The 115,343-nt window shown below is 74.5% G+C and carries 97 protein-coding genes and 1 tRNA gene (1 of these 98 cut by a window edge); 38 read left to right on the top strand and 60 right to left on the bottom strand.

The genetic code is table 11. From position 1 onward, the window contains the following. On the bottom strand, positions 1-898 hold the 5' portion of the coding sequence (locus CLV92_RS09310; protein WP_104432518.1) for a DUF3375 domain-containing protein. 650 nt of this gene lie to the left of the window's left edge; 898 of the gene's 1,548 nt are visible here — the first part of the coding sequence; its start codon is at positions 896-898; its stop codon lies beyond the left edge, outside the window. A 100-nt stretch (positions 899-998) separates the two neighbouring features. Here CLV92_RS09310 and CLV92_RS09305 point away from each other — a divergent pair, with 100 nt between their 5' ends. The 9 genes from CLV92_RS09305 (at position 999) to CLV92_RS09265 (ending at position 9,207) form a co-directional block, all read left to right on the top strand. Beyond that, the gene (locus tag CLV92_RS09305; protein WP_104432517.1) at positions 999-1,898 is read left to right on the top strand and encodes a DUF72 domain-containing protein; all 900 of its coding nucleotides are present in this window, start codon (positions 999-1,001) and stop codon (positions 1,896-1,898) included. Between the two features lie 62 nt (positions 1,899-1,960). Beyond that, a complete protein-coding gene (locus CLV92_RS09300) occupies positions 1,961-3,121 on the top strand; it encodes an acetyl-CoA C-acyltransferase (RefSeq protein ID WP_104432516.1) in 1,161 nt (386 codons plus the stop codon). Beyond that, complete coding sequence (locus CLV92_RS09295) at positions 3,118-3,792, top strand: energy-coupling factor ABC transporter ATP-binding protein (protein ID WP_104432515.1); 675 nt, start codon at positions 3,118-3,120, stop codon at positions 3,790-3,792. The genes CLV92_RS09300 and CLV92_RS09295 overlap by 4 nt, the downstream gene beginning before the upstream one ends. Before the next feature lie 28 nt (positions 3,793-3,820). Next, positions 3,821-4,417, top strand: coding sequence for a CbiQ family ECF transporter T component (locus CLV92_RS09290; protein ID WP_104432583.1), 597 nt, complete (start codon positions 3,821-3,823; stop codon positions 4,415-4,417). A 122-nt stretch (positions 4,418-4,539) separates the two neighbouring features. After that, positions 4,540-5,106, top strand: coding sequence for a DUF1360 domain-containing protein (locus CLV92_RS09285; protein WP_211290994.1), 567 nt, complete (start codon positions 4,540-4,542; stop codon positions 5,104-5,106). Between the two features lie 71 nt (positions 5,107-5,177). Further along, the gene (locus CLV92_RS09280; RefSeq protein ID WP_104432514.1) at positions 5,178-6,554 is read left to right on the top strand and encodes an FAD-dependent oxidoreductase; all 1,377 of its coding nucleotides are present in this window, start codon (positions 5,178-5,180) and stop codon (positions 6,552-6,554) included. Positions 6,555-6,598: 44 nt separating this feature from the next. Further along, positions 6,599-7,765, top strand: a complete 1,167-nt coding sequence (locus CLV92_RS09275) for a sensor histidine kinase (RefSeq protein WP_104432513.1) — start codon at positions 6,599-6,601, stop codon at positions 7,763-7,765. Next, the gene (locus tag CLV92_RS09270; RefSeq protein ID WP_104432581.1) at positions 7,762-8,424 is read left to right on the top strand and encodes a response regulator; all 663 of its coding nucleotides are present in this window, start codon (positions 7,762-7,764) and stop codon (positions 8,422-8,424) included. The genes CLV92_RS09275 and CLV92_RS09270 overlap by 4 nt, the downstream gene beginning before the upstream one ends. 96 nt (positions 8,425-8,520) lie before the next feature. Continuing rightward, positions 8,521-9,207 carry a DUF2306 domain-containing protein gene (locus tag CLV92_RS09265; RefSeq protein ID WP_211290993.1) on the top strand — a complete coding sequence of 229 codons (687 nt, stop codon included), beginning with the start codon at positions 8,521-8,523 and terminating at the stop codon, positions 9,205-9,207. A gap of 48 nt (positions 9,208-9,255) precedes the next feature. Here the strand turns inward: CLV92_RS09265 and CLV92_RS09260 are convergent, their stop codons facing one another. Further along, positions 9,256-10,347, bottom strand: a complete 1,092-nt coding sequence (locus CLV92_RS09260; RefSeq protein ID WP_104432511.1) for a S8 family peptidase — start codon at positions 10,345-10,347, stop codon at positions 9,256-9,258. A gap of 159 nt (positions 10,348-10,506) precedes the next feature. Further along, entirely contained in the window at positions 10,507-12,042 is a 1,536-nt protein-coding gene (locus CLV92_RS09255) for an alpha-amylase (protein ID WP_104432510.1), read from the bottom strand. Positions 12,043-12,360: 318 nt separating this feature from the next. Here CLV92_RS09255 and CLV92_RS09250 point away from each other — a divergent pair, with 318 nt between their 5' ends. The 10 genes from CLV92_RS09250 (at position 12,361) to CLV92_RS09205 (ending at position 24,465) form a co-directional block, all read left to right on the top strand. Then, positions 12,361-14,928, top strand: coding sequence for a hypothetical protein (locus CLV92_RS09250; protein WP_104432509.1), 2,568 nt, complete (start codon positions 12,361-12,363; stop codon positions 14,926-14,928). A 4-nt stretch (positions 14,929-14,932) separates the two neighbouring features. After that, positions 14,933-16,165 carry a sensor histidine kinase gene (locus CLV92_RS09245; RefSeq protein WP_104432508.1) on the top strand — a complete coding sequence of 411 codons (1,233 nt, stop codon included), beginning with the start codon at positions 14,933-14,935 and terminating at the stop codon, positions 16,163-16,165. Positions 16,166-16,197: 32 nt separating this feature from the next. Continuing rightward, on the top strand, positions 16,198-16,896 hold the full coding sequence (locus tag CLV92_RS09240; protein ID WP_104432580.1) for a response regulator: 699 nt from the start codon (positions 16,198-16,200) through the stop codon (positions 16,894-16,896). Positions 16,897-17,122: 226 nt separating this feature from the next. Continuing rightward, complete coding sequence (locus tag CLV92_RS09235) at positions 17,123-17,755, top strand: RNA polymerase sigma factor (protein ID WP_104432507.1); 633 nt, start codon at positions 17,123-17,125, stop codon at positions 17,753-17,755. Positions 17,756-17,764: 9 nt separating this feature from the next. Continuing rightward, positions 17,765-18,232, top strand: coding sequence for a hypothetical protein (locus CLV92_RS09230; protein WP_104432506.1), 468 nt, complete (start codon positions 17,765-17,767; stop codon positions 18,230-18,232). Between the two features lie 225 nt (positions 18,233-18,457). Further along, positions 18,458-19,240: a peptidoglycan-binding domain-containing protein gene (locus CLV92_RS09225; RefSeq protein ID WP_104432505.1), complete on the top strand. Its 783-nt coding sequence runs from the start codon at positions 18,458-18,460 to the stop codon at positions 19,238-19,240. Continuing rightward, entirely contained in the window at positions 19,237-19,590 is a 354-nt protein-coding gene (locus CLV92_RS09220; protein WP_104432504.1) for a hypothetical protein, read from the top strand. Before CLV92_RS09225 ends, CLV92_RS09220 begins: the two co-directional genes overlap by 4 nt. Next, a complete protein-coding gene (locus CLV92_RS09215; RefSeq protein ID WP_104432503.1) occupies positions 19,583-21,073 on the top strand; it encodes a hypothetical protein in 1,491 nt (496 codons plus the stop codon). Before CLV92_RS09220 ends, CLV92_RS09215 begins: the two co-directional genes overlap by 8 nt. Before the next feature lie 87 nt (positions 21,074-21,160). Beyond that, positions 21,161-22,630, top strand: coding sequence for a hypothetical protein (locus CLV92_RS09210; protein ID WP_104432502.1), 1,470 nt, complete (start codon positions 21,161-21,163; stop codon positions 22,628-22,630). Between the two features lie 221 nt (positions 22,631-22,851). Continuing rightward, entirely contained in the window at positions 22,852-24,465 is a 1,614-nt protein-coding gene (locus CLV92_RS09205; RefSeq protein WP_211290992.1) for a phospholipase D family protein, read from the top strand. Positions 24,466-24,580: 115 nt separating this feature from the next. Here the strand turns inward: CLV92_RS09205 and CLV92_RS22365 are convergent, their stop codons facing one another. The 5 genes from CLV92_RS22365 to CLV92_RS09180 are packed head-to-tail and all read right to left on the bottom strand — an operon-like array spanning position 24,581 to position 29,352. Continuing rightward, positions 24,581-25,039, bottom strand: coding sequence for a metal-sulfur cluster assembly factor (locus CLV92_RS22365; RefSeq protein WP_104432501.1), 459 nt, complete (start codon positions 25,037-25,039; stop codon positions 24,581-24,583). 41 nt (positions 25,040-25,080) lie between these two features. After that, on the bottom strand, positions 25,081-25,842 hold the full coding sequence (sufC, locus tag CLV92_RS09195) for a Fe-S cluster assembly ATPase SufC (RefSeq protein ID WP_104432500.1): 762 nt from the start codon (positions 25,840-25,842) through the stop codon (positions 25,081-25,083). Next, the gene (gene sufD, locus CLV92_RS09190) at positions 25,842-27,143 is read right to left on the bottom strand and encodes a Fe-S cluster assembly protein SufD (protein ID WP_104432499.1); all 1,302 of its coding nucleotides are present in this window, start codon (positions 27,141-27,143) and stop codon (positions 25,842-25,844) included. Before sufD ends, sufC begins: the two co-directional genes overlap by 1 nt. Continuing rightward, positions 27,143-28,522: a Fe-S cluster assembly protein SufB gene (sufB, locus tag CLV92_RS09185; RefSeq protein ID WP_281256919.1), complete on the bottom strand. Its 1,380-nt coding sequence runs from the start codon at positions 28,520-28,522 to the stop codon at positions 27,143-27,145. Before sufB ends, sufD begins: the two co-directional genes overlap by 1 nt. 29 nt (positions 28,523-28,551) lie before the next feature. After that, on the bottom strand, positions 28,552-29,352 hold the full coding sequence (locus tag CLV92_RS09180; protein WP_245886626.1) for a helix-turn-helix transcriptional regulator: 801 nt from the start codon (positions 29,350-29,352) through the stop codon (positions 28,552-28,554). A 148-nt stretch (positions 29,353-29,500) separates the two neighbouring features. On the opposite strand from CLV92_RS09180, the gene CLV92_RS09175 reads away from it, so the two are divergent. The 3 genes from CLV92_RS09175 to CLV92_RS09165 all read left to right on the top strand — a co-directional run bounded on the left by CLV92_RS09175 (position 29,501) and on the right by CLV92_RS09165 (position 32,297). Then, a complete protein-coding gene (locus CLV92_RS09175) occupies positions 29,501-30,433 on the top strand; it encodes an ABC transporter ATP-binding protein (RefSeq protein ID WP_104432577.1) in 933 nt (310 codons plus the stop codon). Next, the gene (locus CLV92_RS09170; RefSeq protein ID WP_104432497.1) at positions 30,430-31,269 is read left to right on the top strand and encodes an ABC transporter permease; all 840 of its coding nucleotides are present in this window, start codon (positions 30,430-30,432) and stop codon (positions 31,267-31,269) included. Before CLV92_RS09175 ends, CLV92_RS09170 begins: the two co-directional genes overlap by 4 nt. 83 nt (positions 31,270-31,352) lie before the next feature. Then, positions 31,353-32,297, top strand: coding sequence for a COX15/CtaA family protein (locus CLV92_RS09165; RefSeq protein WP_211290991.1), 945 nt, complete (start codon positions 31,353-31,355; stop codon positions 32,295-32,297). Between the two features lie 263 nt (positions 32,298-32,560). Here the strand turns inward: CLV92_RS09165 and CLV92_RS09160 are convergent, their stop codons facing one another. Then, the gene (locus CLV92_RS09160) at positions 32,561-33,574 is read right to left on the bottom strand and encodes a heme o synthase (RefSeq protein WP_211291010.1); all 1,014 of its coding nucleotides are present in this window, start codon (positions 33,572-33,574) and stop codon (positions 32,561-32,563) included. A gap of 475 nt (positions 33,575-34,049) precedes the next feature. On the opposite strand from CLV92_RS09160, the gene tkt reads away from it, so the two are divergent. The 6 genes from tkt to pgl all read left to right on the top strand — a co-directional run bounded on the left by tkt (position 34,050) and on the right by pgl (position 42,812). Beyond that, positions 34,050-36,146, top strand: a complete 2,097-nt coding sequence (gene tkt, locus CLV92_RS09155; RefSeq protein ID WP_104432495.1) for a transketolase — start codon at positions 34,050-34,052, stop codon at positions 36,144-36,146. A gap of 119 nt (positions 36,147-36,265) precedes the next feature. After that, a complete protein-coding gene (tal, locus tag CLV92_RS09150) occupies positions 36,266-37,390 on the top strand; it encodes a transaldolase (RefSeq protein WP_104432494.1) in 1,125 nt (374 codons plus the stop codon). Further along, a complete protein-coding gene (locus CLV92_RS09145) occupies positions 37,387-39,090 on the top strand; it encodes a glucose-6-phosphate isomerase (RefSeq protein WP_104432493.1) in 1,704 nt (567 codons plus the stop codon). The genes tal and CLV92_RS09145 overlap by 4 nt, the downstream gene beginning before the upstream one ends. Then, positions 39,087-40,628 carry a glucose-6-phosphate dehydrogenase gene (gene zwf / locus CLV92_RS09140; RefSeq protein WP_104432492.1) on the top strand — a complete coding sequence of 514 codons (1,542 nt, stop codon included), beginning with the start codon at positions 39,087-39,089 and terminating at the stop codon, positions 40,626-40,628. The genes CLV92_RS09145 and zwf overlap by 4 nt, the downstream gene beginning before the upstream one ends. 109 nt (positions 40,629-40,737) lie before the next feature. Further along, the gene (opcA, locus tag CLV92_RS09135) at positions 40,738-42,063 is read left to right on the top strand and encodes a glucose-6-phosphate dehydrogenase assembly protein OpcA (protein WP_104432491.1); all 1,326 of its coding nucleotides are present in this window, start codon (positions 40,738-40,740) and stop codon (positions 42,061-42,063) included. Beyond that, positions 42,060-42,812, top strand: coding sequence for a 6-phosphogluconolactonase (gene pgl / locus CLV92_RS09130; protein WP_104432490.1), 753 nt, complete (start codon positions 42,060-42,062; stop codon positions 42,810-42,812). Before opcA ends, pgl begins: the two co-directional genes overlap by 4 nt. A gap of 209 nt (positions 42,813-43,021) precedes the next feature. Here pgl and CLV92_RS09125 read toward each other — a convergent pair whose 3' ends face one another. From CLV92_RS09125 to uvrC, 9 genes are all read right to left on the bottom strand, one after another. Next, positions 43,022-43,372, bottom strand: coding sequence for an RNA polymerase-binding protein RbpA (locus CLV92_RS09125; protein WP_104432489.1), 351 nt, complete (start codon positions 43,370-43,372; stop codon positions 43,022-43,024). Between the two features lie 158 nt (positions 43,373-43,530). Then, positions 43,531-43,773: a preprotein translocase subunit SecG gene (secG, locus tag CLV92_RS09120; protein WP_104432488.1), complete on the bottom strand. Its 243-nt coding sequence runs from the start codon at positions 43,771-43,773 to the stop codon at positions 43,531-43,533. Between the two features lie 206 nt (positions 43,774-43,979). After that, positions 43,980-44,777 (bottom strand): triose-phosphate isomerase, encoded by a 798-nt coding sequence (tpiA, locus tag CLV92_RS09115; RefSeq protein WP_104432487.1) that lies wholly within the window; start codon positions 44,775-44,777, stop codon positions 43,980-43,982. Between the two features lie 6 nt (positions 44,778-44,783). Next, a complete protein-coding gene (locus tag CLV92_RS09110) occupies positions 44,784-46,013 on the bottom strand; it encodes a phosphoglycerate kinase (protein WP_104432486.1) in 1,230 nt (409 codons plus the stop codon). Positions 46,014-46,123: 110 nt separating this feature from the next. Beyond that, positions 46,124-47,128, bottom strand: coding sequence for a type I glyceraldehyde-3-phosphate dehydrogenase (gene gap, locus CLV92_RS09105; RefSeq protein ID WP_104432485.1), 1,005 nt, complete (start codon positions 47,126-47,128; stop codon positions 46,124-46,126). A gap of 208 nt (positions 47,129-47,336) precedes the next feature. After that, positions 47,337-48,317: a DNA-binding protein WhiA gene (gene whiA, locus CLV92_RS09100; protein ID WP_104432484.1), complete on the bottom strand. Its 981-nt coding sequence runs from the start codon at positions 48,315-48,317 to the stop codon at positions 47,337-47,339. 89 nt (positions 48,318-48,406) lie between these two features. Beyond that, complete coding sequence (locus CLV92_RS09095; RefSeq protein ID WP_104432575.1) at positions 48,407-49,408, bottom strand: uridine diphosphate-N-acetylglucosamine-binding protein YvcK; 1,002 nt, start codon at positions 49,406-49,408, stop codon at positions 48,407-48,409. A gap of 104 nt (positions 49,409-49,512) precedes the next feature. Next, positions 49,513-50,409, bottom strand: a complete 897-nt coding sequence (gene rapZ / locus CLV92_RS09090; RefSeq protein WP_245886621.1) for an RNase adapter RapZ — start codon at positions 50,407-50,409, stop codon at positions 49,513-49,515. Between the two features lie 88 nt (positions 50,410-50,497). Beyond that, positions 50,498-52,552: an excinuclease ABC subunit UvrC gene (gene uvrC / locus CLV92_RS09085; protein ID WP_104432483.1), complete on the bottom strand. Its 2,055-nt coding sequence runs from the start codon at positions 52,550-52,552 to the stop codon at positions 50,498-50,500. A gap of 99 nt (positions 52,553-52,651) precedes the next feature. On the opposite strand from uvrC, the gene CLV92_RS09080 reads away from it, so the two are divergent. Then, positions 52,652-54,409, top strand: a complete 1,758-nt coding sequence (locus tag CLV92_RS09080) for a GMC oxidoreductase (protein WP_104432482.1) — start codon at positions 52,652-52,654, stop codon at positions 54,407-54,409. Here CLV92_RS09080 and CLV92_RS09075 read toward each other — a convergent pair. The 4 genes from CLV92_RS09075 to CLV92_RS09060 form a co-directional block, all read right to left on the bottom strand. Next, a complete protein-coding gene (locus CLV92_RS09075) occupies positions 54,370-56,022 on the bottom strand; it encodes a glycerol-3-phosphate dehydrogenase/oxidase (protein WP_104432481.1) in 1,653 nt (550 codons plus the stop codon). The genes CLV92_RS09080 and CLV92_RS09075 overlap by 40 nt on opposite strands. Before the next feature lie 11 nt (positions 56,023-56,033). Next, complete coding sequence (locus CLV92_RS09070; protein ID WP_104432480.1) at positions 56,034-57,611, bottom strand: FAD-binding oxidoreductase; 1,578 nt, start codon at positions 57,609-57,611, stop codon at positions 56,034-56,036. A 40-nt stretch (positions 57,612-57,651) separates the two neighbouring features. Then, entirely contained in the window at positions 57,652-58,227 is a 576-nt protein-coding gene (locus CLV92_RS09065) for a superoxide dismutase (protein WP_104432479.1), read from the bottom strand. 97 nt (positions 58,228-58,324) lie between these two features. Beyond that, entirely contained in the window at positions 58,325-59,140 is an 816-nt protein-coding gene (locus tag CLV92_RS09060; protein ID WP_104432478.1) for a helix-turn-helix domain-containing protein, read from the bottom strand. Between the two features lie 126 nt (positions 59,141-59,266). Here CLV92_RS09060 and CLV92_RS09055 point away from each other — a divergent pair, with 126 nt between their 5' ends. Further along, a complete protein-coding gene (locus tag CLV92_RS09055) occupies positions 59,267-59,611 on the top strand; it encodes a DUF1330 domain-containing protein (protein ID WP_104432477.1) in 345 nt (114 codons plus the stop codon). A 31-nt stretch (positions 59,612-59,642) separates the two neighbouring features. Here the strand turns inward: CLV92_RS09055 and CLV92_RS09050 are convergent, their stop codons facing one another. Beyond that, a complete protein-coding gene (locus tag CLV92_RS09050; RefSeq protein WP_104432476.1) occupies positions 59,643-60,470 on the bottom strand; it encodes an HpcH/HpaI aldolase/citrate lyase family protein in 828 nt (275 codons plus the stop codon). A 171-nt stretch (positions 60,471-60,641) separates the two neighbouring features. Further along, complete coding sequence (locus CLV92_RS09045) at positions 60,642-61,361, bottom strand: NUDIX hydrolase (RefSeq protein WP_104432475.1); 720 nt, start codon at positions 61,359-61,361, stop codon at positions 60,642-60,644. An 84-nt stretch (positions 61,362-61,445) separates the two neighbouring features. Here CLV92_RS09045 and CLV92_RS09040 point away from each other — a divergent pair, with 84 nt between their 5' ends. Continuing rightward, complete coding sequence (locus CLV92_RS09040) at positions 61,446-62,453, top strand: SPFH domain-containing protein (RefSeq protein ID WP_104432474.1); 1,008 nt, start codon at positions 61,446-61,448, stop codon at positions 62,451-62,453. After that, the gene (locus tag CLV92_RS09035; RefSeq protein WP_104432473.1) at positions 62,450-63,340 is read left to right on the top strand and encodes a hypothetical protein; all 891 of its coding nucleotides are present in this window, start codon (positions 62,450-62,452) and stop codon (positions 63,338-63,340) included. The genes CLV92_RS09040 and CLV92_RS09035 overlap by 4 nt, the downstream gene beginning before the upstream one ends. A 42-nt stretch (positions 63,341-63,382) precedes the next feature. On the opposite strand, the gene CLV92_RS20965 is transcribed toward CLV92_RS09035, so the two are convergent. From CLV92_RS20965 to uvrA, 3 genes are all read right to left on the bottom strand, one after another. Continuing rightward, positions 63,383-63,577 (bottom strand): hypothetical protein, encoded by a 195-nt coding sequence (locus CLV92_RS20965; protein WP_146099471.1) that lies wholly within the window; start codon positions 63,575-63,577, stop codon positions 63,383-63,385. A gap of 84 nt (positions 63,578-63,661) precedes the next feature. Continuing rightward, on the bottom strand, positions 63,662-63,868 hold the full coding sequence (locus tag CLV92_RS09030) for a hypothetical protein (protein WP_104432472.1): 207 nt from the start codon (positions 63,866-63,868) through the stop codon (positions 63,662-63,664). Between the two features lie 94 nt (positions 63,869-63,962). Beyond that, the gene (gene uvrA, locus CLV92_RS09025; RefSeq protein ID WP_245886619.1) at positions 63,963-66,887 is read right to left on the bottom strand and encodes an excinuclease ABC subunit UvrA; all 2,925 of its coding nucleotides are present in this window, start codon (positions 66,885-66,887) and stop codon (positions 63,963-63,965) included. Between the two features lie 92 nt (positions 66,888-66,979). On the opposite strand from uvrA, the gene CLV92_RS09020 reads away from it, so the two are divergent. Both CLV92_RS09020 and CLV92_RS09015 read left to right on the top strand, forming a co-directional pair. Next, positions 66,980-67,630 carry an MBL fold metallo-hydrolase gene (locus tag CLV92_RS09020; protein WP_104432471.1) on the top strand — a complete coding sequence of 217 codons (651 nt, stop codon included), beginning with the start codon at positions 66,980-66,982 and terminating at the stop codon, positions 67,628-67,630. Between the two features lie 79 nt (positions 67,631-67,709). Continuing rightward, complete coding sequence (locus CLV92_RS09015; RefSeq protein ID WP_104432572.1) at positions 67,710-68,282, top strand: MarR family winged helix-turn-helix transcriptional regulator; 573 nt, start codon at positions 67,710-67,712, stop codon at positions 68,280-68,282. Positions 68,283-68,312: 30 nt separating this feature from the next. Here CLV92_RS09015 and CLV92_RS21385 read toward each other — a convergent pair whose 3' ends face one another. From CLV92_RS21385 to CLV92_RS08995, 5 genes are all read right to left on the bottom strand, one after another. Beyond that, positions 68,313-68,768 carry a pyridoxamine 5'-phosphate oxidase family protein gene (locus CLV92_RS21385; RefSeq protein WP_158257177.1) on the bottom strand — a complete coding sequence of 152 codons (456 nt, stop codon included), beginning with the start codon at positions 68,766-68,768 and terminating at the stop codon, positions 68,313-68,315. A gap of 157 nt (positions 68,769-68,925) precedes the next feature. Continuing rightward, a complete protein-coding gene (locus CLV92_RS20960) occupies positions 68,926-69,327 on the bottom strand; it encodes an STAS domain-containing protein (RefSeq protein ID WP_146099470.1) in 402 nt (133 codons plus the stop codon). Between the two features lie 75 nt (positions 69,328-69,402). Continuing rightward, positions 69,403-70,626 carry a DDE-type integrase/transposase/recombinase gene (locus CLV92_RS23220; RefSeq protein ID WP_425433568.1) on the bottom strand — a complete coding sequence of 408 codons (1,224 nt, stop codon included), beginning with the start codon at positions 70,624-70,626 and terminating at the stop codon, positions 69,403-69,405. 1,072 nt (positions 70,627-71,698) lie between these two features. Beyond that, positions 71,699-73,813, bottom strand: a complete 2,115-nt coding sequence (locus CLV92_RS09000; RefSeq protein WP_146099469.1) for a hypothetical protein — start codon at positions 73,811-73,813, stop codon at positions 71,699-71,701. Positions 73,814-74,701: 888 nt separating this feature from the next. Beyond that, positions 74,702-75,148: a GNAT family N-acetyltransferase gene (locus CLV92_RS08995; protein ID WP_104432571.1), complete on the bottom strand. Its 447-nt coding sequence runs from the start codon at positions 75,146-75,148 to the stop codon at positions 74,702-74,704. 172 nt (positions 75,149-75,320) lie between these two features. Between CLV92_RS08995 and CLV92_RS08990 the strand changes: the two genes are divergently transcribed. Continuing rightward, a complete protein-coding gene (locus CLV92_RS08990; RefSeq protein WP_104432467.1) occupies positions 75,321-75,800 on the top strand; it encodes a hypothetical protein in 480 nt (159 codons plus the stop codon). Between the two features lie 49 nt (positions 75,801-75,849). On the opposite strand, the gene uvrB is transcribed toward CLV92_RS08990, so the two are convergent. From uvrB to CLV92_RS08945, 9 genes are all read right to left on the bottom strand, one after another. Next, positions 75,850-77,970 carry an excinuclease ABC subunit UvrB gene (gene uvrB / locus CLV92_RS08985; protein ID WP_104432466.1) on the bottom strand — a complete coding sequence of 707 codons (2,121 nt, stop codon included), beginning with the start codon at positions 77,968-77,970 and terminating at the stop codon, positions 75,850-75,852. A 43-nt stretch (positions 77,971-78,013) separates the two neighbouring features. Further along, positions 78,014-79,207: a dephospho-CoA kinase gene (coaE, locus tag CLV92_RS08980; RefSeq protein ID WP_104432465.1), complete on the bottom strand. Its 1,194-nt coding sequence runs from the start codon at positions 79,205-79,207 to the stop codon at positions 78,014-78,016. A 29-nt stretch (positions 79,208-79,236) separates the two neighbouring features. Then, positions 79,237-81,468, bottom strand: coding sequence for a putative bifunctional diguanylate cyclase/phosphodiesterase (locus CLV92_RS08975; RefSeq protein WP_146099468.1), 2,232 nt, complete (start codon positions 81,466-81,468; stop codon positions 79,237-79,239). Between the two features lie 71 nt (positions 81,469-81,539). Continuing rightward, on the bottom strand, positions 81,540-82,778 hold the full coding sequence (locus CLV92_RS08970; RefSeq protein ID WP_104432463.1) for an ROK family transcriptional regulator: 1,239 nt from the start codon (positions 82,776-82,778) through the stop codon (positions 81,540-81,542). Between the two features lie 25 nt (positions 82,779-82,803). Then, positions 82,804-84,156 (bottom strand): sugar ABC transporter permease, encoded by a 1,353-nt coding sequence (locus tag CLV92_RS08965; RefSeq protein WP_104432462.1) that lies wholly within the window; start codon positions 84,154-84,156, stop codon positions 82,804-82,806. Between the two features lie 13 nt (positions 84,157-84,169). Next, the gene (locus tag CLV92_RS08960) at positions 84,170-84,976 is read right to left on the bottom strand and encodes an ATP-binding cassette domain-containing protein (protein ID WP_104432461.1); all 807 of its coding nucleotides are present in this window, start codon (positions 84,974-84,976) and stop codon (positions 84,170-84,172) included. A gap of 138 nt (positions 84,977-85,114) precedes the next feature. Then, a complete protein-coding gene (locus CLV92_RS08955; RefSeq protein WP_104432460.1) occupies positions 85,115-86,236 on the bottom strand; it encodes a sugar ABC transporter substrate-binding protein in 1,122 nt (373 codons plus the stop codon). A gap of 311 nt (positions 86,237-86,547) precedes the next feature. Continuing rightward, the gene (gene rpsA / locus CLV92_RS08950; RefSeq protein ID WP_104432459.1) at positions 86,548-88,068 is read right to left on the bottom strand and encodes a 30S ribosomal protein S1; all 1,521 of its coding nucleotides are present in this window, start codon (positions 88,066-88,068) and stop codon (positions 86,548-86,550) included. Between the two features lie 170 nt (positions 88,069-88,238). Continuing rightward, the gene (locus tag CLV92_RS08945) at positions 88,239-89,504 is read right to left on the bottom strand and encodes a GGDEF domain-containing protein (RefSeq protein ID WP_158257176.1); all 1,266 of its coding nucleotides are present in this window, start codon (positions 89,502-89,504) and stop codon (positions 88,239-88,241) included. Between the two features lie 31 nt (positions 89,505-89,535). Between CLV92_RS08945 and CLV92_RS08940 the strand changes: the two genes are divergently transcribed. Then, positions 89,536-90,411, top strand: a complete 876-nt coding sequence (locus CLV92_RS08940; protein ID WP_104432457.1) for a class I SAM-dependent methyltransferase — start codon at positions 89,536-89,538, stop codon at positions 90,409-90,411. A 28-nt stretch (positions 90,412-90,439) separates the two neighbouring features. On the opposite strand, the gene polA is transcribed toward CLV92_RS08940, so the two are convergent. The 8 genes from polA to CLV92_RS08900 form a co-directional block, all read right to left on the bottom strand. Beyond that, positions 90,440-93,238 (bottom strand): DNA polymerase I, encoded by a 2,799-nt coding sequence (gene polA, locus CLV92_RS08935; RefSeq protein WP_211290989.1) that lies wholly within the window; start codon positions 93,236-93,238, stop codon positions 90,440-90,442. A gap of 91 nt (positions 93,239-93,329) precedes the next feature. Further along, the gene (locus CLV92_RS08930) at positions 93,330-94,004 is read right to left on the bottom strand and encodes a GNAT family N-acetyltransferase (protein WP_146099467.1); all 675 of its coding nucleotides are present in this window, start codon (positions 94,002-94,004) and stop codon (positions 93,330-93,332) included. A gap of 260 nt (positions 94,005-94,264) precedes the next feature. Next, positions 94,265-95,032, bottom strand: a complete 768-nt coding sequence (locus tag CLV92_RS08925; protein WP_104432455.1) for an ABC transporter ATP-binding protein — start codon at positions 95,030-95,032, stop codon at positions 94,265-94,267. Continuing rightward, positions 95,019-95,837 carry an ABC transporter ATP-binding protein gene (locus CLV92_RS08920; RefSeq protein WP_104432454.1) on the bottom strand — a complete coding sequence of 273 codons (819 nt, stop codon included), beginning with the start codon at positions 95,835-95,837 and terminating at the stop codon, positions 95,019-95,021. Before CLV92_RS08920 ends, CLV92_RS08925 begins: the two co-directional genes overlap by 14 nt. Then, positions 95,830-96,936 carry a branched-chain amino acid ABC transporter permease gene (locus CLV92_RS08915; protein WP_104432453.1) on the bottom strand — a complete coding sequence of 369 codons (1,107 nt, stop codon included), beginning with the start codon at positions 96,934-96,936 and terminating at the stop codon, positions 95,830-95,832. Before CLV92_RS08915 ends, CLV92_RS08920 begins: the two co-directional genes overlap by 8 nt. Continuing rightward, a complete protein-coding gene (locus tag CLV92_RS08910; RefSeq protein WP_104432452.1) occupies positions 96,933-97,916 on the bottom strand; it encodes a branched-chain amino acid ABC transporter permease in 984 nt (327 codons plus the stop codon). The genes CLV92_RS08915 and CLV92_RS08910 overlap by 4 nt, the downstream gene beginning before the upstream one ends. 78 nt (positions 97,917-97,994) lie before the next feature. Continuing rightward, complete coding sequence (locus tag CLV92_RS08905; protein ID WP_104432451.1) at positions 97,995-99,182, bottom strand: branched-chain amino acid ABC transporter substrate-binding protein; 1,188 nt, start codon at positions 99,180-99,182, stop codon at positions 97,995-97,997. 154 nt (positions 99,183-99,336) lie between these two features. Then, positions 99,337-99,960 (bottom strand): ANTAR domain-containing response regulator, encoded by a 624-nt coding sequence (locus tag CLV92_RS08900; protein ID WP_104432450.1) that lies wholly within the window; start codon positions 99,958-99,960, stop codon positions 99,337-99,339. 120 nt (positions 99,961-100,080) lie between these two features. Between CLV92_RS08900 and CLV92_RS08895 the strand changes: the two genes are divergently transcribed. Further along, positions 100,081-100,154, top strand: a tRNA-Leu gene (locus CLV92_RS08895). 119 nt (positions 100,155-100,273) lie between these two features. Here CLV92_RS08895 and pyk read toward each other — a convergent pair. From pyk to hisI, 11 genes are all read right to left on the bottom strand, one after another. Then, positions 100,274-101,716 carry a pyruvate kinase gene (pyk, locus tag CLV92_RS08890; RefSeq protein ID WP_104432449.1) on the bottom strand — a complete coding sequence of 481 codons (1,443 nt, stop codon included), beginning with the start codon at positions 101,714-101,716 and terminating at the stop codon, positions 100,274-100,276. Positions 101,717-101,856: 140 nt separating this feature from the next. Continuing rightward, positions 101,857-103,314: a glutamate synthase subunit beta gene (locus tag CLV92_RS08885; RefSeq protein ID WP_104432448.1), complete on the bottom strand. Its 1,458-nt coding sequence runs from the start codon at positions 103,312-103,314 to the stop codon at positions 101,857-101,859. Further along, entirely contained in the window at positions 103,307-107,965 is a 4,659-nt protein-coding gene (gltB, locus tag CLV92_RS08880; protein ID WP_104432447.1) for a glutamate synthase large subunit, read from the bottom strand. The genes CLV92_RS08885 and gltB overlap by 8 nt, the downstream gene beginning before the upstream one ends. 163 nt (positions 107,966-108,128) lie before the next feature. Beyond that, positions 108,129-109,088 (bottom strand): prolipoprotein diacylglyceryl transferase, encoded by a 960-nt coding sequence (gene lgt, locus CLV92_RS08875; RefSeq protein WP_104432569.1) that lies wholly within the window; start codon positions 109,086-109,088, stop codon positions 108,129-108,131. Positions 109,089-109,102: 14 nt separating this feature from the next. Continuing rightward, the gene (locus CLV92_RS08870) at positions 109,103-109,933 is read right to left on the bottom strand and encodes a DsbA family protein (protein ID WP_158257175.1); all 831 of its coding nucleotides are present in this window, start codon (positions 109,931-109,933) and stop codon (positions 109,103-109,105) included. Positions 109,934-110,027: 94 nt separating this feature from the next. Then, complete coding sequence (gene trpA, locus CLV92_RS08865) at positions 110,028-110,858, bottom strand: tryptophan synthase subunit alpha (RefSeq protein ID WP_104432445.1); 831 nt, start codon at positions 110,856-110,858, stop codon at positions 110,028-110,030. Continuing rightward, on the bottom strand, positions 110,852-112,156 hold the full coding sequence (gene trpB, locus CLV92_RS08860; RefSeq protein ID WP_104432444.1) for a tryptophan synthase subunit beta: 1,305 nt from the start codon (positions 112,154-112,156) through the stop codon (positions 110,852-110,854). Before trpB ends, trpA begins: the two co-directional genes overlap by 7 nt. Beyond that, the gene (gene trpC / locus CLV92_RS08855) at positions 112,153-112,977 is read right to left on the bottom strand and encodes an indole-3-glycerol phosphate synthase TrpC (RefSeq protein ID WP_104432443.1); all 825 of its coding nucleotides are present in this window, start codon (positions 112,975-112,977) and stop codon (positions 112,153-112,155) included. The genes trpB and trpC overlap by 4 nt, the downstream gene beginning before the upstream one ends. Before the next feature lie 102 nt (positions 112,978-113,079). Further along, positions 113,080-113,403, bottom strand: coding sequence for an HGxxPAAW family protein (locus CLV92_RS08850; protein ID WP_104432442.1), 324 nt, complete (start codon positions 113,401-113,403; stop codon positions 113,080-113,082). 178 nt (positions 113,404-113,581) lie between these two features. Further along, positions 113,582-114,190 carry a Trp biosynthesis-associated membrane protein gene (locus tag CLV92_RS08845; protein ID WP_158257174.1) on the bottom strand — a complete coding sequence of 203 codons (609 nt, stop codon included), beginning with the start codon at positions 114,188-114,190 and terminating at the stop codon, positions 113,582-113,584. Continuing rightward, positions 114,187-114,603, bottom strand: a complete 417-nt coding sequence (gene hisI / locus CLV92_RS08840; RefSeq protein WP_104432440.1) for a phosphoribosyl-AMP cyclohydrolase — start codon at positions 114,601-114,603, stop codon at positions 114,187-114,189. The genes CLV92_RS08845 and hisI overlap by 4 nt, the downstream gene beginning before the upstream one ends. Positions 114,604-114,688: 85 nt before the next feature. Between hisI and CLV92_RS08835 the strand changes: the two genes are divergently transcribed. Further along, complete coding sequence (locus CLV92_RS08835) at positions 114,689-115,339, top strand: TIGR03085 family metal-binding protein (RefSeq protein ID WP_211290988.1); 651 nt, start codon at positions 114,689-114,691, stop codon at positions 115,337-115,339. Positions 115,340-115,343: the final 4 nt, after the last annotated feature.

Genomic DNA, 115,343 nt, shown 5'->3' with positions numbered 1-115,343 from the left:
CCCCGGCCTCCAGCCAGGCGTGGTGGATGCGCCGCAGCCGCGGGTCGAGGGCCGCGCCCTCGGCAGCACCGGCGACGACGTCGAGGTGCTGCACCTGCGCCAGGAGCTGCTGGAACTCCTCCTGCCGGCGCGCGGAGAGCAGGAAGTCGTAGAAGGCGCGGAAGGTGCGGCCCTGGTCGGACTCGGCGATGGCGCGGCGGTCGGCCAGAACCTCCTCCAGCAGCTCCCCCTTGGAGCCGTCGAAGGTGGCGATGCGCTCGCGCAGGGTGCGGTCGAGGAAGCGGAAGTTGTCCTCCACCTCCCGCAGGTCCGACAGCAGCCCCAGGGCCGTGCCGGCGAACTGCTGGTAGCGGTCGCGCACCGCGGCGGGCTCCATGACGACGACCTCCCCGCGGCGCAGCCGCTCGATCTCCTCGTCGAGCGCGGCGCGGCGCTGCAGCAGCTCGTTCAGGCGCAGCTGCGGGTCGGCCTGGCTGCCCACGACGATCTGGCGCAGCAGCTCCACGGCGGTGTTGAGGCGGGACTCGGTGCCGATGAAGGAACGCTGCGGCAGCGAGCGCACCCACGCCACCGCCTTCTCCAGGGCGGGGGTGGCGTCGACGTGGGCCTCGTCGGAGCCGGGCGGGTAGTAGGTGCGCAGCCAGCCCGCCTCCGGCCCGGCCCAGTCGTCGAGGTAGGACTTCGCCGGGCGGGGGAAGGTGCCGGCACCGAGGCGGTCGTTGAGGACGTGCAGGGTGTCGTCGAGGAGGTCGCTCAGCCGCGCCAGCGGCAGGGAGCGGACGTTGTCGTCGACGAAGACCCGCCCGAGGAAGGAGACCACCAGGGGGGCGTGGTCGGCGCGCAGCAACCGCCACGCCGGGCTGTGCCGGCGCAGGGCCGCGACCTCGTCGTAGTCCACCCCGTTCCCCTCCTGCCGGCGGCCCCCACGATGCTAGGGCCGGGCCGGGGCTGCTCCGACCACGCGCGCAGCCGCGGCAGGTGCGTCCACACTGGCGGCCATGACCCCTCCCGAGGCGCGGGCAGCGGCGCCCGGTCAACCCGTCCAGGCCGGCCCGCGCGTCCTGGTCGGCACGTCGGGCTGGACGTACCCGGAGTGGCGCGGGCAGTTCTACCCGCGCGGCCTGCCGCAGCGGCAGGAGCTGGAGCACCTCGCGGCGCGGGTGGCGTCGGTGGAGGTCAACGCCTCCTTCTACGCCCTGCAGCGACCGGAGTCGTACCGGTCCTGGGCGCAGCGCACCCCGGCGGGCTTCGTGCTCGCCGTCAAGGGCGAGCGCAGCGCCACCCACCGCAAGCACCTGGTGGACGTGGAGGCGGACGTGGCGGCCTTCGTGGCCTCCGGGGTGCTGGGGCTGGAGGAGAAGCTGGGTCCGGTGCTGTGGCAGTTCCCGCCGGGCCTGCGCTTCTCCCCGGAGCGGCTGGGGACCTTCCTCGCCCTGCTGCCGCGCACCACCGCGGCGGCGGCGGAGCTCGCCGCCCGCTGCGGCCACCCGACCCCCGTGGTGGTGGCCGATCGCCCGCTGCGGCACGCGGTGGAGGTGCGCCACCCCTCCTTCGCCTGCGCCGAGGCGGTCGGGCTGCTGCGGGAGCACGGCGTCGCGCTCGTCGTCGCCGACAGCGCGGGGCGCTACCCGGTCCTCGCCGACGTCACCGCGGACTTCGTCTACGTCCGCCTGCACGGCGCGCGGGAGCTGTACGCCAGCGGGTACGAGGACGCCGAGCTGGACGAGTGGGCCGCGCGGGTGCGCGCCTGGGCCGGCGGCGGCACCCCCGACGGCGCGCCGCTGCTGGCCCCGCCGGACCCGCCCGCGCCGCACGGGCGGGACGTGTACGTCTACTTCGACAACACCATGCGCTCGCGCGCCCCGTTCGACGCCCAGGCCCTGGCGCGGCGCCTCTGACGTGCCGCCACGGCGGTCGGGCCGGTGGGTGGGGCGGGGGCAGCACCTACGCTGGCCCCACCATGCCCGTCCCGCCCGGCTGTCCCGCCCCGCCCGCCGACGCGGCCGTCCTCGTCGCCGCCCGCCGCACCCCCTTCGCCGACGCGGGCCGGGAGCTGGCCGGTTGCTCCGGCACCGACCAGGCCGCCGCGGCCCTGGCCGCGCTCGCCGGACAGGTGCGGACGCTGGGTGTGGGCGCGGCGGTCGCCGACGTCGTGCTCGGCGTGTGCACCGGCCCGCGCGGCAACCCCGCGCGGGTGGCCGCGCTCGCCGCCGGGCTCGGCCCGCAGGTGCCGGGGGTCAGCGTGGACCGCCAGTGCGGCAGCGGCCTGGACGCGGTGCGCCTGGGCGCGGCCCTGGTCCGCGAGGGCGCGGAGCTGGTGCTGGCCGGCGGCTTCGAGAGCGGCAGCGCCGCCAGGGCCGCCACCGGGCGGGTGGAGCGGGCGGTGTTCGCGCCGCCGCCGTTCCCCGACCCCGACATGGGCCCGGCCGCCGACGACCTCGCCGCCCACCTCGGCATCGACCGGCGGCGGCAGGACGCCTACGCCGCCGCCTCCCACGCGCGCGCGCTGGCGGCGGCCGCGGCGGGGGCCTTCGACGCCGAGCTCGTCGAGGTCGCCGGGCTGCGCGCCGACACCCGCCCGCGCCCGGGGCTGCACGAGCAGCGCCTGGCGCGCTTCCGGCCCGCCTTCTCCGCCGGCGGCACCGTCACGGCGGGCAACTCCTGCGGCGTCAGCGACGGCGCCGCGGCGGTGGCGCTGGTGCCCGAGCGGATCCGGGCCGCGGCGGGGCTGCCGGGGCTGGTGGTGCGGGCCGCGGTGGCCTGCGGCGGGGACCCGGCCCTGCCCGGGGCGGCCGCGGCACCGGCGGCGCTGCTGGCGCTGCGCCGCGCGGACGTGGACCTGCCCGACGTGGGCGCGGTGGAGGTGGTGGAGGCGTTCGCCGCGCAGGTGCTGGCGTTCACCGACGCCCTGGGCCTGGACCCGCTCGGTGCCGACGCGGGGCGGGTGTGCGCCCAGGGCGGGGCGATCGCGCTGGGCCACCCGTGGGGCGCCTCGGGGGCGGCGCTGCTCGTGCGGCTGTTCGCGCGCATGGTCCGCCTGGACGGGCCGCGCCTCGGCCTGGCGGCGTGCGCGGTCGGCGGGGGGCAGGGCGTGGCGCTCGTCGTGGAGCGCGTCGGATGATCCGGTTGCGGGACGTGCACCTGCGCCTCGGCGAGCGCGACGTGCTGCGCGGCGTCGACGCGGACCTCGGCGAGCAGCGCATCGGGGTGGTCGGCGCCAACGGCTCCGGCAAGTCGTCGCTGGCGAGGTTGCTCAACGGCCTGCTGGTGCCGACGCGCGGCAGCGTCACCGTGGACGGCCTCGACACCGCCCGCGACGGCGCGAAGGTGCGCCGCCGGGTGGGTTTCGTCTTCTCCGACCCGGACGCGCAGATCGTCATGCCCACCGTCGCCGAGGACGTGGCGTTCTCCCTGCGCCGGCAGAAGCTCGCGCGGGAGCAGGTGCAGGCGCGGGTGGCGCAGGTGCTGGGCCGCTTCGGCCTCGCCGCGCACGCCGACCACCCCGCGCACCTGCTCTCCGGTGGGCAGAAGCAGCTGCTGGCCCTCGCCGCGATCCTCGTCACCGAACCGGGCGTGCTGGTGCTCGACGAGCCGACGACGCTGCTGGACCTGCGCAACACCCGCCGCATCGCCGACCTGGTGTCCGCGCTGCCGCTGCAGGTCGTGCACGTCACCCACCACCTGGACCTGCTGGCCGGCTACGACCGGGTCCTCGTGGTCGACGACGGGCGCATCGCCGCCGACGACTCCCCCGCCGCGGCGCTGGAGTTCTACCGGCGGTCCCAGTCGTGAGAGCCGCGGCGCGGGGGTGGGCGCGGTGCTGACCTCGGTCTACCGGCCGGGCACCTCGCCGCTGCACCGGGCGCGGGCCGGGACGAAGCTGCTGGCCCTGGCGGTGGGCGCCTCGGCGCTGGCGTGGCAGCGCTCCGTGCCCGCGGTGGCCGTGGGCGCGCTGGTGGTGGCCGCTGCGGTGGCCGTGGCGGGCATGCCGGCGCGCTGGGTGTGGGAGCAGCTGCGCCCGCTGCGGTGGGTGCTGCTGCTGGTGGCCGGGTTCCAGGTGCTGACGCAGGACTGGCGGCTGGCGCTGGTGGTGTGCGCGACCCTCGCCCTGGCGGTGCTGGCCGCGGCGCTGGTGACGGCCACGACGCGCATGCAGGAGCTGCTGGACGTGCTGCAGCGGCTGCTGCAGCCGCTGCGCCGGGTGGGCGTCGACCCGGACCGGGTGGCGCTGCTGCTGGCGCTGACCCTGCGGGCGGTGCCGGTGCTGCAGGGCCTCATCGCCGAGGTCGGCGACGCCCGTCGCGCGCGCGGGTGCGAGCGCAGCCTGCGGGCGCTGCTGGTGCCGCTGCTGATCCGCACCCTGCGCCACGCCGACAACCTCGGGGAGGCGCTGGCCGCGCGCGGCGTGGACGACTGACGCGGCGCGGATCGCGGCGCCGCCGCCTATCGTCTGGCCATGCGAATCGACAGGGTCGTCGAAACCCCCAGCGAGTCCCCCGCCGGCGCACAGCGGATCCGGCGCGGCCCGGCGGGGCCGCAGTGAGCCGCCCGGGCGGCCTGCGCGCGCGCCTGGCCGCCGTGCGCCGCGAGTACGAGGGCGGACAGGGGGAGGAGAGGCCCCTGGGCGGTTTCCTCGCACTGATGGGCGTCTACACCGGCGCCGTGGGGGGCGCGGCGCTGCTGGCGCGGGCCACCGGCCGGCACCTGCCCGAGCGCGTCGGCGCCGGTGACGTGCTGCTGCTGGCGCTGGCCACCCACAAGGCCAGCCGGCTGCTCAGCAAGGACGCCGTGACGTCTCCGCTGCGGGCGCCGTTCACCCGCTTCGCGGGGTCCGCCGGGGAGGGGGAGGTGATGGAGGAGGTGCGCGGCCACGGCTTGGCGCACTCCACCGGGGAGCTGCTGACCTGCCCGTTCTGCACCTCGGTGTGGGTGGCGACCGGTTTCACCGCCGGTGGGGTGCTGGCCCCCCGACTGACCCGCTCCGCGCTGGTCACCCTCACCGCCGTCCTCGGCTCCGACGTGCTGCACCTGCTCTACGACAGCGCCAAGCACCTGCCGGCCCTCGCCGAGCGCGCCGCGGCCGGGCCGCAGGAGGGCGACTCGTAGGTTCCGGCAGGGCGCGCCGCGGTCCGCGACGGCCGCCCATCGCGGCCGGGGGTCGGCTAGCGTGCCGGGGCATGGGACAGCGGCTGGTCGTCATCGGTCTGGACGCGGCGGGCGGCTCCGCCGCCTCCCAGGCGAGGAAGCGGCGACCGGACCTGGAGGTCGTGGCCTTCGAGCGCGGCCGCGCCACGTCCTACTCGGCCTGCGGGATCCCCTACTGGGTCAGCGGCGCGGTGCGCAGCGAGGAGGCGCTCATCGCGCGCACCCCCGAGCAGCACCGGGCCAACGGCATCGACGTGCGGATGCGCACGGAGGTCACCGCGATCGACCTGCGCTCCCGCACCGTCTCCTGGCGCGACCTGGACGACGGGCGGGAGGGCAGCGAGGGTTTCGACGAACTCGTCTACGCCGCGGGCAGCGTGCCGATGCGCCCGCCGGTGCCGGGCATCGACGCCGCCGGGGTGCACGGGGTGCAGGTCCTCGACGACGGCGTGGCGCTGCGGGAGGAGCTGTCCCGTCCCGGGGTGCGCCGCGTCGTCGTGGTCGGCGGCGGCTACATCGGCCTGGAGATCGCCGAGGCCTGCCGGGTCCGCGGCCTGGAGGTGACGGTCGTCGACCGCTCCCCCACCCCGGTCGGCACGTTCGACCCGGACGTCGGGGAGTTCATCGCCGACGCCGCCCGCGGCAACGGCATCGACCTCGTCCTCTCCGACGCGGTCAGCCGCATCGAGGTGGACGACGACGGGCGGGCGTGCGGCGTCGTCACCGGCAGCGGCAGGCAGATCGAGGCCGACGTCGTCGTGCTCGGTCTCGGGGTGCGCCCCAACGTCGCCCTGGCCCGGGAGGCCGGCATCCCGCTGGGCGCCTCAGGGGGCATCGCCGTCGACGTGCGGATGCGCACCGGGATCGAGGGTGTGTGGGCGGCGGGCGACTGCGTGGAGTCCTGGCACCGGCTGTCCGGGCAGCGGATGGTGGTCGCGCTCGGCACCCACGCCAACAAGCAGGGCCGGGTGGCGGGCATCAACATCGGCGGCGGCTACGCCACGTTCCCCGGCGTCATCGGCACCGCCATCACGAAGGTCTGCGACCTGGAGGTGGCCCGCACCGGCCTGTCCAGCGCGGAGGCGCAGGAGGCCGGTTTCTCCTTCGTCACCGCGTCGGTGGACTCCACCACCCGGGCCGGTTACTTCCCCGGGGCGGAACCCATCCGGATCAAGATGATCGCGGAGCGGCGCAGCGGGCGGCTGCTGGGCGCGCAGATCGTGGGGCGGGCCGGTTCCGCCAAGCGCATCGACACCCTGGCGGTGTGCATCTGGGAGGGCATGGGCGTCGAGGAGGTGCTCTCCCTCGACCTCTCCTACGCGCCGCCGTTCTCCCCGGTGTGGGATCCCGTCCTCATCACCGCCCGCAAGGCGTTCGAGGCCGTGGAGGCCGACGCGCGCGGCGAATGACGCGGGCGGACCGGGCACTCGCCGGGGCTCACGAGGATTCCCGCGTGCTCCCCCTGCTGCGGACGCTGTGGCGCGAACCGCGCGCGCCGCGCGCGCCGCGCCGGACGCGCTGGGACTGGCTGCTGGTGGCGCTGGTCGTGCCGGGAGCGGTGCTGGAGGCGCTGCTGCGCCCGGACGTTCCGTGGCGCTGGCTGTCGCTGGTCCTGACCCTCGCCCTGGCCCCGCTCCTGCTGCTGCGCCGCCGCGCCCCGCTGCTCGTGCTGGCCGCGGCGGTCGCGGTCGGTGCCGTCGCGGAGGTGGCCACCGGCGGCGGGCTGCCGGAGGCGCTCGCGCAGGCGCCCCTGGTGGTGCTGCCGTACGCGCTGTTCCGGTGGGCGTCGGGGCGCGAGGTGCTGGCCGGGGCGGTGCTGCTGCTGCTGGCGAGCGCGACCCACGTGCTGCTGAGCGGGTCCCCGGCCGCCACCGCGGGCGAGGCGGCCGGCAACGCCGTCGGGGGGTCGGCGGTGCTGGTCGCGGTCGCGGCCCTCGGCCTGACGTTCCGCTTCCGCGCCCGGGCGCGCAGCCGGGAGCTGGAGCGCGCCGTGCTGCTGGAGCGGGAGCGGCTGGCGCGCGACCTGCACGACACCGTCGCCCACCACGTCTCCGCGATCGCCGTGCGCGCCCAGGCGGGGCTGGCCGCGGCGGCGGCGCGCCCGGAAGCGGCGGCCGAGGTCGCGGTGGCGGCACTGCGGGTGGTGGAGGCCGAGGCGAGCACCGCCCTCACCGACATGCGCTCCCTCGTGCGGACCCTGCGCCGCAACGGGACGGCGGAGCTGGGCCCCGCGCCGGGACTGCGCGAACTGCGCGGTCTCGCCGACGGCACCACCGCCGGCCCGCGCGTCGTGGTGGAGGTCGCCGCGGCGTGCGAGGACCTGCCCGAGGCGCTGCAGGCGGGCCTCTACCGGATCGCGCAGGAATCGGTCACCAACGCGAGACGACACGCCCGTGGCGCCACCCGGATCGACGTGCGCGTCAGCGCCCGGGAGGACGAGGTGCTGCTGCAGGTCAGCGACGACGGCGGGGCGGCTCGGCGCCGGGCCGCCGCCGGCTTCGGGCTGGCCGGGATGGCGGAGCGGGCGGCGCTGCTCGGCGGCACCTGCACCGCCGGTCCCGACCCGGCCGGCGGTTGGACGGTGACCGCCTCGCTCCCCCGGCCCCGGCGGGACGCGTGAACCTGCGCGTGCTCGTCGCCGACGACCAGGAGGTCGTGCGCACGGGCCTGCGGATGATCCTCGACGCGCAGCCCGGCATCGAGGTGGTCGCCGAGGCCGCCGACGGGGCGCAGGCGGTGGAACTGGCGCGGCGGCTGCGGCCCGACGTCTGCCTGCTGGACGTGCGCATGCCCGGCACGGACGGCTTGGAGGCGACCCGGCTGCTCGCCGGTCCGGGCGTCGAGGATCCCGTCGCGGTGGTCGTCGTCACCACGTTCGACCTCGACGAGTACGTGCACGCGGCGCTGCGCGCGGGAGCCCGGGGCTTCCTCCTCAAGGACGCCGGCGCCGAACTGCTGGCGCAGGCGGTGCGCGCCGCGGCGTCCGGGGAGGCGCTCATCGCCCCGAAGGTCACGGTCCGGCTGCTGGCCGCGTTCGCGGGGTCGGGGGGCTCGGCCCCGCCACGGGAACCGCTCACCGACCGGGAGGAGGAGGTGCTGGCGGCCGTGGCTTCGGGGTGGACGAACAACGAGGTGGCCGCCGGTCTGGGGGTCAGCCTGAGCACGGTGAAGAGCCACGTCGCGAACCTCATGGCGAAGCTGGGTGTGCGCAACAGGGTGGAGATCGCCCTGTGGGCGTACGAGAACCGCCGGCCCGGGCGCGGCCCGGGCCGGCGCTGACCGGCCGGAAGTACGAGACGCCTCTCGTCCTGGAGGCCACCGGCGGTCACCGTCCGCCGGATCCGGCGCGGGCGGGCGGGCCGGGACGCTGCGGGGGTGCCCACGAGAACCTCCCTCCCCCGCAGACCGCGCTGGCTGGTGCCCGCGGCGCTGCTCGCCCTGTGCCTCGTCCCGCTGCTCGCCGGCGTCCTGCGCGCCGTGCAACTGGCCGGTGGCCCCGAGGTCGCCGTCCCCGACGCGAGGTTCAGCGCCGATCCGCTGCCCGTGGCGCTGCACGTGGTGGCCGCGACCGTCTTCGGCTTCCTGGGGGCGCTGCAATTCCTGCCCGGCCGGCGCGCCCTGCGTCCGCGCTGGCACCGCCTCGCCGGGCGGGTCGTGGTGCCAGCAGGCCTCGTGGTGGCGGTGTCGGGAGTGTGGATGGTGGCCGGCTACCCGTACGCGGCCAACGGCGGGCCGGGGCTGTCGACGCTGCGGTTGGTCGTCGCCACCGCGCTGGCGGTGTTCCTCGTGCTCGGCGTGGTGGCGATCCTGCGCGGGGACGTGCGGGCGCACCGGGCGTGGATGATCCGCGCGTACGCTCTCGCCCTCGGCGCCGGCACGCAGGTCCTCACCCTGGGCCTGCCGGCCGTGCTGCTCGGCCCGCCCGGCCCGACGGCGAACGCGCTGCTGCACGGCCTGGGCTGGGGGATCAACCTCGCCGTCGCGGAGTGGGCGATCCGCGGCTCCGCCCCGTCCACGGCGGCGGTCCCGCGCCGTGCCGTGCCCACCGGCACGGCGGCCTGAGGGATGCTCCGGAGGCCGTGCGGGTGCACGGCCTCCGGCGGCGGTTCCTCAGCCGCGGGGGGCGGCGACGGCCGCGGCGGCGTCGACGATGCCGTAGCCGTACTCGGGGGTGAAGACGCCACGGGCCAGGGACCCCGGGGTGCGTGCGGTGCCCAGGAGGACGTCCTCCACGTCCGCCCGGCTGCGTCCCTGCGCCACGAGCAGCGCCGCGACCCCCGCCACGTGCGGGCTCGCCATCGAGGTGCCGGCCAGCTCCTCGTAACCGGTCGGGGTGCCGCAGGCGGTGGAGCCGCCGAGGCCCGCCGGCACGGTGGAGAGGACGTCCTCACCGCAGGCGGGCAGGGCGGAGCCGCCGGGGGCGGAGACCGCCCGCAGGTCCGGCTTGACGGGTCCGGAGCCGTAGGCGGCCGGCAGCTCCCGCCGGTCGGTGGCGGCCACGCAGATCGAGCCGGCGTCGAACCCCGGTGTGTTGCACAGCGGCACCGCGTCGTTGCCCGCGGCGGCGACCACGGTGACGCCCTTGCCGTTGGCGTAGGTGATGGCGTCCTGCACGTCGCCGATGACGCCGGTGAGGGTGAGGGCCTGCACGCCCTGGAGGGCCCCGAGGCTGAGGTTGACGACCTTCGCGCCGTGGTCGGCGCTCCAGCGGATCCCGGCGGCGATGTCCTCGAAGGAACCGCCGCCCTCCTCGAGCACCTTCACGGGCATGATCTTGGCGTTGGGTGCGACGCCGGCGATGCCGGTGCGGTTGCCCGTCGCGGCGGCCGCGATGCCGGCGACGTGGGTGCCGTGGGCGTCGTCGGGCTGGCCGACGCCGTCGGGGCCCCTCCAGTCGCCGTTGCCGCAGGGCGCCGGGCCGCACCCTGTGAAGGTGGCGCCCTTGACCAGGCGGCCCTTGAGGTCGGGGTGGGTCAGGTCCACGCCGCTGTCGACCACGGCGATCACGACGCCGGAACCGGTGGACGTCGCCCACGCCTGCTGCGCGCGCACCTGCTGCGGTCCCCACTGCTGCGCGTAGAGCGGGTCGTTCGGGGTCCCGGGCGCCGGTGCGGCCGCGGCGGGGACGGCGGCGGTGGCCAGCGCCGCGGCGGTGCCGGCGACGGCGAGCGGGCGGGCGAGGGCGCGTGCTGCGGTGCGCATCGTTCTCCTTCGAGCGGTGCGGTGGGCCGGTGGTGTCCGTAACCCTGCCCTTCCCCCGCGCGGATGCGACCCAATCCTGCGCACCGGCGCGGCGCGTGCGGACGCCCCGCCCGCGGGTGCGGGCGGGGCGTCCGGTCGGGCAGGTGGTGCGTGCCGTGCTCAGTTCAGGCGGGCGCCGGCGTGGAGGGCGAGGCCCTGCATGGCGTTGACGCTGGCGGTGAACTGCCCGGAGGAGTTGACGACCACGGAGCGGCCGAGGCAGCCGGTGCGGGTGGAGTTGATGTCGCCGGTGATCACGTCGCAGTAGGTGCCGGCGGGCAGGGAGGTCTGCCAGGTGCGGTTGACGGCGAAGTTCTCCTTGTTCACGACGGCGTAGCCCTTGGTGCCGCGGCTGAAGGCGATGGCCTGGTAGCCGTTGCTCCACCAGTTGCTCACGCCGGTGCCGACGGTGGCGTTGTGGAACGAGACCATGTTGGAGATGCCGGTGCGGCGGTGCTCGCACACCCACTCGGTGGAGTTGCATCCGCTGGGCGAGCCGTTGACCCAGACGCTCCTGGTGGTGTTGCCGCCGTTGGAGGGCGGGCCCTGCCAGTCGCTGCCGAAGTGGTAGCTGGACATCACCTGCGGGTAGCCGTAGGGCCAGGCCAGCATGAAGTAGTTGGCGAGGTTGTACAGCTGCCCGTCCTTGTGGGTGACGACGTTGCCGCCGCCGCCGTGGCCGCGCTGGTTGTCGTGGTTGTCCACGAACACCTCGGCCAGGTCGGAGCGCATGAAGCCCCACGACTCGCCGAACCCGCTCAGCCAGGACAGCTGCCCGGTCTTGAAGACCCGCCCGATCTCGGTGGAGTACTGGAACTCGGTGACGTCGCCGTTCTGGAAGTACTCGCTCTCCTTGATGGCCTCGTTGGGTCCTTCGATGACCTCCTGGTAGATGTAGACGTTGGGGTTGGACAACCGCGACCTGATGTTGGCGATGTCGTTGGTGTCCATGTGCTTGGCGGCGTCGATGCGGAACCCGTCCACGCCAAGGGAGATCAGGTCGTTCAGGTACTGCGCGATCCGGCCGCGGACGTAGCCGTTGTCCTGGGTGTTGAGGTCCGCGAGGTTCTCCAGCTCGCAGTTCTGGACGATGTAGCGGTCGTCGTAGTCGTCCCTGGTGATGTCGTCGTTGCCGTTCCTGCCGCAGTGGTGGAAGTCCTGCCACTGGTAGGTGCCGTTGTACGTGTAGGGCGAGAACCCGGTGCCGGCGCTGCCGGTGCCGGACCCGACGCCGGACATGTGGTTGATGACGGCGTCGGCGTAGACGTCGACGCCGACGGCGTTGCAGCGGCGGACCATGTCGGCGAACTGCGCGCGCGTCCCGCCGCGGCTCTCGATCTTGTAGCTGACCGGCTGGTAGCGCTGCCACCAGGGGTATTGGTGCTTGTCGTTGTTGACGATGGCGTGCTCCTGCGGCGGGGAGATCTGCACCGCCGCGAAGCCCTTCGGCCCCAGGAAGCGCTCGCACTCCAGGGCGACATCCGTCCACTTCCACTCGAACAGGTGGACCAGGACCGAGCGGTTGGTGGTGACCGCCGCCTCCGCGGCGGGTGCTGCTGCCGTGCTCAGTCCCGTGCCGAGGGCGAGGGCTGCTCCGAGGGCCGCAGTGGCCCATCTCGTCGTCCTGCGGGCCCGGGTGGTGGCGCGCGCCGTCATGGCGACTCCTTCGTCGACGTGCTCGACCCCGGACCGACGTGCCGGGGAGGTGCGTGAACACTACGTGACGGTTTTCACCCTGTCGAGGGAATCTTCACGTTCTTGCAACTTCTTGCATAGATCCCTGCTACGGCCGCGCCTCCCCACCGCGCCCGGCACCCGTCTCAGCGCCCTTCCACATCACCCGCGACATCACCCGCGACATCACCCGCGACATCACCCGCGACATCACCCGCGACCGTTCCGGGACGGAGCCCGGAGCGGCATCATGGTGGCCATCGCACGCGGCCGGTGACGCGCTCTCGAACGGACGACGACATGGCTCAGGACGAGGCAGCAGGCGAGGGCGACGCGGGCGCGGGGACGCGACCGCCTCCCGGCTTCGGCGTGCGCGACGGACGGTACCTGGGGACGACGGGGCGCTGGTGGATCGAGCTGCGCGTCGACGCCGCGGGGGGCGGGCTGCTCAGCGCCGACCTGCACACGGTGGGCTCCGACCGGCAGGTGCTGCGGTTCAGCGGGCGGGGCACCCGCCGCGCGCCCCTGACGCCGCGCGGACCCCGGTGGGAGTTCGCGTGGACGCTCGACGACGGCAGCACCCGCGGCGGCTGGGTCGCCGTGGCGCCCGTCCCCGACGTCGCGGGGGCGGCGCGGGTGCGGTTCCTCGTGGAGTCCGGCGACGGCGGCGCGGTCACGACGGTGGTGGGCCGGGTCGTCCGCTCCGGTGACCTGCTGCGCGACCTGGGGCTGGAGGTGGAGGTGGAGGCCGGCGTGGTGCCCCTGCGTCCGGTCCTCGTCGACGGGGAGCACCTGGACGTCGAGGAGTGCCTGCGCCGCACGGGCTTCGCCGTCGAGCGCGTCGGCCGGCCGAGCAGTGTCCCGGTGCCCGCCGGTGGCCGCTGGCACGGCGTGGACGTCCTCGGGCAGCTGCACGCGTCGATGGCCGGGGCGGCGCAGGCGTCCCTGGAGACCCCCGCCTGGGAGGTGCACCTGCTGCTGCTGTCCCGCTCGGACCGCCCGGGCCTGCTCGGGGTGATGTTCGACCTCGGTGAGGTCCTGCCCCGGCAGGGCGCCGCCGTCTTCCTCGAGGAGGTGCGTGCCGGGCGGGAGCAGGAGGACGCCGACCGCCGCGCCCTGCAGCTGCTGCTGCACGAGACCGGTCACGTCCTGAACCTCCCGCACCGCTTCGCCGTCGATCGCTGGAACTCCACGTCCTTCATGAACTACGACTGGTGCTACCGGGGCGGGCGCGCCAGCGCCCGGTTCCACGAGGAGTTCCAGTGGGCCTACGACGAGGACGAGCTGGCCTTCCTGCGCCACGGCCCGCGCGGTGCGGTCATCCCCGGCGGTGGCCCCTTCGGCGCGGGCACGGACTGGCCGCCGGGCCGGCACGGCAGCACCCGCGCCGACGGCGAGGCCGCGGCCGGGCTGTCGCTGTGGCTGACGCGGGGGCGGGGTGCACCCGCGGGCATCGGCGCGGGCGATCCCGTCTTCCTCGAGGTCTCCCTGGCGAACACCGGCGACACCGACGTCGCCGTGCCCCGCGAGGCGCTCGACGTCAAGGCGGGCCTGCTCCGGATCCTCGTGCGCCGCCGCGCCGAGGACGCGACCGCGTCGACCGACGGGACGGCGCAGCCCGACGTGGAGGCCTACGCGCCGGTGCTGCACCGCTGCTACGCCCTCGACTCCGGCCGCGTCGTGCGGCTGCAACCCGGGGAGTCCCTGCACGACAACCTGAACCTGAGCGGGGGCGCCTCGGGCTCGCCCTTCGCCGAACCGGGGCGCTACACGATCCAGCCCGTCCTGACCCTGCCCAGCGGGGACGGCGCGGAGGCACCGTCGCTGCTGGTCGCCGGCGAGGAGCTGGACGTCACCGTCGATCCCCCGCCGCGCGCGGCGGCCCGGGAGGGCTTCGACCCGCTCCCCGGGCCGGGGGTGCGCGCAGCGCTCGCCCTCGGCGGCACCGCCGGGCAGCCCGAGGTCGGCCGGGCGCTGGAGGGCTACCTCGCGGACCGGCTCGCCGCGGCGGCCGGCCGCGCGGATCCCGACCCGCTGGTGGCCGCCGCCCAGCGGCTGCGCGGCCTGGAGCTGCACCGCCGCGCCGACGGAGACCCCCGCGAGGCGGCGCACCTGCTGGAGGACGCCCTCGCACGGGGCGGGGGCGTCTTCGACCCGCACACGGAGGAGCACACCCGCCGGCTCGCCGCGAACTGCCGTGCGAGGGCCACCGGGGGGACGGCGCCCCCGCGCGCCGTCGTCGAGCTCACCGCGGGCGACGGCAGCCGGGCCCTCCTGCCCGGGGTCCTGCGCGGCAACCGCGCCGGGCTGGCGTGGCGAGTGTTCGCACCGGCGGCCTCGCTGCCCCCGGCGATCCGCGGAACGGAGTCGGTGGGGGTGAGCGTCACCGTCGCCGGGGCGGACGGGCTCACCGAGCGGTTGCGGCCGCGGCGAGTCCGGCTGCTGACGCCCCCCGGTGACGAACGCCCCGGCGTGGTGGTGCTGGAACTCGGGCGCCCCGTGCAGGCGGCCGCCTCGCCGGTGTTCGACGTCGCGGCCGTGGACGCGGCGGCACCGGCGGGTACCTGGGACCTCCTGGCGTCGCAGGGTCTCGTCCCCGCGGGCCTCGACGCACCGGAGCTGGACGTCGCCCCGTGGGCCGCGGCCGCCGGCGCCGCGCTGGCCGGCCGGTCTCCCGACGACCCTCCCCCGGTGCGGCTCGAGCACGAGGAGGCCGGCGACGTGGACGGGGTCGCCCTCTGGGTGTGCCGGCTCCTCCGCATCTGCGAGGAGGACGAACCGCCACCGTTCGACGCCGGCCGGCCCTTCGACCCGTGGCCCGAGCCGCGAGAGGGCGCGGACCGCGAACCCGCGCAGGCAGCCTGGTGAACCCGTGGAGGCGCAGCGCCGCCCGCCGGGGGCCCACCGAACGCCACTGCGCGACGCCGGCCGGCCGTGGTCGGGCGCGGCGCTGGCCGCCGCGCTCGCCGTCGCCGAGCTCGCGGTCTTCTCGTCGTCACCTCCCGCCCGCTCCTGGTGGGGGCCCGCCTACCTGGCGCTCGGCTTCCTGCCCCTGGTGTGGCGGCGGCGCGCTCCCCGTGCGGTCTTCGCGGCCGTGTGCGTCCACCTCGCCGGCGCCGTGCTCCTCCTCCCGGAACACCTGCCGACCCTGGCGCTGGTCGCGGCGCTCTACACGGTGGCCTCCCGCTGCCCGCGCCGGACGAGCACCGGCGCGCTGCTGGTCGCGGTCCTCCTCTACGTCCCGGCCTCGACGACGGCCGAGGTCCGCGGCAGCTCCCCGGACGACCCCGTCCGCGCCAGCGTCGCCGTCGTGCTGCTCCTGCTGGCGCTGCTGTGCACCACGGCGGCCGTGGGGTTCAGGACGCAGAGCGGGCGCCGGCGCCTGCTCGCCCTGGAGGAGCAGCAGGAGCGCGCGGCCCAGGAGGCCGTCGCCGCGGAACGACACCGCATGGCGCGCGAACTCCACGACGTCGTCTCCCACTCCGTGAGCATCATGGTGCTGCAGGCGGCCGGTGCCCGGCGCATCCTCCCCGTCGACGCCGCCCGCGCGGAGCAGGCGCTGGCGGAGATCGAGAACCTCGGCAAGCAGTCCATGACGGAACTGCGCAGGCTGCTCGGCGTCCTGCGCGACGGGGCGTTCGTGCAGCCGGCCGGCGAGGAGGAACTGGGCGGGCGCGCCGGGATGGCGCTGCTGCCGGAACTCCTCGACGGCTTCCGCGGCGCCGGACTCGGGGTGCGCTGCGACGTGACCGGCCGGCCGGTTCCGCTGGACGGCAGCGTCGACCTCTCCGCGTACCGGATCGTGCAGGAGGCCCTGACGAACGTGCGCAAGCACGTGGGCACCGGGGTGGACGTCACGGTCCGCGAGGTGTGGTCGTCGGACGCGCTCCTCCTGGAGGTCGTCGACGACGGGAACGGCACCGGGCCCGAGCCGGGGCTGTCGACCGGTTACGGCCTGGTCGGCCTGCGGGAGCGGGTTCGCGCTGCGGGCGGCACCTTCGAGGCCGGCCCGCTGCCGGACGGCGGGTACCGGGTCCGCGCCACCCTGCCGGTCCAGGTGGATCCCGCCTCGGGTGGTGCGCGGTCGCGGGCTGGTGCCCCGTGACGGCGGCAGGCAGTCCCGGCGGGACCGTCCGGGTGCTCCTCGCCGACGACCAGCCGCTGGTGCGGGCGGGTCTGGCGATGCTGCTCGACGCCGAACCGGGCCTCGACGTGGTCGGTGAGGTGGGCGACGGCCGCGGGGTGCTCGACCGCCTGGCGGAGCTGCGCCCCGACGTCGTCCTGATGGACCTGCGCATGCCCGGCATGAACGGCCTGGAGGCGACGCGGCGTCTCACCGCGGACCCGCCACCGGAGGACCCCGACCGCATCGTGCGGGTCATCATCCTCACGACGTACCACGTCGGCGACGAGGTCTACGCGGCGCTGCGGGCCGGGGCGTCGGGGTTCGTGCTCAAGGACGCCGCCCCGGACGAACTGGTGGCCGCGATCCGCGCCGTGGCGGCCGGTGAGGCGTGGCTGGACCCCGCCATCGCCAGGCGCCTCCTCGACGACTTCGCCGCCCACCCGCCCTCGTCGGCCGAAGCGTCCGCGCGGCTCGACGTGCTCACTTCCCGGGAGCGCGAGGTCCTGGCCCTGCTCGCCCACGGGCTGTCCAGCGACGAGATCGCCGCTCACCTGTTCATCGGCGGGGCCACGGTCAAGACGCACCTGGCACGGGTGCTGATGAAGCTCGGCCTGCGCGACCGCGCCCACGCCGTCACCTTCGCCTACCGCACCGGGCTCGTGCACCCGGGCGACCCGGCCCCACCACCACGCCGGCCCGGACGGGCCTGAGGTCCGGGAACCGCCACACCCACGACGCGGGAGACCCGCACCGCCACGCACCGGGTGCTCCAGCGGTTGACGCCCCTCCACCCGGGGTTGACGCACGAGCGCCTCGGCTGCTCCCGGGGGAGGCGCCGGCACACCCCCACACGTCGGACGACCACGCGGTCGTCGCGGAGCAACCTCTCCCCTGGGCGGTCCGCAGGGGCACCGTCCAGGCGATGAGGAGGACGACATGACCGGGGGGACTCCCACCACGACGACCACCAGCACCACCACCGGGGTGCCCAGTGCGGACGGCACGGCCGAACCGGTCCTCGCCGCCGTGCGCCGCGGCGCTCCGGGTGCCTGGAACCGGCTCCTGGAGCAGTACCGGCCCCTCGTGCGCGCCGTGGCACGGCGGCAGGGGGTCAGCGACAGCGACAGCGAGGACGTGGCCCAACTCGTGTGGATGCGCCTGCTGACCGGTCTGCCCGGCATCCGCGACGACGAGGTGCTGGCGGCGTGGCTGATCACGACGAGCCGCCGGGAGGCGTGGGCGCACCGCTACCGCGCACGCCGGGAGGTGCCCTGTGAGGAACTCGTGCTCCCGTGCCCGCACGACGGCGCGGACGAGCCGTTCGACGCCCTCGACCGGAGGCTCGCGCTCGCCCGGTTGCGCCGCTGCGTGGCCGTCCTCCCCGCGCGGGAGCGCAGGCTCGTGCAGGCCCTGACGGACCCGCGGGAACTCACGTACCGCCAGATCAGCCGCATGCTCGACATGCCCGTCGGGGCCATCGGCCCCGTCCGCCAACGCGCCCTGCGCCGGTTGCGCGCCCTCCTGGAGGCAGAGGACCAGCCCCGCAGCGCCGCGGCGGAGGCGTGCTGAGGCCCCGTCATGAGCTCACCTCGTCTCGCCGCTCCCACCACGCCGTGGGCGGACAGGTCCGCCGCGGCTCACGCCCTCCTCGACGCCGCCACCGCCGCACAGGAGGACTACCTCCACTGCGTGCAGGTCTGCATCGACCACAGCGCACGAACGGTGCGCGACACCGCCCACCTCCAGGACCTCGTGGCGGCGATGCGCGCCGCGGAGCAGCAGTGGTCGGCTCTCCGGGAGGCTGCCACCACCGCGCTGGCGGACCTCGACACGGCGCCGGACCACCCGCGCCGGCGCTTCGCCCCCCCGTGGCCCGCAACCCCCACCCCGACGTTGTGCCTCGTCTGGTCCACGGCCGGGCGCGCGCCGGGGGAGGTTCCCGACGGGGCGGGCTCACCCACCGGGGCGGTCCCCGGCAGGACGGCCGCGCCGTCGGCTCCACCGGGTCCCCCCGAACCGGCTGAGGGCGCCCCGCACGCCGCGTAGCTCCGGGGGCCGGCCCCGCCGCCGCGTATCACGGCACCACCTCAGCACCTCTTCGCCCGCGAGTCCGGTGCACCGGCTCCACCAGTCCGCCCCGCGGCCGCCGCCACGACGGAAGCCGCGCACCACGCTGCGACGCGCCGTGCCCGGTGCTGCGGAGAACCCCGCACCGACCGCGCCGCCGCGCCCCTCCCGGTCCCGCTACGCCTCCAGAAGGAGATCCCACCCATGAACGTCTTCGAGCACTCCACCGCGGAACTGTCGCCGCACCTGCGCCGCGAGGTGGAGTTCGACTCCGTGGTCCGCCGCGGCCAGCGCGGCCGGGACGTCCGCCGCGTGCAGGAGTGGCTCACCCTGCACGGCTTCGGCCTCGTCGTCGACGGCGACTTCGGTCCCGCCACCCAGCGCCAGGTCACGGCCTTCCAGGAGCGCTGCGGCCTCGAGGCGGTCGGGGACGTCGACGAGGAGACCGCCGCCGCGCTCGTGGAGCCGCTGGTGCAGGTGCTGCGGCAGCGGCTGAACTCCTCCCGCCCGCTCGGCGAGGCGGTGGTGGAGTACGCGCAGGCCCACCTGGCCGTCCACCCCCGCGAGGTCGGCGGTCAGAACCGCGGCCCCTGGGTGCGCGCCTACATGGGCGGTCGGGAGGGCGCCGACCAGCCCTGGTGCGCAGGCTTCGTCACGTTCGTCCTGCACCAGGCCGCGCAGTCGCTCGGCGTGCCCGCGCCGATCGCGGGGTCCGCCTCCTGCGACGTGCTGGCGGCGCAGGGCGGGGGCGCGGGCCTCTTCGTCGCCGAAGCCGACGTGGAGTACAAGGACCTCCCCACCGGCAGCCTCTTCCTCGTGCGCTCCAGGCCCGGGGACTGGACCCACACCGGCCTGGTCGTGGAGGCCCGCGAGGACGACTTCGACACCATCGAGGGCAACACCAACGACGACGGATCCCGCGAGGGCTACGAGGTCTGCGCCCGGGCGCGGGGCTACGCAGGCAAGGACTTCGTGAGACTGCCGTGAACGGCGACGACCCCGCCCGCCGGGCAGGGCTGATCGGTCCCGACGGGACCGCCACCCCTCGCTACGCGCAGTACCTCGCGCACCAGCGGCAGCACCAGGCGGCCCTCGCCGCCCGCGAGGAGGCGTACGCGCGGGCCCTGCGGGACCCACGGGCGCTGCAGCAGTGGCCGATGACGGGGCGCGCCTACCAGGACGCGGTGGACGACGCCTTCGACCGCTGGCTCTCCCTCGGGCACAAGCGCGAGGTCGAAGCGGCGCTCGACGCCCTGCGCTCCCCCGACTGCACCCGCACCACCGAACACCCCTCCCACCCACCGCGCCACCACCACGAGAGGAACAGCAATGCCTGACGTCTTCAAGATCCTCAAGGACCTCGAACTCAAGGCCGTGGGCCTGGACGAGCAGACCAAGAAGATGCAGGAGGGCTACTTCGTCGCCTTCCGCAACGTCGGTCTGCCCATCCGCAAGCAGGACTTCGACCGGCCCTTCAGCCCGCTGGGCAGCAGCCCCCGCGCCGAGGTGCCCCCGACCCCCGACAGGACCGACCCCGCGGACGCCCCCAAGACCGCCAGCGGCGCCCTGGACCCGGAGAAGGTGTACGACGACGCCCTCCTCGCCGACGTCTCCCGCGCTCACCGCGCCTACGTCAACACGTTCATGCTGACCGACAGCAAGCTGAACATGAGCGCCGACTACTCCGTGATGCCCGGCGCCAGCAAGGTCAGCGACTCCTGGTGGGCGATCACCACCGGCGCCAACGGCATCCCCAGGACCCTCGACCTGGACCCCGCCCTGCAGGCCGAGTACGACAAGGCGCAAGCCGTGCTGATGGACACCGAGGGGGAGATCACCCGCAAGTACGAGCGCTACCTCGAGTACCAGGACGAGTACCGGGGCAAGGTCCGCGCGTACAACAAGGCCTACGCCAACGCCTTCACCGACCCCCGCAAGCTCCAGCAGTGGCCGATGGAGGGGAAGTTGTACAAGGACGAGGTCGACGAGGCACTCGACCGCTGGGAGTCCTTCGGCCACCGGCAGACCATCGAGAACGCGATGGCGATCCTGGCCGCACGCGGGACCGACCCGGCCATCGCCCTCATCGGGCGGGCGAAGAAGAAGCTGAACGGCAACCTCTTCAACTTCCCCGGTGTCGGCAACATCCCCTACACGATGATGCTGCCCTCCGACTGGGCGGACCCCGACAACGACGAGGGCTGGACGCAGTACTCCAGCCGCGACTTCCACTCCGAGACGCACTACGCCTCCTCCTCCACCTCCTTCGGAGGCAGCGCCGGCATCAACGTGGGTTTCTGGAGCGCCGACGCCGGATTCAGCCACAACTCGTCCAAGTCGTCCCTGGACATCTCCACCTCGAACCTGGAGGTGAGGTTCAGCTACTGCGTCGTCGACATCGTCCGCCCCTGGCTGGACACGTCGCTGCTGAACCTGGACAACTGGTTCCTCTACGGCGACTACCCCGCCGGGACCATCTCCAGCGGGACGATGAACCAGGAGAAGCCCGCCACCAACGAGCCGACCTTCCTGCCCTCGATCGTGACCAGCCTCATCCTCGTCAAGGATCTGCGCATCACGTGGGACGACTGGAAGTCGCAGTGGGACTCCAAGACCTCCAGCACCCGCGCCGAGGCCTCCTTCGGCTACGGACCCTTCGCCGTGAAGGGGCACTACGGCAAGGACAAGCACTCCTTCGACGCCTCCACCGACGACGAGGGGGAGGGACTGGTCGTCGAGGGCATCCAGCTCGTCGGCTACGTCTCGCAGATCAACCCCTTGTCCCCCCGCAAGAACGGCGCGGACTTCCTCAACGGCTGAGCGGCCCCGGCACATCCCACAGCACGCAGTCCGCGGGGATCGGGCGCCGGCGCGCCCGGTCCCCGCACACACAGACGGGACCACCCCATGAGCACTCCGCTCAACGCACTGCACCAGCCCCTCAACGACTTCTTCCTCCAGCGCTTCCGGACACCGGCCGACAGCCCCGTCCTCTTCCGCTTCGACCGCTTCGGCTCCACCGTCGACGACGACGACTTCCGCGACCCGAGCCAACCGGAGACCTACAGCCCCGCCCTGGCGTGCGAACGCATCTCCGACCTCGTCAACCGCATCCCCGTCGACACCGGGGACGGCATGACGATCGTGCTCACCCCCGACGCCCTGGACACCACTTACCACGACCGCATCCTCGCTCCAGCACTGCCGCACCTGCCCCAGGGCAGCAGCGAGGAGGACCGCGCGGCCATCGTCGCCACCTTCAGCGGCATCAAGGCCGAGGCGCGGCGACTGTGGGAGGACCTGTCCCTGCTCTCCAGCACCGGCATGCGGCTGGAGTTCCGGCCCACCGAGGCCACGCCCGCCACCTGGTACGAGCCCGACGCCGGGAACTGGACCGCGGCCTCCTTCCAGGTGAAGGGCTCCGGCACGGCACGGGCGGCGCAGGAACCGGAACTGGTGTGGAAGCTGCGCCCGGACCTGCACGAGCTCACCCAGGTGCTGCAGCTGGAGCCGGCCGCCGTCGGCACCGTGCCGGTCGGCGACCTGCTGCTGTCCGCGCACACCCGCGGCCTCGCCGAGACCCACCCGGCCACCGCGATCCACCCCGCCATCACCGCCACCCTCGCCACCGGCGAGCTCGCGGTGGCGCCGGTGGCGGACCGCGCGCCCGTCGTCGCGCTCAACCCCGCCGTGCTCGCCGCACCCTCGCGGAGGCACGCGGCCGGGCCGTGGCCGCTGCGGGAACGAGCGGGGGCAGCGAGCGGCCTCGCGGCCGGCACCGCCGAGGTCCGCGCCGGGGCGGGCGACGGACCGCTCGGGCTCCGCGGAGCGGGGATCCGGGAGGAACTGCTCGACCGGCAGCTCCTCGGCGGGCAGGAGCCGGTCCGGCGCAGCGGCGACGAGGCCGGTTCCCTCCTCAGCGGACGGACGCTGCGCGAGCGACTGCGGCTCCTGCCCGTCCGCGACCGGCTCCTCATCAAGCGCGTCCTCGACGACGTCACGCCAGCGGCGGAGGTCACCACTCCCAGCCTCGACGTCTCCTTCGAGTACTGCCTGGTGAACCTGCGCCGCCCGTGGTGCTCCACGTCCCTCCTCCACGACCGCTCCTGGCGCATCCCCGGGCACAGCCGCGGTGACCTGACCGCGCCCGGTGCCCCCGGCAACCTCCCGCTGATGCCGGTCGGGTTCGTGGCGGTGCGCAAGCTGCGGATCAGCGCCGCGTGGTCGGAGGCCGATCGCAGCCGCCTCGGCGCCGCCACCTCGCTGGGCCCCTTCGAGGTGGGTCCCGTCGACGCCAGCGGCGCGCTCTCCCGCGACGGCATGCAGATCGTGGGCTGGCTGCTGCAGCCGCTGCCCCCGCTCCCGCCCCAGCCCTAGCTGTCCTGAGCACGGACAGGGCGCGCGGACGCGCGCCACGGCACCGTGCATGTCGCTTCCGTGACGATCGCCGCACCGGCCCGGACCGGGCTGGCGGGCCGCGAGCGGTGGCGGCAGGCTCGCTGCGGGCAGCGGGCGGAAGGGGCGCCGACGCGACCGCTGCCGCCGCGCGGCGCTCGCCGTGGCCGCCGCGGTGGCCCCGACAGCGACCGAGGAGGACCGTGGCGATCCCGAGCACGTCGCAGGAGGCACCCGCCGGCCACCACGACTGGTTCCTCACCGACGCCGAGCGCGGCAACGACGCCACCCGGCTGCCCGCCTGGAGCGAGGGCAACGCCGTGCGGCCGCTCGTGGACGGCGCGACCTACTTCGCCGCGCTCGCCGACGCGCTCGAGGACGCCGGCGCCGGCGACGTCGCCCTGTTCGCCGACTGGCGCGGCGACCCCGACGAGCTCCTGCGGGAGGGCGGGCCCCGCATCGCCGAGGCCCTCACGCGCGCCGCCCGGCGCGGGGTGCTCGTGAAGGGGCTCATCTGGCGCTCCCCGTTCGACCTCGTGCGCTTCGCGCCCGTGCGCAACCGCAACATGGCCCAGCACGTCCACGGTGACTGCGCCGAGGTGGTGCTGGACCAGCGGGTGCGGCGCGCAGGCAGCCACCACCAGAAGTTCTTCGTGCTGCGCCACGCCGAGAGCCGCCGCGACGACGTCGCCTTCATCGGCAGCCTCGACACCGGCCACAGCCGCCGCGACGACCCGGACCACCGCGGGGACCGGCAGAGCATGCCGTTCGGCCGCGCCTACGGCCCGCGCCCGTCCTGGCACGACGCCAGCGTCGAGGTGCGCGGGCCGGCCGTGGCCGATGCCGAGGTCGTCTTCCGGGAGCGATGGGACGACCGCGCACCGCTGTCGCTGCTGCCCTGGCAGCGGCTGCCCGACCTGTGGCACCGGCTCACCCACCAGCCCTCCCGGCTGCCCCCCGAGGTGCCCGCACCCCCGCCGGCGGGCACGTGCGCCGTGCAACTGCTGCGGACCTACCCGCGCCGCCTGCCCTGCTACCCCTTCGCGCCCGACGGGGAGCGCAGCGTCGCCCGCGGCCACACCAAGGCCCTGCGGCGGGCCCGGCGCCTGGTGTACGTGGAGGAGCAGTTCCTCTGGTCGGCGGAGGTCGCGCGGTTCTTCGCCGACGCCCTGCGCGCCTCTCCGGAGCTGCACCTGGTGGTCCTGGTGCCGCGGGTCCCCAAGCGCAACAACGCCGCGGCGGCGCCCTTCCTCGTGTTCGGGCAGGCCCGCGCGCTGGAGGTGCTGCGGGCGGCGGGCGGGGACCGGCTGCACGTCTTCGACGTGGAGAACCACGAGGGCGACCCCGTCTACGTCCACTCGAAGATCACCATCGTGGACGACGTGTGGGCCTGCGTGCGCAGCGACAACCTCAGCCGGCGCTCCTGGACCCACGACTCCGAGCTCTCCGTCGCGGTGCTGGACGAGGCGCGCGACCCGCGCAGCCCTCTGGACCCCGCGGGCCTGGGCGACGGGGCGCGGCGCTTCGCGCGCGACCTGCGCCTGCAGCTGATGCGCGAGCACCTCGACCGCGGGCCGGACGACTGCGCCGACCTCCTCGACCCGGACGACGCCGTGGCCGCGCTGCACGGCAGCGCGGACGCGCTGGACGCCTGGCACGCGGGCGGCCGGCGCGGCCCGCGCCCACCCGGGCGCCTGCGCTCCCACCCGCCGCAGACCCTGCCGCGCTGGAAGGAGGCCGTGGCCCGGCCGCTGTACCGGGCGGTGCTGGACCCGGACGGGCGGCCCCGCGCGTTGAAGCGCCGCGCGGAGTTCTGAGGCGCCGCGCGGGGGCGCCGGCCGGGAACCGGCTGCGGCCCGGGAACGGCGAAGGCCCGGTCGCCGCTGCGACCGGGCCTTCGCCGTGCACCCCCAGGGGGTGGCGGCTTCGAGGTCAGACGTTGAAGCCGAGGGCGCGGAGCTGCTCGCGCCCGTCGTCGGTGATCTTCTCCGGCCCCCACGGCGGCATCCACACCCAGTTGATGCGGTGGTCCGCCACCACGTCGAGCAGCGCCTGGGCGGTCTGCTCCTCGATGACGTCGGTCAGCGGGCAGGCCGCGCTGGTGAGCGTCATGTCGATGGTGAGGACGTTGTCGTCGGTGACCTGCAGACCGTAGATGAGGCCGAGGTCGACGACGTTGATGCCCAGCTCGGGGTCGACGACGTCGCGCAGCGCCTCCTCGACCTCCTCGACCGTGGCCGGCGTGGGACCGGCCGCCGCGGGGGCGGGCGCGGTCTGCGCGGTGGTCCCGGCCTGCGCGCTGGTCCCGGCCTGCGCGCTGGTCTCGGCCCCCGCGGTCGGCTCGGCGACGGGCGCCGCGTCGGGGGCGGCTGCGGTGGTGTCCTGGCTCATGGGCTGCTCCCTCGCTGCGGACGTTGCTCGGCCGGTGCGGCTCAGCCGGCGGCCGGGGTGAGGAACCGGTCGTAGCCGGACTCCTCCAGGGCGTCGGCCAGCTCCGGGCCGCCCTGCTCGGCGACCTTGCCGTCGACGAAGACGTGCACGAAGTCGGGCGTGATGTAGCGCAGGATGCGCGTGTAGTGGGTGATCAGCAGCATGCCCACGTCGTTGCCCTGGCGCACCCGGTTGACGCCCTCGGAGACGACCTTCAGCGCGTCCACGTCGAGACCGGAGTCGGTCTCGTCGAGGATGGCGAACTTCGGGCGCAGGAGCTCCATCTGCAGGATCTCGTGGCGCTTCTTCTCGCCGCCGGAGAACCCCTCGTTGACGTTGCGCTCGGCGAAGGAGGCGTCCATGCGCAGGCCCTCCATCGCGGAGCGGACGTCCTTCACCCACGTGCGCAGCTTCGGGGCCTCGCCGTCGATGGCGGTCTTGGCGGTGCGCAGGAAGTTCGACACCGTCACGCCCGGCACCTCGACGGGGTACTGCATGGCGAGGAAGAGACCGGCGCGGGCGCGCTCGTCCACGCTCATCTCCAGCACGTCCTCGCCGTCGAGGGTCACCGAACCGCCGGTGACCTCGTACTTGGGGTGCCCGGCGATGGAGTAGGCGAGGGTGGACTTGCCCGACCCGTTCGGCCCCATGATCGCGTGGGTCTCGCCGGACCGGATGGTCAGGTCGACACCCCGCAGGATCTCCTTGCTGCCGCCGTCCGCCTCGACGCTGACGTGCAGGTCGCGGATCTCCAGGGTGGCCATCAGTTCTCCTCCGCCTTCTCGGCGTCCGTCTGCTGTCCGCCCGCGGGCGCGGGCATCGTGGAACTGCCCGCTGCGGGCACCGTGGCACCGGCCGCTGCGGGCATCGTCGTCTCGAGCTCGGTCTCGATGGTGGCGAGCAGGCGCTCCTGCACCGCGGGCACGCCGATGCGCTGGAGGATGTCGGCGAAGAAGCCGCGCACCACCAGGCGGCGGGCGTCGGCCTCGGCCAGGCCGCGCGACTGCAGGTAGAAGAGCTGCTCGTCGTCGAAGCGGCCGGTCGCGCTCGCGTGCCCGGCGCCGACGATCTCGCCGGTCTCGATCTCCAGGTTCGGCACGGAGTCCGCGCGCGCACCGTCGGTCAGGACGAGGTTGCGGTTGAGCTCGTAGGTCTCGGTGCCCTCGGCCGCCGCCCGGATCAGGACGTCGCCGATCCACACGGAGCGGGCGGTCTCCCCCTGCAGGGCGCCCTTGTACTCCACGTAGCTCTTGCAGTGGGTGGCCTCGTGGTCGACGAAGAGGCGGTGCTCCAGGTGCTGACCGGCGTCGGAGAAGTACAGCCCGAGGCACTGGGCGTCGCCGCCGGGAGCGGCATAGCGCACGTTCGTGGACAGGCGCACCACGTCACCGCCGAGGGTGACGGCGAAGTGCTTCACCGTCGCGTCCCGGCCGACGAGCACGTCCTGCTGGCTGACCTGCACCGCCCCGGAGTCCCACTCCTGCAGCGTCACGAAGGTCAGCTGCGCGCCGTCACCGGCGCGCACCTCCACCCCGCCGCGGTGGGTGCCGGAGCCGACGTGGTCGAGCACGACGGTGGCGCGGCTGTGGCGGCCGGCGTCGACGACGAGGTGGCCCGACGTCGCGCCGCCGGTGCCGCGCAGGGTCAGGAGGACCGGCTCGTCCAGCTCCGCCTCGGCCGGGATGCGCACCAGGTGCGCCTGCCCGCCGGCCTGCCAGGCGGCGGCCGCCACCCGGTCGCCCGGGACGAACCCCGTGCCGGCGCCGACCTCCTCCAGGGAGCCGCTGCGCACCTCCACGCCCTCGGGTGCGCTCACCTCCAGGGCGGGCGCCGACTCCGCGGCGGCCACCTCGAACAGCGCCTTGATGCGGGCGAAGGGGCTGAATCGCCACTCCTCCTCGCGGCCCGTGGGCACGGCGAAGTCGGCGACCTCGAAGGAGGTGCGCCGGGCTGCGCGGCTGGCGTCGGGCACGGTGCCCGCGCCGTGGCTGTGCGCGCGCCCGGTGGCGCCCGGCGTGTCCGCGAGCTCGTCGCCCGGGGTCCTGTTCTCCTCGACCACGGTCATCAGCCGACGGCCCCTTCCATCTGCAGCTCGATCAGGCGGTTCAGTTCCAGCGCGTACTCCATGGGCAGCTCGCGCGCCACGGGCTCGATGAACCCGCGCACGATCATGGCCATGGCCTCGTCCTCGGCCATCCCGCGGCTCATGAGGTAGAAGAGCTGGTCGTCGCTCACCTTGGAGACGGTCGCCTCGTGACCCATGACGACGTCGTCCTCGCGGACGTCGACGTAGGGGTAGGTGTCGGAGCGGCTGATGGTGTCCACCAGCAGCGCGTCGCAGCGCACCGTCGACTTGGAGTGGTGCGCGCCCTCCTGGACCTGGATGAGGCCGCGGTAGGAGGTGCGGCCGCCACCGCGGGCGATCGACTTGGACACGATCGCGGAGGAGGTGTACGGCGCGGCGTGCACCATCTTGGCGCCGGCGTCCTGGTGCTGGCCCTCACCGGCCATGGCGATGGAGAGGGTCTCGCCCTTGGCGTGCTCGCCGAGCAGGTAGACCGCCGGGTACTTCATCGTCACCTTGGAGCCGATGTTGCCGTCGATCCACTCCATGGTGGCGCCCTCGGCAGCGGTCGCCCGCTTGGTGACGAGGTTGTACACGTTGTTCGACCAGTTCTGGATCGTCGTGTACCGCACGCGGGCGTTCTTCTTCACGATGATCTCGACGACCGCGGAGTGCAGCGAGTCGGACTGGTAGATCGGCGCGGTGCAGCCCTCGACGTAGTGCACGTAGGAGCCCTCGTCCGCGATGATCAGCGTCCGCTCGAACTGGCCCATGTTCTCCGTGTTGATGCGGAAGTAGGCCTGCAGCGGGATGTCGACCTGCACGCCCTTGGGCACGTAGATGAACGACCCGCCCGACCACACGGCGGTGTTGAGCGCCGCGAACTTGTTGTCCCCGGTGGGGATGACGGTGCCGAAGTACTCCCGGAAGAGCTCCTCGTGCTCGCGCAGTCCCGTGTCGGTGTCGACGAAGATGACGCCCTTCTCCTCCAGGTCCTCGCGGATCTGGTGGTAGACGACCTCCGACTCGTACTGCGCCGCCACGCCCGCGATGAGGCGCTGCTTCTCCGCCTCCGGGATGCCGAGGCGGTCGTAGGTGGAGCGGATGTCCTCCGGCAGTTCGTCCCAGGACGTGGCCTGCTTCTCCGTGGAGCGCACGAAGTACTTGATGTTGTCGAAGTCGATGCCCGTGAGGTCCGAGCCCCAGTCGGGCATCGGCTTGCGCCCGAAGAGGCGCAGGCCCTTCAGCCGCAGGTCGAGCATCCACTGCGGCTCGGACTTCTTGGCCGAGATGTCGCGCACGACATCCTCGGAGAGCCCGCGCCGCGCGGTGGCGCCCGCCACGTCGCTGTCGGCCCAGCCGTAGCGGTAGCGGTCCATCTCCGCGAGCTCAGGAGGGGTCGTGGTGGTCATCGTCGGTGTCCTTCCGTCGTCGGACGGCTGTTCCCGGACGTCGCCCGGGGAGTCTGGGTCGCGGCGGTGCCGCGAGGGGTGGCGCGGCGCTCGGCCGACACATGGGCGGTGCAGACGTGGTCGCCGTGGGCGAGGGTGGCCAGGCGCTGCACCCGGGTGCCCAGCACGCGCTCGAAGGCGCGTGCCTCGGCCTCGCACAGCTGCGGGAAGCGCTCGGCCACGCGCTGCACCGGGCAGTGCCCCTGGCACAACTGCGTCCCTTCCGCCCCTGTTCCGGCGCCCACCGGACGGGCGGAGGCAGCGTAGCCTTCGGCGGCCAGGGCGCCGGCCAGCGCCTGCACGCGCGCTGCCACGTCGTCCCCCACCGCCTCCACGGCCTGCACCAGCCTGGCCTCCAGGGCCCGGGCCCGCACCTCCGCGAAGCCCTCCACGGCCGCGGGCCCCCCGCTCTCGGCGAGGAACGCGAGGGCGGAGAGGGCCATCTCGTCGTAGCCGGCGGGCAGCTCGCGGTGGCCGCTGCTGGAGACGACGTACTCGCGTGCGGGCCGTCCCCGCCCGCGCGGCCGTCCGCCGGCGGACGGGCCGCGCACCTCCACGACGCCCTCGGCCTCCATGGCGTCGAGGTGGCGGCGCACCGCCGCGACGGTCAGGCCCAGCACCGGGGCGAGGGCCGCGACCGTGACGGGGCCGTGCTCGGCCACCGCGGCGCGCACGCGCGCACGGGTGCCGGGGTCGGTGGCGGCAGGCTCCTGCCGCTCCGGATCCGGCCCCTGCGGGGGCGACGCCGCGATTATCACAACACCGATGTTATCTAATTCGTCGGCTCACCCCAACCGCCGCCGGCGTGACGACGGACACGTCCCCCCGGCGCGGCCGCCGGGGGACTGCGGGCGGGAGGCGGCCCCGGCCGCACCTAGACTCGGGCCGGTGGGAACGGGCGAGTCGATGGGCGCGGACGGCGCGGGCAGCGCCCCGGTCGTGGTCGACTCCCTCGTCAAGCGCTACGGCGGGCGCGCAGTCGTCGACGGGCTGACCTTCAGCGCCGCCGCCGGGGCCGTCACCGCCGTCCTCGGCCCCAACGGAGCCGGCAAGACCACCACCATCGCCTGCTGCGAGGGCCTGCGCCGCCCCGACGGGGGCAGCGTGCGCGTGCTCGGGCTCGACCCCGCCGCGGACGGCGCGGCCCTGCGCCCGCGCGTCGGCGTCATGCTGCAGGACGGCGGCCTGCCCACCGGGGCCGGCGCTCTGGAGGTCCTGCGCCACGTCGCCGGCCTGCACTCCGACCCCGTGCCCGTCGACGACCTCGTCGCCGCCCTCGGCCTGGCCTCCTTCGCGCGCACCCGGGTGCGGCGGCTGTCCGGCGGGCAGCGCCAGCGCCTGGCCGTGGCGTGCGCCCTCGTCGGCCGCCCCGAGGTGGTCTTCCTCGACGAGCCCAGCGCGGGCCTCGACCCGCAGGCGCGCCTGGCCGTGTGGGACGTCGTCACCCAGGTGCGCGACGCGGGGGCCTGCGTCGTGCTCTCCACCCATCTCATGGAGGAGGCCGAGCGCCTCGCCGACCACGTCGTCGTCGTCGACGGCGGCCGGGTCGTCGCGCAGGGCTCCCCGCAGGAGCTGACCCGCACCGAGTCCACCCTCAGCTTCTCCGCCACGCCGGGGCTGCCCGTGGCCTCCCTGCAGGCCGCCCTGCCCCCGGGCACGAGCGTCGCCGAGCCCACCGCCGGGCGCTACCTGCTCACCGGCGTCCACGCCGGCCCGCAGGTCGCGGCCACCGTCGCCTCCTGGTGCGCCACCCACGACGTGCTCCCGGAGGGGCTCGGCGCCGGCCGCCGTACCCTGGAGGACGTCTTCCTCGACCTGACGGGACGGAGCCTGCGGTGAGCCGGAGCACCACCGCCCCGGGCAGGGACACCGGCGCCGGCGTCCCCGCCTCCCCCGGGCCCCGCCTCGACCTGCGCCCGCGCGGCGGCGCAGCACCCTGGTGGCGCCGGGTCCGGCGGCAGGGCGCCCTGGAGGCGCGCACCGCCCTGCGCAACGGCGAGCAGCTGCTGCTGACCCTCGTCATCCCCGTCGTCGTGCTCATCGCCACCGCCCGCACCCGCGTCCTCGACGTCGGCGGCGCCCTCGTGGGCGAGGGTGAGCGCCCCGCGCTCGCCCTGGCGGGGGTGCTGGCCCTGGCGGTGGTCTCCACCGCCTTCACCGGGCAGGCCATCGCCACCGGCTTCGACCGCCGCAACGGCGTGCTGCGGCTGCTGGCCACCACCCCGCTGGGCCGCTCCGGCCTGCTCAGCGGCAAGTGCCTGGCCGTCCTGGCGCTCGTGGCCGTGCAGGTCGTCGTGCTCGCCGGGGTGGGGCTCACCCTCGGGTGGCGACCGGAGGCGGGCTCCCTGCTCGCGCTGCTGCCCCTGCTCCTCGGCGTGGCGGCGTTCACGTCCCTCGGGCTGCTGCTGGCCGGCACCGTGCGCGCCGAGGCGACCCTGGCCGCCGCGAACCTGGTGTGGTTCCTGCTGCTGGCCGGCGGGGGCCTGGTGCTGCCCCCGGAGGCGCTGCCCGGCCCGCTGCCCGCCATCGCCGCGGCGCTGCCCTCCGGGGCGCTCGGCACCGCGCTGCGCGAGGCCCTGGTGGATGGGCGCCTCGCGCTCGTGCCGCTGCTGGTGCTGGCGGCCTGGGCCGCCGCGGCCGCGTGGGCCGCGGCCCGCTGGTTCCGCTGGGACTGAGCCCGCCCGCACGCTCCAGGGCTGTGACCGGTCGCACCCTCCGCGGCGCCGGAGCCGGTGCGCCGGAGACCTACGATCGGAGGGTGAGCACGACCACTCCCCGGCCCGCTCCCCCGGCTTCCCACCCGGCGCGACCGCGCCCGCCGGTGGGGCCCTGGACCTCGCGGCTGCTGCTGCTCAACGTCGTCGTGGAGTGCCTCATCGTCGTCACCGGCGGCGTCGTGCGCCTCACCGGCTCGGGACTGGGCTGCCCCACGTGGCCGCAGTGCGTGCCCGGCTCCTACACCCCCGTGCTGGAGCAGGCGGAGGGCTTCCACAAGTACATCGAGTTCGGCAACCGCACCCTCACCGGGCTCGTCGGCCTCGTGGCGCTGGCCGCGGTGATCGCCGTGGTGCGCGAGCGGCGCCCCGACCTGCTGCGCTGGGCGCTGCCGGTGCTCGCGGGCATCGCGGTGCAGGCCGTCATCGGCGGCATCACCGTCCTCACCGGGCTGCACCCGGCGACCGTGATGCTGCACTTCCTCGTCTCTGCCGTCCTCATCGCCGTCTCCACCGCCCTGTGGATGCGCGCTCAGGAGCCGTCCGGGCCGCGCGAGCGCGCCGTGCCCCGGCCGGTGCGCGGCCTGGTGCTCGCCGCGGCCCTGGTCTCCGCGGCCGTCATCACGGTGGGCACGGCCGTCACCGGCGCCGGCCCGCACGCCGGGGACGCCGACCAGCCGGTGCGTCTGGCGGTGGACCCCCGCACCCTGAGCTGGCTGCACGCCGACCTGGTGATGGTCTTCGTCGGCCTCGTCGTGGGGTGCGTCGTCGCGCTGCGGCTGGTGCCGGAGGCCACGGTGGCACGGCGGCGAGCGGCTGAACTGCTCGTCGTGACGCTGGCGCAGGGGGCCATCGGCTACGCGCAGTACTTCACGGGCCTGCCCGAGGTCCTCGTCGGGCTGCACATGGCCGGTGCGTGCGTGCTCGTGGTCGCGATGGCACGCCTCGTGCTGGCGCTGACCCGCCCGACGCTCCCGCGCCCCGCCTGACGGCACAGGACGGTCACAGGGGCGCAGGACGGCCCCAGGGGCGGTCACAGCCGGGGCGTGACCCCGCTGGGCCCGGCTGACGGCTCGCCGGCGCGCCACGGACCGACGGGGGCGACGCCGGCCGTGCCGCTGCCCGCGGTGGCGGAACCCCGCTGGGCGCCGCGCTGCTCGTCGGGGAGCCCCGCCGGGAGCCGCGCGGCGCCCAGCGGGGCTCAGGGCCCCGGCGGGCTCAGGGCCCCGGCGGGCTCAGAGCCCCGGCGGGCTCAGACCGGGAAGCGCAGCAGCGGGTCGACGAGGATCGCCGCCGACAGCAGCGTCAGGTACGAGATGGAGCCGTGGAAGACCCGCATCGGCTGCAGCGCCTGCAGCTGCTCCCGCGTGCTGGCGGCGTCGGCGTCTCGCTCGCTCTCGAAGCGGCGGGCCCGGCGCAGCAGCGCGTGGGACTGGGCGAGGAAGCCCGCACCCAGGAGGACGGCCGCCACCGCGTAGATCCAGCCGGCGCCGCCCACGGGCACCAGCAGCAGGGAGCAGGCGACCATCGCCCACGCGTAGGCCACGACCTGCCGGGCCACCGTCACCGGGCGGGCCACCACCGGCAGCATCGGCACGCCGGCGTTGGCGTAGTCGTCCTGGTAGCGCATGGACAGCGGCCAGTAGTGCGGCGGCGTCCAGAGGAAGATCACCCCGAAGATGACGAACGGCGCCCACGACAGGCTGCCCGTCACCGCCGTCCAGCCGATGAGCACCTGCATGCAGCCGGCGACCCCGCCCCAGACGATGTTCTGCGACGTCCGCCGCTTCAGCAGCAGCGTGTAGCCGACCACGTAGAGCAGGATCGCCAGCAGGGCCAGCAGCGCCGAGAGCGGGTTGACCACCGACCAGAACAGCACCACCGACACCACGCCGAGGGCGGAGGCGAAGACCAGGGCCTGGCGCGGCGTCAGCTCGCCCGTCACCAGCGGCCGGCGCTCCGTGCGGTGCATGAGCCGGTCGATGTCACGGTCGAAGTAGCAGTTGAACGCGTTGGCGCTGCCCGCGGCGAGCGCACCACCGACGAACGTGGCCAGCACCGTGCGCCACGGCGGCAGCCCGCCCGCGGCGAAGAACATCACCGGAACGGTGGTGATGAGCAGCAGCTCGATGATGCGCGGCTTCGTCAGGGCGACGTACGCCTTCACCGTGCGGACCCACCGGGACCGACGGAGGGACCCACGTGCGCCACGGGAGCGCAGGACGTGGGCGGGAGCGTCGGAGGGACGCGGGTCGACGACGGTCACGATGTCCTCGGGGCGCGGGGGCAGGCGGACGGCTCCGATGGTACGCCGCGACGGCGGTGCACCGTCGCTCACCTGCCGCAGCGCACCCCGCACGGACGGCCGCGGGGCAGCTCTCAGACGGCGATCGTGGGTGTGCGGCGCCCGACACGCGGGCTGACCCGCGCGACACCCCGCCGCAACGAGCGCCCTGTAGCACTGTCGCGGCACCGGGTCCGCCTTACCCCGACGGCGTGGCGCCCGGTAGGCTCTTGACTTGAAGTGATCTTCGCCACGGGCAACGGCGCACCGGGCGGCCTCGGGACCCCGGTCCCGGTCGCCCCCGCGCCACGCCGTGTGGCGGGCGCTCGTGCGAGGTGGTGGACCGCCGCGCCCGCAGGTCGGGGCCCGGCAGACGACGGAAGACGGAGAGCGGACCACCCGCCGCGGCGCGACCCCAGGGGCGCTCGCGGCATGGAGTTCGCACGAGAGGAGACACGTGAGCGAGCAGACCCTCGAGTGGAGCGACCTGGACCGTCGCGCGACGGACACCGGCCGCGTCCTGGCCATGGACGCGGTTCAGCGGGCAGGCAACGGCCACCCCGGGACTGCGATGAGCCTGGCGCCAGTCGCCCAGCTGCTCTTCCAGCGCCTCATGAAGCACGACCCCTCCGACCCGGAGTGGGCGGGGCGCGACCGCTTCGTCCTCTCCTGCGGGCACTCCAGCCTGACCCTGTACGTCCAGCTCTTCCTCGCCGGCTACGGCCTGGAGCTGGACGACCTGAAGGCCCTGCGCAAGCTCGGCTCGAAGACCCCCGGCCACCCCGAGCACGGCCACACCGCCGGCGTGGAGATGACGACCGGCCCGCTGGGCCAGGGCGTCTCCAGCGCCGTCGGCATGGCCATGGCGGCCCGCCGCGAGCGCGGCCTGTTCGACCCCGAGGCCGCCCCCGGCACCAGCCCGTTCGACCACACCATCTGGGTGCTGGCCTCCGACGGCGACATCCAGGAGGGCGTCGCGGCGGAGGCCGCGGCCATCGCCGGGGTGCAGGAGCTCGGCAACCTCGTCGTCATCTACGACGCCAACCACATCTCCATCGAGGACGACACGGCGATCTCCCTCGCGGAGGACACCGGCAAGCGCTACGAGGCGTACGGCTGGCACGTGCAGACCATCGACTGGAGCAACGGCGGCGACGGCCCCTACGTCGAGGACGTCCAGGGCCTGCACGACGCCCTGCTCGCAGCGAAGGCGGAGACCGGCAAGCCGTCGATCATCGTCCTGCGCACGATCATCGCCTACCCGGCGCCGACGCTGCAGAACACCGGCAAGTCGCACGGCTCCGCCCTCGGCGAGGACGAGGTGCGGGCCACCAAGGAGATCCTCGGCTTCGACCCCGAGCAGACCTTCCAGGTCGACCCCGAGGTGCTCGAGCACACCCGCGGCGCCCGCACCCGCGGCCAGGCGCTGCGCGCCGAGTGGGACGCCGCGTTCGAGCAGTGGCGCGCCGGCGCCGGCGAGCGCGCCGAGCTCTGGGACCGGATGCGCACCCGCTCCCTGCCCGCCGGCTGGACCGACAACCTGCCCGTCTTCGAGGCGGGTGCCTCCATGGCCACCCGCAAGGCCTCCGGCGAGGTGCTCAACTCCCTCGCCAGGGCGCTGCCGGAGCTGTGGGGCGGCTCCGCCGACCTGGCGGAGAGCAACCTCACCACGATGAAGGGCGAGCCGTCCTTCCTGCCGGAGAGCCGCCAGACGAAGCACTGGCAGGGCAGCCCCTACGGGCGCACCCTGCACTTCGGCATCCGCGAGCACGCCATGGGCGCCATCCTCAACGGCATCGCCCTGCACGGGGGCACCCGTCCCTACGGCGGGACCTTCCTCGTCTTCAGCGACTACATGCGCCCCTCGGTGCGCCTCGCGGCGATCATGAAGCTGCCGGTGACGTACGTGTGGACGCACGACTCCATCGGCCTCGGCGAGGACGGTCCCACCCACCAGCCGATCGAGCACCTGGCGTCGCTGCGGGCCATCCCCGGCCTCGACGTGGTGCGCCCCGCCGACGCCAACGAGACCGTGTGGGCGTGGCGGACGATCCTGGAGAACACCGACCGCCCCGCCGGTCTGGCGCTGAGCCGGCAGAACCTGCCGGTCATCGACCGCTCCGCCGAGGGCGTCGGTTCCGCCGAGGGCGTCACGAAGGGCGGCTACGTCCTCGTCGAGGCGCAGGCCGCGTCCACGCCGCAGGTGATCCTCATCGGCACCGGCTCCGAGGTGCAGCAGGCGCTGCAGGCCCGGGAGATGCTGGAGGGCGAGGGCATCGCCACCCGCGTGGTGTCCATGCCGTGCCGCGAGTGGTTCGACGCGCAGCCGCAGTCGTACCGCGACACCGTGCTGCTGCCGAGCGTCAAGGCGCGCGTCTCCGTGGAGGCCGCCGTGGCGCAGGGCTGGCACGACATCGTCGGCGACCAGGGCCGCTGCGTCAGCCTGGAGCACTTCGGTGCCTCCGGTGACTACCAGGACATCTACCGCGAGTTCGGCATCACCGGCGAGGCCGTCGCGTCCGCCGCGAAGACCGCCCTCTCCAACCTGAAGTGATCGCAGTGCGGGGGCCGTCCAGACCTGGAACGGCCCCCGCACTCGCTCCCGCACCGGCGCCCGAGCGGGCGCCTCGACGCGGCGCCGGCGACCCGGCGCCGGAGGACTGAGGAGAAGCAATGAGCAACGCCCTTGCCCAGCTGGCGCAGCACGGGGTCTCCGTGTGGCTCGACGACCTGTCCCGGGAGCTGATCGAGAGCGGCGAGCTGTCCCGCCTCGTCGACCGCGGGGTCGTCGGCATCACCACCAACCCGACGATCTTCGCCTCCGCCCTGTCGAAGGGCGACGCCTACGCCGAGCAGGTCCGCGAACTCGCGGCCGCCGGCGCCGACGTCGACAAGGCCGTCTTCGAGATCACCACCGAGGACGTCCGCCGCGCCTGCGACCTGCTGAAGCCGGTCTACGAGAGCAGCCAGCACCTCGACGGGCGCATCTCCCTCGAGGTCGACCCGCGCATGGCGCGCGACACCGAGGGCACCATCGCCTCCGCCCGCCAGCTGTGGGCCGCGGTGGACCGCCCGAACCTCTACATCAAGATCCCCGCCACGGTCGAGGGCCTGCCCGCCATCACCCAGGTGCTGTCCGAGGGCATCAGCGTCAACGTCACCCTCATCTTCAGCCTCGACCGCTACCGCGCGGTCATGCAGGCCTTCCTCACCGGGCTGGAGCAGGCCCGCGAGAAGGGCCTCGACGTCTCCTCCATCGCGTCCGTGGCCTCCTTCTTCGTCTCCCGCGTGGACGCCGAGGTCGACAAGCGCCTCGACGCCGTCGGCTCCGAGGAGGCCACCGCCCTGCGCAGCAAGGCCGGCCTCGCCAACGCCCGCCTGGCCTACCAGGCCTACGAGGAGGTCTTCTCCACGCCGCGCTGGGACGTGCTCGCCGACGCCGGCGCCAAGCCGCAGCGGCCGCTGTGGGCCTCCACCGGCGTGAAGGACCCCAAGCTGCCCGACACGCTCTACGTCACCGAGCTCGTCGCCCCCGGCACCGTCAACACGATGCCCGGCAAGACGCTGGAGGCCACCGCCGACCACGGCGAGGTCACCGGCGACACCGTCCGCGGCAGCTACGACGAGTCCCGCCAGGTCCTCGACGCGCTGGAGCGCCTCGGCGTCTCCTACGAGGAGGTCACCGAGAAGCTGGAGACCGAGGGGCTCACCAAGTTCGAGGCCAGCTGGGGCGAGCTGCTGCAGACCGTCACCGACGAGCTGGACAACGCCCGCGCCGTCCAGGGCACCGAGAAGTGACGGCGCTGGAAGTCCGCGCCGAAGGAGCTGCGGCCGAGGCCGTCGCCGCAGTCGTGCCCGTCCTCGTCGGTGACTCCGTCGCCTCCCGCATCGCCGCGCAGGACGCGACGCTGTGGGGGAAGGCGGCCGAGGAGGAGGCGTCCGTCCGCCTCGGGTGGGTCTCGCTGGCCACCGCCTCCCGCCCCCTCGTGGAGCAGATCGCGGAGCTGCGCGAGGACCTTCGCGCGGAGGGCGTCGACCGCGTCGTGCTCTGCGGCATGGGCGGTTCCTCCCTCGCACCCGAGGTCATCACCCGCACCGCCGGGGTGGAGCTGACCGTCCTCGACGGCACCGACCCCGGCCAGGTCCGCCGGGCGCTGGACGACCGCCTCGACCGCACGGTGGTCGTCGTCTCCTCCAAGTCGGGCAACACCGTGGAGACCGACAGCCAGCGCCGCGCCTTCGCCGACGCGTTCACCCGCGCCGGCATCGACGCGGCCCGGCGCATCGTGGTCGTCACCGACCCCGGCTCCCCCCTCGAGGCCGCGTCGAAGGAGGCCGGCTACCGGGCCGTCTTCGCCGCCGACCCCACCGTCGGTGGGCGCTACTCGGCGCTGACCGCGTTCGGCCTGGTCCCCTGCGGCCTGGCGGGCGTGGACATCGGCGGGCTCCTCGACGAGGCGGAGGAGGCGGCGGAGATGCTCGCCGCCGACGACGAGGGCAACCCCGCCCTCGTGCTCGGCGCCGCCATCGCCGGCGGTGCCTCGGCCCGCGGCGACGCGCGGCAGGACCCGCCCGCCCGCGACAAGGTCATCGTCGTCGAGGACGGCACGCCCCTGGTCGGCTTCGGCGACTGGGCCGAGCAGCTCGTCGCGGAGTCCACCGGCAAGGAGGGCACCGGTGTGCTGCCCGTCGTCGTCGGTGGCGCCCACGCCCCCGAGGTCGCCTCCGCCGCCGCCGACGCCACCGTGGTGCGCCTCGTCGCCGACGACGCGCTCGGCAGCGACCACACCGGCTCCGGCGAGGGCTCCGGGGCGCAGGTGCGCGTCGCCGGCCCGCTCGGGGCGCAGTTCCTGCTGTGGGAGTACGCCACCGCCGTGGCCAGCCGGCTGCTGGGCATCAACCCGTTCGACCAGCCAGACGTGGAGAGCGCCAAGAAGGCCACCCGTGCACTGCTCGACGAGCGCGGCCAGACCCAGGAGGCGCTGTTCACCGACGCCGCCGTGGAGGTCCGCGCGGTCGAGGGCCTGCTGCCCGAGGGCGAGACCACCCTCGCCGGCGCCCTGGAGGCGCTGCTGGGCCGGCTCGACCCGCAGCGCGGCTACATCGCGGTGATGGCCTACCTCGACCGGGAGGCCGACACCGAGCTGGCCGAGCTGCGCGAGCTGCTGGCCCGGCGCACGTCCCGCCCGGTCACCTTCGGCTGGGGCCCGCGCTTCCTGCACTCCACGGGGCAGTACCACAAGGGCGGCCCCGCCACCGGCGTCTACCTGCAGGTGACGGGCGCCCCCGTGGACGAGGTCCCGATCCCGGGCATCCCGTTCAGCTTCGGGGAGCTCATCGCCGCCCAGGCCGCGGGTGACGCCTCGGTGCTGGCCGAGCACGGCCGGCCCGTGCTGCGCGTGCACCTCGCCGACCGCCGCGCCGGCATCGCGCAGCTGCTCGCCGCCGTCCGCTCCGGCGCCACCGGCTCCGGCGACGGAGGGGGCACGGGCGCATGAGCCCCAGCAGGATCTCCCGCAACGAGAACCCGCTGCGGGACCCGCGGGACAAGCGCCTGCCCCGCATCGCCGGCCCGTGCGGGCTGGTGCTGTTCGGGGTGACGGGCGACCTGGCCCGCAAGAAGCTCATGCCCGCGATCTACGACCTCGCCAACCGCGGGCTGCTGCCGCCGGGGTTCGCCCTGACCGGCTTCGCCCGCCGCGACTGGGCCGACCAGGACTTCGGCAAGGTCGTCTACGACGCGGTGCGCGCCCACGCCCGCACCCCGTTCCGGGAGTCGGTGTGGGCGCAGCTGGCCGAGGGCTTCCGGTTCGTGCCGGGTGACTTCGACGACGACGACGCGTTCGACAAGCTCGCGCAGACGGTCGCCGACCTCGACCGGGTGCGCGGCACGGGCGGCAACCACGCCTTCTACCTGTCGATCCCGCCGCGCTTCTTCCCCGTCGTGGCCCGCCAGCTGGCCCGCTCCGGGCTGTCCGCGCAGAACGGCGACTCCTGGCGGCGCGTGGTCATCGAGAAGCCGTTCGGCCACGACCTGGCCTCCGCGCGGGAGCTGAACTCCGTGGTGGAGCAGGTCTTCCCGCCCGACTCGGTCTTCCGCATCGACCACTACCTGGGCAAGGAGACCGTCCAGAACCTCCTGGCGCTGCGCTTCGCCAACGAGATGTTCGAGCCGCTGTGGAACGCCCGCCACGTCGACCACGTGCAGATCACGATGGCCGAGGACATCGGCATCGGTGGCCGCGCCGGCTACTACGACGGCATCGGCGCGGCGCGCGACGTCATCCAGAACCACCTGCTGCAGCTGCTGGCGCTGACCGCGATGGAGGAGCCCGTCTCCTTCGACGCGGCGGACCTGCGGGCGGAGAAGGCGAAGGTCCTCTCCGCGGTGCGCCTGCCGGCGGACCTGTCGAAGGCGACGGCCCGCGGGCAGTACGCCTCCGGCTGGCAGGGCTCGGAGCACGTCAAGGGCTACCTGGACGAGGACGGCATCCCCGCCGACTCCATCACGGAGACCTACGCGGCGATCGAGCTCGAGGTGGACACCCGCCGCTGGGCGGGCGTGCCGTTCTACCTGCGTGCGGGCAAGCGGCTGGGACGGCGCGTCACCGAGATCGCCGTCGTCTTCAAGCGGGCCCCGCACCTGCCCTTCGAGCGGACCGCGACGGAGGAGCTCGGGCAGAACGCGCTCGTCATCCGGGTGCAGCCCGACGAGGGCGTCACCCTGCGCTTCGGCTCGAAGGTGCCGGGCACCGCCATGGAGGTCCGCGACGTCACGATGGACTTCGGCTACGGCCACGCCTTCACCGAGTCCAGCCCCGAGGCGTACGAGCGCCTCATCCTCGACGTCCTCCTCGGCGACCCGCCGCTGTTCCCCCGCCACGAGGAGGTGGAGCTGTCCTGGAAGATCCTGGACCCCATCACCGCCTTCTGGGCCAAGAACGGCAAGCCCGAGCCCTACGCGTCCGGCACGTGGGGCCCGCCGTCGGCGGACGCCATGCTCGCCCGCACCGGCCGCACCTGGCGGCGGCCGTGAGGGGCGCGCCGGCCGTGGGGAGCACGCCGCGCGCGGTGGCGCCGTCCCGCGCCGTCCGGGCCCGCGCGCAGCAGCCGACGAGCATCCCGAGCAGAGGTGAGCCGAACCGATGATCATCGACCTGCCCAGCACGTCGACGAGCGCCATCAACAAGGCGCTGGTCGACCTGCGTGACTCCGGCGGCGTCGTGGCGCTCGGCCGCGTGCTGACGCTCGTGGTCGTCACCGACGACGCGCACGCCGAGGAGGCCATCACCGCGGCCAACGAGGCCAGCCGCGAGCACCCCTGCCGCGTCCTGGTCCTCGCCCGCGGCAACAAGCGCGGCACTGCGCGCCTCGACGCCCAGCTGCGGGTCGGCGGTGACGCCGGGGCCAGCGAGGTCGTGGTGCTGCGCCTCTACGGCCCGCTCGTGGAGCACGGCGAGACGACCGTGATGTCGCTGCTGCTGCCCGACGCGCCGATCGTCACCTGGTGGGTGGGGGCGGCGCCGACCGACGCCTCCGCCGACCCGCTCGGCCGGCTCGCGCAGCGGCGCATCACCGACTCCGCGGAGTCGCCGAACCCGGCCAAGGCGCTGGAGCAGCGCCGCGCGACGTACCGCGACGGCGACACCGACTTCGCGTGGACGCGGCTGACGAACTGGCGGGCGCTGCTGGCGGCGGCGATCGACCAGCCGCCGTTCGAGCCGGTCACGGCGGCGACGGTGGCGGGTGCGCCCGACTCCCCCAGCACCGAACTGCTCGCCGCCTGGCTGGCGCACCGGCTGAAGGTGCCCGTGACGCGGGTGCGGACCAAGCGCGGCGGCGGCGTGCAGAGCGTGCGCCTGGAGCGGAAGTCGGGGCCCGTGGAGCTGGTCCGTCCCGACCAGACCGTGGCCACCCTGACGCAGCCCGGGCAGCCCGACCGGCGCATCGCGCTGGCGCGGCGGCCCGTGAAGGACTGCCTCACGGAGGAGCTGCGCCGCCTCGACCCCGACGAGGTCTACGGCGAGGCACTGGTGCAGGGCCTGCCCAAGGTCGAGGCCGGGCGCACGGCCACCACCGGCCGGAGCGCGCAGAGGTCCATGGCCAGGGTCGCGGAGGAGCAGGCGGAGGCGGAGAAGGCCTCCGCACGCCGCTCCCGGGCCATCAAGCGCGCCACCCCCACGGAGCCCACCCAGCGCGGCACGGACCCCTCCGGGGCCGGAGACGCGGGCGGGGAGGAGGGTGCGGGCGAGGCCGCCCAGCCGGCGGCCGGCACCGCCCAGAGCGCGGAGAAGCCCAAGCGCAGCCCCCGCGGCGGCCCCTCGGCGCGGCCGCCGAAGACGCCCGCTGCGACGGGGACCGCCAAGCGGACCGCGACGGCGACCAAGCGCACTGCTGCCGCGTCCGGCGAGGAGGGCAGCGGCTCCGCCTCGGCGCGCGGCACGGGCGCGAAGCGGCGGAGGGCGCAGTGACGACCGCCGCCCGGCGGGTGCTGGTGCACCCGTCGGCGGAGGTGCTCGCGAACGCGGTGGCGGCCCGCCTCGTCACCGCGCTCGCGGACGCGCAGGCCGAGCGCGGTGAGGCCCACGTGGTCCTCACCGGCGGCACCATCGGCACCCGGGCGCTGGCGGCCCTGGCGCAGTCCCCGGCCCGGGAGGCGGTCGACTGGTCCCGCGTGCACGTGTGGTGGGGCGACGAGCGGCACCTGCCCGCCGGCGACGCCGACCGCAACTGCACCCAGGCGGAGGAGGCGCTGCTGCGCCACCTGCCGCTGCGGGAGGAGAACGTGCACCTCCCGCCCGCCGCCGACGGTGCGGGCCCCGACGTGGACGCCGCCGCGCGCGCCTACGCCGGGGAGCTGGCCGCCGCGGCCGGCGGCGACGGGGTGCCGGACTTCGACGTGCTGCTGCTCGGGGTCGGCCCCGACGGGCACGTCGCCTCGCTCTTCCCCGGGCAGGAGTTCGTGCACGAGGCGCAGCGCACCGTCGTGGGGGTCCCCGACTCCCCCAAGCCGCCGCCGGCGCGCATCTCGCTGACCCTGCCCGCCATCGGCCGCGCCCGTCAGGTGTGGCTGGTCGCGGCGGGGGCGGAGAAGGCCGAGGCCGTCGCCGCAGGCCTGGCCGGTGCCGACGTCGGCTCCATCCCCGCCGCGGGGGCGGCCGGCCGGGAGGCGACCCTGTGGCTGCTGGACGAGGCCGCCGCGAGCCGGCACAGCGGCTGAGGCGACGCCCACCTCGGCAGCCGAGCGCGGCTGCGCCGGGACGACGGGAAGGGCCCCGGACCGCGATCGCGGTCCGGGGCCCTTCCCGTCGTCGTGCCTGCGTCGTGCGAAGCGCTCCTGGCGCGCCCCTCCTCAGCCGAGGTGGGCGTCACCGCCGGCGCGCCCGCCGCGCACCCCGGGCCGCGGCAGCAGCCCGGGTCGCAGCGGGCTCAGCGGATCAGGCCGCGGGCTCGCAGACCCTCCAGGGCCTCGTTGAGGATGGCCTCGCCGTCGGCGTCGCTGCGCCGCTCCTTCACGTAGGCCAGGTGCGTCTTGTACGGCTCGTTGCGCGGCGGCGCGGGCGGGTTGTCCTTGTCCGTGCCGGCCGGGAAGCCACAGCGCGGGCAGTCCCACTGCTCCGGCGGCTCCACCCCGGACTCCTGGGAGAAGCTCGGCTTCGTCTCGTGGCCGTTGGCGCACCAGTAGGAGATGCGGATGCGCGGGGCGGTGTCGCCGCGCTCAGCCTCCCCCATCGGGCCGGCGCCGACCCTGCTGCCACGGATCGCGTTGCCACTGGCCACGGGAAACTCCTCGTCGGTCGTGCTCGGTCGTACTGCGTCAGGATGCGTGCGGAGCGCCGGCCCCCGCCGGAGCGCCTGGAACAGGGTAAGCGCTGGCCGGGGGCGCCGGGGCCAGCACCGACGCACTGCCCTCCGTGGGAGGGGGCAGAGGGGGCTGCTCACGCGAAGCGCTGCACGACGCCGAGGAGGATGACGCTCACGGCCCAGGACAGGGCCACCGCGACCGTGAAACGGTTGAGGTTGCGCTCGGCCATGCTGGAGCCGCTCAGGCTGGAGGACATGCCGCCGCCGAACATGTCGGAGAGCCCACCGCCCTTGCCCTTGTGCATGAGGATCAGCAGGGTCAGGAAGAGGCTCGTCAGAGCCAGCAGCACCTGCAGCGAGATGCGCAGAACGTCCACGCGGATCCTTCGTCTCGTCGGGGCCCGCACGCGGAGTGCGCGGGCGCGTCTGGGGTGGACACGGACTGTCGCCGAGCCTAGGCCATCGCGTGCTCAGCGGTGGCCGCACCCGCCCGGCCCGCGGAAGCGGGTCACCCGGTCCGGGGTGCGGGGGCTCCGAGCGCCCCCGCACCCCGTCCGGCCGGGATCGCGGCGGCCGGGCCCGCTCAGGCGGGGTGCTCCCGGAAGCGCACGATGGCCGCGAAGTCACCGGGATCGGTGCTGGCACCGCCGACGAGGGCACCGTCGACGTCCTCCTCGCGCATGATCGCAGCGATGCTGGCCGGCTTGACGGAGCCGCCGTAGAGGATGCGCACCGCGGCGGCGGTGGCCTCGTCCCACTGCTGCGCCACGGCCGCACGGATGGCTGCGCAGACCTCCTGCGCGTCGGCGGGGGTGGCGACCTCGCCGGTACCGATGGCCCAGACGGGCTCGTAGGCGATGACGAGGCCGGCGACCTGCTCGCCGCTGAGGCCCTCCAGCGCCGCGAGCACCTGCGCGGTGGTGTGCTCGACGTGGCGGCCCTCCTTGCGGACCTCCAGCGCCTCGCCGACGCAGACGATCGGCACCAGGCCGTGGCGCAGGGCGGCCTGGACCTTGGCGGCGACGAGCGCGTCGTCCTCGGAGTGGTACTGCCGGCGCTCGCTGTGGCCGACGGCGACGTAGCGCACGCCGAGCTTGGCCAGCTGCGCGCCGGACACCTCGCCGGTGTAGGCGCCGGAGTCCTGCGCGGAGAGGTCCTGCGCGCCCAGGGCGAGGTCGAGCTTGTCGCCCTCGATGAGGGTCTGGATGGAGCGCAGGCTGGTGTGGGAGGGCAGCACGGCGACCTCGACGGCCGAGTAGTCGTGCTTGGCGTCCTTCAGCGTCCAGTCCAGCTTCTGCACCAGGTGGGTGCCGGACTGGTGGTCGAGGACCATCTTCCAGTTGCCGGCGATGAGCGGGGTGCGGCCTGCGGTGGTGGCCATGGGATGTCAGTCCTCCAGGACGTCGAGGCCGGGGAGGTTCTTGCCCTCCAGGTACTCCAGGCTGGCGCCGCCCCCGGTGGAGATGTGCCCGAAGGCCTCGTCGGGGAAGCCCAGGGTGCGCACGGCGGCGGCGGAGTCCCCACCGCCGACGACGCTGAGGCCGGGCGCGCGGGTGATGGCCTCGGCCACCGCCCGGGTGCCGGCGCTGAACGCCTCGAACTCGAAGACGCCCATGGGCCCGTTCCAGAAGACGGTGCGGGCGTCGGTGAGGGCGGTGGCGAAGGCGGCGGCGGAGTCGGGGCCGATGTCGAGGCCGAGCCGGTCCTCGGGGATGGCGGCGGCCCCGACCACGTCGTGGGCGGCGTCGGCGGCGAAGGCGTCGGCGGCGACCACGTCGGTGGGCAGCACGACCTGCACGCCCTTCTCCTGCGCCGTGGCGAGGTAGCCCTGGACGCGCTCGACCTGGTCGGCCTCGAGCAGGCTCCTGCCGACGCCGTGGCCCTGGGCGACGAGGAAGGTGAAGACCATCCCGCCGCCGACGAGGAGGCGGTCACCGGCGGTGAGCAGGTTGCCGAGGAGGTTGTCGATCACGCCGAGCTTGTCGGAGACCTTGGAGCCGCCGAGGACGACCGCGTAGGGCCGCTCCGGTTCCTGCGTGAGGCGGCGCAGCACCTCGACCTCGGCGAGGACGAGGCCGCCGGCCGCGTGCGGCAGGCGCTGGGCGACGTCGTAGACGCTGGCGTGCCTGCGGTGGACCGCGCCGAAGCCGTCGGAGACGTAGGCGTCGGCCAGCGCGGCGAGGGCGTCGGCGAACTCGCCGCGCTCGGTGTCGTCCTTGCTGGTCTCACCGGCGTGGAAGCGCACGTTCTCCAGGAGGAGGACGCCGCCCTCGGGCAGGGCGGCGACGGCCGCCTGCGCCTGCTCACCGACGGTCTCGGTGCTGAAGGCGACCTCGGTGCCGGGCAGCAGCTCCGCGAGGCGGGCGTGCACGGGGGCGAGCGAGTACTTCGCCTCCGGGGCGCCCTTGGGGCGGCCCAGGTGGGAGACGACGACGACGCGGGCTCCGGCCTGGGCGAGGCGGCCCAGCGTGGGCAGGGACGCGCGGATGCGCCCGTCGTCGGTGATGCGGGGGGTGTCCCCGGAGTGGTCCAGGGGGACGTTGAGGTCGCTGCGCACCAGCACGGTGCGGCCCCGCAGGCCTCCCAGCTGCGCCTCGAGGTCGTCGATCGTCTTCACGGTTCCCTCTCCTCCGTACCGTCTGCGGCAGTGCCCGTGCTCGCCACCGTGCAGGTGGGCGCGCCCCGGCCCGGGACCCTCGTGCGGGTCCCGGGCCGGGGCGGTGCGGATCAGAGCGAGCTGCCGACCAGCTTCGCGAGGTCCACGAGGCGGTTGGAGTAGCCCCACTCGTTGTCGTACCAGCCGACGACCTTGACCTGGTCGCCGATGGCCTTGGTGAGCCCGGAGTCGTAGATGCACGACGCGGGGTCGGTGACGATGTCGCTGGAGACCAGCGGCTCGTCCGAGTACGTCAGGTACCCCTTCAGCGGCCCGTCGGCGGCGGCGCGGTAGGCGGCGTTGACCTCGTCGACGCTGACCTCGCGGCCGAGGGTGACGGTGAGGTCGGTGGCCGAGCCGGTGGGCACGGGCACGCGCAGCGCGTAGCCGTCGAGCTTGCCCTTCAGCTGCGGCAGCACGAGGCCGATGGCCTTGGCCGCACCGGTGCTGGTGGGCACGATGTTGAGGGCGGCGGCGCGGGCGCGACGGAGGTCCTTGTGGGGTCCGTCCTGCAGGTTCTGGTCCGCGGTGTACGCGTGGATCGTGGTCATGAGACCGCGCTGGATGCCGAACTCGTCGTCGAGGACCTTCGCCAGCGGCGCGAGGCAGTTCGTGGTGCACGACGCGTTGGAGATGATCGTGTGCTTGGCGGGGTCGTAGTCGCCGTCGTTGACGCCCATGACGAGGGTGACGTCGTCGTTGGTCGCCGGCGCGGAGATGATGACCTTCTTCGCGCCCGCGTCGACGTGCGCCTTCGCCTTGGTGGCGTCGGTGAAGAACCCGGTGGACTCCACCACGACGTCGACGCCCAGGTCGCCCCAGCCGAGGTTGGCGGGGTCGCGGTCGGCCAGGACCTTGATCGTCTTGTCGCCGACGCTGATCTGCCCGTCGCCCGCCTCCACGGTCTCGGACATCTTGCCGAGGATGGAGTCGTACTTGAGCAGGTGGGCCAGCGACTTCGCGTCCGTCAGGTCGTTGACGGCGACGATCTCGATGTCGGCGCCGGACGCCTGCACGGCGCGGAAGAAGTTCCGGCCGATGCGTCCGAAGCCGTTGATGCCGACGCGTGTCGTCATTCTCATCCTCCTCGAGTGCACCGACCTGCCACGCTGCAGTGAGGTGCTCCGGTGGTTGCGGTCGTCTGTGCTTCCTCTGTGACCGGCGCAACACTCACGCCGCCGGGCACGACCCTAGGGCCTCCCGCGCCCGCCCGGCCCCCCGGGTCCCGCGCGGGGTCGGGGAAGCCGGGGGCGGGTGTGGTAGGACCACAGGCGCTCCGGCGGCTCAGGCCTCGAGCATGTCCGGGGTCAGGCCGGCCTCGGTGCCCGGCAGCCCGAGCTCCGCGGCGCGCTTGTCGGCCATCCCCAGCAGCCGCCGGATGCGCCCGGCGATCGCGTCCTTGGTCATCGGCGGGTCCGCGAGCTGGCCCAGCTCCTCGAGACTGGCCTGCTTGTGCGCCAGCCGCAGCCGGCCCGCCTGCAGCAGGTGGTCCGGGATGTCGTCGCCGAGCAGCTCCATCGCCCGCTCCACCCGGGCGCCGGCCGCCACCGCCGCGCGCGCCGAGCGGCGCAGGTTGGCGTCGTCGAAGTTGGCCAGGCGGTTGGCCGTGGCGCGGACCTCGCGGCGCATCCGCCGCTCCTCCCACGTCATGACCGCGTCGTGGGCCCCCAGGCGCGTCAGCAGCGCCGCGATCGCGTCGCCGTCGCGCAGCACCACGCGGTCCACCCCGCGCACCTCCCGCGCCTTGGCCTGCAGCTGCAGGCGCCGGGCCGCCCCGACGAGGGCCAGGGCGGCCTCCGGGCCGGGGCAGGTGACCTCCAGCGCGGCGGAGCGGCCGGGCTCGGTGAGGGAGCCGTGGGCGAGGAAGGCCCCGCGCCAGGCCGCCTCGGCGTCGCAGGCGGAGGCGGAGACGATCTGGGAGGGCAGGCCCCGCACCGGCCGGCCACGGGTGTCCAGCAGGCCCGTCTGCCGGGCCAGGGACTCCCCGTCGCGCACCACCCGCACCACGTAGCGGGTGCCGCGCCGCAGGCCGCCGGGCTGCAGCACGACCACGTCGCTGGGGTGGCCGAACACCTCGGCCACGTCCCGCCGCAGCCGCCGAGCCGTCGAGGCGGAGTCCAGCTCGGCCTCGATGACGATGCGCCCGGAGACGATGTGCAGCCCGCCGGCGAAGCGCAGCATCGCCGAGACCTCGGCCTTGCGACAGCAGGACCTGGTCACCGGCAGCCGGCTCAGCTCGTCCTTGACCGCCGCCGTCAGTGCCATGGGCCCCATCCTCGCACCGCGGGCGGTGCGCCCGGTGACCGCTCCGCCGCCCGCAGGGGCGCCCGCACTGCCTTCCTGACCACCGTTCCTCACCGGTCCTCCCGGACGTCTGAGAAGGTCGAGCTGAACACGTCACGGTAGGCCGCGGCGAGCCGGAGCGCGTCGTGGCGCGGCGTGCCGTCGCCGAGGGAGACCTGCCGCAGCAGCAGCCGCGCCCCCAGCGAACCCGCCACCCGTGACAGGGACATCGGATCCTCCACCGCGACGGGGTCGGCGAGGACCGCGTCCAGGTGCAGGTCCGGGGCGTGCGCGGCGAGCACCTCCAGGTGCGCCTCCGCGGAGAAGCCGTCCGTCTCCCCCGGCTGGGCGGCCAGGTTCAGGGTCACGCAGCGCCGGGCCCGGGCGCGGTGCAACGCGTCGGCCAGCGCCGGCACCAGCAGGTGCGGCAGCACGCTGGTGAACCAGGACCCCGGCCCGAGCACGATCCAGTCGGCCTCCTCGATGGCCTGCAGGACGTCCTCGTGCACCGGGGGGTCCTCCGGGACCAGCCGCACCCCCGCCACCCGCCCGGTGGTGGTGGCCACGGCCACCTGCCCCCGCACGGGCACCGCGGCGTCGGGATCCGCGGCGTCCAGGCCGAGCACGTCGGCCTCGATGTCCAGGGGCACCGCCGCCATCGGCAGCACCCGCCCGCGCGCGCCGAGCAGCCGCGCGACCCAGTCCAGCCCGGTGACCGGGTCGCCCAGCAGCTGCCACAGGGTGGTGATGAGCAGGTTGCCGGTGGCGTGCTCGTGGAGGCTGCCGTCGGTGTCGAAGCGGTGCTGCAGCACGTCGCGCCAGGTGCGGCCCCACTCCCCGTCGTCGCACAGCGCCGACAGCGCCATCCGCAGGTCCCCGGGGGGCAGGACGCCGAGCTCGCGGCGCAGGCGGCCGGAGGAGCCGCCGTCGTCGGCGACGGTGACGACCGCGGTGAGGCGGTCGGTGACGTGGCGCAGCGCCGACAGCGAGGCGGCGAGGCCGTGGCCGCCCCCGAGCGCGACGACCGCCGGGCTGCGGCGCGCCCCGCCCGGCGCGGGCACGCCGCGGGGCAGGCTGCCGTGGCCGGGCGGCGGCTGCGGCGGGCACGGCGGGGCCGCCGCGCGGGTGGGCGCGGCTCCCGGCGGGGAGGGCTCGGGAGCCGGTGGGGGCGGGGTGCTCACTCGCGCCCCAGGTCCCGGTGCAGGACGCGCACCGGGACGCCGGCGCCGGACAGCCGCGCGCCCAGCTCCTCCGCGAGGGCGACGGAGCGGTGCTTGCCGCCGGTGCAGCCCAGGGCGACGGTGGCGAAGCGCTTGTTCTCCCGCCGGTAGCCCTGCAAGACGGGCTGCAGGGCCTCGGCGTAGCGCTGCAGGAACGGCAGGGCGCCCTCCTGGTCGAGGACGTACTCGGAGACGGGGGCGTCGCGGCCGGTCAGGGGCCGCAGCTCCGGCACCCAGTGCGGGTTCGGCAGGAAGCGGACGTCGGCGACGTGCTCGGCGTCGCTGGGGGTGCCGTACTTGAAGCCGAACGACATCACCGTCACCCGCAGCTCCTCGGGGCGGTCGCCCTCGAAGAGTGCCGCGACCTTCGCGCCGAGCTGGTGCACGTTGAGGGCGGAGGTGTCGAAGACGACGTCGGCGCGGGCGCGCAGGTCGCTGGTGAGCTCCCGCTCGTGCGCGATGCCGTCGACGATGCGGCCGTCGCCCTGCAGCGGGTGGGGGCGGCGCACCGACTCGAACCGGCGCACCAGGACGTCGTCGGAGGAGTCGAGGAAGACGATGCGCGGGGAGACGTGGCGGGTGTCCAGCATCGCCAGGGCGCCCTGCAGCTCCAGGAAGAAGGAGCGGCCCCGCACGTCGACGACGACGGCGATGCGCGGCACGGAGAGCCCGGCGCGCGCGGCCAGCTCGGCCAGCGGCTCCAGCATCTGCGGGGGGAGGTTGTCGACGACGTACCAGCCGAGGTCCTCCAGCGCCTTGGCGGCGGTGGAGCGCCCGGCACCGGACATGCCGGTGATGATGAGCAGCTCGGGACGGACGTGCGCCGGGGTCTCCGGCTCGGTTGCCTCGTGCACGGGGCCATCCTGCCAGCCGGAGCATCACACCGCTGTAACACCCCGCGACCGAACGGATGCGCACAGCGAGAGCGAGGGGAAGATCCCCTCAGTCGAGCAGCTCACCGGTGGCGGTGTTGACCGCCGGCTCCCCCGTGCCCGCCGCCGGGGCCCGCAGCGCCTCGACGATGACCGCCGCCGTGCGCGGGCCGATGCCGGGCACCGCCTGCACCTCCTCCACGCCGGCGGCGCGCAGCCGCTTCAGGGAGCCGAAGTGCTTCAGCAGGGCCGCGCGCCGGGTGGCCCCGAGACCGGGGACGTCGTCGAGGGCGCTGGCGGTCATGACCTTGCTGCGCTTGGCCCGGTGGTAGGTGATGGCGAAGCGGTGCGCCTCGTCGCGCACCCGCTGCAGCAGGTAGAGGCCCTGGCTCGTGCGGGGCAGCACGAGCGGGTGCTCCTCCCCCGGCAGCCACACCTCCTCCAGCCGCTTGGCGAGGCCGCACAGGGCCACGTCCACCACGCCCAGCTCGGCCAGCGCCCGCGCGGCCGCCTCGACCTGCGGCTGCCCGCCGTCGACGACGACGAGGTTGGGGGCGTAGGCGAAGCGGCGCGGGCGCCCCGTCTCCGGGTCGATGCCCGCGAGCACGCCGTCGCGCGCCGCGTCGCCGTCCGCCGCGCCACCGTCCGCCGCGCCACCGCCCGCCGCGCCCAGGACGTCCGCGGAGTCCTCGTCGCCGCCCGGGACGTCGGCCGCGCCCGGCGCCCGCTCCGCGGCCATCCGGCGGAACCGGCGGGTCAGCACCTCCCGCATCGCGGCGGTGTCGTCGAGGCCGCCCTCCCCGCGCACCGCGAAGCGGCGGTAGTCGGCCTTCTTCGGCAGCCCGTCCTCGAACACCACCATCGACGCCACGACGTTGGTCTCCTGCGTGTGGGAGACGTCGAAGCACTCGATGCGCAGCGGCGCCTCGTCCAGGCCGAGCGCCTCCTGCAGCTCCGCCAGCGCCAGGCCGCGGGTGGTCAGGTCGCCCCCGCGGCGGGTCTTGTGCAGGGCCAGCGCCTGCGTCGCGTTGCGTTGCACCGTGTCCATCAGCGAGCGCTTGTCCCCGCGCTGCGGCACGCGCAGCTCCACCCGCGAGCCGCGCAGCTGGGACAGCCAGTCCTCCACGTCCCCCTCGACGGTGGCGGGCAGGTGCGGCACGAGAACCTCGCGCGGCACCGCCTCCCCGGCCTCCGCGCCGTAGACCTGCAGCAGCAGCTGCTCCACCAGCTCCGGCGGGCCGACGTCCTCGACCTTCTCCACCACCCAGCCGCGCTGGCCCCGCACCCGCCCGCCGCGGACGTGGAAGACCTGGACGGCCGCCTCCAGCTCGTCCTCGGCGATGCCGAACACGTCGGCGTCGGTGGCGTCGGGCAGCACGACCGCGCTCTTCTCCAGCGCCCGCTGCAGCGCGGCGACGTCGTCGCGCAACCGGGCGGCGCGCTCGAAGTCCAGCTCGGCGGCGGCCTCGCGCATCTGCTGCTCCAGCCGCCGCACGTAGCGGGACGTCTGCCCCGCCATGAAGTCGCAGAAGTCGCGGGCGAGGCCCTTGTGCTCCTCGGCGTCGACCCGCCCGACGCAGGGCGCGGCGCACTTGTCGATGTAGCCGAGCAGGCAGGGGCGGCCCGAGGCCCTCGCCCGCTTGAACACGCCGGTGGAGCAGGTGCGCACCGGGAAGACGCGCAGCAGCAGGTCCACGGTGTCGCGGATGGCCCAGGCGTGGGTGTAGGGGCCGAAGTAGCGGGTGCCCTTGCGCTTGGCGCCGCGCAGCACCTGCACGCGGGGGAACTCCTCGCCCATCGTGACCGCGAGGTAGGGGTAGGACTTGTCGTCGCGGTACTTGACGTTGAAGCGCGGGTCGTACTCCTTGATCCAGGAGTACTCCAGCTGCAGCGCCTCGACCTCGGTGGAGACCACCGTCCACTCCACGCTCGCCGCTGTCGTCACCATCGTCTGGGTGCGCGGGTGCAGCGCGGAGAGGTCCTGGAAGTAGCTCGCCAGCCGCGAGCGCAGGCTCTTGGCCTTGCCGACGTAGACGACCCGACCGGAGGGGTCGCGGAAGCGGTACACCCCGGGCTCGTCGGGGACCTCACCCGGCTTGGGGCGGTAGGTGGCGGGATCCGGCACCCCCCCAGGCTATGTCGCGCCCCCGACGTCCCCGGCGGCCGAGCGGGACCGGGGCGCGGGCCCTACCCGTCGGGCCGCCGCGGGTCTAGCGTCGAGGAGGTGGACGAGGACTACGACGTGCTCGTCGTCGGCTCGGGCTTCGGCGGCTCGGTCACCGCCCTGCGCCTGAGCGAGAAGGGCTACCGCGTCGGCGTGCTGGAGGCGGGGCGCCGCTTCGCCGACGCGGACCTGCCCGCGACGTCCTGGGACGTGCGGCGCTTCCTGTGGGCCCCGCGCCTGGGCTGCACCGGCATCCAGCGCATCCACGTCCTGCCCGACGTGGTCGTGCTGGCCGGCGCGGGGGTGGGTGGTGGTTCCCTCGTCTACGCGGGCACCCTCTACCGGCCGCAGTCGGACACCTTCTACCGCGATCCGCAGTGGGCGCACCTGGCCGACTGGCGGGAGGAGCTGGCCCCGTTCTACGACCAGGCGGAGCGGATGCTGGGGGTGGTGCCCAGCCGCACCACGACGCCCTGCGACGAGGTGCTGCGCGCGGTGGCGGACGGGATGGGCGCGGGCTGCCGCGTCACCTCGGTGCCGGTCGGGGTGTTCTTCGGCCGCGAGGGGCGGGAGGAACCCGGGGTCCGGGTGGAGGACCCGTACTTCGGCGGCGCCGGCCCGCCCCGCACCGGCTGCCTGCAGTGCGGGGAGTGCATGAGCGGCTGCCGGCACGGCGCCAAGAACACCCTGGTGAAGAACTACCTGCACCTGGCGGAGCGGGCCGGGGCGCGGGTGCACCCCCTGACGGCGGCCGTGGCGCTGCGCCCGCGTCCGGGCGGCGGCTACGCCGTGGACGCGGTGCCCCCGGGCGCCCGGCGCTGCGGCCGCGCGGCGCGGACGTTCACCGCGCGGCACGTGGTGCTGGCCGCCGGCACCTGGGGCACCCAGTTCCTCCTGCACCGGATGCGGGCCGAGGGGCACCTGCCGCGGTTGTCGCCGCGGCTGGGGGCGCTGACGCGGACGAACTCGGAGTCGATCGGCGGGGTCAGCGTGCGCTGGCGCGACCGCCGCGGCCGCGACTTCACCCGGGGCACCGCCATCACGAGCGCCCTGGACCTCGACGAGCACACCCGGGTGGAGTTCGTGCGCTACGGGCACGGCTCCAACGCCATGGGGCTGCTGCAGACCGTGCTGACCGACGGGGGCGGGCGGTTGCCCCGCTGGGTGGCGTGGCTGGTGCAGGTGCTGCGGCACCCCGGCCTGCTCGTCTCCCACCTCGCGGGCCTGCGGCACTGGTCGGAGCGCACGATCATCAGCCTGGTCATGCAGAGCCACGACAACTCGATCACCGTGCGCGGCACCCGCACCCGCCTGGGGCGCTTCGCGCTGACGTCGGGGCCGGGCCACGGGCCGCCGAACCCGACGTGGATCCCCGCCGCCGCCGACGTGCTGCGCCGCACCGCCGCGCTCGTGGGCGGCTACCCCAGCGGCAACGCCGGGGAGGTCCTCGACGCCCCGATGACCGCGCACTTCCTCGGCGGCTGCGCGATCGGCGGCTCCCCCGAGCACGGGGTGGTCGACGCCTACCACCGCGTCTTCGGCCACCCCGGCCTGCACGTCGTCGACGGCTCCGCGGTCTGCGCGAACCTGGGCGTCAACCCGTCGCTGACCATCGCGGCGCAGGCCGAGCGCGCGGCCGCGTTCTGGCCGAACCGGGGCGAGGCGGACCCGCGCCCGCCGCTGGGTGCGCCCTACCGGCGGCTCCCGCCCGTCGCGCCGCACCGCCCGGCCGTGCCCGCGCACGCCCCGACCGCGCTGCGCCTGCGGCCCGCCGGCCCTCACGCCGGCGCCGGAACCCGCCCCCCGTCCGCCGGCTGAGCGGCCTCCCGCGGCGGCACGGAGTGCGAGGCCCGGATGCGGGCGGCGTAGGCGCTGCGCTCGCGGGCCCAGCGCGACGCGTCCCAGCCCAGCTCCTCGGCGCAGAGCGCACCCACCCGGTCCAGCACCTCCGCACCCCCGAACGGCAGCAGCAGGCCGAGGCGGGTGCGGCGCAGCATCAGGTCCTGCAGGGAGTTCACCGCCTCGCAGCGCAGCGACCAGCGGACCTCCGCCCACGTGGTGGGCGTGGCCGCCACGAACTCGCGGTCCTCCTCGTGCGCCGCGGCGAGGACCGCACCGGCCTCCGCGCCGAAGCGGGCGCCGAGGCGACCGGCGGGCTGCACACCCGGCGGCGGCCCGGCGGGCGCGGGAGCGCGCCCGGGAGTGGGCAGGTGCGGCGCCGCGGCCGCCAGCACGTCACGCGCCAGCACCCGGAACGTCGTCAGCTTCCCGCCCGCGGCCGTCAGCAGGCCTTCCTCCTCCCACACCGCGTGACCGCGGGACTCGTCCCAGGACGCCACCGCGCCGGAGGAGACGACGGGGCGGATCCCGCTCCACGTGGAGACCACGTCGGCGGCCGTCAGCTCCAGCGACCGGAAGGGCCCCTGCAGGCACTCCAGGAGGTAGTCGACCTCGTCGGCGCTGGCGCACGGCTCGCCGTCGGGCACCTCGCCGTGGTCGATGTCGGTGGTGCCGACGAGGGTGGCGCCCTCCCACGGCACGACGCTGACGTGGCGGCCGTCGCGGGGGGAGACGACGTTGACGGCCATCGCCAGCGGGAAGCGCCACTCGGGCAGGAGGAGGTGACTGCCGCGGACGGGGCGCATCCGGGCCGGCGCCCCCACCTGCCCGCGCAGCCGGTCCGCCCACGCCCCGGTGGCGTTGACCACCACCGCCGCCTCCAGCTCCGCCTCCCGGCCCGTCAGCCGGTCCACCACCTGCACGCCGCAGACCCTGCCGTCGCGGCGGAGCAGGCCGGCGACGCGGACGGCGTTGAGCGCCGCGCCCCCGGCGCCCACCGCCTCGCGCAGCACCCGCAGGACCAGCCGCGCGTCGTCGGTCTGCGCCTCCCGGTAGCGCAGGCCGCCGCGCAGCCCGCGCCGCCGCAGCGGGGGCACGAGGAGGCGGACCTCCTGGGCGTCGACGGCGTGGCGGTGCAGGCGGCCCTCGAGGGCGTCGTAGGCGCCGAGCGCGCTGCGGTACGCCAGCCACCGGGCGGCCTGCCCGTCGTAGAGCGGCAGCAGGACGGGCAGCGGCGCGACGAGGCCGGGGACCTCCCGCACCAGCGCGTCGCGCTCCCGCACGGACTCGCGGGTCACCCCCACCTGCCCGCGGGCCAGGTAGCGCAGCCCGCCGTGGACGAGCTTCGTGGAGCGGCTGGAGGCGCCCCAGGCGAAGTCCTCCTGCTCCAGCAGCACCGCCCGCAGGCCCAGGCGGGCCGCGGCGCGCAGCACCCCCGCCCCGGTGATGCCGCCGCCCACGACGACGACGTCCCACTGCGACTCCAGCCGCGACCAGGTGCGCTCGCGGTGGTCGGGGTCCCACCGCAGCCGGGCCGCCGGGAACTCCCCGTGGCCCCCGGGCACGGCGTGTTCCACCAGGTCGCGTCCCATCGCGACTCCTCTCAGCGCAGGAGCTTGCCCGGGTTGAGCAGGCCGGCCGGGTCGAAGGCCGTCGTCAGGGCCGCCAGCGCCGCCATGCCGAGCGGGCCCTTCTCGGCGGGCAGGGCGTCGCGGTGGTCGAGGCCGACGCCGTGCTGGTGGCTGAGGGTGCCGCCGCCCTCGGCGATGGCGCGCAGGGCGGCGGCCTTGAGCCGGGCCCAGCGCTGCAGCGTCTCCGCCGGGTCGGGGCAGAGGCGGAAGACGAACGTCGTGTAGACGCTGGAGCCGCTGCGGTAGACGTGGGACAGGTGCGTGCCGACGTGCACCCGCTCCTCCAGCGCGCCGTGCAGGGCCGCCTCCAGCCGCTCCACCAGACCCGGCACCGACGACCACACCGCCGCCGTCTCCACGGTGTCCACGCCGTAGCCGCGCTCCCACAGGTGGTTGCGCAGGTACGGGGCGGAGAACCGCCCGCGCTGCCAGCTGCGACCGATGGGCGTGCCCGCGCCGACACCGCCGGCGGCGCGCACCACGTGCGTCACGTGCCGGCGCGCGCTGCGGACGGTGCCCGCGCCGCCCGTGACCCCGAAGAGCAGCAGGCAGCGCTGACCGCCGAGGCGGCGCAGGTCCAGCGCGGCCGCCATCGCCCGCCCGGCGCGTCCGCCCATCAGCAGGGAGGCGGCCGTCTCCGCGGGCGTGCTCAGCCGGACCATCGACAGGGGCGTGCCGTCCTGCACGAGGGTCCGCGCGACCGTCACGGCGCTGTCCCAGCTGGGCAGGAACGCGCCGGCCACGACGTCGGCCTCGGGCAGCCGGCGCACCCGCACGGTCACGTCGGTGAGGATCCCCAGGCGCCCCTCCGAGCCCAGCACCGCCTGGCGCAGGTCCGGTCCGGCGGCGGAGGCCGGGAAGGGCTGCAGCTCCAGGGTCCCCGCCGGTGCCTCCAGGCGCCCGCCGGCGAAGAGGTCCTCGATGCGGCCGAAGCCGAGGGACTGCTGGCCGCTGGAGCGGGTGGCGACCCAGCCGCCCAGCGTGGAGCGCTCGAAGGACTGCGGGTAGTGGCCGAGGGTGTGGCCGTGCGCCCGCAGCCGCGCCTCCACCTGCGGGCCCGCCACGCCCGCGCCGAACGTGGCGAGGCGGGAGTGCTCGTCGAGGGCGTGCAGCTGCTGCATGCGCCGGACGTCGACGGTGAGGACGGGCGCGTCGCCCGGGGGTGCGGAGATGCCGCCGACGACGCTGGTGCCGCCGCCGTAGGGCACGACCACCGCACCGGCGGCCGACGCCCGTTCCAGCAGGGCCCGGACCTCCGCGGCCGAGGACGGGTGGGCCACCGCGTCGGGCAGGGTGCCCAGCTGCCCCGAGCGCAGCGCGACGAGGTCGGGGAAGCTCTGCCCGCGCGCGTGCAGGACCCGGTCGAGGGCGTCGGTGGAGAACCCGTCCCCGGCGGGCAGCCGCGGCGGCGGGGCGGCGCCCAGCACGTCGGCCAGCAGCGCGTCCTGGGGTGGTGTGCCGGGGCCCAGCTCGTGCAGCAGCAGGCCGGGCAGGGCCGCGGGCAGCGCGACGTCGTGGTCCGGGTCGCCCCAGCCGTTCCAGCGCTCCACGTCGCGGCCCCTCTCCCCGGCCCCTGCTGCGGTGCCGGGCCTAGCGCAGGTCGATGCAGGCCAGCCGGGCTCCGGCGGTGCCGGCCCGGCCCGGCTCGGTGTGGGTGTGCTGCGCGTGCAGCACCAGGGAGGCGGGCACCTCGCGGTAGGACCACGGGTTGGAGGCGCGGACGACCGCCCGGCCGCGGGCGTCGGTGTGCAGGTCGAGCCACACCTCGTTGACGGGGTTGGCGTAGGCGGGGTCGACGGACGGCACCGCCGGGTCGGGGACCTGCTGGTAGTGCGGGCCGGAGGCGGCGGGCAGGGCACCGCAGGGGCTGACGTGCAGGTGGGCGCCGTAGGCGCGGTCCGGCAGGAGGCCGCGCACGGACAGCCTCGTGCGGGTGCGCTCGGCCGGGGCGACCGAGACGGAGACCACGCGGGCGCGCGCACCGGCGGGCACCAGCGCGGGGTCGTAGGTCCACGCGCCGCCCGTGCCCGAGGGGTCGAAGCTGCCCGCGGCGTGCAGCACGACGACCTGCCCGTCCCCGACGTCGGCCGAGGCGGGGGCCGTGCCCAGGACGGTGACGGCGAGGGCGGCCACGGCGGTGACGGCGGCGGTGTGCGGGGTCCTCACGGGGGCTCCTCCTCGCGGACGGGGTGCGGGCGTGCGGATCGGGTGCGGACGTCCAGCCTCCTCCGGCGGGAGGGCGCGGTCCACCCCTTCGGGCGGTTCAGCCGGTGAGCTCGCGCAGCGCGGCGGCGGTGGGGCCGTCGGCGGGGAAGAACGACTCCACGGCCAGCTCGGCGAGCGTGACGTCCAGCGGCGTGCCGAAGACGGAGGTGGCGCTGAGCAGGGACAGCTCCCGGCCCCGGGCCCGCATCCGCAGCGGCACGACGACGGAGCCCGCGGGCGGCTCGGCCTCACCGCCGGGGTACGCGCGCAGCTCGGCCAGCAGCTGCGCGAGGACGGGGCTGGCGGTGGCCTGCGCCTGCCGGGCGAGGCGGTGCAGCAGGTGCGAGCGCCACTCGGGGAGGTTGCCGATGTGCGGGGCGAGACCGTCGGGGTGCAGGGACAGGCGCAGGACGTTGACGGGCGGCTCCAGCAGGGCGGGTGCGGCCGCCTCGACGAGGACGGCGACGGCGCGGTTGGCGTCCACGAGGGTCCACTCGGCGTCGACGAGGAGGGCGGGGAACGGGGCGTGGGCGTCGAGCAGGGCCCGCACGGCCTCCAGGCACGGCCGCAGGCGCTCGGAGTGCAGCGGGGAGTCCGGGTGGGCGGGGGCGTGGCCGGCGGCCAGCAGGATGGCGTTGCGCTCCCGCAGGGGCACGGCGAGCGCCTCGCACAGGCGCAGGACCATCTCGGCGGTGGGCCGGGAGCGGCCCGTCTCGACGCAGCTGAGGTGCCGGGTGGACACGCCGGTGGCGGCGGAGAGGCCGAGCTGGCTGAGGTGGCGGCGCTCGCGCCACGCGCGCAGCAGGCTCCCGGCGATGGGCGCGCCTGCGCCGGGAGCCGGGGCGGTGGGGCGGGCGACCGCGAGCGAGGTCATGGCGAGCGAGCGTAGGCACCCGCCGCCGCCGCGGCCATGACCTCGGAGGTCATCGACCGCGGCCACCGCGCCGCGCGAGCGTGGCGTCGACAGCTCGACACGCGCACGAGATCGAGGAGACCCGCCGTGACCGCCTATGCCCTCGGCCACCTGCACACCACGTCCGCCCACCCCGACATCGCCGAGTACCTGGACCGCATCCAGGCCACCCTCGACCCGCACGGCGGGCGCTTCCTCGTCCACGGGGCGCCCCCGCAGGTCCTGGAGGGCGAGTGGCCCGGGGTGCTGGTCCTGCTGGAGTTCCCCGACGCCGCCGCCGCGCGGGCGTGGTACTCCTCCCCCGGCTACCGGGCGATCCTGCCGCTGCGGACGCGGCACCTGCGGGCGGACGTCCTCGTCGTCGAAGGGGTGGCGCCCGGCTACGAGGCGGCGCACCTGGCGGCCGCGATGCGCGCCGGGGCCCCCACCTGAGGGGCCCGGCGCGGGAGCGGCGAGGCGCGGGTCAGACCGGCTCGACGCCGAAGGCCTCCGCGAGCATCGTGATCCGCCGGGCGCGGCCGATGCGGGGCAGGTCGCTGCCGTCGCGGACGATGCCGCCGGACTCCTCGAAGGCGCGCAGGACGTCGCGCGCCCACGCGGCGTCGGTGCCGGTGGGGCTCATGACCTCGTTGATGACGGGTGCCTGCGCGAGGTCGAGGCAGAGCTTGCCGGTCATGCCGAGGGAGACGGCCACGGCGGACTGCTCGCGCAGCTCGGGCAGTCCGCCGCCGACGGTGGGACCGTCGACGGGACCGGGCAGGCCGCCGATGCGGCTGGCGGTGACGAGGCGGCTGCGGGGGTAGGCCATGGCGAGGGCGTCGGCGCTGGCACCGGTGTCGCGGCGGTAGTCGCCGGAGCCGAAGGCGAGGCGGAAGACGCCGCGGGCGGTGGCGATGTCGCGGGCGTCCTCGATGCCGAGGGCGGACTCCACGAGGGCGACGACGGGCGTGCTCCCGCCGAGGGCGGCGGCGGTCTCCTCCACCTGCTCGCCGGCCTCGGTCTTGGCGAGCATCACGCCGGTCAGGCCGGGGGCGTCGCGCAGGCCGGCGACGTCCTCGGCCCAGAACGGGGAGGTGCGGTCGTTGATGCGCACCCAGCCCTGGCCGCTGTCGCGCAGCCAGCGCAGGACGTCCTCGCGCGCGGATCCCTTGCGGCTGGGGTCGACCGCGTCCTCGAGGTCGAGCACGACCGCGTCGGTGCGCGAGGCCAGCGCCGCGTCGAAGCGGTCGGGGGCGGTGGCGGGCACGAGCAGCCAGGTGCGGGCGAAGCGGGGTTCCACGGTGCGGGGCACGGCTGGTGGGTCCTTCCGGTGGGGCTGGGTCGGGGCGCCCGGCCGGGCGGTGCCGGGCGGGCGCGCAGCGGCGGTGCCGTTCGAGTCTGGCGCAGGCGGGGCGGGCGTGCCCTGTTCGTGGCGCGGATCACCCGTGGCGCGGATCACCTCACGGGGGTCCCGCCGCGGGGATCAGCCCGGGTGGGGATCCCCGGTGCTGCGCGGCATCGACGGGTGCAGGGTGCGGGCGGGCCCGCGCCGGTAGAGCTGGGCGGGCCGGCCGCCGTCGCGGGTGGTGCTGTGCCCGGTGGGTTCGAGGAAGCCGTCCGCGCCGGTGACCTTGCGGTGGAAGTTGCGCGGGTCCAGCGGGGTGCCCCACACCGCCTCGTAGACGCGGCGCAGTTCCGCGACGGTGAACTCCTCGGGGCAGAAGGCCGCCGCGAGGGGGGTGTACTCCAGCTTCGCGCGGGCGCGCTCGAGCCCGTCGCGCAGCAGCCGGTCGTGGTCGAAGGCCAGGGCCGCGGCGAGGGCGTCGTCGACGGGGACGAAGGAGGCCGAGGCGGCGTCGGTGCCGGCGACGGGACTGGGCAGGTCGGGGGCCAGGGCGAGGTAGCAGATGGTCACGACACGCATGCGGGGGTCGCGGCCGGGGGTGCCGTAGGTGGCGAGCTGCTCGAGGTGCACGCAGTCGTGCGGCAGTCCGGTCTCCTCGGCGAGTTCGCGCGCCGCGGCGGCCGGCAGGTCCTCGTCGGGGCGCAGGAACCCGCCGGGCAGCGCGAGGCGGCCGCGGTGGGGGGCCTCGCCGCGTTCGACGAGGAGCACGGCGAGGCGACCCGCCCGCACGGTGAGGACGACGAGGTCGACGGTGACCGCGACGGACGGGAAGGCGGCGGGGTCGTAGGGCTGCGGCACTCCGCAACCCTAGCCCGTTGTCGTCGGGTTGACGACAACGGACCGGCCTGCTTATCGTCATCTCGACGAAAGAGGAGGGCCCCGATGGCCGACATCACCCGCTACCCGTTCCTGCGCCACCTGCGCGGAACCCCCACCGCCCACGTCGAGCACACGCGCCGGGGCCGGCGCGTGCACTCCGGAGTGGCGCAGTCCTTCTGGTTCCGCCCCCTCACCGCCGTCCTCTCCGAGGTGCCGGTGGACGACCGCGAACTGCCCCTGCTGTTCCACGCCCGCACCGCCGACTTCCAGGACGTCACCGTCCAGGCCACGGTCACCTTCCGCATCGTCCAGCCCGACCTCGCCGCGTCCCGACTGGACTTCTCCCTCGACCCCGCCACCGGCCGCTGGCGCGGCGCACCGCTGGAACAGCTGGCGACCCTGCTGACCGAGACCGCGCAGCAGCACGTCCTCGACGCCCTCGCCCGCCGCCCCCTGCGCGACGTCCTCGTCACCGGCGTCGCCCTGGCCCGCGAGCAGATCGGCACCGGCCTCGGCGCCGACACCCGCCTCGCCCAGACCGGCGTGGCCGTCCTCGACGTCCGGGTCGTCGCCGTGCGCCCCACCCCCGAGGTGGAGAAGGCGCTGCGCACCCCCACCCGCGAGCAGCTGCAGGAGGAGGCCGACCGCGCCACCTACGCGCGCCGCGCCCTGGCTGTGGAGCGGGAGCGCGCCATCGGCGAGAACGAGCTGCAGAACCAGATCGAGCTGGCCCGCAGGGAGGAGCAGCTCGTCGCCCAGCGCGGCGCCAACGAGCGGCGCGTCGCGGAGGAGGCGGCCGCCGCCTCCACGGTGCGCACCACCGCGGAGGCCGAGCGGGAGGAGCGCCTCGCCGCCGCCCGCGCCACCGCCCGGCGCCTGACCGGCGAGGCGGACGCCGCGGCCGAGGCCGCCCGGATCGCCGCGCACGCGGACGCCGCCCCGGAGCTGCTGCTCGCGCTGGCCGTGCGGGAGCTCGCCGGCAACCTGCCCGCGATCGGCAGCCTCGTGCTGACCCCCGACGTGCTCACCGGCGCACTGGCCCGGCTCGGCGCGGCACCGGAGCGGGCATGAGCCTCGCACCGCGCGTCGTCCTGGTGCACCGGCGCACCGAGCTGGACGGCCTGCTCGCCCGCCACGGCACCCGCGGGCAGGCGGAGTTCTTCCTCCGCACCCGCGGGCGCACCCTGGCCGAGCTGGACGCCGCGGCGGAGCGCCAGCACGCGGCGCTGACCGCGGTGGCCGCCGCCGTGCCGCTGGACTGGCGCCGCGGCGGCGTGGAGCGGGAGGACCTGCCGCGGTTCCTCTTCGCCCCCGAGGACGTCGTCGTGGTCGTGGGGCAGGACGGCCTCGTCGCCAACGTGGCGAAGTACCTGGACGGCCAGGTGGTGCTCGGCGTCGACCCCGACCCCGGCCGCAACCCCGGGGTGCTCGTCCGGCACCGCCCGCAGGCCGCGGCGAGCCTGCTGCAGCACGCCCTCGCCGCCGACGCGCACGTGGAGCGGCGCACCATGGTGTGCGCGCGCACCGACGACGGCCAGGAGCTGCATGCGCTCAACGAGGTCTTCGCCGGGCACCGCAGCCACCAGACCAGCCGCTACGCCCTCACCGCGGGCGGGCGCTCGGAGGTGCAGGCCTCCAGCGGGGTGCTCGTGGGCACCGGCACCGGCGCCACGGGCTGGTGCGGCTCGCTGGCCCGCCAGGTCGCGGGCTGCACCCTGCCTGCGCCCACGGACGCCTCGCTGGCCTGGTTCGTGCGGGAGGCGTGGCCCTCGCCCGCGACGGGCACCGCCCTGACCGCGGGGACCGTGGCCGCAGGCGACGAGCCGCTCCTGGTCGAGGCCCGCAGCGAGGAGCTGGTCGTCTTCGGCGACGGGCTGGAGGAGGACCGGCTGACCCTGGGGTGGGGGCAGCGCCTCAGCGTGCAGGTCAGCTCCCGCACGCTGCGCCTGCTGCGCTGACCCCCGGCCTCCCGGCGCGGGGACCGCCGGGAGCCGAGGGACTCAGGCGGCGGCGATGAACCACCGGCCGTCCCGTCGGACCGGGTGCAGCTCCCCCGCCGCGGCCCTCCCGTCCGCCGTGAGCGCGGCACCGGGAACGGTGGCGGTGTCGCCGTGCTCGACCACCAGGGACGCGTCGGGCTGCGGGTCGCCCTGCACCTGCCGCTTCGCCACGGCAGGGCGCGCGGGCCGCCTCACCCGGGCGGCCCTCCGGCGTCGCCCCATCGGGACAGCGGCCCCGACGCAGCGTCATCGCCCGTGACGCGAGTGCGCGCGGCGACCTCAGTCGGCGGCGACGATCGTCGTCAGGTCCACGACGGTGGGCACGCCCGTCAGGTCGAGGTAGGCGGCGCCGTCCTCCACCGCGAGCACGCTGCCGGTCAGGGACCGCCCACCGATCAGGTGCAGGGTGACGTCCGCCGTGCGGTCGGGGTCGACACGGCGGTCCTCCGCGGCGTCGCGCAGTCTCTGCACGATCAGGGGCTCCATCTGCGTCACTCTCCTCGCGCGGGGGGACGGTCGTCTTGCATGCGGGGGTACGGGACCGGACGGCTGGGCGTCGACCCCGTGAACGCGGCGGCCCTCACCCGGCGCGGCTGCGGGTGGCGGGACGCCGCCGGGGCGCGGCACCGGCCGTGCCGAGCAGCTCGGCGAGGAAGCGGCCGGTGTGGCTGTCCGGGCAGGCGGCCAGGTGCTCCGGCGTGCCCTCGGCCACGACGGCGCCGCCGCCGGATCCCCCCTCCGGGCCCATGTCCACGATCCAGTCGGCGCTCTTGATGACGTCGAGGTTGTGCTCGATGACGAGGACGCTGTTGCCCTTGTCCACCAGGCCCTGCACCACGCCGAGGAGCTTGTGGATGTCCTCGAAGTGCAGCCCGGTCGTGGGCTCGTCGAGGACGTAGATCGTGCGCCCGTTGGAGCGCCGCTGCAGCTCGCTGGCGAGCTTGACCCGCTGGGCCTCGCCACCGGAGAGCGTGGTGGCGGGCTGGCCGAGGCGCACGTAGCCGAGTCCCACCTCCGTCAGGGTCGCCATGTAGCGGGAGATGGCGGGCACGGCCGAGAAGAAGTCCTTGGCCTCCTCGATGGGCATGTCGAGGACCTCGGCGATGGTCTTGCCCTTGAAGTGCACCTCGAGGGTCTCGCGGTTGTAGCGCGCGCCGTGGCAGACCTCGCAGGGCACGTACACGTCGGGCAGGAAGTTCATCTCGATCTTCAGGGTGCCGTCGCCGGCGCACGCCTCGCAGCGCCCGCCCTTGACGTTGAACGAGAAGCGGCCCGGCTGGTACCCGCGCAGCTTCGACTCCGGGGCGGAGGCGAAGAGCTTGCGGATGTGGTCGAACACGCCCGTGTAGGTCGCCGGGTTGCTGCGGGGGGTGCGCCCGATGGGGCTCTGGTCGACGTGGACGACCTTGTCCAGGTGCTCCAGCCCCTGCACGGCCTTGTGGCGGCCCGGGACGCGGCGGGCGCCGTTGAGCTTGTTGGCCAGCACCGTGTAGAGGATGTCGTTGACGAGGGTGGACTTGCCGGAGCCGGAGACCCCCGTGACGGCCACCAGGCAGCCCAGCGGGAACGAGACGTCGATGCCGCGCAGGTTGTGCTCCCGCGCGCCGGTCACCGTCAGGCGCCGCGCCGGGTCGACGGCGCGCCGCTGCCCGGGCACGGGGATGGTGCGCCGGCCGGAGAGGTACTGCCCGGTCAGGGAGGCGGGGTTCTCCAGCAGGTCCTCCACCGTGCCCGAGTGCACGATCTCCCCACCGCGCTCGCCCGCGCCGGGGCCGAAGTCGACGACCCAGTCGGCCACGCGGACGGTGTCCTCGTCGTGCTCGACGACGATGAGGGTGTTGCCGAGGTCCCGCAGCCGGGTGAGGGTGTCGATGAGGCGGCGGTTGTCGCGCTGGTGCAGGCCGATGGAGGGCTCGTCGAGGACGTAGAGGACGCCGACGAGGCCGGAGCCGATCTGGGTGGCCAGCCGGATGCGCTGCGCCTCGCCGCCGGAGAGGGTGCCCGCGGGGCGGTCGAGGGAGAGGTAGTCCAGGCCGACGTCGAGCAGGAAGCCGAGGCGCGCCTGCACCTCCTTGAGCACCTGCGCGGCGATCTGCCGCTCCCGGCGGGACAGCTCCACCTCGGCGAGGAACTTGGAGCAGTCGGCGATGGGCAGGCGGCAGACCTCGGAGATGGACATCCCGCCGAGGCGCACCGCCAGCGACGCCGGCTTGAGGCGGGCACCCTGGCAGGTCGGGCAGGGCACCTCCCGCATGTAGCCCTCGTAGCGCTCGCGGCTGAGGTCGGACTCGGTCTCGCCGTGGCGGCGCTGCACGAAGGGGATGACCCCCTCGAAGCCGGTGGAGTACTGCCGCTCCCGTCCCCAGCGGTTCTTGTACTTGACCTGGACCTCGTGGTCCTTGCCGTGCAGCAGGGCGTCGCGGGCGCGCTTGGGCAGCGCCCGCCACGGGGTGTCGAGGGAGAACTTCAGCTGCTCGGCCAGCGCGCCCATGACCCGCTGGAAGTAGTCGGTGGAGCCGGTGCTCCAGGGGGCGATGGCGCCCTCGGCGAGGCTGAGGTCCTCGTCGGGCACGACGAGCTCGGGGTCGACCTCCAGGCGGGTGCCGATGCCGGTGCACTCCGGGCAGGCGCCGAAGGGGGAGTTGAACGAGAAGGAGCGCGGCTCGATCTCGTCGAGGTCCAGGGGGTGCTCGTTGGGGCAGGCCATCTTCTCGGAGAAGCGCCGCTCCCCCTCCGGGGAGTCGTCGCCGATGATGTCGGCGACGACGAGCCCGCCGGCGAGGACGAGGGCGGTCTCCACGGAGTCGGTGAGACGGCGCTTGACGCCCTCCTTGGCCACGAGCCGGTCGACGACGACCTCGATGGTGTGCTTGAGCTTCTTCTCCAGCACCGGCGGGTCGTCGAGCGTCACGACCTGCCCGTCGACGCGGGCTCGGGCGAAGCCCTTGGACTGCAGCTCCCGGAAGAGCTCGGCGTACTCCCCCTTGCGGGCGCGCACGACGGGGGCCAGCACCTGGAAGCGGGTTCCGGCGGGCAGTTCGAGGAGCTGGTCGACGATCTGCTGCGGCGTCTGGCGACCGACGGGCTCCCCGCAGGTGGGGCAGTGCGGCCGGCCGGCGCGTGCGAAGAGCAGCCGCAGGTAGTCGTAGACCTCGGTGATCGTGCCGACCGTCGAGCGGGGGTTGCGGGAGGTGGACTTCTGGTCGATGGAGACCGCGGGCGAGAGGCCCTCGATGAAGTCGACGTCGGGCTTGTCCATCTGCCCGAGGAACTGGCGGGCGTAGGCGGACAGGGACTCCACGTAGCGCCGCTGCCCCTCGGCGAAGATCGTGTCGAAGGCCAGCGAGGACTTTCCCGAGCCGGAGAGCCCCGTGAAGACGACCAGGCTGTTGCGCGGGAGGTCGAGCGAGACGTCCTTGAGGTTGTGCTCCCGCGCCCCCCGGACGACGAGGCGGTCGGCGGATCCGGTCAGTGGAGCGGTGCGCGCGGAGGTACGGGAAGCCACCCCGCCATGCTAGGCGCCGCCTCCGACACGAACCTCCGCCGACAGCGGGTGCGCCCGAGCCGGAGCGCCCCGCCCCGCGCTAGCGTGCCGGGATGGTCGATCCCGATGCCGCCGGCGAGGCGGTGCTGCGCCTGCCCGGCGCCGAGGTCCGCACGGTCCGCGTCTCCGAGATGGACAACGCCTGCTACCTCGTGACCTGCACCGGCACCGGGGAGACGCTGCTCGTCGACGCCGCCGCCGACGCCCCCGCCCTGCTCCGCGCCCTGGCCCGGGTCGAGTCGGCGCGGCTGGCCGCGGTGGTGACCACCCACGGGCACTGGGACCACCACCGCGCCCTGCCCGACGTGGTCGCCGCCACCGGCGCTCCCACCGCCGCCGGCGCCGAGGACGCGGGCGACCTGCCCGTGCCGCCGGACCGGCTGCTGCGCCACGGCGACGAGGTGCGTGTGGGCGACCTCCGCCTGGAGGTGCTCCACCTGCGCGGCCACACCCCGGGGTCGGTGGCGCTCCTGCTGGAACCGGCCGGCGCCGCGCCCCAGCTCTTCACCGGCGACAGCCTGTTCCCGGGCGGACCGGGCAAGACCCGCTCCCCCGAGGCGTTCACCTCGCTGATGGACGACCTGGAGGAACGGGTCTTCGCCCGCCTCGGCGACGGGACGGCCGTCCGCCCCGGGCACGGGGAGCCGACCACGCTCGGCGCCGAGCGTGCGCACCTGCCGCAGTGGCGGGCGCGCGGCTGGTGAGAGGGCTCTCCTGCGCCGATCGGGTCGGCCGGGGCGAGGCGCCTGCGAATAGTTGAAGGCGCTGCGTATCATGGTGACCATGAGCGACGCCACGGCCACGATTCCGGACACCTCCTCGGCCACGGCGGCGGAGCCCCGCTGGCTGGACCTGGAGGAGCAGCAGACGTGGCGCGCCTTCCTCTCCGCCACCCAGCTCCTCATGGACCGCCTCGACCGGCAGCTCCAGCACGAGGCGGGCATCGTGCACACCTACTACGAGATGCTGGTGCGCCTGTCCGAGGCGCCGGACCGCTCGCTGCGGATGAGCGACCTCGCCGCCAGCTCCCTGTCCTCGCGCTCCCGGGTCTCCCACGCGGTGGCCCGGCTGGAGGAGCGGGGGTGGGTGCGGCGGGAGAGCTGCCCCACCGATGGGCGCGGCCTGATCGCCGTGCTCACCGAGGAGGGCTTCGCCGCGCTGGAGTCCGCCGCCCCCGGCCACGTCGAGGCGGTTCGCGGCAACCTCTTCGACCAGCTCGACGTGGAGCAGGTCGCGCACCTGCGCGAGATCAGCGAGCGGCTGCTCGAGCACCTCACCGCCACGGGCGCTGTCTCGCCGGTGCCGCCGCTCCCCGCGCCCGCTCACCCCGCGGCCGCGGAGCGCACCGCCTCGTAGCGCGACGGGTGCCGCGCCAGCGGACCCCGGTCAGGACCCCAGGTCCACGAGGAGGTCCACCGGCACCCCGGCCACGATGCGGCGCCCGGAGATGGCCTGCGGGATGACGCGCAACCAGTGCCCGCGTTCCCCCGGCGCCCAGGACTCGACGGCGGTGTCGCGGGTGCGCTGCGCCAGTCCCCGCTCGTGCCGGTCGCCCACCTCCTCGGCCAGGCCGCGCACCAGGACGCTCCAGCCGCTGTGGGTCGCGGGGTCGATGGAGTCGACCTCGAAGGCGACGTTGGCGTGGTCGGCGGCACGCAGGACCGACCCCTGGCCGAGCCGCACGACGACGACCGGCCCGTCGAGGCCGTAGTTGACCGGCATGATGATCTGGTTGCCGTTGCTGATGAGGCCCAGCCGCCCGAGCTGCTGGGTGGCGAGCAGCCGGTAGCACTCCTCGGCGCTGAGAACTTCCAGTGCGGCGTCGTCCGTGGTGCGGGTCAAGGTGTTCCTCCTGGAGTGGTGGTCTGGTCGTGCCGGAGGCCGCCGGCCGCGGCCGGTCCGACGCGTGCACGTGGTCCCCGGCAGCGACCCGCAGGTGGCGTGCCGGCCCGGTCCTCGCCCCTGCGAGCGCCCCGGTGCGTCAGCGATCCCCCGGGAGTCACCCCGCCCGCACACCCGCGGGACGCGTGGCGTTGCGCGCCGCGACCGCGGAGCGGTCGGCTGTGAGGGCGGCTCCGGCGGCGTCGGCGTCTGCGTAGACGGGGAAGCGGAAGATGTGCCCGCTGCGACGCAGCGCCCTCGTCGTCGCACCGTCGTCGCCGTCGACGACCACGATCCTGCGGTGGAGGAACTTCGCCCGCTGCCGCCCGGTCGTCAGGGCAGCCAGCGCGGCGTCGTCGAGGGACGTGACCTGCCGCATGTCGAGGATGAGGTCGTGCCCGCCGCCGCGCCCCAGTTCCTCGATCAGCGCCGTCTGCAACCGGTGGGTGTGCGTGCTGCCCACCGGGCCGTTCACGGTGAGGACGCACGTCCCCTGCTCGTCGTTGCCGTGGATCTCCATCGTGCACGCCTCTTCCGCTTCGCTCGTCCGCCGAGGTGCGAGCCGGGTCCCCGGCCCCCACGTGGTGCCGTGTGGTCAGCGAGCGACCGGTCGACGTGCCGCCCGGCGCGACTGCACGATGCGCACCGAGCCGGGGGTGAGGACGGCGAGGCCGCCGAGCGCGCCGGGGAGGAGGGCCACCCATGACCGTCCGGCTCTGCCGCCGGGGTTCGGGCACTGCCCGGCCGCGGCGGAGTCCTGCCGGGCCCTGGTCGATCTCATGAGGACGCCCGTCTCCCTCCGCGAGCGGAGGGGCTTCGCCCCACGATGAGACTGCCTCCAACATACGCCTGTTCTGCCGGCGGAGCGCCGGTTTCCGCCGACCGGTCCCGGCGTCCACGGCCCTTGTGCCCCGCTGGGCCCGTCCCCAGCGCTGGGGCGGAGGTCCAGGCAGACGGACCCAGCGCACGGGTTCCGTCTCGGCCACCGCCCGGGTGACCCGCAGGTACCGGTGCGGGTTCCCCGGGAGGAAGCGGCTCCGGCACCTGCATGCACCGCCTGTCGGTCACGAAGGGACGGGTGCAGCTGGAATCGCGCCTCGCCTCGGTGCTCTCGGGGAGCTACCGCGTGCACGACAGGGACACGTCGCGGGGCCCGGCCCCGACGGAACGTCTCAAGCAGAGCGAGACGAGATCGCGCCGGGCGGTCTGCAGGGCGGCCGCTGTCAGGGGTGGGTTGATCCATGCCTGCTCGGCCAGGCGCGGGGGCTGGGGATGGCGGTGGCCGGAGAACGCCTCGCAGAACGCCCTCGCATCGGCCGGAGACCCGAACCGCTCGGGGAAGACGGAGGCGTGCACGAGGGTCTCGAACGCCGCCTCGGAGCAGGGGTTGTCGTTGGGGACGCGCAGGCGGCAATGCGACCGGGCGACCCCCAGATCGACCAGCAACTGGGCGACGGGCCTCGTCCCCCGCTGCGTGGGAGGCGCCTCCAGTCATCGAGGCCCCGCGGTCGGCGTGCAGGGTGGTCGGAACACCGTGGACGGCGACCGCCTGCGAAATCATCTCGGGCGCGGGCCGGGAGTCCTCGGTGGGCGCGAGGGTCCAGCCGACGACGTGACGACTGCAGATGTCGAGGATGACGCAGGGGTCGAAGTAGACGCCCCGCCGGCGGCTTCTCAGCTTGGTGATGTCCCAGGACCACACCTGGATCGGGACTGATGCGCGCAGTTCCGGGCAGGTTCGGGGCGGGTGACTGGCTTGCCGGCGCCGTTCCCCACCGCCAGCCCCGGAACTGCGCAGGATGCGGTGCCTGGTGGACATCGAACAGAGGCAGACCCCCTCATCCAGCGGCGTCGCCCAGCACTGGGCCACCGACTTGCCCGCGAACCGCTCGCTCGTCAGCACCGCAAGCACCGCCTGCCGCTCAGCGGCGGCGAGCGCGTTGGACGGCACCGACCACTGCTGTGGCCGCGACGGCAGCGGCGCAGGGGGAGCCTGTGGTCGTTGGCGGCGGTAGTAGGTGGCCCGGGTCGGCCCCGGCAGGACGCACGCCCGCTGCAGCGAGGTCACCGCCACCAGTCCCGCGACTGCGGGGGCGATCACTGCTTCGGTGGCTCGGGTGCGCCCGTGCTCTCGGGGAGCTTCTCCAGGAGCGCGTGCGCTTCCCCCACGCCGTCTGGGTGCGGGCCAGTTCCGCCTCCGCCCGCTCCGCCCGCGCCCGTAGCCGCTCGATCTCAGCGTCTCGAGCTCTGCGCCGCGGGCGAGCAGCCGGCGCGAGTCCTTCAGCTGCGACGACGTCGCGGGCCTTGCGCCACTCGATCACGTGGGAGGAGACAACCCCTCCCGCCGCAGGACCACGCCCTTCTCACCCGCGGTGCGGCGTCGTACTCGGCGAAGATCGCGGCCTTGTGCTCCACGGTGAACGTCCGCGGCGTAGGCGGCCCAGCTCTCGGGCCCACCCCCCATCATCGACCGTGGCCCCGCGCTGAGCGGGCAGGTCCGCACTCGCCATCGTCATCGTGATCAACCCTTGTCCCGCCCCGTGCTGGTGGGAAGAAGAACTACCCGAGGTGTCTCACGCCAGCCTGACGCACGGGGTAGCCGCGATCTGCAGAAGCGCTCGGCGATGTGGACGAAGACCCCGGCGGTCGCCACCGACCGGGCGTGCAGGAGCACCCGCAATCTCGTCACGAGCGTGCGGTACTGGGAGGGGACAGGGGGCTGCGTTGGCGATGGCCTCGATGACCTTGCTGACCACGCCGTCGGTCCCCTGGATCACTTCGTTGTGCGGTCTGTGTCCTGGACGCCGGTGAGGCTTCCCTGGCGCCGCTCGACGGGGTGGACGCACTGCGGGGCCCCCGGTTGACCGGGGACCCCACAGCTGATGATCGCGTCAGTTGGGCGCGTGGATACTGGCGTCGGGGTAGAAGCGAACCCACTCATGGGTTTGGCCCGACCCGCGCGTGCCGTTGTCCCGCGCGTTGACACCCGAACCCTGGATGACACCGACCGCGCGGTTGGGGCCCCAGGACGTGTTCTCCTTGATCACCCAGAGATTCCGGGTGGGAGCGATGTACTGCAGGAGCTGTCCGCTCGGGCAGGTCCGGGTCCCGTTCGTCGACACGGTGGGGTCGGCCGACGTCTCCTGGCCGGTGTAGTCCGTGCAGAACCACGCCTTGCCGGACTCGGTGTGCACGCGGATGCCCTTCGGGTGGACTGCCCGCACCGTGCCGTTGAACGGGCTCAGCGGGTGCTTCCACCACTTGTCGCGCGGCACATCCGAGGGGAATGTGGGGAGGTTCTTGCACGCGGTCTTGTCCGGGTTGGCGAGGCAGGCCTCCAGCGTGGGGATCCAGTTGTCGACCTTGCCGTCACCGTCCACGTCACGCTGGGGAATCATGCTGCCGTCGTTGTAGAGACGAGCAGGGTTGAGCACGCTGTAGTAGGCGGAGGAGAGGAAGATCCTCTGCTGTCCTCGTGTCACCACTTGGGCCCACGGCTTCCACAGCTCATTGATGCCGGCCCCGACGTGATCGGTGTGCCCGGTTTCGCTGACCGTGGCCGTCGGGCGGGCCGCCCACATCCAGCCCGCGTTCGACGTCGCGCACTTGATCTGACGGTTGGTGTCGGCACCCTCAGGGATCTCACGTCCCACTCCAGGAACCTGCGTCTGCGTGCTCAGGTCGCAGGCCTTGACCCAACCGGGCCGACCCCAGACGGACAGCACCTTCACCGACGCCTCGGTGTGGTTGTTGCGGCCGGCGTAGGACTCCCAGCCCGTCTTCGAGTGCCGCTGCGCGCCGTCGTCGCACATGACGTTGTTGTGGTACTCGTGCTCGTTGTTGCCGATGGCGTCCCCGGAGTGGGTGCCCATGTGGACCTTCGAGAGCCAGTGGCAACGGAACCCGGTGGGCGTGATGGCCGCGGCGTCCGGGGGGTTGCCGATGACGCCTTCCCAGTCGTTCTGCACGAAGACCTTGTGCCCGACGTGGTCCTCGTGCCGGTGGTTGCCGGCATGCACGGAGGAGTGGTTCGCGATGCCGAACGGCACGCCACCGGACCACTCGTACAGCGGCGACGTGCGCGGGTCGTCGCCGTGCTCGTGGCCGAAGCTGCAGGCGCGTCCCGTGCCCACCTCGGTGGTGCGCACCGGGTGCCAGCTGCGGTAGACGTGTCCGTCCGAGCCGCGCGTCCAGTACCGGTCGTGGGTGGCCGTCGAGCACTCACCCGACCCGGGGGTGTAGGTGTCCGCGAACGTCGTCCCGGTGGGCGGGGCGGCCGTGCCGAAGCTGTCCTGGACGTCGGGGACGTCCTTGATGCGCACACCGCTCGGGAAGTCGATGCACTGACGCACCAGTCCGTTGACGATGGCGCCCTGCTGGCATGCGGGGGCGGCGACGATCGCGAACTCCTTGGCCCGGTTCGCCATCGCCGTGGCGCTGCGCAGCATGAGGTAGCGCCCGCGTGGCGTGACCGGGTTCGCGCTGCGATCGACGTCACGGATCCACGGCTCGGTGCTCCCTCCGGTCGAGAGGCCCTTTGCGGTGTTGAAGTTGAGCGACGTCTCGTTCAGGCCGGCTTCGTTGACCGAGTCCTTGTCGTCGTCCCACCACAGGGCCGCGAACGGAGTCTGGTCACCGGAGCTCCAGGTGCGGTACCTCGTCCAGGTCGCCGCGATCTTGACCGAGGACCAGTTGGCGCCGAAGTCGATGTACCCGACGCGCGAGGAGTAGCTCGGAGCGTCCTGACCACCGGTGCCGCCGGAGGGCATTCCCGTCGCGTCGAGTTGTGGTTGAGCATCGAACGCGGTGGCCAGCGGGAAGTACGAGTCGTCGGCGCTGCCCGCGCCAGCCGGCGTGACGAGGTTCCACGTGGTCCCCGCCGAAGCCAGCGCAGACGTCGACGTGGAGATCGATGCCGGCACGGAGGCCGATGCCGGCGCGGAAGCGACGAGCACACCACCCACCAGGGGTATGACGGCGAGCAATGCAGTAGATCTCTTCTTCATGGTCTCCCAATTCGGTCTGGAGTCGCCGTTGATCCGGCCGGCCGATCCTAGAGCTATGCGAGCGGCCCTACGGTCCGTGAGAACTCATCGGTTGCATGAGCGCTCACCCACATTGCCGGCCATCCCTGCCGGGGGGCGACGAACGAGGCCGTCCGCAATGAGGCTCTGTCAGTAGCGGTGTCGAGATCGAGTCGCGCGGTTCCGGTCACAGTCGCGACTTGTGCTCCACACCCTTCGCCTGGCCCTCCACTCGGCAACCTGCAGACCGTAGTAGTTGATTCTCTCGGCGCACGGGAGGCAGGAACGCCGCCCCCTCACCCCGGGGACTGCCCCGAGTTCAGTTGGCTTTCGGGGTGGGTGGGTCAGGCGGCCGTGGGCGTGGCGACTGGTGTGCGGAGCCGTTGTCCATGATCGGCATGAAGGTCCCGCCGCGAACGTCGACGAGGCGCTGCAAGACATCGGCGGGTGCGACGGGGCCCATCCGTCCGCCGCGGGGATCATGAAAACGCCGCCGGTAGCGGCCTCCTGCGCTGCGGCGACTCGAGCGTCCAAGCCCGGGTCGTGGCGGCCCTGACGCGATCAGGGCGAGCAGCTGCCGCACGGCGTCGCCGTCGTGGAGACGGGGACGCCCCGACCGCGGCGCATCGGCCGAGCCGTCGCTGCCGTGCTCGCTCACCCACTGGGACCACGTGCGCACGGTGAGGGCGAAGGGATCAGCAGCCGCCCGGACGGCACCACCGGTCTCGTCCAGGGCCGGATGGGCAGGCTGGACGAGGCGCTGCTGACGGTTCGGGCGAGCCGCGATCTTCCCCGACTCGACCCGCGTGGCATCCTCCAGGGGCGGCACCGTCGGCAGGGGAATTCCTGTGCACGCGGGTGCCGGGCCGGTCAGCTCGTGGGCGGCAGGTGCTTGACGAGGTGGACGTCGGCCGTGCCGTCCAGTGGGTGCTCCGGGGTGCGGGCGCACTCGACGAACCCGTGCCGCTCGTAGAAGCCGGGTGCCTGGAACGTGAACGAGGAGACGAACACGCGCCTGCATCCACGTTCACGCGCCACGTCGTCGGCGGCGGCCAGCAACCGGCCGCCCAGGCCGCTGCCGCGCTGGTCCTCCCGGACCCACACCATCGAGATGCCCGCCGACGGCCCCCACGTCCATCCGCTGAGCCCGCCGAGCAGCTCACCGGAGTCGTCCTCGATCTTGACGGTGAACTCGCGCTGGTCCGCGACGCCGGAGGCGGCGACGTTGAAAGCGTCCAGTTCCGCGCTCAGCCGACCGTCCAGGTCCGCGTCCTGCCCGGCCGTGGTCAGCCGGTGCTGCGGGTCAGGACCGTCCATGAGCGCCGACCCGAGCACGCCTGCGAGGAGGACACCGTGCTGCGCCGCGCGAACACGGGTCCCCCGCCCACCACCGCCGCGCCCCGCCGCTCTCCGGGGGTGGAGGACCCACGGGCGGCGCCGCCCGCTACGGTGCGTCCGCACGTTCGACGGATCGTTCCCGGAGGCGACGATGAGGCAGCAGCACCCCCAGTCCGGGTCCTGGTCGGACGGACTCGCCCGGCGCGTCGCCCCCCGCGCGGCCGGACTGCTCGGCCTGGGCGTGGCCGGGCACCTGATCTCGTGGGTGGTGGCCTCGCGCGACCAGAGCGGCGGGGCGAACGTCGGGGTGGGGCTGCTCCTGCTGGGGGCGCTGGCCCTCACCGCAGGTGCGTGGGGCGCGCGCGACGGGCTGCGCGCCGCCCGGGTGGAGGAGTCGCTCGTGCCGGGCCTGGTGTGCTGGGCCGTCGTCGCCCTCGTCGTCGGCGCGGGCCTCCCGCTGCTGGGTGCGGCCGTGGGCGCCCTCGCCGGGGGCGGTTTCTCCGGCGCCGTCCTGCTGCGGGACCTGCTCCTCGGCGCGCCGTTCCTCCTGCTCCTCGTCGGAGTCCCCGCCCACGGGGCGCTGGCCGGGTGCTACGCCGCCGTGCGCTCGCGCGCCGGCCGGGCGGCCTGAGGACCGCACCTCTCCCCCCGGGGGCGGCCCCTCCCGCACGCGCCCCGGCTCACGCCCCCTGCGCGGCCTGCATCCCGCGCAGCTCCTTCTTCAGGTCGCCGATCTCGTCACGCAGCCTCGCGGCCAGCTCGAACTGCAGTTCCGCCGCCGCGGCGTGCATCTGGTCGCTGAGCTGCTGGATGAGGTCGGCCAGCTCGCCCTGCGGCAGCGACGCGGCACCGGGACGGGGCGCGCCCTCCCGGCCGGCGGCGCGTCCCTTCGAGCCCAGCGCGGGAGTGGGGGCCTTGCCGCGCGACTGGGACCGGCCGCTGCCGGAGAGCAGCGCCGCGGTGTCGGCGTCCTCCCGGGCGATGAGATCGGTGATGTCGGCGATCTTCTTCCGCAGCGGCATCGGGTCCACGCCCCGCTCGCGGTTGTACGCGACCTGCTTCTCCCGGCGCCGGTTGGTCTCCTCGATGGCCTGCTCCATCGAGCGGGTCACCTTGTCCGCGTACATGTGCACCTGACCGGAGACGTTGCGGGCGGCGCGGCCGATCGTCTGGATCAGCGACGTCGCCGAGCGGAGGAACCCCTCCTTGTCGGCGTCGAGGATCGCCACCAGCGACACCTCGGGCAGGTCGAGGCCCTCGCGCAGCAGGTTGATGCCGACGAGGACGTCGAACTCGCCCTGGCGCAGCTCCCGCAGCAGTTCCACGCGCCGCAGCGTGTCGATGTCGGAGTGCAGGTAGCGCACCCGCACACCCTGCTCCAGCAGGTAGTCCGTGAGGTCCTCGGCCATCTTCTTCGTCAGCGTCGTGACCAGGACCCGCTCGTCCCGCTCGGCGCGCTCGCGGATCTCGTGGAGGAGGTCGTCGATCTGGCCCTTCGTGGGCTTGACCACCACCTCGGGGTCGACCAGGCCGGTGGGGCGGATGATCTGCTCCACCACGCCCTCGCCCTTCGCCAGCTCGTAGGGCCCGGGCGTCGCCGACAGGTACACGGTCTGCCCGACGCGCTCCAGGAACTCCTCCCACTTCAGCGGCCGGTTGTCCATGGCGCTCGGCAGGCGGAAGCCGTGCTCCACGAGGGTGCGCTTGCGGGACATGTCGCCCTCGTACATCCCGCCGATCTGCGGAACCGTCACGTGCGACTCGTCGATGACGAGGAGGAAGTCCTCGGGGAAGTAGTCGAGCAGGGTGTTCGAGGCCGTGCCCGGTCCGCGGCCGTCGAAGTGGCGGGAGTAGTTCTCCACCCCCGAGCACGTGCCGACCTGCCGCAGCATCTCGACGTCGTACGTGGTGCGCATCCGCAGCCGCTGCGCCTCGAGCAGCTTGCCCTGCCGCTCCAGCTCGGGGAGGCGCTCGGCGAGCTCGGCCTCGATGAGCCCGACCGCCCGCTCCAGCCGCTCCGGGCCGGCGACGTAGTGCGAGGCGGGGAAGACGTACATCTGCTGCTCGTCGCGCAGGATCTCACCCGTCAGCGGCTGCAGCGTGTAGAGGCGGTCGATCTCGTCACCGAAGAACTCGATGCGGATCGCGTGCTCCTCGTACACGGGGATGATCTCGACGGTGTCGCCGCGGACCCGGAACGTGCCGCGGGTGAAGGCCATGTCGTTGCGGGTGTACTGCATGTCCACGAACCGGCGCAGCAGCTCGTCGCGGTCCATGCTCTGCCCCACCTGCAGCGACACCATCCGGTCGACGTACTCCTGCGGGGTGCCGAGGCCGTAGATGCAGGACACGCTGGCGACCACGACGACGTCGCGCCGGGTGAGCAGGGAGTTCGTCGCGGAGTGCCGCAGCCGCTCGACCTCCTCGTTGATCGCGGAGTCCTTCTCGATGTAGGTGTCCGTCTGCGCGATGTACGCCTCGGGCTGGTAGTAGTCGTAGTAGGAGACGAAGTACTCCACCGCGTTGTTCGGCAGCAGCTCGCGGAACTCGTTCGCCAGCTGCGCCGCGAGCGTCTTGTTCGGCGCCATGACCAGCGTCGGTCGCTGCACCTGCTCGATCAGCCACGCCGTCGTGGCGGACTTGCCCGTGCCGGTGGCGCCCAGCAGCACGACGTCCTGCTCCCCGCCCCGGATGCGGCGGGCGAGCTCCGTGATCGCCGCCGGCTGGTCGCCGGAGGGGCTGAACTCCGAGACGACCTGGAAGGGAGCCACGGTGCGCTGGATGTCCGTCGTGGGCCGCATGGACCCACAGTAGGCGCCGCCACCGACACCCGGCGGAGGCGGCTCAGGCGGGCGGGCGCCACCCGCTCGCCGCGGCCCACGCCTCGGCGCGCCCGTGGGCGACCTCGGTGAACCAGGGCTCCTTGGCGTCGGCGTACTCGCCGGTGCTGGTGCAGCCGGCCGCCAGCCGCTGCTTCAGCCCCGCGTAGGCGGCCCGCGCGTCGGCGTCGGCGCGCAGCCAGTCGCGGAACAGCAGCGCCCAGCGCCAGCCGGGCGAGCCGTGGACCCGCACGTGCAGGTGCACCGGCCTGCCGGGGTCCGCCCCGCCGTGCAGGCACTTGCGCCACCGGTCCGGGTCCGGGTCGGAGGGCTTCGGCGTGTCCCACCAGTCCCCCTCGGCCCGGGGGAAGCCCGCCGCCGCCAGCTCCCCCGCCACCGCGTCGGCCGCCGCCAGGGAGCCGACCGCGAGCTGGAGGTCGACGACGTCCTTCGCGACCAGCCCCGGCACGGCCGTGGAGCCGATGTGCTCCACGCCGCGGCCCGCGTCGCCGGCCGCCCGCTCCACGCGCGCCGCCAGCCGCGCGGCCTGCGCCGCCCAGCCGACCCGGTGCTCCAGCAGGGCCAGCGCAGGGGCGGGGACGAGCCGGCCCGCGCGGAGGTTGTCCTCGAAGGGGAGCAGCCGCCGCGACCAGAGCCGGTCCACCTGCTGCCGCAGCCGCTCGGGGTCGCCGCCGTTGTCCAGCCACACGTCGGCCGCGGCGCGCCGCTCCGGGTCGCGGGCCTGGGCGGCGATGCGGGCGGAGGCGTCGGCCGGGTCCATGCCGCGGTCCGCGACGAGGCGGCGGTGCCGCTCCGCCTCGTCGGCGTGGACGACGACGACGAGGTGGTACTCCGCGGCCATGCCGTTCTCCACCAGCAGCGGGACGTCCTCCACGACCACCGCCGACTCCCCCGCCGCGGCCGCCAGCTCCGCCCGCCGCCGCGCCACCAGCGGGTGCACGACGGCGTTCAGCCGCTGCCGCTGCGCCGGGTCGGCGAACACGAGCCGTCCCAGCGCGGCGCGGTCCAGCTCCCCGCCGGCCGTCAGGACGCCCGGGCCGAACGCCTCCACCACCGCGGCCAGGCCCGGGGTGCCCGGCGCCACCACCTCCCGCGCGAGGACGTCGGCGTCGACGAGGACGGCGCCGAGCTCGTGCAGCCGCCGCGACGCCGTCGACTTGCCCGCCCCGATGCCCCCGGTCAGTCCCACGCGCAGCACGGGGGAACGCTATCCGGCGGTGGCGCCGCTCAGCCCGCGGGCAGCACCGGGGCGGGCGCGCGCCCGAGGACGTGGCCGGCGAAGTCGTCGCCGCCGAGCGGACGGGCGAAGTACCAGCCCTGGCCGTGGTCGATGCCCAGGCCCGCCAGGCGCTCGCGCTGCTCCGCGGTCTCCACCCCCTCCGCCAGCACCGTCAGGCCCAGCCGGGCCGCGAGACCGACCACCCCCTCCAGCAGGGGCGACGCGGACTGGTCGATGAGGGAGGCCGTCAGGCAGCGGTCCAGCTTCAGGGTGCTGACGGGGTAGCGCAGCAGGTAGTCCAAGGAGGCGTAGCCGGCGCCGAAGTCGTCCAGCGACAGCCCCACCCCGGCGGCCACCAGGGCCTGGAACTCCTCGGCGATGGCCGGGTCGTCCGGCAGGTGCTCGTGCTCGGTGATCTCCAGCCGCAGCCGGGAGGCGGGCAGCCCCACCTTGGCGAGGGCGTCCAGGACGTCCAGGGCGAGTCCCGGGTGGCAGGTGCTGGAGCGGCCGAGGTTCACGCTGACCGACAGCGGCGGCAGGCCGGCGCCGTCCCAGCGCACCAGCTGCGCCAGGGCGGCCCGCAGCACCAGCCGGTCCAGCTCCCGGCCGAGCCCGTGCTCCTCCGCGGCGCCGAGCATGTCGTCCGGCATGACCAGCCCGCGCGCGGGGTGGCGCCAGCGCACCAGCGCCTCGCAGGCCAGGACCCGGCTGCTCCCGAGGTCCACGAGGGGCTGGTAGAGCACGTGCAGCCCGCCCACGCGCTCGGCCTCGCCGCCTGCCAGGACCGCCCGCAGGTCCTCCACCAGCGCCCGCCGCCCCAGCACCTGCCGGCGCAGGTCCTCGCTGAAGGCGACCGTCCCGCCACCGGCGGCCTTCGCCGCGTACATCGCCACGTCCGCGTCGGCGAGCAACTGCAGCATCGAGGAGCCGTCGGGCACCGGCGTGGTCCCCGTGCTCGCGCGCACCGCGACGAGGCGGCCGGCCACGGGGAACGGCTGCCCGAACGCCGCCGCCAGCACGTCCTCCGGAGCCCGGTGACCGGGGCCGGCGGCGAGCAGCAGCACGAACTCGTCGCCGCCCGTGCGGGCGACGGCGTCCGCGGGGCCCACAGCCCGCGCCAGCCGCCGCGCGACCTCCAGGATGAGCGCGTCGCCGACGTCGTGGCCGTAGGTGTCGTTGACGTGCTTGAAGTCGTCCACGTCCAGCAGGCACAGCACCCAGCCGCCCGCCCCGGCACCGCGCCTCTGCCGGGTGGCGAAGGCCTGCGCCAGGCCGCGTCGGTTGAGCAGGTCCGTCAGCGGGTCGTGCGCCGCCCTGCGCTCGCTCGCCCGCAACGCCAGCGCACCCCGCAGCAGCGCCAGGCCGGCCACGAGCGCGCCCACCAGCAGGTAGGCCGCCGTCGGCAGGGCCGCGGCGGCGCCGCTGCCATCGAGCAGCCACAGGCACGGCGGCACCGCCACCAGGGGCAGCGCGGCGAGCATCTGCGTCGAGGCGTGGCGGCGGCGCCCCAGGGAGGCGGGCTCGAAGACGAGGACCATCGACGGGTGCGTCGCCGCCCACGCCAGCAGCGCCATCGTCACCGTCAGGCCGGGCTCCAGGGGTGCGGCGGCGAGGTGCCCCCGCGCCCCGGGCAGGCTGGCGAGCAGGTAGCTCAGGGCCGCGGAGAGGCCCGCGAGCTGCAACCGCAGCACCGCGGCGGTGGAGGTGGCGCTCACGACGAGCAGCCGCAGCACCAGGCCCATGAGCACGAGGTTCAGCGCCGGGGTGAGCGCCGGTGGGGACGGGCCGCCCTGACCCGCGCCCGCGGCCAGCGCGTGCGCGGCCGCGAGGGCGACCACCACGGCCACGATCAGCGCGTCGAGCCGGGCCGCCGGGCCGCCCCCCGGCGGGCGCGGGCGTCCCACCATCACCCGCAGCACGTGCAGGGCGAGCACCGCACTGGCCAGCTGGGCGGCGACGAGCAGCGTGGTGGCGGGCGCGGAGCGGCCTCCCGCGGCCACCGCGGCGAAGCTCGACACGGAGCACAGCCCCTGGCTGAGCGCGATGAGCGCCCAGGGGCTCCAGCGCTTCGGGCGGTGCGCGCCGAGCGCGAGGAGGACGGTGACGCAGGCGGCCAGCGCCACCAGCGCCGGCACGATCGGCGGCACCTCCCACGCGGAGAGCAGCACGACCGTCACGACCACGCCCAGCAGTGCCGGCGCCCAGTCCCGACGGGTGCGTCTGCCCGGGCCGCGTCTCACGGCCGGACGGTACAGGCCGCTCACCCCGTGCGCCGGGACTTCCGGACCCTCACCGCGGCGTCCGCACCGGATCAGACCGCGACGCCGCTCGACGGGCGGCCCAGCGGGTCGGCGAGCAGCTCCGTGAAGGCGAGCTCCGCCGCGCCCCAGACGGTGGAGTCGGCCCCGAGCCCGGCCGTGCGGACCTCCAGGCCCTCCCGCATGGCCGGCATCACCAGACGGTCCACCCAGGGCAGCACGTCGTCGGAGAGGGCGGGCCACAGGTCCCGCCAGAGTCCCCTGCCCAGCAGCACCGACTGCGGGTCGAAGACGTTGACGACGTTGGCGAGGCCGCGGGCGAAGGCCCGGGACAGCTTGTCCCGGGTGCGGCGTGCGGCGACGCCCCCGGCCTCCAGCCGGCGCAGGACCTGCTCCGCGATGTCGGGCGCGTCCGCGTCCAGTTCCAGCGGGTCCGCCCAGGCCGCGGCGAGGGCCTCGCTCTCCCAGCAGCCCCGGCTGCCGCAGCGGCAGGCCCGGCCGCTGGGGTCGACGCTGATGTGGCCGACCTCGCCGGCGTAGCCGCGTCGCCCGGTGACGGGGTGCCCACCGGAGAGGACACCCCCGCCGAGGCCGTAGGTGCCGCACAGGTAGACCACGTCCGTGCGGCCCACCGCGGCACCCCGGCGGATCTCCCCGAGCAGGCCGAGGTCCGCGTCGTTGGCGACGTGCACCGCGACGTCCGCGCCGAAGCGGGCGGCGACGACGTCGGCGGTCAGCGCCCTGAACGGCACGTCGTGCCAGCCGAGGTTGGGCGCCGCGGCGATGGTGCCCGCGCCCGCGTGGACGGTTCCCGGCACCGCCAGCCCGACGCCCGCCAGCACGGCCCCCGCCGCCTGCGGGGCGCCGGGGTCGGCCAGCAGGTCCTCCGCGACCGTGGCGACCTGCTGCGCGGCCGCGAGCGGGGAGGCGCCCCCGGCCAGCGGCTCGCGCCGCCGGCCGAGGACGTGGCCGCCCAGGCCCACCCGCGCCACGTCGAGTTCGTGCACGTCGACGAAGGCGGCGATCACCGAGACCGCCCCGGGCCTGGGCTGCACGACCAGCGAGGGCCGCCCCACCCGGCCCGGCACCTCGGCGGGCTTCTCCTCCACGAGCAGCCCCGCCTCGACGAGGCTGCCCACGAGATCGCCGACGGTCGAGCGGTTGAGTCCCAGGGCCCGGGTGAGGTCGGCCCGGGTGCTGGAGCCCTGCTCGTGCACGAGGCCGAGCACCGCGGCGAGGTTGTGCCTGCGGACGTCGTCCTGGCCGCGCCCGAGGGGCTGCCTGCCGACCATGCTCTTCAGGTGCTTCTCCCGCGTCTCAGCTCGAGGCCGAGGCGCGGCGCCGACGCGAGATGGCGTCGACGGCTGCGGCGAGCAGCAGCACGGCACCCGTGACGAGGAAGTTCACGAACGCCCGCTGCCCCATGAGGCCCAGGCCGTTGGTGATGGTAGCGATGACCAGGCCACCGATGACCGCGTTGGTCACCTTGCCCTTGCCGCCGAAGAGGCTCGTCCCGCCGATGACGGCGGCGCCCACGCCCAGGAGCAGGGTGTTGCCGCCGCCGGAGCCGGGGGCGACGGAGTTGAGCCGCGACGCCTCGATGATGCCGGAGAAGGCGGCCAGCGTGGAGCCGATCATGAAGACGGAGATGCGGATGCGGGTGACGTTGATGCCGGCACGGCGCGCGGCCTCCGCGTTGCCGCCGACGGCGTACACGTGGCGGCCGTACGCGGTGCGGCCCAGCACGATCGACAGCAGCACCAGCAGGACACCGATGATCGGCACCGAGTAGGGCACGCCGGCCAGTTCGATGCCGGGCACGCGGGCGCGGTTCTGCGACAGCACCGCGGTCAGGCCCAGCAGGACCACGGCCACGCCGACGACGCGCAGCACCACGAGGATGAAGTTGTCGCGGTTGAGGCCGCGGCGGCGCTGGCTGTTCCAGCGGCCGAGGGTGATCAGGGCGTACGCGGCGGCGGCGAGCACGGCGAAGACCCAGCCGAGACCGACGGGCACGTTGCCGTTGGCGATGTTCACCACGACCTGGTCGCGCACGGGGATGGTGCCGCCCTCGCCGATCAGCCAGAGCGTGATGCCCTGGATGCCGAGGAAGAAGGCGAGCGTCACCACGAACGACGGGATGCCGACGCGGGCGACGAACATGCCGATCAGGGTTCCGAAGGCCAGGCCGGTGAGGAGGGCCGCGGGGATGGAGAGGTACCAGCCGAGGCCGGCGTCGTTCATGACGAGCGCCATGACCGCCGCCGAGGCCCCGCCCGCGACACCGGCCGACAGGTCGATGTCGCCGAGCAGCAGGACGAAGGTCAGGCCCATCGCCAGCACGATGATCGACGACGCCTGCACCATCAGGTTGGCGATGTTGATGGGGGTCAGGAAGGTGTCCGGGCGCAGCGCGGCGAACAGGACGAAGAGGACGACGAGCCCGAGGGCCGCCGGCAGGGCACCGATGTCGCCGCCCTTGAGGCGGGTGATGTAGGCGCGGATGCCCTCGCCGAACGTGGGCTCCTCGGCCGGCTGGGCCATCGGGCTGCCGCCGCTGGCGGTGGCGCGCGCGAGCTCGGCGATGCGGGCGGACTCGTCCTGCGGGCCCTTCGCGGCCGTCGCGGCGACGTCGCCGTTGCGGGTGGGGCTGTCGGGTGTGGCGCTCATGGGTGGCTGCTCCTCAGACCGCTGCGGTGGCGCTCGTGTCGATGATGCCCATGTCGCCGGAGCGCCCGGCGGTGATGAGCTCGACGACCTGGCTGCTGGTGACGTCCTTCGTGCGGACCGTGGCGGCGGCCCGGCCGAGGTAGAGGGCCGTGATGTTGTCCGCGACCTCGAACACGTCGTTGAGGTTGTGCGAGATCAGCACGACGCCGAGGCCGTTGTCGGCGAGCCGGCGGACCAGGTCGAGGACCTGCCTGGTCTGGGCGACGCCCAGGGCGGCGGTCGGCTCGTCGAGGAGGACGACCTTGGAGTTCCACAGGACGGCCTTGGCGATGGCGACGGTCTGCCGCTGCCCGCCGGAGAGGCTGGAGACGAGCTGGCGCACGGAGCGCACCGTCCGCACGGAGAGGCTGGCCAGCGTCTGGCGGGCCATCTCCTCCATCGTCGGCTCGTCGAGGAGGACGCCCTTCTTCTCCTCCCGGCCGAGGAACATGTTCTGCACGATGTCGAGGTTGTCGCACAGGGCGAGGTCCTGGTAGACGACCTCGATGCCCAGCTCCGCCGTGTCGCGCGGGCCGTGCACCTGCACGCGGCGACCCTCGAAGAAGTACTCGCCGGCGTCGGTGGTGTAGATGCCGGCGATGCACTTGACGAGCGTGGACTTGCCGGCGCCGTTGTCGCCGACGAGGGCGGTGACCTCACCGGCCCGGACGTCCAGGTCGACGCCGTGCAGCACCTGCACCGGGCCGAAGCTCTTGTCGATGCCGCGCAGGGACAGCAGCGGCGCACCGCCCGTCGCGGTCGGGGGGTTCGTTCCTTGCATGGGTCTGTCCACCGTTCCTGGTCTGCTCGAGGCGTGGTCTGCTCGAGGGGGTCCGGGCCCACGGCCGGCCCGGCGCGACGGCGCGCCGGGGGCGTGCGAGGGCGCCGGGGCGGGATCCGCCCCGGCGCCCGTGGGGCGTCAGGAGATGCCCAGCTCCGTGCACGCGGCGGCGTAGTCGCCCGTGCAGATGTCGGAGGCCTTCACGAAGCCATCGTCCACGACCGTCTTGACGTTGTCGCGGAAGATGGCCTGCGGCTCCAGCAGGATGGCGTTGACGTCGCGCCCGCCCTCCGCGTCCTCCACGGTCCCGGTGGTCTCGGGCTTCTCGCCCTTGGCCAGCGCGATGGCGACGTCCGCCAGCGCGGCCGCCTCCTCGCCGACGGGCTTGTAGACCGTCATGCACTGCTGGCCGCCCAGGATGTTCTGCAGACCCTGCTCGGTGGCGTCCTGCCCGGTGACCGGCACCTGCCCGGCGCGGCCGTTCTTGGCCAGGATGGAGATGGCGGCGTTGCCGAGTCCGTCGTTGGCGGCGAGGACGCCGTCGATCTGACCGCCCTGCTGGGTCAGCATCTGCTCGAAGATCGTCGCGGCCTGCTGGTTGTCCCACTCGGGAACGGCCTGCTCGGCGACCTTGGTGTACTGCGTCATCGGGTCGAGGACGCTGTGCGCGCCCTTCGAGAACAGGGTGGCGTTGTTGTCGTCGGGCGAGCCGTTGAGGTAGGCGATCTTGGCCGGCTTGTCGCCGAGGCACTTCGCCAGGCCCTCACCCTGCAGCTCGCCGACCTTGGTGTTGTCGAAGGAGATGTAGTAGTCGGCCGTGCCGCCGAGGGTGAGGCGGTCGTAGTCGATGGTCTGGACGCCGGCGGCCTTGGCCTTCTGCTGGATCGCGGCGCCGGAGTTGGAGTCGAGGTTGACGATCGCGAGGACCTTGACGCCCTGCGTGATCATCTGGTCGGCGATGGTCTGCATGCGGCTGGCGTCGCCCTGGGCGTTCTGGATGTCGGCGGTGACGCCGGCGTCCTCGAAGGCCTTCTCCAGGGCGGGACGGTCGAACGACTCCCAGCGGACCGACGACTCGGTGTCGGGCAGGATCACACCCACTTCGGGGGCGCCGGATCCCCCGCCGGTGGCGGAGGTCTCGCCACCGGCTGCCGGGGTCTCACCGGCGGAGCCGGGGGTGCTGGAGTCCCCACCGCACGCGGAGGTGAGGAGAACGCCTGCCACGCCGGCGGCGAGGAGTGCAGAGCTGCGGACGCGCATGGATGCTCCTTCGCATCTGACCCCGGCGGAACGCTCGGGGTTATGTTGTGCGGCCCAACATATAAGCCCGAGGGCCCTCTGACCAGCACCGTTGCCATCTCGTGACCAGGAAGGCAGCCGCGCCGTGATGTGAGCGTTCACTGTGGACACGTTTCCACGCGGCGGCCCGAGCGCGGCGGTGACGGCTCGGGGCGGCGACCGCTCGGCGCGGGCCACCGGCGCCCCGGGACGGCGGCCGACGCACGAGAGCCCCGGCCGGATTCCCGGCCGGGGCTCTCGTGGATCAGCGGCAGCGAACTGCCGCGGGCGACTCAGGCGCCGCCGGTGAGCTTCTCGCGCAGCGCCGCGAGGGCCTCGTCGGAGGCCAGGGTGCCCTGGGCCTCCGGCGCCTCGGAGCTGTAGCTCGACGCGCTCGACGGGGCGGACGAGGACGAGGAGGAGGAAGAGGAGGACGCCGCAGCCGGCTCGTTCTCCCCCGCCGCCTCGCGGGCGGCCTCGGCCTCGGCGGCCTCGGCGACCTGCTTGCGGTGCGCCTCCCAGCGCTCGTGGGCCTGCGCGTACTGGCGCTCCCACTCCTCGCGCTGCGACTCGTAGCCCTCGAGCCACTCGTTGGTCTCGGGGTCGAAGCCCTCGGGGTACTTGTAGTTGCCCTGCTCGTCGTAGTCGGCGGCCATGCCGTACAGCGAGGGGTCGAACTCCTCGCCGGCCGCGGCGACGGACTCGTTCGCCTGCTTCAGCGACAGCGAGATCCGGCGACGCTCCAGGTCGATGTCGATGACCTTGACGAAGATGTCGCTGTTGACCTGGACGACCTGCTCGGGCACCTCGACGTGGCGCTCGGCCAGCTCGGAGATGTGGACCAGGCCCTCGATGCCGTCGTCGACGCGCACGAACGCACCGAACGGGACGAGCTTGGTGACCTTGCCCGGCACGACCTGACCGATCGCGTGGGTCCGGGCGAAGTGCTGCCACGGGTCCTCCTGCGTCGCCTTCAGCGACAGGGAGACGCGCTCGCGGTCCATGTCCACGTCGAGGACCTCGACGGTGACCTCCTGGCCGACCTCGACGACCTCGCTCGGGTGGTCGATGTGCTTCCAGGACAGCTCGGAGACGTGCACCAGGCCGTCGACGCCGCCGAGGTCGACGAACGCACCGAAGTTGACGATCGAGGAGACGACGCCGGAGCGGACCTGACCCTTCTGCAGGGTGGTCAGGAAGTTCTGGCGGACCTCGGACTGCGTCTGCTCCAGCCACGCACGACGCGACAGGACGACGTTGTTGCGGTTCTTGTCCAGCTCGATGATCTTGGCTTCGATCGTCTTGCCGACGTACGGCTGCAGGTCGCGCACGCGACGCATCTCGACGAGGGAGGCGGGGAGGAAGCCGCGCAGGCCGATGTCGAGGATGAGGCCGCCCTTGACGACCTCGATGACGACGCCCTCGACGACCTCGTCGGCCTCCTTCTTGGCCTCGATCGTGCCCCAGGCGCGCTCGTACTGCGCGCGCTTCTTGGACAGGATCAGGCGACCCTCCTTGTCCTCCTTCTGGAGGACGAGGGCCTCGACCTCGTCGCCGACGCCGACGACCTCGCTGGGGTCGACGTCGTGCTTGATCGAGAGCTCGCGGGAGGGGATGACCCCCTCCGTCTTGTAGCCGATGTCGAGCAGCACCTCATCGCGGTCGACCTTGACGATCGTCCCGGAGACGATGTCGCCGTCGTTGAAGTACTTGATCGTCTCGTCGACCGCGGCGAGGAAGTCCTCAGCCGATCCGATGTCGTTGATCGCGATCTGAGGAGTCGAACCCGCCGGTGCGGTCGTGGTGGTGGTCATGAAGGAGGGGCTCCGTCGAGGACAGTCGTCGTTGGGGGTCGCACAGGGTTCTCCCAGGCGGCCACGAGGCCGCTGCCCTGCCTCGCCCGGACGGTCCTGCCACCGGCTTCGGCGTGCTGGGCCCGGCTGTCGCCGGAACCAGCGGAGGGCGCGGTTCTCGCACCTTCACCCTACTCGTGCGCCTGTACGGGGGCAAAGCCCCCCTGCGCCGGGCGGGCACCCGGCGCACGCTGCCCGCCCTCCGGGGTCCCCGCACCGGGCGGCGCCCCCGTGCCGCGGCGCTCCCCCGCCAGCACGACGCGGTCGCGGCCGTCCTGCTTGGCCTCGTAGAGGGCGGCGTCGGCGCGGGCCGTCGCCGCCTGCACGGGCTCCTTCGGCCACGCCACCGCCACGCCCACGCTGACGGTGACGCGGTCGCGGCCGGAGGCGGCGCCGCTGCCCGCGGGACGGGGCACGGCCTCCTCGTGGACGGCCCGGCGCACCACCTCCCCCAGCTCGGCGGCGGCCTCCGCGGCGTGTCCCGTCGCCACCACCACGAACTCCTCACCGCCGTAGCGGGCCAGCAGCGCCCCCTCCCCCAGCGGGGAACGGGCCAGCGCGGAGTCCATCACCTCGGCCACCCGGCGCAGGACCTCGTCCCCGGCCTCGTGACCCAGCGCGTCGTTGACGCCCTTGAAGTGGTCCACGTCCACCAGCAGCACCGCCGCCGGCGTCCCCTCCCGGGTGCGGTCCTGCTCGGCGCGCGCCATCGCCGACTGCGCGGCGCGCCGGTTCGGCAGCCGGGTCAGGTCGTCCCGCCGGCTGAGGTCGAGGGTGCGCTCCCACAGGGCGAAGGAGGTGCGCTGGCTGCGGTTGTGCCGCAGCGCCGCGATGAAGCCGACGGGGTGCGCCGTCGACAGGTACGCCGCCAGCAGCCAGACGGGGGTGTGCGCCAGGTCCGCCGGTGACGCCACGAGGGCGTAGGCGGCGGTTCCCACGACCGAGAGCCCCACCGCCAGCGCCGTGGTCACGCCCTGCGGCAGCGGCGCGAAGATGTAGAGGCAGAAGACGCTGAAGGACAGCAGCAGCCCGACGGAGGCCCGGGCCTGCGGGTCCAGCAGGACCTGGGCGGCGACGATCCCGGTGTAGATCGTCGCGATGAGGACCGTCACCAGCCGGCCGCTGTCGTAGTCGCGGACCAGGCGCGCCAGGGGGGCGCAGCCGAGGGCGACGAGGGCCATCACCGCGTGCGCCAGCAGCACGCCACGGCCGCCGGGGGCGTCCAGCGACCCGAGCCCCACCAGGACCACCGCGAGGTTCCATCCGGCGCACGCCAGGCACACCACCAGCGTCGTCAGCCGCAGCGCCGGGGTGGTGCCCTCCAGGAAGCGCCGCTCCTGCCGCGGGTCGGGCAGGCGCGCGCCGAAGCGCGTGAGCTCCGCCGCGTCCTCCTCCACGGCTGCATCATCGACCCGAAGGCCGCCCGGCATGACCGCCGGTAGCGACTGCCACGAGGATGGAGCAGTGAGCGGCACCCCCAGCGACCCCGTCCAGGCACCGGAAGCCGAGGAAGCGCCGCGGGTGGGGCGCTGGCCCGTCGACGCGGAGACCTCCGCCCGGGCCAACCGCACGTGGTGGGACGCCGACGCCGCCGACTACCGGATCGAGCACGGCGACTTCCTCGGCGCCGCCGACTTCGTGTGGGGGCCGGAACGGCTGCGGGAGGAGGAGGCCCGGCTGCTCGGCGACGTGCGCGGCAAGCGGGTGCTGGAGGTCGGCTGCGGCGGGGCCCAGTGCGCCCGATGGCTCGGAGCGCAGGGTGCGGCGGTGGTGGGCACGGACATCTCCGCCGGGATGCTGCGGGAGGCACGTGCCCTCGACGCCGCGACCGGCAGTCGCACCGCCCTCGTGCAGTGCGACGCCCGCCGGCTGCCGTTCGCGGACGCCAGCGTCGACGTCGTCTGCTCCGCCTACGGTGCCCTGCCCTTCGTCGCGGACGTCGGCGAGGTGCTCGCGGAGATCGCGCGCGTCCTCGTCCCCGCCGGCCTGCTCGCCTTCAGCGTGGCGCACCCGCTGCGCTGGGCCCTGCCGGACGACCCCGGCGAGCACGGCCTGGTGGTGCGCCACTCCTACTTCGACCGCACCCCCTACGTGGAGACCGAGGAGGACGGCAGCGTCCGCTACGTCGAGCACCACCGGACCATGTCCGACTGGGTCCGCGCCCTGGTGGCCGCCGGGTTCGTGCTCCAGGACCTCGTCGAGCCGCAGTGGTCGGCCGGAGAGGCGGTCTGGGGCGGCTGGAGCCGGCTGCGCGGTGAGCTGGTGCCGGGCACGGCGGTGTTCGTGGCGCGCTCCGCCGGCTGAGCGCGCCGCGCGTCGGGCCCGGCGCTCCTCAGTGCGCGGCGGCGTGCCAGGACGGGCCGGTGCCCACCGACACGTCGAGCGGCACCGACAGCTGCGCCGCCCCCGCCATCTGCTGCCGCACCAGGGCCTCCAGCGCCTCCCGCTCCCCTTCCGCGACCTCGAGCACGAGTTCGTCGTGGACCTGCAGCAGCATCCGCGAGCGCAGCCCCGACTCGCGCAGCGCCGCGTCCACCCCGAGCATCGCCACCTTGATCAGGTCCGCGGCAGAGCCCTGGATGGGGGCGTTGAGCGCCATCCGCTCGGCCATCTCCCGGCGCTGGCGGTTGTCGCTGGTCAGGTCCGGCAGGTAGCGGCGCCGGCCGAGGATGGTCTCGGTGTAGCCGCTGCGGCGGGCCTCGTCGACGATGCCGTGCAGGTAGTCGCGCACACCGCCGAAGCGCTCGAAGTACTCGTCCATCAGCTCGCGGGCCTCCTCCACGGAGATCTTGAGCTGGTTCGAGAGCCCGAACGGTGACAGCCCGTAGGCCAGCCCGTAGGACATCGCCTTGATCTTGGCGCGCATCTCGGGGGTGACCTCCGGGGCCGGCACCTGGAAGACCCGCGAGCCGACGAAGCGGTGCAGGTCCTCCCCGGAGTTGAAGGCCGCGATGAGCCCCTCGTCGCCGGACAGGTGCGCCATGATGCGCATCTCGATCTGGGAGTAGTCGGCGGTCATGAGGCTCTCGAAGCGGACCGCGCCGGCCCCGCCCGGACCGACGACGAACGCCTCGCGGATGCGCCGCCCCTCCTCGGTGCGGATGGGGATGTTCTGCAGGTTCGGGTCCGTCGAGCTGAGCCGTCCGGTCGCGGCGATCATCTGCTGGAACGTGGTGTGGATGCGCCCGTCGGCGGCCACGGCCTTGCGCAGGCCCTCCACCGTCTGCCGCAGCCGGCTGGCGTCGCGGTGCGCCAGCAGGTGCATCAGGAACGGGTGCTCCGTCTTGACGTAGAGCGCGGCGAGGGCGTCGGCGTCGGTGGTGTAACCGGTCTTGGTGCGCTTCGTCTTCGGCATCTGCAGCTGCTCGAAGAGGACGGTCTGCAGCTGCTTGGGCGAGCCGAGGTTGATCTCGGTGCCGATGACCTCGTAGGCCAGGGCCTGCGCCTGCGCGACCTTGTCGGCGAAGCGCCGCTCCAGGTCCGTGAGCAGGTCCGCGTCCACGGCGATGCCCGCGCGCTCCATGCCCGCCAGGACGCCCACCAGCGGCAGCTCGACCTCGCGGAGCAGGCGCTCGCCCCCGCGCCGCTGCAGCTCCTCACCCAGGACGCCGGCGAGCTCGGCCACCGCCAGGGCGCGCACCATGGCGTCCTCCGCGGCCGCGTGGCGGTCGGAGCCGAGCGGCCCCTCCCCCGCGTCGAGCTCCAGCTGGTCCCCGGCGGCGGGCGCGGCGGCCTCGGCCCGCAGCTCGCGGCCGAGGTGGCGCAGCGCCAGGTCCGCGAGGTCGTAGCTGCGCTGGTCGGGGTAGCACAGGTACGCCGCCAGCGCCGTGTCCTGCTCGACGCCGCGCAGCACCCAGCCGCGGGCGGCGAGGGCGTGGCTGGGGCCCTTCAGGTCGTGGGCGACCTTGGGTCGCCCGGCGTCGCCCAGCCACTCCGCCAGCGCGCGCTCTCCCGCCTCGTCGAGGGTCGCGGGGTCCAGCCACGCGGCGGTGCCGGCGGCGGTGGCCAGCGCCAGGCCGGTGACGTCGCCGGTGCCCTGGCTCCAGGAACCGCTGACGTGCAGGCCGGTCGTGCCGGTGGCGTGCTCGGCGAGCCAGCCGGCGACCTCGGCGGAGTCGAGGATGCGCCCGTCCACGCCGAAGCCCTCCTCCGCCTCCGGCTCCGCGGTGCTCAGCGTCGCGAAGAGGCGGTCGCGCAGGACGCGGAACTCCAGGCCGTCGAAGACGGTGTGCACGCGCTCGCGGTCCCAGGCCCTGCGGTGCAGGTCGGCGACGTCGACGTCGAGGTCGAGGTCGCGCACGAGGGCGTTGAGCCGGCGGTTGCGCAGGACCCCGTCGAGGTGCGCGCGCAGGCTCTCCCCCGCCTTGCCCTTGATCTGGTCCACGTGGGCGATGACCCCGTCGAGGTCCCCGTAGGTGCCGATCCACTTCGCGGCGGTCTTGGGCCCGACCCCCGGCACGCCGGGCAGGTTGTCGCTGTCCTCCCCGACCAGGGCCGCGAGGTCCGGGTAGCGCTGCGGCGGAACCCCGTAGCGCTCCTCGACCACCTCCGGGGTCATGCGGACCAGGTCGGAGACGCCCTTGCGCGGGTAGAGGACGGTGACGTCCTCACCGACGAGCTGGAGGGAGTCGCGGTCGCCGGTGGAGACGAGCACCTCGTGGCCTGCCGCCACGGCCCGCGTGGTGAGCGTGGCGATGACGTCGTCGGCCTCGTAGCCGTCCTTGAGCACCACCGGCACGTTCAGCGCGGCCAGGACCTCCTTGATGAGCTCCACCTGTCCGGCGAACTCCGACGGGCTCTTGGCGCGGTTGGCCTTGTACTCGGCGTACTCCGCCATGCGGAAGGTCTGCCGCGAGACGTCGAAGGTCACCGCCAGGTGGGTCGGCTCCTCGTCGCGCAGGACGTTGATGAGCATGGACGTGAAGCCGTAGACGGCGTTGGTGTGCTGCCCGGTGCTCGTGGCGAAGTTCTCGGGCGGGAGGGCGTAGAAGGCGCGGTAGGCCAGCGAGTGCCCGTCCACGAGGAGCAGCCGGGGTCGGGTGGGCGCCCCCTTGCGGGCCTCGGCCGCACCGGCGGCGGCGCGCCGGTTCGCGGCGGGGGACTTCGCGGTCGGGGCGGCGGGCGCGGTCACGGCGCTCAGCGTAGGTGCTGGCACCGACGCCGGGCGGGCAGGTTCGCCCGGCGTCTCGCGCCCGCGGGGAGGAGCTCCTGCGGGGCCGCGCTCAGGAGGCCGACTGCACCGTCGGGGTCACGGCGTCGGACAGCGAGCCGCGCCGGCGCGGCTCCCTGCGCTGGGCCACGAGCCCCTCCGGCGCGGGGCTCGCCCCGGCGGAGCCCACGACCGCTGCGTGGGCGCGCGCCAGCCGCCCGCGCAGCGACCGTCGCCGGGCCAGCACGTCCTCGGTGGCCGGGTCCTCGGGGAAGAGCCTGCGGCGCAGCACCGCCAGCGGCGCGGCCCGGCGCACCACGACGGGCGCGAAGCCGAGGCGGGCCATGTAGCGGGTGTACTCGCGGTCCTGCGGCAGGACGGTGCACGAGAGCTCCTCGGCGCCCTCCTCCTGCGCCATCGCGAGGGCTCGCCGCAGCAGGCAGCGCCCGACCCCGCGCCGGCGCATCTCGGGCACGACGTGCAGGTGCTCCACGCAGGGGCCGGGAGTCGCCGTCAGGGGCAGCAGCGCATGGGGGCTCAGCAGGGCGTAGCCGGCGGGGCGCTCCCCCACGGTCGCCAGCAGCACCCGGACCGCTCCGTCGCGCAGCGCCTGGTCGAGCCGGGTGCGGACCTGCTCGACGGGGGTGCGCAGGTGCACCTGCTCGTAGCGGGCCTGCTGGTACAGCTCCATCAGGGCGTCGACATCAGCGGTGGTTGCCAGACGCACCTCCACTGGAGGTCGTGCCACAGCGTCCTCCTCGAACGGACAGGCCCCCGTGCCCACGGCCGCAGACGACGGCCCGGGGCGACTCTAGGCCCCGTCGGCCGTGGCGTAAATGGCCCGTGAACGGCCTCTGCGGCGTCCGTGGCAGGTGGAGTCCGTTCGCCCGACGCTGCGCCCATCGACCGTCACCGAACGTGGATCACCACGCCCTGCGAACAGGGTCGAACACGCCGGCGGCCGGCACCCCGCAGGGCACCGGCCGCCGGCGCGGTCCTCGACCGACCTCAGACGTCGCCGCCGAGGTAGGCCGCCTTGATGCTGTCGTCCTCGGCGAGGGCGGCGCCCGTGCCCTCGCGCACGACCTCGCCGGTCTCCAGCACGTAGGCCACGTCCGCCGTGCGCAGGGCCTGCATGGCGTTCTGCTCCACCAGCAGCACCGTGGTGCCCTGGGCGTTGATCTCCCTGATGATCGTGAAGATCTGCTGGATGAGCTTCGGCGCGAGCCCCATCGACGGCTCGTCGAGCAGGATCAGCTTCGGCCGCGACATCAGCGCGCGCCCGATGGCCAGCATCTGCTGCTCCCCGCCGGACATGGTGCCCGCGAACTGGCTCCGCCGCTCCAGCAGGCGCGGGAAGAGGGTGAACACCCGGTCCCGGTCCTCCCGGATCGCCCCGGTGCGCCGGTCCTTGCGGGAGTAGGCGCCCATGTCGAGGTTCTCCTCGACGGTCATCCCCGGGAACACGCCCCGGCCCTCCGGCGACTGGCAGATGCCGCGCTGGACGAGCTTGTGCGAGGGGACCTTGGTGATGTCCTCCCCCTCGAACAGGATCCGGCCGGCGCGCACGGGGCGCAGGCCGGAGATCGTCTTCAGCGTCGTCGTCTTCCCCGCCCCGTTGGCGCCGATCAGGGTGGCGATGCCCCGCTCCGGCACCTGGAAGCCCACGTTGCGGATGGCCTCGATGCGCCCGTAGTTGACGCACAGCCCCTCCACCACGAGGAGCGGCTCCCCCAGCGTGCGCTCCGGCGCCGTCGACGTCTCAGGACTCGTCATCCTCGACCCCCAGGTAGGCCGCGATGACCGCGGGATCGTTCTGGATCTGCTCGGGCCGGCCGTCGGCGATCTTCTTGCCGAACTCCAGCACGACGATGCGGTCGGTGACGCCCATCACCAGGCGCATGTCGTGCTCGATGAGCAGGACCGTGTTGCCCATGTCCCGCACCCTGCGGATGAGGTCCATCAGCCGCTGCTTCTCCACCGGGTTGAAGCCGGCGGCCGGCTCGTCCAGGCAGAGCAGCTTCGGCTTCGTGGCCAGCGCCCGGGCGATCTCCAGGCGGCGCTGCTCACCGTAGGAGAGGTTGCGCGCCAGGTCGTCGCCCCGGTGCCCGAGGTCCATCAGCTCCAGCAGCTCGTCGGCGAGCCGGTGGCCCTCCGCCTCCTCGCGGCGGTGCCGCGGCAGGCGGAACAGCGCGTTGAGGACGCCCGTGCGGTGGTGCGCGTCGGCACCGACGAGGACGTTCTCCCGGGCCGTCATGTTCTGGAACAGCCGGATGTTCTGGAACGTGCGGGCGATGCCCAGGCGGTTGATCTGGTACCGCTTGCGCCGCCCGAGCGGCTGGCCGTCGAAGACGACCTGCCCGGACGTCGGCTGGTACACCCCCGTGAGGGCGTTGAAGCACGTCGTCTTCCCCGCGCCGTTGGGCCCGATCAGCCCGAGGATCTCACCGCGGTGGATCTCGAAGCTGACCTCGTTGAGGGCCACGACGCCGCCGAAGCGGAGGGTGACCTGCTGCATCTGCAGCAGCGGTGCGGACTCCGCGCGGTGCGCGCCCGCCCGGTCGACCGTCGTCTCAGCCATGGACGACACCTCCCTCCATCTGCTGCTTCCGGTCGGTCTCCCGGTTGACCCGCCTCCTGCGCCGCGGTGGCAGCAGGCCCTGCGGGCGGAAGTTGGACAGCACCAGCAGCGCCAGGCCGAAGATCAGGACCCGGAACTCGCTGGCCTCGCGGAAGCGCTCCGGCAGGTAGGCCACCACGATGGCGCCGACGATGGCGCCCCAGCGGTTGCCCTGGCCGCCGATGACGACGGCGGCGAGGAACAGGATCGAGATCTGGATGACGAACGGCTCCGGGTTGATGGAGCCCTGCCGGCTCGCGAACAGCGCACCGGACATGCCGCCGACGAACGCACCCATCGCGAACGCGAGCAGCTTGAACCGGAACGTCGGCACGCCGTTGAGCTCCGCGGCCTCCTCGTCCTCGCGGGTGGCCTCCCACGCGCGCCCGACGCGGCTGCGCTGCAGGAGCACGTCGGCGAAGAGGACGAAGATGATGACGGTGAGGGTCAGCCAGTAGTAGGGCGTCGCGTCCAGCAGCGCGAACTTCATGAAGACGGACTTGTCGCCCAGGTCGACGTAGGCGACCCAGCCTTCCCACGTCAGCCGCGGGATCTCGAACAGCTCCACGCTCGGCGGGCGCGGGATGCCCGTGATGCCGCGGGCACCGTTGAGCCACTCGGAGTTCAGGGCGACGAGCCGGATGATCTCGCCGAACCCGAGGGTCACGATGGCGAGGTAGTCACCGCGCACGCGCAGCGTCGGGGCACCCAGCAGCAGACCCGAGGCCGTGGTGATGCAGACAGCCAGCACCATGAGCAGCGGGAACGGCAGGTTGCCGTGCAGCGAGCCGAACACCGCCACGGTGTACGCGCCGACCGCGTAGAAGCCGACGTAGCCCAGGTCGAGCAGACCGGCGTAGCCGAGGACGATGTTCAGGCCGAGCGCCACCAGGGCGTAGGACGCCACGGTGAAGAGGACGGCGCGGAAGTCGCTCTCGGGGGTGGTGATGATCGGCGGGTTCAGCAGCGGCAGCGCGTACGCGAGCAGGGCCAGGGCGACGAGCCCGGCGATGCGCACGCCGCGGGGTGCATCGCCCACCGCGTCGAGGAAGCGTCTCATGCGCGTGCCTTTCCGAGGGACTCACCGAGCAGGCCGGTCGGGCGGAAGAGCAGCACCACGATCAGCAGGCAGAAGGCGACGACGTCCTTCCACTCGGTGCCGAAGATGAGGGAGCCGTAGTTCTCGGCCAGGCCCAGCGTCAGCCCGCCGAGCAGCGCGCCGCGGATGTTGCCGATGCCGCCCAGCACCGCGGCGGTGAACGCCTTGATGCCCAGGATGAAGCCCACGTTGAACCGGGTGACGCCGATGTGCATCAGGTACAGCAGCGCTGCCGCACCCGCCATCAGGCCGCCGAGGAGGAAGGTGAGCTGGATGACCCGGTCCCGGTTGATGCCCATCAGCGCCGCCGCCTCCGGGTCCTGCGACACCGCGCGCACGCCGCGCCCGAGCCGGGAGCGGCGGACGAACTGGTCGAGGGCGACCATCATGATCAGCGCCGCGAACAGCACGATGAGCTGGTTGCTGCGCACGGGGAAGTCCGCCACCTCGAAGAGGGTGACGTTGGGCAGCGGGTTCGGGAAGGACGTCGTGTCGCGAGCGCGGGCGACGTAGGGGGCGAGCACGCCGTCGAGCCCGACCCAGCCGGCGATCTTGTCGCGCAGGCCCATGATCTCGGCCAGCACGAACGAGGCGCCGATCGCGGAGATGAGTGCGACCAGCGGCGGGGCGTTCTTGTGGCGCAGCCGGGAGTAGGCCACCTTCTCGACGACGAGGGCGATGGCCCCGCTGACCGCCATGGCCGCGATGAGGGCCAGCAGCAGGAAGCCGATGGCCGCCGGGATCGACATGCCGGAGCGCGCACCCATGGCCATCATCAGCCAGACAGCGGCGAAGCTGCCCCACATGAAGACCTCGGAGTGCGCGAAGTTGATGAGGCGCAGGACGCCGTAGACGAGGGTGTACCCCAGGGCGAACAGCGCGTAGATGGCCCCGACCACCAACCCGGACAGGGTCAGGTCGAGGAACGTCGCAAGACTCACGGACTACCTCAGGGGGTCCAGGCTGCGGGGTGCCCGCCAGTGGCGAGCACCCCGCTGCAGGTGAAGGGTCAGGGACCGTCAGGAGGCCACGTTGATCTCCTGGTCGGGCACGATCTGACCGTTCTCCACCTTGTAGGCCCAGACCGAGACCTCGGAGGGCTCGCCGCGCTCGTCGAACTGGAGCTTCTTGGTGACGCCGTCCTTGTTGTAGTCCTCCACGTAGGACAGCAGCGCCTCGCGCTCGGTCTTGCCCTCGGCGATGCCGTCGAGCAGGACCTTCGCCGCGTCGTAGCCCTCGGCGGAGTAGGTGGCCGGCGGGGCGCCGAACTCCTTCTCGTAGTCCTGGGCGAACGTCCCGCCGGCCTCCTCGGGCGGCAGGCAGGGGCAGGTGATGATGGTGCCGTTGGCGGCCTCGCCACCGGCGACGATGAGCCCCTCGTCCTTGGCGCCGTCGTCGGTGACGAAGGTGGCCTCGATGCCGGCGTCGCGCAGCTGCTTCACCATCAGGCCGGCCTCGGGGTAGTAGCCCCCGAAGAAGACGGCGTCCGCACCGGCCGCGCGGACCTTGCTGACGGTCGCGGAGAAGTCGGTCTGCTTGGCCTGGATCGTGTCGTTCTCCACGACCAGGTCGCCGAGGTCCTCGCGCACGATGTCGGCGAGGCCCTTGCCGTACTCGCTGGCGTCGTCGATGACGACGACCTTCTTGGCCCCCAGCACGTCCTTGATGTACTTCGCGGCGCCGGGGCCCTGCGTGGCGTCGTTGCCGAGGACGCGGAAGAACGTCTCCCAACCGTTCTCCGCCAGGGCGGGGTTGGTCGCCGAGGGGGTGATGTGCACGAGCCCGGCCTCCGCGAAGAGCGGGTTGGCGACCTTGGACTCGCCGGAGAAGGCAGGGCCGACGATGCCGAGGACCTTGTCGTCCCCGATCGCCTTGGTGGCCAGACCGGGGGCCTGGTCGGGGGCGCCCGCGGAGTCGAAGTCGGCGAGCTCGACCTGGCACTCGGCGTTGGCCGCGTTGTGCTCGTTGAGGGCCAGCTCGACGCCGTTGCGGATGTTCTGGCCGAGGTTGGCGTAGTCGCCGGTCAGGGCCCCGAAGAAGCCGATCTTGACGCCGTCGCAGCTGCCGCCGCCGCCTTCACCGGTGGCACTGGTCTCGCTCGAGCCGGGGGCGGGAGTCTCGGTGTCGCCGCCCGTCGTACCGCCGCAGGCCGTGAGAAGGAGAGCGGCCGCGGCCACCGGGCTGAGGAACTTGAGGGTTGGACGCACGAGGGCTCCTCCTGAAGCGGTGTGGCCGGGGCACCACGGTGTGCCCCGCGTCCCGGCACATCAGGCCCGGACGCCGCGACAATACGCAAAATGTGCGCCTTCAGGGGCGATTCGCCACACGTTTGACCGCCCCGTTACAGAGCCGTTGTGCGACTCAGCCCTTGGAGCGCGCCTCGCCCGCGTTGATGACGGTCGTGGCGACCTCGCGCATGGTCAGGCGCTTGTCCATCGACGTCTTCTGGATCCAGCGGAACGCCTCCGGCTCGCTCATGCCGAACTGCGTCTGCAGCTTCGACTTCGCCCGGTCGACGAGCTTGCGCGTCTCGAAGCGGTCGGCGAGGTCGGCGACCTCCTCCTCCAGCGCGACGATCTGCTGGTGGCGGCTGACGGCGATCTCCAGGGCGGGCAGCAGGTCGGCCGCGGTGAAGGGCTTCACCACGTAGGCCATCGCGCCGGCGTCGCGCGCGCGCTCGACGAGCTCGGCCTGGGAGAAGGCGGTCAGCAGCACCACGGGGGCGATGCGGGCCTTGACGATGCGCTCGGCCGCGGAGATGCCGTCGAGCACGGGCATCTTGATGTCCATCACGACGAGGTCGGGGCGGTGCTCCTCGGCCAGCTGGACGGCGGTCTCGCCGTCACCGGCCTCGCCCACGACGTCGAAGCCGGCCTCGCGCAGCATCTCCACCACGTCCAGGCGGATGATCGCCTCGTCCTCGGCGACCACCACGCGGCGCGCGGGGCTGGCGGGAGCGGTGGGGCCCTCAGGTGCGTTCGTCACGGCGGCATCCTAGTCGGGCGCCCGCGGCGGCTCCGCGCCCGCTCCACCGTCCGGCGGCACGGGGCGCCGCAGTCCCGGCCCGGGGCGCCGATCCGCGCGTTCGCTAGGGTTGCTCCCGCCGCCCCGGTAGCCCAATCGGCAGAGGCAATCGACTCAAACTCGATCCAGTGTGGGTTCGAATCCCACCCGGGGCACCTCGCAGGGCCGGCGCGACGCGCCGGTGCGCACGAGCGAACGGCGGGGGCGCCACCTCACGGTGGCACCCCCGCCGTTCGCGCTCCCGGCCCGCACGGGGCGGGCCGGGAGCCGGACGTCAGTCCGCGTAGCCGGGCGCCGCGACGTTGACCGCGTCGCCGATGCGGTGCACGCGCACCGCGTTGGTGGAGCCGGCGATGCCGGGCGGGGAACCGGCCACGATGACCACGAGGTCGCCCTCCTGGCAGCGGCCGTACTCCAGCAGCTGCGTCTCGACCTGGCGGACCATGTCGTCGGTGTGCTTGACCATCGGGCCCAGGAAGGTCTCGACGCCCCAGCTCACGCACAGGCGCCGCTGCACCGCCGGGTCGGGGGTGAAGGCGAGCAGGGGGATGCGCGGGCGCAGCCGGGACATGCGGCGGGCGGAGTCACCGGTGGTGGTGAAGGTGACCAGGAACTTCGCGCCCAGCACCTCGCCGATGCTCATCGCCGCGGCGGTCACGGCACCGCCCTTGGTGTGCGGCGTGCTGCCGAGGGGGGCGATGCGGTCGGCGCCGTGGGTCTCGGTGTTCTCGATGATCCGGGCCATCGTCTGCACGGCCTCGAACGGGAAGTCGCCGACGCTCGTCTCCCCCGACAGCATCAGGGCGTCGGTGCCGTCCAGCACCGCGTTGGCGCAGTCGGAGGCCTCCGCGCGGGTCGGGCGCGGGCTGGTGATCATCGACTCGAGCACCTGCGTGGCCACGATGACCGGCTTGGCCTGCCGCCGCGCGAGCTCCACGATGCGCTTCTGGACGAGAGGGACCTCCTCCAGCGGCAGCTCCACCCCGAGGTCGCCGCGCGCCACCATGAGGCCGTCGAAGGCCGCGACGACCTCGCGGAGGTTGTCGACCGCCTGCGGCTTCTCGACCTTGGCGAAGACGGGCACGTGGATGCCCTCCTCCGCCATGATCTGGCGCACGTCCTCGGCGTCGGCCGCGTTGCGCACGAAGGAGAGGGCGACGAGGTCCACGCCGAGCTTCAGGGCGAAGCGCAGGTCCTCCTTGTCCTTCTCCGACAGCGCGGGGACGCTGACCGCGACGCCGGGCAGGTTGATGCCCTTGTTGTTGGAGACGGGGCCGGGGACGGTGACCTCGCAGTGCACGCGGGGGCCCTCGACCTCGAGCACCCGCAGCCCGACCTTGCCGTCGTCGATGAGGATGCGGTCACCGGCGCCGACGTCGCCGGTCAGACCCTTGTAGGTGGTGGAGACCAGTTCCCGCGTGCCCTCGACGTCCTCGGTGGTGATGGTGATGCGGTCCCCCACGGCGAGCATGTGGGGGCCGTCCACGAACCGGCCGAGGCGGATCTTGGGACCCTGCAGGTCGGCGAGGATGGCGACGGGACGGCCGGTGGCCTCGCTCGCGGCGCGCACGCCGGCGAAGTTCTCGGAGTGCTCGGCGTGGGAGCCGTGACTGAGGTTCATCCGGGCGACGTCCATGCCCGCGGTGACCAGCGCCTGGAGACGCTCAGAACCGGCGACCGCCGGGCCGAGCGTGCAGACGATCTTCGCTCTGCGCATGGTGCGAGCCTATTGCGTCGCACCGAGCGGGGGGACGCGGGGCACGGCGGTGCGTGGAACTGTTGCGGGAAGCGCTTTCCGGAAAAGGGGAACGGCCCCGCCCGCCGCGGAAGCGGTGGACGGGGCCGGCTTTCGACGCCTCAGGCCATCAACGGCCGGGCGTGCGCCTCGATCGGGAAGGGCAGGGTCGTCGACCCCATGAGGTAGGTGTCCACCGCCGCCGCGCAGGCGCGGCCCTCGGCGATCGCCCACACGATGAGCGACTGCCCGCGACCGGCGTCACCGGCGACGAAGACACCCGGCACCGACGTGCCGTAGCGGGCGTCGCGCACCAGGTGCGTGCGCTCGTTCGCCTCCAGCCCCAACTGCCCCAGCAGAGGGCTCTGCTCCGGGCCGGTGAACCCGATGGCCAGCAGCACCAGCTGCGCCGGCAGCACCCGCTCGGTGCCCTCCACCGGCGTCCAGCGCCCGTCGACCTTGCGCGCCTCGACGACCTGCACGCCGCTCACCCGCCCGTCCTCACCGAGGAACTCGGTGGTGCTGGCGGAGAAGACCCGGTCGCCGCCCTCCTCGTGGGAGGAGGAGACCGAGAAGATCTTCGGCATGGTCGGCCACGGCTCGTCGTCCACCCGCTCGCTCGCCGCCTGCGGGTAGATGTCGAGCTGCGTGACGGACTTCGCGCCCTGGCGCAGCGCGGTCCCGTAGCAGTCGGAGCCGGTGTCGCCGCCGCCGATGATGACCACGTCGAGGCCCGCGGCGTCGATGAGGCCCTCCGGGTCCTGCTCCCCCACCGCGACGCGGTTGGTCGGCGGCAGGTACTCCATGGCCTGGTGGATGCCGGCCAGGTCGCGGCCGGGGTAGTCCACGTCGCGCCACTGGGTGGCGCCCACGGCCACCACCACCGCGTCGTAGCGGTCCCGCAGCTGGTCCCCGGTGAGGTCCGCGCCCACGTCCACGCCCGGACGGAACCGCGTGCCCTCCGCCTCCATCTGGGCCAGGCGGCGGTCCAGCACCACCCGCTCCATCTTGAACTCGGGGATGCCGTAGCGCATCAGCCCACCGATCTTGTCGGCGCGCTCGAACACCGCGACGGTGTGGCCGGCCCGGGTGAGCTGCTGCGCGGCCGCGAGGCCCGCGGGCCCCGAGCCGACGACCGCCACCGTCTTGCCGGTCAGCCGCTCCGGCGGCCGCGGCTCCAGCCAGCCGTGGTCGACCGCGCTCTCGGCGATGGCCTCCTCGACCTGCTTGATGGTCACGGCCGGCTGGTTGATCCCCAGCACGCAGGCCGACTCGCAGGGCGCCGGGCACAGCTTCCCGGTGAACTCCGGGAAGTTGTTCGTCGCGTGCAGCCGCTCCGACGCCTCGTGCATGTCGCCGCGCCACACCAGGTCGTTCCACTCGGGGATGAGGTTCCCCAGCGGGCAGGCGTTGTGGCAGAAGGGGATGCCGCAGTCCATGCAGCGCCCCGCCTGGCGGCGCAGCGTGGCGGAGTCCTGGCGCTCGTAGACCTCGCGCCAGTCCATCAGCCGCAGCGGCACCGGCCGCCGGGGCGGGAGCTCCCGCTGGCGGACCTTGAGGAAACCGCGGTTGTCAACCATGCGAAGCCTCCATGATGCGGGTCATGACCTGCTCGTCGTCGGGCGAGAGGCCCTCGGCGGCGGCAGCCGCCCGCACCTCCAGGACGCGGCGGTAGTCACGCGGGACGACGGTGGTGAAGCGCTGACGGGACGCGCCCCAGTCGGCGAGGAGCTTGCCCGCGACCACCGAGCCGGTGTGCTCGCGGTGCGCGACCAGCAGGTCGTGGACACGGGCCGCCGCGGCGTCGTCCATCGGCTCCAGGTCCACCATCTCGGTGTTGACCCGGTGCTCCTTCAGGTCGAGCACGTGCGCCAGCCCACCGGACATCCCGGCCGCGAGGTTGCGCCCGGTGCGGCCCAGGATGACCACCTCGCCACCGGTCATGTACTCCAGCCCGTGGTCGCCGACGCCCTCGACGACCGCGGTGGCACCGGAGTTGCGCACGCAGAAGCGCTCGCCCACCTCGCCGCGCAGGAACAGCTCACCCGACGTCGCGCCGTAGCCGATGACGTTGCCGGCCACGATGTTGCGCTCGCGCGGGCCGGAGGAGCGGTCGGGGCGGACGATGACCCGGCCGCCGGACAGGCCCTTGCCGACGTAGTCGTTCGTGTCGCCCAGCAGGCGGATGGTGACGCCGCGCGGCAGGAAGGCGCCCAGGGACTGCCCGCCCGAACCGGTCAGCGTGATGTCGATCGTGCCGTCGGGCAGCCCCGCCTCGCCGTGGCGCGTGGTCACCTCGTAGCCGAGCATCGCGCCGATCGTGCGGTTGACGTTGCGGACCGGCAGTTCGATCCGCACCGGCCGGCCGTGCTCCAGCGCCTCGCGGCTGCGCTCGATGAGCACGTGGTCCAGGGCCTTCTCCAGCCCGTGGTCCTGCACGGTCGTGCGGCGCAGCGGGGTGCCCTCCGGCACGTCCGGGCGCGACAGGACCGGGGTGAGATCCAGGCCCGCGGCCTTCCAGTGGTCCACGGCGCGCCGGGCGTCGAGCAGCTCCACGTGGCCGATCGCCTCGTCCAGGCTGCGGAAGCCGAGCGTCGCGAGGTACTCCCGCACCTCCTGCGCCAGGAACTCGAAGAAGTTCACGACGTGGTCGGCCTGCCCGGCGAAGCGGCTGCGCAGCTCCGGGTTCTGAGTGGCGATGCCGACCGGGCAGGTGTCGAGGTGGCAGACGCGCATCATGATGCAGCCCTCGACCACGAGCGGTGCCGTGGCGAAGCCGAACTCCTCCGCGCCCAGCAGCGCGGCGATGATGACGTCGCGGCCGGTCTTGAGCTGGCCGTCCACCTGGACGCTGATGCGGTCGCGCAGGCCGTTGAGGACCAGCGTCTGCTGCGTCTCCGCCAGCCCCAGCTCCCACGGGCCACCGGCGTGCTTCAGGCTCGTCAGCGGGGCCGCGCCCGTGCCACCGTCGTAGCCGGAGACCAGCACCACGTCCGCCTTCGCCTTGCTGACACCCGCGGCGACCGTGCCGATGCCGATCTCCGACACGAGCTTCACGTGCACCCGGGCCGTGCGGTTGGCGTTCTTCAGGTCGTGGATGAGCTGGGCGAGGTCCTCGATGGAGTAGATGTCGTGGTGCGGCGGCGGCGAGATCAGTCCCACGCCCGGCGTGGAGTGCCGGGTGCGGGCGATGTTCGGGTACACCTTGTGCCCGGGCAGCTGACCGCCCTCGCCCGGCTTCGCGCCCTGCGCCATCTTGATCTGCAGGTCCGTGGCGTTGGCCAGGTAGTTGCTCGTCACCCCGAAGCGGCCCGAGGCGATCTGCTTGATCGCGCTGCGTCGCTGCGGGTCCACGAGGCGCTCGACGTCCTCGCCGCCCTCACCGCTGTTGGACTTCGCGCCCAGGCGGTTCATGGCGATGGCGAGGACCTCGTGGGCCTCCTTGCTGATCGAGCCGTAGCTCATCGCACCCGTGGAGAAGCGCTTGACGATCGAGCTGACGGGCTCGACCTCCTGCACCGGCACGGGCTCGCGCACGCCCTTGCGCAGGTGCAGCAGCCCCCGCAGCGTCATCAGCTGCTCGGCCTGCTCGTCCACGCGGCGGGTGTACTGGCGGAAGACGTCGTAGCTGCGGGTGCGGGTGGAGTGCTGCAGCTTGAAGACCGTCTCGGGGTCGAACAGGTGCGCCTCGCCGTCCCGGCGCCACTGGTACTCCCCGCCCGTGTCCAGGCGGCGGTGCGCCGGCGGCAGGCCGTCGACGGGGTACGCGGTCCGGTGCCGGCGCGCGACCTCCTCGGCGAGCACGTCCAGGCCCACCCCGCCGAGGCGGGAGGTGGTGGCCGTGAAGTACTCGTCCACCAGCGTCTGCGACAGCCCGAGCGCCTCGAACACCTGCGCCCCGCAGTAGGAGGCGACCGTCGAGATGCCCATCTTGCTCATGACCTTCAGGACGCCCTTGCCGAGCGCCTTGATGAGGTTGCGCACGGCCGTCTCGGCGTCCACGTCCGGCAGCGCGCCGTGGCGGACCATGTCCTCCACGGTCTCCATCGCCAGGTACGGGTTGATGGCCGCCGCGCCGTAGCCGACGAGGAGGGCGACGTGGTGCACCTCGCGCACGTCGCCGGCCTCGACGATCAGGCCGACCTGCGTGCGGGTGCGCTGGCGCACCAGGTGGTGGTGCACCGCGGAGGTGATGAGCAGCGACGGGATCGGCGCCAGCTCCGCGGTGGAGTCGCGGTCGGAGAGCACGACGAACACCGCCCCGTCGGCGATGGCCTGGCTGACCTCCGCGCGGATCTCCTCGATGCGGCGGGCGAGCTCCGCCCCACCGCCGGAGACGCGGTACAGGCTCTTCACGATCGACGTCGTACGGCCCGGGTTCTTCCGGTCGCGGTCGATGTGGACGATCTTGGCGAGCTGGTCGTTGTCGATGACCGGGAACGGCAGGACGAGCTGCTGCGCGTGCTCCGGCGTCGCCGACAACAGGTTGCGCTGCGGGCCCGTCGTCGCGATCAGGGAGGTGACGAGCTCCTCGCGGATGGCGTCCAGCGGCGGGTTCGTCACCTGCGCGAAGAGCTGCTTGAAGTAGTCGAAGAGCAGCCGCGGCCGCGTCGACAGCACCGCGAGCGGCGTGTCGGAGCCCATCGAGCCGATCGGCTCCGCACCGGCGCGCGCCATCGGCGCGAGCAGCAGGCGCAGCTCCTCCTCCGTGTAACCGAAGGTCTGCTGCCGGCGCGCCACCGAGGCGTGCGTGTGCACGACGTGCTCGCGGGCGGGCAGGTCCTGCAGGTGCATGATGTTGTCGGCCAGCCACTGCGCGTACGGGTTCTGCGCCGCCAGCTCGGACTTGACCTCCTCGTCCTCGACGATGCGGCCCGCCGCGGTGTCGACGAGGAACATCTTCCCCGGCTGCACCCGCCCGCGGGTCACGACCGAGGCCGGGTCGAGGTCCAGCACGCCGACCTCGCTGGCCAGGACCACGAGGCCCTCGTCGGTGATCCAGTAGCGCGAGGGCCGCAGGCCGTTGCGGTCCAGGACGGCGCCGATGACGGTGCCGTCGGTGAAGGTCACGCTCGCCGGGCCGTCCCAGGGCTCCATGAGCATGGAGTGGTACTCGTAGAACGCCCGCTTCGCGGGGTCCATCTCGGTGTGGTTCTCCCACGCCTCGGGGATCATCATCAGCACCGCGTGCGGCAGCGATCGGCCGGACAGGTGCAGCAGCTCCAGCACCTCGTCGAAGGAGGCGGAGTCCGAACCCTCGGTCGCGCAGATCGGCGACAGCCGCTGCACGCCGCCGGGGATCAGGTCCGTCTCCAGCTGGCTCTCCCGCGCCGCCATCCAGTTGCGGTTGCCGCGCACGGTGTTGATCTCGCCGTTGTGGGCGATGAGGCGGAACGGGTGCGCCAGCGGCCACGACGGGAACGTGTTGGTCGAGAAGCGCGAGTGCACCAGCGCAAGCTCGGTGGTGTACCGGCGGTCGGACAGGTCCGGGTAGAACGGCTCCAGCTGCCCGGTGGTCAGCATGCCCTTGTAGACCAGCGTCCGGCTGGACAGCGACGGGAAGTACACGCCCAGGTCGCGCTCGGCGCGCTTGCGCACCGCGTAGGCGCGCCGGTCCAGCACGACGCCCGTCTCCTCGACGCCGGCGGCGTCGGCGGGGCCGGTGAGGAAGACCTGCCGGAAGCAGGGCATGCAGGAGCGCGCCGAGGCGCCCACCAGGTCGGGGGTCACCGGCACGTCGCGCCAGGCCAGGACGGTGCAGCCCTCCTCGGCGGCGATCGCCTCGATGCCGGCGACGGCCGCCTCGCGGGCGGTCTCCTCCGCGGGGAGGAAGGCGGTGCCGACGGCGTAGCGGCCGGCCCGCGGCAGCTCGACGCCGGTCTCCTCGCGCAGCACCTCGCGCAGGAAGGCGTCCGGCACCTGCGTCAGGATCCCGGCGCCGTCACCGGTGTCCGTCTCCGCACCCACCGCGCCGCGGTGGTCGAGGTTGCGCAGCGCCGTCAGGGCGTGCTCGACGATGTCGTGCCCGGCCTCGCCGCGCATGGTCGCCACGAACGCGACACCGCAGGCGTCGCGCTCGGCGCGGGGGTCGTACAGACCCTGCGCGCCGGGCTGCGTCGAGAAGGGCCTGACCGCGGCCGTCGCGGCGCGCGCGGTGCCCAGGGCGGTCGTGCCCTGGGCGGCCGTCTGCCGTGCCGTCGTGCCGTGGTCAGCCATGCCGGAGTGAGCCATGCGGGTGCACCGTCCTCGGGGGAGGTCCAGGACCTCGGTGGACAGGGGGTGGATCGGGGGGACCTGACGACCCCCGGCTGGTCACCGGGGAGACGAAGGGGTGCAGGACGGCGCTGGCCCGCGGTTCACATTCACTGTAATGGAGGGGGAGGACCTGATGAGGTCACGGAGTGGAAGCACCACCATCCGGCGGTGTCCGCCGCGCTGCCCTACCCGCGTCGTCCGCAGCGTCCGGGGTGCCCGGCGCGTCGGGGTGCCCCTCCCCCGTCGTGGCGGGAGCGGGGTCGCGCAGCAGCTGCTCGCTGACGCCGGGGTTGCGGCGTCGTGAGCGCACGAACACGGCGAGCGCGACGAGGAGCACGATAGCGCTCACCCAGATGTTCACGCGCAGGCCCAGGATCTCGTTGGCGTCGTCGATGCGCAGCGCCTCGATCCAGACGCGGCCGGCGGTGTACAGCACGACGTAGAGCGCGAAGACCTGCCCGTCGACCAGGCGGAGGCGCCGCTGCAGCACCAGCAGCACCGCCAGCGACGCCAGGCACCACAGCGACTCGTAGAGGAACGTGGGGTGGTAGGTGCCCAGCACGACGGGCTCGCCGTCGGGGCCGCGCACCGCCCGCCCCGCCGCGTCGTCCCACTGGTGGATGCGCACGGCCCACGGCAGGTCCGTGGGGCGGCCGTAGAGCTCGTTGTTGAACCAGTTGCCCCACCGGCCCAGCGCCTGCGCGACGAGCAGACCCGGCGCGAGGGCGTCGGCGACGGGGGGCAGGCGGTAGCCGGCCCGGCGCGCGCCGATCCAGGCCCCGACGGCACCGAGCGCCACGGCGCCCCAGATGCCGAGGCCGCCCTCCCAGATGTAGAGCGCCCGGACGGGGTCGCCCTCCGGACCGAAGTACGCCTGCGGGGAGGTGATGACGTGGTAGATCCGGGCGCCGACCACACCGAAGGGCACCGCCCAGATGGCGATGTCGGCGATCAGGTCGGGGCGCCCGCCCTTCGCGCGCCACAGGCGCTCGGAGAGGAGCACGCCGACGACGATCCCGGCGACGATGCACAGCGCGTAGGCGCGGATCGGGACGGGCCCGAGGTACCAGACCGCCTGGACGGGGCTGGGGATCTCCATGGCGATGCCGGTGGTCACCGGGCGGCCTCCTTCGCGGCGCTGACCTGCTCGCGCAGGAACGTGGTGACCGACCCGGAGCGCAGCTCTTCCGGGTCGAGGGTCCTCGGCTGCCCGCCCGGAGGGGTGAGCTGGACGGTCGGGGTGGACGTGACGTCGGCGGGCATGGCCTCCTGCACGCGCTCGACGAAGCCTGCGTACGTGCCCGCACGGACCGCCTCGCGCCAGCGCCCGAGGTCCTCGACGCCCGCGTCGCGGGCGGCGGCCTCCAGGTCGGCGCCGGCGTACCCGGCGCCCTCCTCCTCGGGCTGGCGCTCGAACACCTCACGGGTGTACTCGGCGAAGCGGCCCTGCTCGGCCGCGGCGGCCGCGCCCTGGGCGGCCCGGCTGGAGGAGTCCCCGCCGAGGTGGTCGTCGAGGAAGCTCAGCGTGTGCACCACCACCTCGGCGTCGCCGTCGGCGGCCAGGCGGCTCAGCTCCTCCCCGGCCGCGGCGTCGAAGCGCGCGCAGAAGGGGCACTGGTAGTCCAGCCAGACGTCGAGGCGGGGAGCGCCCGGGTCCGGGGTGCCGGGCAGGGGGAAGCCCCCGGCCGGACCGGTCGCCGCCGTCGGGGTCGGCCCGTCCGCGGTCCCGCCCGAGCGGGCGACGAGCACGGCGACCACTGCGACCACGGCGAGCACCGCGACGACGACACCGGTCACCACGCCCACCCGCCGGCGCCTGGCGGCCGCGGCCTCCCGCACGCGCTGGGCCGCAGCGCGCTCCTCGCGGGCGCGCCGGGCCTCCGCCTCGCGGGCCTGGGTCGCGGGGTTGCCGGATCGGGGCCGGGCCCGCTTCTGGGCGCTCACAATCCCTCCAACGCACGTCGGTCGGCGTTCCGGGACGGACACCGCCTCCGCGGCTCGCCCCCCGCCGGGAGCCGGGCGTGGCCCTCGGCGACGTTCAGCGCTGCCGCACCCCGGCAGCCAGGTCCGCGGCCAGCGCGGCGGCCCGGCGCACGCCCGAGGCGCGGTCCTCGGCCTCCAGCAGGCACCGGACGAACGCCGAGCCGACGATGACGCCGTCGGCGTAGGCGGCGACCTCCGCGGTCTGCTCGGCCGTGGAGACTCCCAGACCGACGCAGACCCGCTCGGCCCCGGCGGCCCGGGTGCGCTCGACGAGACCCCGGGCTCCGGCACCGACCGTGGCCCGGGCCCCGGTGACGCCCATCAGGGAGGCGGCGTAGACGAAGCCGCGGCACGCCTCCGCCGTGGAGCGCAGCCGCGCCGGGGTGGACGACGGGGCGACCAGGAACACCCGCTCGAGGTCGTGCTCGTCGCTGGCCCGGATCCACTCGGCGGCCTCGTCGGGGATGAGGTCGGGCGTGATCAGGCCCGCGGCACCGGCACCGGCCAGGTCGGCGGCGAAGCGCGAGACGCCGTAGCGGTCCACCGGCGGCCAGTACGTCATGACGAGCACGGCGGCGCCGGTGGCGGCGACGGCCTCCACCGCCCGCAGCACGTCCGCGGGGCGCGTCCGGGCGGCCAGGGCCGCGTCCACCGCCCGCTGGATCACCGGCCCGTCCATCGTGGGGTCGGAGTACGGCAGGCCCAGCTCGACGACGTCGGCGCCGGAGTCGACCAGTGCCTTCGCGGCCTCGATGCTGCCCTCGACGTCCGGGAAGCCGACGGGCAGGTACGCCACGAGCGCGGCGCGCCCCTCGGCGCGGGCGGCGTCCACGGCGGCCGCCGAGGTCCGCGTCCCGGTCCGTCCCGCCGTCGAGGCGCTCACCATCCCGATCCCTCCGTCTGCGACGGCGTCTCCGCCACCCGCGCGGCCTCCGAGGCCACCAGGTCGGCGTCGCTGACCAGCCCGAACCAGCGGGCCGCGGTGTCCACGTCCTTGTCCCCGCGCCCCGACAGGCTCACGAGCACGACGCCCTCCGGGCCGAGCTCCCGGCCCAGCACCAGGGCGCCGGCGAGGGCGTGCGAGCTCTCGATCGCCGGGATGATCCCCTCGGTGCGGCACAGCAACCGGAAGGCCTCCATCGCGTCGGCGTCGGTCACGGGCCGGTACTGGGCCCGCCCGCTCGCCGCCAGCCAGGCGTGCTCCGGCCCGACGCCCGGGTAGTCCAGGCCCGCGGAGATCGAGTGGCTCTCCAGCGTCTGCCCGTCCTCGTCCTGCAGCACGAAGGAGCGCGAACCCTGGAAGACGCCGCTGCCGCCGCCGGTGATGGACGCGGCGTGCCGGCCCGTGTCCACGCCGTCGCCACCGGCCTCCAGGCCGAGCAGGCGCACGTCGGGGTCCTCGAGGAAGGCGTGGAAGATGCCGATCGCATTGGAGCCGCCACCGACGCACGCGCAGACGGCGTCGGGCAGGCGCCCGACGAGGTCCAGCACCTGCTGGCGCGCCTCCAGGCCGACGATGCGCTGCAGGTCGCGGACCAGCACCGGGAAGGGGTGCGGACCGGCGACCGTGCCGAAGAGGTAGTGCGTCGTCTCCACCGACGCCACCCAGTCGCGGAAGGCCTCGTTGACGGCGTCCTTGAGCGTGCGGCTGCCGATGGTGACGGGGACGACCTCGGCACCGAGCAGGCGCATCCGGGCGACGTTGAGCGCCTGGCGGCGGGTGTCCTCCTCGCCCATGTAGATCGTGCACTCCAGGCCCAGCAGCGCCGCCGCGGTCGCCGTCGCCACCCCGTGCTGGCCGGCGCCGGTTTCCGCGATGACGCGGGTCTTGCCCATCCGGCGGGTCAGCAGCGCCTGCCCCAGCACATTGTTGATCTTGTGCGAGCCGGTGTGGTTCAGGTCCTCGCGCTTGAGCAGGATGCGCGCCCCGCCGGCGTGCTCCGCGAAGCGCCGCGCCTCAGTCAGCAGGCTGGGACGGCCCGAGTAGGTGCGGTGCAGGTGGTCCAGCTCCGCCAGGAACGCCGGGTCGGCCATCGCCTCCCGGTGGGCGGCGTCGATCTCGTCCAGTGCCGCCACGAGCGCCTCCGGCACGAAGCGGCCGCCGAAGTCCCCGAAGTAGGGGCCGCGCTCCCCCGCGAGACCGCCCACCGCGGGCCAGTCCGACGACGCCCGGACCGCGCTCACGGGCGCACCGCCTGCACCGCCGGGTGGGAACCGGCCGCGACGAGGTCGGCCACCGCGCGGCGGGGGTCGTCGCCCGTGACGAGGGACTCCCCCACCAGGACCGCGTCCGCGCCGGCGCGGGCGTAGTCGACGACGTCGTGGGGACCGCGCACGCCCGACTCCGCGATCCGCACGACGGAGTCGGGGATGAGGGGGGCGAGGCGGTGGAAGGCCGTGCGGTCCACCTCGAGGGTCTTGAGGTTGCGGGCGTTGACGCCGATCACCTGCGCACCGGCGTCGAGGGCGCGCCCGACCTCGTCCGCGTCGTGCACCTCCACCAGCGCCGTCATGCCCAGGGAGGCCGTCCGCTCGATCAGGGAGACCAGCGCCTCCTGCTCCAGGGCCGCCACGATCAGCAGGATCACGTCCGCGCCGTAGGCGCGGGCCTCCCACAGCTGGTACGAGCCGACGACGAAGTCCTTGCGCAGCACCGGCACGTCCACGGCGCAGCGCACCGCCCGCAGGTCGTCGAGGCTGCCCCCGAAGCGGCGCTGCTCGGTGAGGACGCTGATGACGCTGGCGCCGCCCGACTCGTACTGGCGGGCCAGGTCCGCCGGGTCGGGGATGTTCGCCAGCGCCCCCTTGCTCGGGCTGGCTCGCTTCACCTCGGCGATCACCTTGACACCGCGGGCCTCGGGCTCTCGGGGCCGCAGCAGCAGCCGCGCGTCGCGCGCCGGGACCTGCCGCTGCGCTCGCTCGCGCAGGGTGTCCAGATCGGTCACCGCCTGGCGCGCGCGCAGGTCCTCGCGGACACCGTCCAGGATGTCGTCCAGCACCGTCACGGAGGCGATGCTAGTCCCGCCGCGGCACCGCTCCCGCCCCGGCGGTGCGCCAGGCACCCGGCAGGGCCTGCGCGCCCGCCGGAACGGGTCAGCCGCGCCCGGTCAGCTCGCCCCGGGACGGTGCGCGCCGGCGGCACCGCCGTGCGCGCCCTTGGCCCCGTAGCCCATCTTCGACAGGACCATGCCGAGGACCGGCGCGAGCAGCATCATCACGCCGCCGACGATCCCCATCGGGATGTTGACGAAGACGACCGCCAGGGACGCGATGAGACCGCCGAGCAGCGCCAGGCCCACGGCGCTCCACGCCGCGGGCGTGCTGCCGTGGCCGTGCTCGTCGACCACCTCGGCGGGCCCGTCGGGCTGCGCGTTCCTCGACGCCTGCGCCGGCGTCACCGGACGACCCGCCGTGCCACCGCTCTGCTCCACGTGCTCTCTCCTCAGCGCCTGCGCCCCGTGCGGGGGTGCGGAAGTCCCGGTCCACCGACAGGGAGCGCGCCCCCGGTCGGTCGCTCCACCGTACCGTCGAGCTCCCGCGGCGATCGGGCGGTGGAGCGCGACCGCCCCGCGGCGGCACCTCCGGGCGCCCGACGGGGCGGCGCACCGCTCACCGGGTCGGGTCGTCACCCCGGGAGAGGCTGTCCCAGGCGGCCGCCGGATCCGCCGCCGGGTCGGCCGCGGGGGCGGGTCCACCCGGCGCACCGGCGACCGCGGCGGCGGGGCGCTCGTGCCGGGCGGAGACGTCCCACGAGCGCCCGCGCAGCAGCACCCCGGCACCGGCCACCGCCACCACCAGGCCACCGGCCGCGGCCACCCACGGCCAGGGCGCGACCGCGGCGCCCCCGGCCGGCACCGCGGCCGCACCCGTGCGCTCCGCTGCTGCCGCGGCCACCACCGGGGCCGGGGACAGCGCCACCGGCACCGCGGCGGCCACGACCCCCGCCCCGGCCAGCACGAGGACGACCGCCGCCCCCGCCCGCGCCACCCGCCGCCCCAGCGAGCACGCCACGACGGCGGTGAGCGCCACCAGGGCGGCCGCCGAGACCCCCGGGGCCGCCACCGCGCCGCGCACGGCCACGTCCACGTCCCCCACCGGGCCCGGAACGGCCGCACGCACCCACACCTGGGCCTGCGCCGCCAGCGCCAGCAGCCCGCCCGCGGCGGCCGCGAGGAGGTGGGTGGCGCGGGAGCGCCGGACGGCGCCCGGCGCGCTCACCCCTCCCGCCCGGCCACCACCACGGGCAGGGGGCGGGCGAGGAAGCAGGTGCGCTCACCGGTGTGGCAGGCGGCCCCCACCTGCTCCACCTGCAGCAGGATCGCGTCGCCGTCGCAGTCCAGGGACGCCGAGCGCACCCACTGCACGTGGCCGGAGGTGTCGCCCTTGCGCCACAGCTGCTGCCGGCTGCGGCTGTAGTACGTGGCGCGCCCGGTGGTGAGGGTGGCGTGCAGCGCCGCGTCGTCCATCCACGCCACCATCAGCACCTCGCCGGTGTCGTGCTGCTGCACCACGGCGCACACCAGCCCGGCGGCGTCGCGCTTGAGGGCCGCCGCCAGCTCCGGGGGCAGCGGGCCGGGCTCCGGCGGGTCCGGGGCGTCGCCGGGCGGGGGGTTGCTGCTCGCGTCTGCCACCCGCCGATGATGGCACCGCCGGGGCGCGGGTCCGCCGTCCGCCTCCGCCGTGTGCCCGCCCGCCCGCTCGTGCCACGATCTCCTCGTGCCCGTGCTGAGAAGCCTGCCCGCCGACACCAGCTACGCCGCCGAGGAGCGCTCCGCCCTGTGCGACAGCGCGCTCGAGGCGGGGCCCGACGCCCCCACCCTGTGCGCCGGCTGGACCGTGCGCGACCTGATGGTGCACCTCGTCGTCCGCGACGGCCGCCCGCTCGCCGCCGTCGGCACCGCGCTGCCTCCCCTGCGGGGCCTCGGCCGCCGGGTCGTGGCCGAGCTCGGCGCGCTGCCCTTCGAGGAGCTCGTCGAGCGGGTGCGCACCGGCCCGCCGCGGTGGAACCCCACCGCCCTGCCGGGCCTGGGCCGCCTCGTCAACGGGGCGGAGTTCTTCGTGCACCACGAGGACGTGCGCCGGGCGCAGCCGCACTGGGCGCCGCGCCGGCTGCCGGCCGACGTCAGCGCATCGCTGTGGCGGTCGGTGCGGTCCTTCGGCCGCCTCGCCTACCGCCGCGCCGGGGTGGGGGTCGTGCTCGTCGTGCCCGGCGGGCAGCGCGCCGTGGTGCGCCGCGGCTCGTGGGCGGTGAGCATCGCCGGGCAGCCGGGAGAGCTGCTCCTGCACGCCTTCGGCCGCGGCTCCAGGGCCCTGGTCGACATCGACGGCAGCCCGGAGGCGCTGCGGCGGTTCACGGCACCCGGCTGAGCCC

The organism is Kineococcus xinjiangensis (genome assembly GCF_002934625.1).
Taxonomy (GTDB): Bacteria; Actinomycetota; Actinomycetes; order Actinomycetales; family Kineococcaceae; genus Kineococcus_A; species Kineococcus_A xinjiangensis.
This window is presented reverse-complemented; position numbering and strand designations above follow the sequence as displayed.

Excerpts from the sequence above, each read along its gene's own strand:
- CLV92_RS09305 (WP_104432517.1), top strand. The coding sequence starts at position 999 with ATGACCCCTCCCGAGGCGCGGGCAGCGGCGCCCGGTCAACCCGTCCAG.
- CLV92_RS09300 (WP_104432516.1), top strand. The coding sequence starts at position 1,961 with ATGCCCGTCCCGCCCGGCTGTCCCGCCCCGCCCGCCGACGCGGCCGTC.
- CLV92_RS09295 (WP_104432515.1), top strand. The coding sequence starts at position 3,118 with ATGATCCGGTTGCGGGACGTGCACCTGCGCCTCGGCGAGCGCGACGTG.
- CLV92_RS09280 (WP_104432514.1), top strand. The coding sequence starts at position 5,178 with ATGGGACAGCGGCTGGTCGTCATCGGTCTGGACGCGGCGGGCGGCTCC.
- CLV92_RS09260 (WP_104432511.1), bottom strand. The coding sequence starts at position 10,347 with ATGCGCACCGCAGCACGCGCCCTCGCCCGCCCGCTCGCCGTCGCCGGC.
- CLV92_RS09255 (WP_104432510.1), bottom strand. The coding sequence starts at position 12,042 with ATGACGGCGCGCGCCACCACCCGGGCCCGCAGGACGACGAGATGGGCC.
- CLV92_RS09250 (WP_104432509.1), top strand. The coding sequence starts at position 12,361 with ATGGCTCAGGACGAGGCAGCAGGCGAGGGCGACGCGGGCGCGGGGACG.
- CLV92_RS09235 (WP_104432507.1), top strand. The coding sequence starts at position 17,123 with ATGACCGGGGGGACTCCCACCACGACGACCACCAGCACCACCACCGGG.
- CLV92_RS09230 (WP_104432506.1), top strand. The coding sequence starts at position 17,765 with ATGAGCTCACCTCGTCTCGCCGCTCCCACCACGCCGTGGGCGGACAGG.
- CLV92_RS09225 (WP_104432505.1), top strand. The coding sequence starts at position 18,458 with ATGAACGTCTTCGAGCACTCCACCGCGGAACTGTCGCCGCACCTGCGC.
- CLV92_RS09215 (WP_104432503.1), top strand. The coding sequence starts at position 19,583 with ATGCCTGACGTCTTCAAGATCCTCAAGGACCTCGAACTCAAGGCCGTG.
- CLV92_RS09210 (WP_104432502.1), top strand. The coding sequence starts at position 21,161 with ATGAGCACTCCGCTCAACGCACTGCACCAGCCCCTCAACGACTTCTTC.
- CLV92_RS22365 (WP_104432501.1), bottom strand. The coding sequence starts at position 25,039 with ATGAGCCAGGACACCACCGCAGCCGCCCCCGACGCGGCGCCCGTCGCC.
- sufC (WP_104432500.1), bottom strand. The coding sequence starts at position 25,842 with ATGGCCACCCTGGAGATCCGCGACCTGCACGTCAGCGTCGAGGCGGAC.
- sufD (WP_104432499.1), bottom strand. The coding sequence starts at position 27,143 with ATGACCGTGGTCGAGGAGAACAGGACCCCGGGCGACGAGCTCGCGGAC.
- sufB (WP_281256919.1), bottom strand. The coding sequence starts at position 28,522 with ATGGACCGCTACCGCTACGGCTGGGCCGACAGCGACGTGGCGGGCGCC.
- CLV92_RS09175 (WP_104432577.1), top strand. The coding sequence starts at position 29,501 with ATGGGCGCGGACGGCGCGGGCAGCGCCCCGGTCGTGGTCGACTCCCTC.
- tal (WP_104432494.1), top strand. The coding sequence starts at position 36,266 with ATGAGCAACGCCCTTGCCCAGCTGGCGCAGCACGGGGTCTCCGTGTGG.
- zwf (WP_104432492.1), top strand. The coding sequence starts at position 39,087 with ATGAGCCCCAGCAGGATCTCCCGCAACGAGAACCCGCTGCGGGACCCG.
- opcA (WP_104432491.1), top strand. The coding sequence starts at position 40,738 with ATGATCATCGACCTGCCCAGCACGTCGACGAGCGCCATCAACAAGGCG.
- tpiA (WP_104432487.1), bottom strand. The coding sequence starts at position 44,777 with ATGGCCACCACCGCAGGCCGCACCCCGCTCATCGCCGGCAACTGGAAG.
- gap (WP_104432485.1), bottom strand. The coding sequence starts at position 47,128 with ATGACGACACGCGTCGGCATCAACGGCTTCGGACGCATCGGCCGGAAC.
- whiA (WP_104432484.1), bottom strand. The coding sequence starts at position 48,317 with ATGGCACTGACGGCGGCGGTCAAGGACGAGCTGAGCCGGCTGCCGGTG.
- CLV92_RS09075 (WP_104432481.1), bottom strand. The coding sequence starts at position 56,022 with ATGGGACGCGACCTGGTGGAACACGCCGTGCCCGGGGGCCACGGGGAG.
- CLV92_RS09060 (WP_104432478.1), bottom strand. The coding sequence starts at position 59,140 with ATGACCTCGCTCGCGGTCGCCCGCCCCACCGCCCCGGCTCCCGGCGCA.
- CLV92_RS09040 (WP_104432474.1), top strand. The coding sequence starts at position 61,446 with ATGGCCGACATCACCCGCTACCCGTTCCTGCGCCACCTGCGCGGAACC.
- CLV92_RS09035 (WP_104432473.1), top strand. The coding sequence starts at position 62,450 with ATGAGCCTCGCACCGCGCGTCGTCCTGGTGCACCGGCGCACCGAGCTG.
- CLV92_RS09030 (WP_104432472.1), bottom strand. The coding sequence starts at position 63,868 with ATGGAGCCCCTGATCGTGCAGAGACTGCGCGACGCCGCGGAGGACCGC.
- CLV92_RS09020 (WP_104432471.1), top strand. The coding sequence starts at position 66,980 with ATGGTCGATCCCGATGCCGCCGGCGAGGCGGTGCTGCGCCTGCCCGGC.
- CLV92_RS09015 (WP_104432572.1), top strand. The coding sequence starts at position 67,710 with ATGAGCGACGCCACGGCCACGATTCCGGACACCTCCTCGGCCACGGCG.
- CLV92_RS20960 (WP_146099470.1), bottom strand. The coding sequence starts at position 69,327 with ATGGAGATCCACGGCAACGACGAGCAGGGGACGTGCGTCCTCACCGTG.
- CLV92_RS23220 (WP_425433568.1), bottom strand. The coding sequence starts at position 70,626 with ATGTCCACCAGGCACCGCATCCTGCGCAGTTCCGGGGCTGGCGGTGGG.
- CLV92_RS09000 (WP_146099469.1), bottom strand. The coding sequence starts at position 73,813 with ATGAAGAAGAGATCTACTGCATTGCTCGCCGTCATACCCCTGGTGGGT.
- CLV92_RS08995 (WP_104432571.1), bottom strand. The coding sequence starts at position 75,148 with ATGGACGGTCCTGACCCGCAGCACCGGCTGACCACGGCCGGGCAGGAC.
- CLV92_RS08990 (WP_104432467.1), top strand. The coding sequence starts at position 75,321 with ATGAGGCAGCAGCACCCCCAGTCCGGGTCCTGGTCGGACGGACTCGCC.
- uvrB (WP_104432466.1), bottom strand. The coding sequence starts at position 77,970 with ATGCGGCCCACGACGGACATCCAGCGCACCGTGGCTCCCTTCCAGGTC.
- CLV92_RS08970 (WP_104432463.1), bottom strand. The coding sequence starts at position 82,778 with ATGGTCGGCAGGCAGCCCCTCGGGCGCGGCCAGGACGACGTCCGCAGG.
- CLV92_RS08965 (WP_104432462.1), bottom strand. The coding sequence starts at position 84,156 with ATGAGCGCCACACCCGACAGCCCCACCCGCAACGGCGACGTCGCCGCG.
- CLV92_RS08960 (WP_104432461.1), bottom strand. The coding sequence starts at position 84,976 with ATGCAAGGAACGAACCCCCCGACCGCGACGGGCGGTGCGCCGCTGCTG.
- CLV92_RS08955 (WP_104432460.1), bottom strand. The coding sequence starts at position 86,236 with ATGCGCGTCCGCAGCTCTGCACTCCTCGCCGCCGGCGTGGCAGGCGTT.
- rpsA (WP_104432459.1), bottom strand. The coding sequence starts at position 88,068 with ATGACCACCACCACGACCGCACCGGCGGGTTCGACTCCTCAGATCGCG.
- CLV92_RS08940 (WP_104432457.1), top strand. The coding sequence starts at position 89,536 with ATGACCGCCGGTAGCGACTGCCACGAGGATGGAGCAGTGAGCGGCACC.
- CLV92_RS08925 (WP_104432455.1), bottom strand. The coding sequence starts at position 95,032 with ATGACGAGTCCTGAGACGTCGACGGCGCCGGAGCGCACGCTGGGGGAG.
- CLV92_RS08920 (WP_104432454.1), bottom strand. The coding sequence starts at position 95,837 with ATGGCTGAGACGACGGTCGACCGGGCGGGCGCGCACCGCGCGGAGTCC.
- CLV92_RS08915 (WP_104432453.1), bottom strand. The coding sequence starts at position 96,936 with ATGAGACGCTTCCTCGACGCGGTGGGCGATGCACCCCGCGGCGTGCGC.
- pyk (WP_104432449.1), bottom strand. The coding sequence starts at position 101,716 with ATGCGCAGAGCGAAGATCGTCTGCACGCTCGGCCCGGCGGTCGCCGGT.
- CLV92_RS08885 (WP_104432448.1), bottom strand. The coding sequence starts at position 103,314 with ATGGTTGACAACCGCGGTTTCCTCAAGGTCCGCCAGCGGGAGCTCCCG.
- gltB (WP_104432447.1), bottom strand. The coding sequence starts at position 107,965 with ATGGCTCACTCCGGCATGGCTGACCACGGCACGACGGCACGGCAGACG.
- lgt (WP_104432569.1), bottom strand. The coding sequence starts at position 109,088 with ATGGAGATCCCCAGCCCCGTCCAGGCGGTCTGGTACCTCGGGCCCGTC.
- trpA (WP_104432445.1), bottom strand. The coding sequence starts at position 110,858 with ATGGTGAGCGCCTCGACGGCGGGACGGACCGGGACGCGGACCTCGGCG.